The organism is Streptomyces sp. NPDC058001 (assembly GCF_042886315.1).
Taxonomy (GTDB): Bacteria; Actinomycetota; Actinomycetes; order Streptomycetales; family Streptomycetaceae; genus Streptomyces.
This window is the reverse complement of record NZ_JBHVQT010000009.1, coordinates 56,099-167,511: the sequence shown is the minus strand read 5'-3', so window position 1 is coordinate 167,511 and position 111,413 is coordinate 56,099. Positions and strand designations below refer to the sequence as shown.

The window sequence follows — 111,413 nt, the reverse complement described above, 5'->3', positions numbered from 1 at the left end:
GGGCCGGTGGTGTGGGGCACGCCCGGGACCAACGGGCAGCACGCGTACTACCAGTTGATCCATCAGGGCACCAAGCTGATTCCCGCAGACTTCATCGGGTTCGCCGAGCCGGTCGCCGATCTTCAGCCGGGACTCGTCGCCCAACACGATCTGCTGATGGCCAACTTCTTCGCGCAGACGCAGGCGTTGGCCTTCGGCAAGACGCCGGACGAGGTGCGGGCGGAGGGGGTGCCGGAGGAGTTGGTGCCGCACAAGACGTTCCGGGGGAATCACCCGACGACGACGATCTTGGCGAAGTCGTTGACGCCTTCCGTGTTGGGGCAGTTGATCGCCCTCTATGAGCACAAGGTGTTTGTGCAAGGGGCTGTGTGGAACATCGACTCGTTCGACCAGTGGGGGGTCGAGTTGGGGAAGGTGCTGGCCAAGCGGATTGAGCCCGCTCTTTCGGAGGGGGCTTCGGTGCCGGGGTTGGATGCCTCGACCACTGTGCTTGTTCGTAAGTACCGGGAGTTGCGGGGGCGTTGAACCGGCTGTGCCGGGCGCCCCTGTTCTTCGGGGAGCCCGGCACTTGGGTCGTGCCCACAACAGGACCGGTTACGGTGACGCCGGAGGGTACAAGGCTCTCGGTAGTTGGGAAGCTGCTGCTGCGTCCAGGAGCCAGAGGGTTCTTGCTCGGCCCCTCGCTCCCGCTGCCGGGGCCTGGATCTCGCCCGCTCCTGACAGGGCCATCGCCGCTGCCCCGGCCTTGTCCTCGCCCGCCGCCAGGAGCCAGACCTCGCGGGCCGCGCGGATCGCCGGCAGCGTGAGGGAGATCCGGGTCGGCGGGGGCTTGGGCGCGCCGTGGACGCCGACCACCGTACGGTCCTTCTCGCGGACCGCCGGTAGCTCAGGGAACAGCGAGGCGACATGCGTGTCGGGGCCGACGCCGAGCATCAGGACGTCGAAGGACGGTACGGGACCGTGGTCCTCGGGCCCCGCCGCCGCGGCGAGTTCGGCCGCGTAGGCCGCGGCGGCGGTGTCCGCGCCGTCCGTGCCGTCGCCGTCCCCGCCGTACGGACCGTCCGACGCGGGCATGGCGTGCACCCGCTTCGGATCCAGCGGCACCGAGTCGAGCAGCGCCGCGCGGGCCTGGGTGACATTGCGCTCCGGGTCACCCTCGGGCAGGAAGCGCTCGTCGCCCCACCACAGGTCGAGCCGGCCCCAGTCGATGGCGTCCCGGGCGGGCGCGGCGGCGAGCGCGGCCAGCAGGCCGTTGCCGTTGCGCCCGCCCGTGAGGACGATGGACGCGGAGCCGCGGGCGGCCTGGGCGTCCACGATCTTCGTGATCAGCCGGGCCGCCGCGGCCTGCGCCATCAGCTCCTTGTCGCGGTGGACGACCAGCTGGGGCGTACTCACTTCCCCGTCGACTTCCTGGCGGGAGCCTTGGCCGCCGACTTGGCCGTCGACTTGGACGGCGCGGGCTTCTCGGGAGCCGGCTTGGCGGGAGCCGACTTCGCCGCCGCGGTCTTGGAGGCCGCCGGCTTCGAGGCCGCCGTCTCCGCCGGAGCGGGCTTCGCGGCCGAAGACTTCGCCGTCGCCGACTTCGAGGCCGCCGACTTGGTGGCCGCCGCCCCGCCGAGCGGCTGCGACGCCCACGACTCGTCGTCCGCCAGCCGTTCCACGCCGAACTTCAGCGCCGACTCGTAGGTGTCGTCGGGGTCCAGCCTGCGCAGCTCCTCGGCGATCAGCTCCGCCGTCTCGCGCCGCTTGAGCGCGACCGCGCGGTCCGGCTGCCCGTCGATGGAGAGCGTCGCCAGGGACCCGTCAGGACGGTCCAGGCCGATCGGACCGCAGTCCGTCTCCAGCCGCACCCCGGTGAGCCCGGGACCGCTGGACGCGGAACGCTTCACCGGCGCCTTCAGCCGGTCGGCGAGCCACATGGCGAGCAGTTCGACGCTCGGGTTGAACTCCTCGCCCTGCACCTCCGCCGCCGTGACCTTGCAGACCACCTGGTCCAGGGCGGCGGCCAGCATCGACCGCCAGGGGGTGATCCGGGTCCAGGACAGATCCGTGTCACCCGGGGAGTAGGTCTCGGCGCGGGCCGACAGCTCCTCGACCGGGTTCTCGGCCGAGAAGGTGTCGGTGATACGGCGCTGGGCCAGATTGCCGAGCGGGTCGTTGGCCGGGTCGACGGGCGCGTTGATCGGCCACCAGGCGACGACCGGCGCGTCCGGCAGCAGCAGCGGCAGGACCACCGACTGCGCGTGGCCCACCACCTCGCCGTACAGCCGCAGCACCACCGTCTCGCCGGTGGCCGCCTCCGTACCGACCCGGACCTCGGCGTCCAGGCGTGAGGTCGTCCGGTCACGCGGCGAACGCGAGACCCGCCGGATGACCACCAGGGTGCGCGAGGGGTGCTCGCGGGACGCCTCCGAGGCCGCCCGCATCGCGTCGTAGGCGTTCTCCTCGTCGGTGATGATGACCAGGGTGAGCACCATGCCGACGGCCGGGGAGCCGATCGCCCGGCGGCCCTCGATCAGCGCCTTGTTGATCTGGCTGGCCGTGGTGTCCGTGAGGTCGATGTTCATGGCCGACGCCAGCTCCGTCCGTCTCGTGCGAGCATTTCGTCCGCCTCGACCGGGCCCCAGGTCCCGGACGCGTACTGCGCGGGCTTGCCGTGCTTGTCCCAGTACGCCTCGATCGGGTCGAGGATCGTCCAGGACAGCTCGACCTCCTCGACGCGCGGGAAGAGGTTCGAGTCGCCGAGGAGCACATCGAGGATGAGCCGCTCGTACGCCTCGGGGCTGGACTCCGTGAAGGACTCGCCGTACGCGAAGTCCATCGACACGTCCCGGACCTCCATCGAGGTGCCGGGAACCTTGGAGCCGAAGCGCATGGTCACGCCCTCGTCCGGCTGGACGCGGATGACGAGCGCGTTCTGCCCCAGCTCCTCCGTCGCCGTGTGGTCGAAGGGGGAGTGCGGGGCGCGCTGGAAGACCACCGCGATCTCGGTGACCCGGCGGCCCAGACGCTTGCCGGTGCGCAGATAGAACGGCACACCCGCCCAGCGGCGGTTGTCGACCTCCAGCTTCACGGCCGCGTAGGTGTCGGTCTTCGACCTGGCGTCGATGCCGTCTTCCTGGAGATAGCCGATGACCTTCTCGCCGCCCTGCCAGCCCGCCGCGTACTGCGCGCGGACCGTGTCCTTGCCCAGCTCCCTGGGGAGCCTCACGGCGCCGAGGACCTTGGTCTTCTCGGCGACGAGCGCGTCCGCGTCGAAGGAGGCGGGCTCCTCCATCGCGGTCAGCGCGAGCAGCTGGAGCAGATGGTTCTGGATGACGTCACGGGCGGCGCCGATACCGTCGTAGTACCCGGCCCGGCCGCCGATGCCGATGTCCTCGGCCATCGTGATCTGTACATGGTCGACATACGACCGGTTCCAGATCGGCTCGAACAGGGTGTTGGCGAAGCGGAGCGCCAGAATGTTCTGGACGGTCTCCTTGCCGAGGTAGTGGTCGATACGGAAGACCTGGTCCGGCGCGAACACCTCATGGACGATCGCGTTCAGCTCCTTGGCCGACGCCAGATCGTGCCCGAAGGGCTTCTCGATGACCGCACGGCGCCAGGAGCCGTTCTGCTGGTCGGCCAGACCGTGCTTCTTCAGCTGCTGGACGACCTTCGGGAAGAACTTCGGCGGCACCGACAGATAGAACGCGAAGTTGCCGCCCGTGCCCTGTGCCTTGTCCAGCTCGTCGATCGTTGCCTTCAGGTTCTCGAACGCGTCGTCGTCGTCGAAGTCGCCCTGGACGAAGCGCATCCCCTGGATGAGCTGCTGCCAGACCTCCTCGCGGAACGGCGTGCGCGCGTGTTCCTTGACGGCGTCGTGGACCTCCTGGGCGAAGTCCTCGTTCTGCCACTCGCGGCGGGCGAACCCGACGAGCGAGAAGCCCGGGGGAAGGAGACCCCGGTTCGCGAGGTCGTAGACGGCGGGCATCAGCTTTTTACGGGACAAATCGCCCGTGACGCCAAAGATCACCAGGCCCGACGGCCCCGCGATACGCGGGAGCCGTCGGTCCGCGGCGTCACGAAGCGGATTGGCTCCGTGTGCGCGATTCAAGGTCTCAGCCCTCCGATGGGGCGAGGCGCTGAAGCTCCGCCTCGGTCGACTTGAGGAGGTCGTTCCAGGCCGCCTCGAATTTCTCGACGCCCTCGTCCTCCAGGAGCTGCACCACGTCGTCGTACGAGATCCCGAGCTTCTCGACGGCGTCGATCTCCGCACGCGCCTGCGCGTACGTCCCGGCGATGGTGTTGCCGGTGATCTGTCCGTGGTCGGCGGTGGCCTCCAGCGTGGCCTCCGGCATGGTGTTCACCGTGCCCGGGGCGACCAGGTCGTCGACGTACAGGGTGTCCTTGTACGCCGGGTCCTTCACGCCGGTCGAGGCCCACAGCGGACGCTGCTTGTTCGCGCCCGCCTTGTCGAGGGCGGCCCATCGGTCGGAGCCGAAGACCTCCTCGTACGCCTGGTAGGCCAGGCGCGCGTTCGCGACGCCCGCCTTGCCGCGGGACGCCTTGGCCTCGGGGGTGCCGAGGGCGTCCAGACGCTTGTCGATCTCGGTGTCCACGCGGGACACGAAGAAGGACGCCACGGAACGGATCTTGGAGAGGTCCAGGCCCGCGGCCTTCGCCTTCTCCAGGCCCGCCAGATAGGCGTCCATGACCTCGCGGTACCGGTCGAGGGAGAAGATCAGCGTGACGTTGACGCTGATGCCCAGACCGATGACCTCGGTGATCGCGGGCAGGCCCGCGCGGGTCGCCGGGATCTTGATGAGGGTGTTGGGCCGGTCGACCAGCCAGGCGAGCTGCTTGGCCTCGGCGATGGTCGCCGCCGTGTTGTGGGCCAGGCGCGGGTCGACCTCGATCGACACCCGGCCGTCCTGGCCGCCGGTCGCGTCGAACACCGGGCGCAGCACGTCCGCCGCGTCCCGTACGTCCGCCGTGGTGATCATGCGCAGGGCTTCCTCGACGGTCACCTTGCGCGTGGCGAGATCGGTGACCTGCTGCTGGTAGCCGTCGCCGCCCCCGGAGATCGCCTTCTGGAAGATCGACGGGTTGGTGGTGACGCCCACGACGTGCTGCTGGTCGATCAGTTCGGCGAGGTTGCCGGACGTGATCCGCTGGCGCGACAGGTCGTCCAGCCAGATCGCGACGCCTTCCTCGGAGAGGCGCTTGAGTGCGTCTGTCATGGAAATTGCATCTCCTACTGAGTCGTGTGTACGCGTCAGCGCTGGACGGTCGCGAGTGATTCCCGGGCGGCGCCGGTCACCGCTTCGGCAGTGAACCCGAACTCCCGGAAGAGGACCTTGCCGTCCGCCGAAGCGCCGAAGTGCTCCAGCGAAACGATGCGTCCGGCGTCCCCGACGAACCGGTGCCAGGTCAGACCGATCCCGGCCTCGACCGCCACACGGGCCTTCACGGACGGCGGCAGGACGGAGTCGCGGTACGCCTGGTCCTGCTCGTCGAACCACTCCACGCAGGGCATCGAGACGACCCGGGTCGGCACACCGGCCGCCTGCAACTGCTCGCGCGCCTCGACGGCGAGCTGCACCTCGGAACCCGTACCGATCAGCACGACCTCCGGGCTGCCGCCCTCGGCCTCGGCCAGGACGTAACCACCCCTGACCGTGCCCTCGTTGGGCTCGTACGTCGGCACGCCCTGGCGGGTCAGCGCCAGGCCGTGCGGGGCGCCCTTGCCGAACTCCTTCGTCCAGCGGCGCTGGATCTCACGCCAGGCGATCGCCGTCTCGTTGGCGTCGGCCGGGCGCACCACGTTCAGCCCCGGGATCGCGCGCAGCGAGGCCAGGTGCTCGACCGGCTGGTGCGTCGGGCCGTCCTCGCCGAGACCGATGGAGTCGTGCGTCCACACATACGTCACCGGGAGGTGCATCACCGCGGAGAGCCGGACCGCGTTACGCATGTAGTCCGAGAACACCAGGAACGTACCGCCGTAGACACGGGTGTTGCCGTGCAGCGTGATGCCGTTCATCTCGGCGGCCATCGAGTGCTCACGGATACCGAAGTGCAGCGTGCGGCCGTACGGGTCGGCCTCCGGCAGCGGGTTGCCCGCCGGGAGGAACGACGAGTGCTTGTCGATCGTGGTGTTGTTCGAGCCGGCCAGGTCGGCGGAGCCGCCCCACAGCTCGGGGAGCACCGTGGCGAGCCCCTGGAGGACCTTGCCGGACGCGGCGCGCGTGGCGACGGCCTTGCCCGCCTCGAAGACCGGGACCGTGTTCTCCCAGCCGGCCGGCAGCTTGCCCGCGGCGATCCGGTCGAACTCGGCGGCCCGCGCCGGCTTGGCCGTACGCCAGGCCGCGAAGCCCTTCTCCCACTCGGCCTTCGCCTCACGGCCCCGGTCGAGCGCCTCACGGGTGTGCGCGAGGACCTCGTCGGCGACGTAGAACGACTTCTCCGGGTTGAAACCGAGGACCCGCTTGGTGGCCGCGACCTCTTCGTCGCCGAGGGCCGAGCCGTGCGCGGCCTCGGTGTTCTGCGCGGACGGCGCGGGCCAGGCGATGATCGAGCGCATCGCGATGAACGACGGACGCTCGGTCTCCGCCTTGGCCGCCTGGAGCGCCGCGTACAGCGCCGCCGGGTCCAGGTCGCCGTTGTCCTGCTGCTCGACGCGCTGCACATGCCAGCCGTACGCCTCGTACCGCTGCACGGTGTCCTCGGAGACCGCGGTCTCCGTGTCGCCCTCGATGGAGATGTGGTTGTCGTCCCACAGCAGGATCAGATTGCCGAGCTTCTGGTGCCCGGCCAGCGACGACGCCTCGGCGGAGATGCCCTCCTGGAGGCAGCCGTCACCGGCGATCGCGAAGATGTGGTGGTCGAACGGAGAGGCGCCGGGGGCCGCGTCCGGGTCGAACAGACCGCGCTCGTACCGGCTGGCCATCGCCATGCCCACGGCGTTGGCGACCCCCTGGCCCAGCGGGCCCGTGGTGGTCTCGACGCCGACCGTGTGCCCGTACTCCGGGTGGCCCGGGGTCAGGGAGCCCCAGGTGCGGAACGCCTTCAGATCATCCAGCTCCAGACCGAAACCGGCCAGGTACAACTGGGTGTACAGAGTCAGGGACGAGTGGCCCGCGGACAGCACGAACCGGTCGCGCCCGGTCCAGTCGGCGTCCGCCGGGTCGTGCCGCATCACCTTCTGGAAGAGGGTGTACGCGGCGGGTGCCAGGCTCATCGCCGTACCCGGATGGCCGTTGCCGACCTTCTGTACGGCGTCCGCAGCCAGCACGCGGGCGGTGTCCACGGCCCGCTGGTCCAATTCGGTCCACTCGAAATCTGTGGTGGTCGGCTTGGTGCTCACCCTGAGTCAGGGCTCCTCTCCAGATGTCGAATGCCGGTGGTCCGAGCGCTCACCGGCCGCTGTCGAGCCTACCGCTGTAGGTAACGCGCATTTTTTCGAGTCATTTCCAGACTGCCGGGGCTTGTCACGATCCGCCTCTCGACAAACCTCCTCATGTCTCCCCCTCCATACGGAGGGGCCCCTCGGGATGCTCAGCGCACCGTCCGATCGGTCCGCGCGTACCCGCGCGGGCACCCGTCAACACGACCCCACCCCCGCGAAGGGCGAGGTATGGGCAACGTCTAGAGTGGCGTGGTACGCGCGGGCCTTTACGGGGACTTCACACCTGGGGCTCGCTGGGATGTTCTCTGTCAGGGGTGTGCGTGACGGCCGTTGAATCCCGTCCTGCGGGAGGGGGCACCTCCCAGGCCAACGAGGCTGTGGGGGAGCTTGGGAAGAACTCCGGCCAGCGGCCGTTCGGGGCCCGTGTCATGGCGTTCGTGGCGCTGACCAAGCCACGCATCATCGAGCTGCTGCTGATCACCACCGTGCCGGTGATGTTCCTGGCCCAGCAGGGTGTGCCCGACCTCGGACTCGTGCTGCTGACCTGCGTCGGCGGCTATCTGTCCGCGGGCGGCGCCAACGCGCTCAACATGTACATCGACCGCGACATCGACGCCCTGATGGACCGCACCTCGCAGCGCCCCCTGGTCACCGGCATGGTCTCGCCGCGCGAAGGTCTGATCTTCGGCCTGACACTCGCCGTCGGCGCCACCCTGTGGTTCGGGTACTTCGTCAACTGGCTGTCCGCGTGGCTGTCGCTCGGTGCGCTCCTCTTCTATGTGGTCGTCTACACGATGATCCTCAAGCGGCGCACCTCGCAGAACATCGTCTGGGGCGGGATCGCCGGCTGTATGCCGGTCCTGATCGGCTGGTCCGCCGTCACGAACTCCCTCTCCTGGGCCGCGCTCATCCTCTTCCTCGTCATCTTCTTCTGGACGCCGCCGCACTACTGGCCGCTGTCGATGAAGGTGAAGGACGACTACGCGCGCGTGGGCGTGCCCATGCTGCCGGTCATCGCGACCAACAAGGTCGTCGCGCGGCAGATCGTCGTCTACAGCTGGGCCATGGTCGCCGTCTCGCTGCTGCTGACACCGCTCGGCTACACCGGCTGGTTCTACACGGCGGTCGCGCTGGTCACCGGCGGCTGGTGGCTGTGGGAGGCGCACGCGCTGCTCGCGCGGGCGAAGGAGGGGCACACCGGAGGCAAGCTCAAGGAGATGCGGCTGTTCCACTGGTCGATCACCTATGTGTCGCTGCTGTTCGTGGCGGTCGCGGTGGACCCCTTCCTTCGCTGAGCGGCCACCTTCCTGCGCTGAGCGGTCACCGCCGATTCCGTACCGCTTCCGGGTGGGCCGCGTGGCGCACGCCACGGGTCCCGCCCGTCGCCAGTTGATCTACCCGTCGGTAGCATCTTGTGCATGGCAGACAACGAGCAGACCCCGTCCGCCGGGGCGGACCCCGACGACAAGCAGGCGGCCCGTGCCCGGCGCAGGGCGGCCCGGCTCGCCAAGGAGATCGGCGCCTTCGCCAAGGCGCACGGCGGCGCCGAAGGCCAGGTCGCGTACCTCGGGCGCAGGGGCGCCCGGATCGTCCTCGTCGGCGAGGACGGGCACTGGGGGGATCTGGTGGCGCCCACCTACGCCGTCGCCGAGCAGGCCGTGCGGGACGCGGGCATCACCGTGCACGAGGCGTTCGACGGCGCGTTCGCGGCCAAGGTGCGCACAGGGCCGTACGAGTGGTCGCGGATGGCCGGGATCCAGCTCGGCGGGGGCTCACCCCGGGCCTGACGACATCCGACACGCGTTTCACCCGTTAACCCAGGGAAAGTGACACCAGGTTGCCGGGCGAGACGAGGAGTCGGGGCGATGGAAGCGGGAAGTGCGGCGACGCGCAGCAGGCTGCGGGCCAGGGCGGCGGATCTCGCCGCGGGAGGCGTGGAGGTGATCGCGCTCACCTTCGTCGACAACGCCGGCGTCACCCGGGCCAAGACCTTCCCGGTCGGCCGGCTCGCGGAGGTCGCCGCGCACGGCGTGGGCATGTCACCCGCCTTCGACGCCTTCACATCGGCCGACCGAATGGTGACATCGCCCCACGTCGGCGGCCCGGACGGAGATCTGCGGCTCTTCCCCGACCTGGACCGGCTCGTCCCGCTCGCCGCGCAGCCCGGCTGGGCCTGGACGCCCGCGGACCGCTTCGAGCAGGACGGCCGCCCTTGGGCCGCCTGCCAGCGCGGGTTCGCCCGCCGCATGGCCGACCGCGCCGCCACCCTCGGACTGACCCTGCGCATGGGCTACGAGACCGAGTGGACCGTGGTCCGCGAGGACGGCTCCGACCCGTGCCCGGGACCCGCGTACGGCTCGGCGCGGCTCGTCGCCCTGTCCGACTACGCACGGGATCTGACGCGGGCACTCGGCGAGCAGGGGCTGACCGTGCTCCAGTTCCATCCCGAGTACGCGCCCGGCCAGTTCGAGGTGTCCACCGCGCCCTCCGACGGTCCGGTCGCGGCGGCCGACGATGTCGTCCTGGTCCGTGAGACGGTACGGGCGGTCGGCGCCCGGCACGGTCTGCGGGCGTCGTTCGCGCCCTGCTTCGTCCCGCGCGGTGTCGGCAGCGGCTGCCATCTCCACCTCAGCCTGCACCGCGGCGACACCGACCTGCACCGCGCCCCGGACACCGTCCACGGCCTGGCGCCGGAGGCCGAGTCCTTCCTCGCCGGGGTCCTCGACCGGCTGCCCGCGCTGCTCGCCGTCGGTGCCGCGTCCCCGGCGAGCTATCTGCGTCTGGTGCCGTCGCGCTGGGCGGGCGCCTACCAGTGCTGGGGCGTCGAGAACCGCGAGGCCGCCGTCCGGCTCGTCCCCGGCGACGGGCATGCCGAGATCAAGTGCTTCGACGCGACGGGCAACCCGTATCTGCTCGCCGGAGCGGTGATCGCCGCCGGGCTCGCGGGCATCGCCGACCACGCCGAACTACCCGAACCGGTGACGGGCGACCCGGTGGGACTGCCCGGCGCGCGCCGGCTGCCCCGCACCCTCGACGAGGCCACCGGACACTTCGAGGCATCCGCGCCGCTGCGCGAGGCGATGGGCGAGGTCCTGCACGGCGCCGTCCTCGCGGTCCGCGGGGCCGAGGCCGAGGACTTCGCGGGCAGTACCCCCGAGGACATCGCCGCCGCGACCCGCTGGCGGTACTGATGTTCGAGCTGCCACCGCTGGTGGACCAGCACTGCCACGGCGTCCTGCTCGGCGATCTGGGGCTCGGCTCCTTCGAGGCTTATCTCACCGAGTCGGCGGCGCCCGCGGCACCGGGGACCACCTTCTTCGACACCCAGACCGGATTCGCCGTACGCCGCTGGTGCCCGCCGCTGCTCGGCCTCGACCCCTACGCGTCGCCCGCCCGCTATCTCGCCCGCCGCCGCGAACTCGGCGCGTACGAGACCGGGCGCAAACTGCTCGGCGCCACCGGCATCGGCACCTTCCTGGTCGACACGGGACTGCGCGGCGACCTCACGGGCCCCGGCGAACTCGCCCTTGCCGCCGGGGGAGAGGCCCATGAGATCGTGCGGCTCGAACTCCTCGCCGAACAGGTCGCCGACACCTCCGGCACCGCCCAGTCGTTCCTCGCCAATCTCGCCGAGGCCCTGCACGTCGCCGCCCAGTCGGCGGCCGGGTTCAAGTCCATCGCCGCCTACCGGCACGGACTCGCCCTCGCCCCCGAACCGCCGGGCCCCGGCGCGGTGTTACGGGCGGCCGGGGAGTGGCTCGCGGCCCGCCGTCCCGAAGGCCGGCTCACCGACCCCGTACTGCTGCGGCACCTTCTGTGGGGCGCGGTCGCCAGCGGTCTGCCGCTGCAACTGCACACCGGATTCGGCGATCCGGACCTGCGCCTCGACCGGGCCGATCCGGTGCTGCTCACGGACTTCGTCAAGGCCACCGAGGGGCTCGGCTGTGATCTCGTCCTGCTGCACGGCTACCCGTACCACCGCCAGGCGGGCTATCTCGCGGCGATGTTCCCGCATGTGTACGCCGACATGGGCCTGACGCTCACGCACACCGGGTCCCGCGCCAAGGCGGTCCTCGCCGAGATGCTGGAACTCACCCCGTTCGGCAAGCTCCTCTTCTCGACCGACGGCTACGGACTGCCCGAACTCTTCGTGGTCGGCGCCCAGTTGTTCCGTACGGCCGTCGAGGAGGTGCTGGGGGAGTGGGTGCGCGACGGGTCGTGGGCGTACGCGGACGCGGGACGGGTGGCGGGGATGATCGCGGCGGGCAACGCGCGCCGGGTGTACGGGCTCTGAGCGCGCCCCCGGACCGGGAAGCGGACCGTCCTGAAGCCGGGGAGCCGTCAGACGGACGACAGTTGCGGGTCCGCCTGGGCGGGCACCTGCGGGGTGACGTCCGGGCGCTCCCGCAGCGACAGGAACACCCGCATCACGCCGATCCACACCAGACAGGACCCGAACATGTGCAGTCCGACCAGGACTTCGGGCAACTGCGTGAGGTACTGGACGTAGCCGATGGCGCCCTGGGCCAGCAGGATCAGGAACAGCTCGCGGGTGCGCAGGAGCGGGCCGCGCGGGGCGTCGACCGCCTTCAGGACGAACCAGAGCGCGAACGTCAGCGTCACCACGATCCACGCCAGGACGGCGTGCACCTTGGTGACGTCCTCCCAGTTCACGTTCATCCGGGGTACGTCGCTGGAGTCACCGGCGTGCGGTCCCGCGCCGGTCACCACCGTGCCGGCGGCGATCAGCAGCGCCGACGCGACGACCAGGAACCAGACGAGCTGCCGTACCGCCTTGCCGACCAGCGGGCGCGGCTCGCTGTCGCCCTCGCGGGTGCGCTGCCACATCACGGTGGCGACCGCGATCAGCGCGGTGGACAGCAGGAAGTGCGCGGCGACGGTGTACGGGTTGAGGCCCACCAGGACGACGATGCCACCGAGGATCGCATTGCCCATGACCAGCCAGAACTGCGCCCAGCCGAGCCGGGTGAGGTCGCGTCGCCAGGGCTTCTGGGAGCGGGCCGCGATGATCGCCCAGCCGACGGCCGCGCAGAGCACATAGGTGAGCATGCGGTTGCCGAACTCGATGACGCCGTGCAGGCCCATCGCGCTGGTGGCGGTGAGCGAGTCGTCGGTGCACTTGGGCCAGGTCGGGCAGCCCAGGCCGGAGCCGGTGAGGCGGACTGCACCGCCCGTGACCACGATGACCACCATCATCGCGAGGGCCGTGAAAGCGGCGCGCCGGACCGTCCGGGGTGACGGGGTCCAGCGCTCGGCGATGAAGGCGAGCGGATTGCGCACGGCTTGAGCGGCATCGGCTCGGGTCACGTTCAGCACGCGCAACATCGTAGGGGGCCGCTTGTGCGCGCCTTCACGAGGGGGACGAATGTGACGCCGCGCACGCCGTCACCCGCCGCCACGGGCCGGGGAGCCACGTCACTCCCAGCGGAAGAACCGCGCGGCGGCCCCGAGCCCCAGGACCGCCCATACGGCGAGGATCCCGAGGTCGCCCCACGGCATGCCCGCGCCGTGCTGGAGGACATCGCGCAGCCCGTCCGAGAGCGCCGAGATCGGCAGCAGGCCGAGGACCGACTGGGCGGTGTCGGGGAACTTGTCGAGCGGCACGATCACCCCGCCGCCGACGAGCAGCAGCAGGAAGACCAGGTTCGCGGCGGCCAGCGTCGCCTCCGCCTTCAGGGTCCCGGCCATCAGCAGCCCGAGCCCCGAGAACGCGGCGGTGCCGAGCACGAGCAGCAGAAGCACCGAGAACGGGTCGCCGTGCGGGGACCAGCCCAGCGCGAAGGCGATCACCGTCAGCAGGACCACCTGAAGCACCTCGGTGACCAGCACCGACAGCGTCTTCGCGGTCATCAGGCCCCAGCGCGGCAACGGAGACGACGCCAGCCGCTTGAGCACGCCGTAACGGCGCTCGAAGCCCGTCGCGATGGCCTGACCCGTGAACGCCGTCGACAGCACCGCCAGCGCGAGCACACCCGGCGCGAGGAAGTCCACGGCCTTGCCCTCGCCCGTGTCCACGATGTCGACCGTGCCGAAGAGCACCAGGAGCAGCGTCGGGATGATCACGGTGAGCAGTAGCTGCTCACCGTTGCGCAGCAGCATCTTCGTCTCCAGGACGGCCTGCGCGGCGATCATGCGGCCGAGCGGGGCGGCGCCCGGCCGGGGGGTGTACATGCCGGACCCGCCGGCGTCCGCGTCGGTACGGGCGTGGGCTTCGGCGGTCATCCGCGCAGCTCCTTACCGGTCAGCTCCAGGAAGACGTCCTCCAGGGTGTGGCGCTCCACCGAGATCCTGTCCGGCAGCACACCGTGCTGGGCACACCAGGAGGCGACGGTGGCCAGCAGTTGCGGGTCGACGGTGCCGAGCACGCGGTACGCGCCCGGGGTCAGCTCGTCGGCCGCCGAGTCCGGTGGCAGCGCCTTGAGCAGCGAGCCGAGGTCGAGCGCGGGACGGCCGGTGAAGCGGAGGGTGTTCTCGGCGCCGCCCCGGCAGAGCTGGTCGGGGGAGCCCTGGGCGACGAGCCGGCCCGCGTCGATGATCGCCACGTCGTCCGCGAGCTGCTCGGCCTCGTCCATGTGGTGCGTGGTGAGGACGACGCTCACCCCGTCGGCGCGCAGGTCCCGGACCAGGTCCCAGGTCGCGCGGCGGGCCTGCGGGTCGAGGCCCGCGGTCGGCTCGTCGAGGAACACCAGTTCGGGGCGGCCCACCACGGCCATCGCCAGCGCGAGCCGCTGCTGCTGGCCACCGGACAGCCGCCGGTACGCGGTCCGGCCGCAGCTTCCGAGGCCGAGCCGTTCGATGAGCGCGTCCACGTCCAGCGGATGGGCGTGCAGCGCGGCGACATGGCGCAGCATCTCGTCGGCGCGGGCCCCGGAGTAGACGCCACCGGACTGGAGCATCACGCCGACGCGGGGACGCAGCGCGGCGCCCTGCGCGACGGGGTCGAGGCCAAGGACGCGCACCTGGCCGGCGTCGGGTCGCCGGTAGCCCTCGCACATCTCGACGGTGGTGGTCTTGCCGGCGCCGTTGGGGCCGAGGACGGCGGTGATGCCCGCCGCGGCTTCCAGGTCGAGACCGTCGACGGCGGTCTTCGTTCCGTACCGCTTCACCAGGCCCTGGACCTGGAGGACGGGCTCACTTCGCATGAGGCGCAAGTCTAGGGACGTGTCGCGGGTCCCGGACCGGCGGGGGCCGGGTCCCTTTCCCGGCCCTTCGTACAGGTCCCTGCACCGGTCCCTTCACCGGCTCCTCGCCCGGTTAGGTAACCCTTAGTGATCGAGGCCACCGTACCTCCCCACCTGGGTCGCTTGTCGGGCCTTGAGGAATTACGCAACAATGGCGTTGTGAAATACGTCGGCGAGGCTCAGGAGGCCCCCGCGAGGGCCCCGCAGGAGGAACTCGCGACCGGTGAGCGGTCCACCCGCAACCGCGTCGCGCGCTCCATCCTGGACCACGGCCCGTCGACGGTGGCCGATCTCGCCGGACGCCTGGGGCTCACCCAGGCCGCCGTCCGCCGCCATCTGGACACACTCGTCGGCGACGATGTCGTGGAGGCGCGTGAGCAGCGGGTCTACGGAGCCCGCACCCGGGGCCGCCCCGCCAAGGTGTTCGCCCTGACGGACTGCGGCCGGGACGCCTTCGACCAGTCCTACGACACGCTCGCGGTGGACGCCCTGCGCTGGATCGCGCGGGCCGCCGGCGGCGGGGCCGCCGGGGAAGCGGCCGTCGCATCCTTCGCGCGCGACCGTATCGAAGCCCTGACCGACGCCTACCGCGCCGCGATCGAGGCAGCAGGCCCCGGCGAGCGCACCGAAGCGCTGGCGAAAGCCCTCAGCGCCGACGGGTACGCTGCTACGGCGCGTAGCGCACCCGGTCGGCAGCAGGGCGAGCAGTTGTGCCAGCACCACTGCCCGGTCGCCCATGTCGCGGAGCAGTACCCGCAGCTGTGCGAGGCGGAGACGGAGTTCTTCTCCCGCCTGCTCGGGACCCACGTCCAGCGACTGGCCACGATCGCGCACGGCGACGGCGTCTGCACCACGTTCATCCCACAGACCGAACCGCAGGAGCGGCAGCGGACGGCCGCGGCGCGGCCGACACCGCCGAGCCCGCCCCTTCGGCCGCCGCCACCGCGGCCGAAGACACCACCCCAGACCACCCACCACACATCAGCAAGCACGGCCGGGAGGAACCCCGCATGACTCTGCCCACGGAGACTGCCCACCCTGAGCTGGACGGACTGGGCACGTACGAATATGGCTGGGCCGACTCCGACGTGGCCGGTGCCTCCGCCAAGCGCGGACTCAACGAGGACGTCGTCCGCGACATCTCCGCCAAGAAGTCGGAGCCGGAGTGGATGACCAAGCTGCGCCTCAAGGGTCTGCGGCTCTTCGAGAAGAAGCCCATGCCGAGCTGGGGTTCGGACCTCTCCGGCATCGACTTCGACAACATCAAGTACTTCGTGCGCTCCACGGAGAAGCAGGCGGAGTCCTGGGAGGACCTGCCCGAGGACATCAAGAACACCTACGACAAGCTCGGCATCCCCGAGGCGGAGAAGCAGCGCCTCGTCGCCGGTGTCGCCGCGCAGTACGAGTCCGAGGTCGTCTACCACCAGATCCGTGAGGACCTGGAGGAGCAGGGCGTGATCTTCCTCGACACGGACACCGCGCTCAAGCAGCACCCCGAATTGTTCAAGGAGTACTTCGGCACGGTCATCCCGGTCGGCGACAACAAGTTCGCGTCGCTGAACTCGGCCGTGTGGTCCGGCGGTTCGTTCATCTACGTACCGAAGGGCGTGCACGTCGAGATCCCGCTCCAGGCGTACTTCCGTATCAACACGGAGAACATGGGCCAGTTCGAGCGGACGCTGATCATCGTCGACGAGGACGCCTACGTCCACTACGTCGAGGGCTGCACCGCCCCGATCTACAAGTCGGACTCGCTGCACAGCGCCGTCGTGGAGATCATCGTCAAGAAGGGTGGCCGCTGCCGTTACACGACCATCCAGAACTGGTCGAACAACGTCTACAACCTGGTCACCAAGCGCGCCGTGGCGTACGAGGGCGCGACCATGGAGTGGGTCGACGGCAACATCGGTTCCAAGGTCACCATGAAGTACCCGGCCGTCTACCTGATGGGCGAGCACGCCAAGGGCGAGACCCTGTCCATCGCCTTCGCGGGCGAGGGCCAGCACCAGGACGCCGGCTCCAAGATGGTCCACATGGCGCCGAACACCTCCTCCAACATCATCTCGAAGTCCGTGGCGCGCGGCGGCGGCCGTACGTCCTACCGCGGTCTCGTGGAGATCGGCGAGGGCGCCCACGGCTCCAAGTCGAATGTGCTCTGTGACGCGCTCCTGGTGGACACGATCTCCCGCTCGGACACGTACCCGTACGTCGACGTCCGCGAGGACGACGTGTCCATGGGGCACGAGGCGACCGTCTCCAAGGTCTCCGAGGACCAGCTCTTCTACCTGATGAGCCGCGGTCTGACCGAGTTCGAGGCGATGGCGATGATCGTGCGCGGCTTCGTCGAGCCGATCGCCAAGGAACTCCCCATGGAGTACGCCCTGGAGCTGAACCGGCTGATCGAGCTCCAGATGGAAGGCGCGGTCGGCTGACGCCCGCCACGCCCCCCAGCACGACCGACGGAACCGGGCTCACTCGCTGAGCCCCCGAGCTTGCCGCGAGGCGGCGGGCAGGCGGCACCGCGAGGTGCCGCCGGACCGATCGCCGCCAATGGCGAGCGAGCACGACGAGGCAGAAAGCGAGCAAGACGAAAGCCATGGCTCAGGCCCAGAACATCCCGGCGGGTGCGACCACCTCCGGCTCCATCACGGCGGGAGCCGTCGCGGTGGCCGCCGAGTCCACCGTCGCCACCCGTATGAGCGCGCCCCCCTCCTTCGACGTCGCGGACTTCCCGGTTCCGCACGGCCGCGAGGAGGAGTGGCGGTTCACGCCGCTCGACCGGCTGCGCGGGCTGCACGACGGCACCGCCGTCGCCTCCGGCTCCGGCGTCAAGGTCGCGATCGAGGCCCCGGCGGGCGTCGTCGTCGAGACCGTCGGCCGCGACGACGCCCGGCTCGGCCGCGCCGGCACCCCGGTGGACCGTGTCGCCGCGCAGGCGTACGCGGGCTTCGAGTCGGCGTCCGTGGTGACCGTCCCCAAGGAGACCGTCCTCACCGAGCCGATCCGTATCGCCGTGCACGGCGAGGGAGGCACCGCCTACGGCCACCAGGTGATCGAGCTGGGCGCCTTCGCCGAGGCCGTCGTCGTCATCGACCACACCGGTGACGCGGTACTCGCCGGCAATGTCGACTACCTCATCGGGGACGGCGCCAAGCTCACCGTCGTCTCCGTCCAGGACTGGGACGACCGAGCCGTGCACGTGGCACAGCACAACGCCCTCGTGGGCCGCGACGCCTCCTTCAAGTCGATCGTGGTCACCTTCGGCGGCGACCTCGTCCGCCTCCACCCGCGGGTGAGCTACGCGGGCCCCGGCGGCGAGGCCGAACTGTTCGGCCTCTACTTCACCGACCACGGCCAGCACCAGGAGCACCGCCTCCTGGTCGACCACAACACCCCGCACTGCAAGTCGCACGCCGTCTACAAGGGCGCGCTCCAGGGCGAAGGCGCGCACGCGGTGTGGATCGGTGACGTCCTCATCGAGGCCAAGGCCGAAGGCACCGACACCTACGAGATGAACCGCAACCTCGTCCTCACCGACGGCGCCCGGGTCGACTCGGTACCGAACCTGGAGATCGAGACCGGTGAGATCGTCGGCGCCGGACACGCGTCCACGACCGGCCGCTTCGACGACGAACAGCTCTTCTACCTGATGTCGCGCGGCATCCCCGAGCGGGAGGCCCGCCGGCTCGTCGTGCGCGGCTTCTTCGCCGAGCTGGTCCAGCAGATCGGACTGCCCGACGTCCAGGAGCGACTCCTCACGAAGATCGAAGAGGAGCTGGAGGCCGCGGTCGCATGAGTGACGCATCGGTGTTCCAACGCGCCTGCGGGCTGAGCGAGCTGGAGGAGGACACCCCGAAGCGGGTGGAACTCGACGGCACGCCCGTCTCCCTCGTACGCACCGAGGGCGAGGTGTTCGCGATCAACGACATCTGCTCGCACGCGAATGTGTCGCTGTCCGAGGGCGAGGTGGAGGACTGTCAGATCGAGTGCTGGCTGCACGGCTCCAGCTTCGACCTCCGCACCGGCAAGCCCTCCGGCCTGCCCGCGACGCGCCCTGTTCCCGTATACCCCGTAAAGATCGAAGGGGACGACGTGCTCGTCTCCCTCACCCAGGAGTCCTGAGGCACCCATGGCAACGCTTGAAATCCGAGACCTGCACGTCACCGTCGAGGCCGACAACGCCACGAAGGAGATCCTCAAGGGTGTCGACCTGACCGTGAAGCAGGGCGAGACGCACGCCATCATGGGCCCCAACGGCTCCGGCAAGTCGACCCTCGCCTACTCCCTCGCGGGACACCCCAAGTACACGATCACCAGCGGCAGCGTCACCCTTGACGGTGAGGACCTGCTGGGGATGACCGTCGACGAGCGCGCCCGCGCGGGTCTGTTCCTCGCGATGCAGTACCCGGTCGAGGTCCCCGGTGTCTCCGTCTCCAACTTCCTGCGCACCTCGGCCACCGCCATCCGCGGCGAGGCCCCGAAGCTGCGTACCTGGGTGAAGGAGGTCAAGGGGGCCATGGAGCGTCTCCACATGGACCCCGCCTTCGCCGAGCGCAATGTGAACGAGGGCTTCTCCGGCGGTGAGAAGAAGCGCCACGAGATCCTTCAGCTCGAACTGCTCAAGCCGAAGATCGCCATCCTCGACGAGACGGACTCCGGCCTCGACGTCGACGCCCTGCGCGTCGTCTCCGAGGGCGTCAACCGCGTCCGCGAGTCCGGTGAGGTGGGCACCCTCCTCATCACCCACTACACGCGCATCCTGCGCTACATCAAGCCCGACTACGTCCACGTGTTCGCCCAGGGGCGGATCGCGGAGTCCGGCGGCGCCGAACTGGCCGACAAGCTGGAGAACGAGGGCTACGAGGCATATGTGAAGGGTGGCGTATCCGCGTGACAGTGGCCCGCCAGGGGCTCCCCGGCCTCCTCGACACCGAGGCGCTCCGCAAGGACTTCCCGATCCTGGACCGCCTGGTCCACGACGGTAAGAAGCTGGTGTACCTGGACAACGCGGCGACCTCGCAGACACCGCGCCAGGTCCTCGACGTACTCAGCGAGTACTACGAGCAGCACAACGCCAACGTCCACCGCGGTGTGCATGTGCTCGCCGAGGAGGCCACGGCGCTGTACGAGGGCGCGCGCGACAAGGTCGCCGCGTTCATCAACGCGCCCAGCCGCAACGAGGTGATCTTCACCAAGAACGCCTCCGAGTCGCTCAACCTCGTCGCGAACATGCTCGGCTGGGCCGATGAGCCCTACCGCGTGGACCACGAGACCGAGATCGTCATCACGGAGATGGAGCACCACTCCAACATCGTTCCGTGGCAGCTGCTCTCGCAGCGCACCGGCGCGAAGCTGAAGTGGTTCGGCCTCACCGACGACGGCCGACTCGACCTCTCCCACATCGACGAGGTCATCACCGAGCGGACGAAGATCGTCTCGTTCGTCCTGGTCTCCAACATCCTGGGCACCGTCAACCCGGTCGAGGCCATCGTGCGCCGCGCCCAGGAGGTCGGCGCGCTGGTCCTCATCGACGCCTCGCAGGCCGCCCCGCACATGCCGCTGGACGTGCAGGCGCTCCAGGCCGACTTCGTGGCCTTCACCGGCCACAAGATGTGCGGTCCGACCGGGATCGGTGTCCTCTGGGGCCGCCAGGAACTCCTTGAGGACCTGCCGCCGTTCCTCGGTGGCGGCGAGATGATCGAGACCGTGTCGATGCACTCGTCCACCTACGCTCCCGCCCCGCACAAGTTCGAGGCGGGCACCCCGCCCATCGCGGGCGCGGTGGGTCTGGGCGCGGCGGTCGACTATCTCGACGCCATCGGCATGGACCGGATCGCCGAGCATGAGCACGCGCTGACCGAGTACGCGGTCAAGCGGCTCCTGGACGTTCCCGACCTGCGGATCATCGGCCCGACCACGGCCGAGGACCGCGGCGCTGCGATCTCCTTCACGCTGGGTGACATCCACCCGCACGACGTGGGCCAGGTCCTGGACGAACAGGGCATCGCGGTCCGGGTCGGCCACCACTGCGCACGGCCGGTCTGCCTGCGGTACGGAATTCCCGCGACCACGCGAGCGTCGTTCTATCTGTACTCCACGCCGGCCGAGATCGACGCACTGGTGGACGGTCTGGAGCACGTACGGAACTTCTTCGGCTGAGAGGCACAGGGTCGTGAGGCTGGACTCGATGTACCAGGAGGTCATCCTGGACCACTACAAGCACCCGCACGGGCGTGGTCTGCGGGACGGTGACGCCGAGGTGCACCACGTCAACCCGACGTGCGGCGACGAGATCACGCTGCGCGTGAAGTACGACGGTTCGCGGATCGCCGACGTCTCGTACGAGGGGCAGGGCTGCTCGATCAGCCAGGCCAGTGCCTCGGTGCTGAACGATCTCCTTGTCGGCAAGGAGCTGGCCGAGGCCCAGAAGATTCAGGGCGTCTTCCTGGAACTGATGCAGTCCAAGGGCCGCATCGAACCGGACGACGCGATGGAGGAGATCCTGGAGGACGCGGTCGCGTTCGCCGGGGTCTCCAAGTACCCCGCCCGTGTGAAGTGCGCCCTGCTGAGCTGGATGGCGTGGAAAGACGCGACGGCCCAGGCTTTCGCGAAGGAGGCGAAGACCGCATGACCGACAACGACACGCTGATGAAGCCGGCTTCGGAGGAGGAACTCCGCGAGGCCCTGATGGATGTCGTCGACCCCGAGCTGGGCATCGACGTCGTCAACCTCGGCCTCATCTACGGCATTCACGTCGACGACGCGAACATCGCGACGGTCGACATGACACTCACATCGGCGGCCTGTCCGCTGACCGACGTCATCGAGGACCAGGCCAGGTCCGCCACGGACGGCATCGTCAACGAACTCCGGATCAACTGGGTCTGGATGCCGCCGTGGGGCCCCGACAAGATCACGGACGACGGCCGCGAACAGCTCAGGGCGCTCGGGTTCAACGTCTGACCCTCTCCCTTCACGCAGCCCCCGGTGCACGCGTTCGCCTTTCGCGCCGGGGGTTCCGTCATGTCCCGCGACGTCCATGTCCCGCGACTTCGCTGTGTACAGCCGTACGCATCGATATGTACTCTCGTACGCATGGGATATGTCCTCCTCGCCGGCGCCATCGCCGCCGAAGTCGGTGCCACCACCGCCATGAAGTACAGCGAGGGCTTCAGCCGGCTGTGGCCCTCCGTCATCACCGTCACCGGGTATGTGATCGCCTTCGCGCTGCTCGCCCAGACCCTCAAGACCGTGTCGGTCGGGACCGCCTACGCGATCTGGGCCGGGGTCGGTACGGCCGTCATCGCGTCCATCGGCATGGTGTTCCTCGGTGAGGCGCTGACCGCGGCCAAGGTCGCCGGGATCGCGCTGGTCATCGCCGGCGTCGTGCTGCTCAACATGGGCGGGGCCCACTGATGGTCCGCCGGTACGACCCCGAGCGGCGGCAGCGGATCATCGACGCCGCGATCCGGGTGGTCGGCGACAAGGGCATCGCCGGGCTCAGTCACCGGTCCGTGGCCCGCGAGGCCGATGTGCCGCTCGGCTCGACCACGTACCACTTCGCGACCCTCGACGAACTCATGGTCGCCGCGCTGCGGCAGGCCAACGAGGGGTTCGCCAAGGTGGTGGAGAGCCGGGGCGCCTTCGGGGATTCGGACATCGACGTCGCCGCCGAACTCGCCGCGCTCACCGGGCAGTGGCTCGCCGGGGACCGGACCGGCGTGGAGCTGGAGTACGAGCTGTATCTCGCCGCGCTGCGCAGACCCGCGCTGCGGCCGGTCGCCGCCGAGTGGTGCCAGGGTCTCGCCCAGCAACTCGCCCGGCGCACCGACCCGGTCACCGCGCGGGCCCTGGTCGCGATGATCGACGGCATCTGCCTTCAGGTGCTGCTGACCGGCGCCGAGTATGACGAGGGGTACGCGCGGGAGATGTTGGGGCGCCTGATGGGGTGACGTGGCGGGGGCGCCGTACTGGTCGCCGTAGGGGTCACGGTGCTGGTCGCCGCGCTGGTCACGGGGTGGAGCGGGTGGTCTTCCGGCGGGTGCGTTCGGGTTCCGCCGGAGCCCCTGCGGGTGGCTCTGCCGTGCCAGGAGCCCGTCTCCTGAGACACCTCCCGCGCGGGTTCGCGTCGTCGCCCTCCGGCCGGTTAGGTTGCTGACATGACCGACTCGACTGCTACTCGTACCACCGGCGCCGTCGCCGCCGGCCTCGCCACCGTCGCCGCCGACGGCACCGTCCTCGACACCTGGTTCCCCGCCCCGGAGTTGTCCGCCGAGCCCGGCCCGGCCGGCACCGAACGGCTGAGCGCCGAGCGGGCCGTGGACCTCCTTGGCGAGGGCGCCGCCCGTGCCGTCGGGCCCGACGCGCGGCGCGGGGTCGAGGTCGTCGCCGTCCGTACGGTCATCGCGTCCCTCGACGACAAGCCGCTCGACGCGCACGACGTCTATCTGCGGCTGCACCTTCTCTCGCACCGCCTGGTGAAGCCGCACGGCCAGAACCTGGAGGGCATGTTCGGCCTCCTCGCCAACGTCGCCTGGACCTCGCTCGGCCCGGTCGCCGTGGACGACATCGAGACGGTCCGGCTGAACGCCCGCGCGGACGGCCTGCACCTTCAGGTCACGTCGATCGACAAGTTCCCGAGGATGACGGACTACGTCGCGCCGAAGGGCGTCCGGATCGCCGACGCCGACCGGGTCCGGCTGGGCGCGCACCTCTCCGACGGCACCACGGTCATGCACGAGGGCTTCGTCAACTTCAACGCGGGCACGCTCGGTACGTCGATGGTCGAGGGCCGGATCTCCGCGGGCGTCGTCGTCGGCGACGGCTCCGACATCGGCGGCGGTGCCTCCACCATGGGCACCCTGTCCGGCGGCGGCAATGTCGTCATCGCCATCGGCGAGCGCTGCCTCGTCGGCGCCGAGGCGGGCGTCGGTATCGCGCTCGGCGACGAATGCGTGGTCGAGGCCGGTCTCTACGTCACCGCGGGCACCCGCATCACGCTGCCCGACGGCCAGATCGTCAAGGCCCGTGAACTGTCCGGCGCCTCGAACATCCTCTTCCGCCGCAACTCGGTCACCGGCGCGGTCGAGGCCCGCCCGAACAACGCGGTCTGGGGCGGCCTGAACGACGTCCTGCACAGCCACAACTGAGCACACCCGCACCACGCTGCTCCGCCGCCCGGTGCCTTTCTCACGGTCCTCGGACGCTTCGGAATCGATTCGGAGACGGCCGGACCGGGGGAGGGCGCCGGGCGGCGCTGTGCCGATACCGTTCCCTCCGGCCGCTGTTGACGGCGCGGCCGGGGCATCGGACGGGGCATCGGGGGGTGCGCGAACATGGCGTGGACCAGACGGATCGCACTGGCCGCCGCCCTGTGCGGGGCGATGGCGGTCCTTCCCGGGTGCACTGTGCCCGTCGCGGGCATGACCGGCGTCTCCGTCACGGAGGACGGACAGCCGCTGGGCGTGATGCTCGTCTGCCACGGCCACACCGATGTCGCCGTACTCTCCACGGACCGGGGCCGGCCCGGCGACGGCGGTCTGGAGCTGGGCACCTGGACGCGTACCGAAGGGCTCACCGGGTACAGCACCTGGCCGCTCTCCGGCACGGGTGGAGACGGCTGGTCCACCCCGAAACCCCTGGCACCGCTCGTACCCGGCCAGGAGTACACCCTCTTCGGCGGCACCAAGGGCAACTCCTGGTCGGTGATGGACGTCCATTTCTCGGCCGATGACCTGGCGACGCTCGCACCCGGCCAGGTCATCCACTTCGACGTCAGCGGCGAAAGCGCCGACGCCGACGGCCAAGTGACCACGTCGGTGGGACAGTTCCGCGCCGAGGTGTGTTCCGACGGTCCGGTGGCGGGCCGGCAGGTGTCCCACGGAACCCGCCACCCGCCCCCGCTCACCCGGCGGTGACGAGCGTGGCCTCCAACTCCTCGTAGAGCGCGAGGAGTTCGTCCGCCGTGTCGGGTGTCGCGGGCAACAAGGGTGGGCGTGGTGGGCCGCCGGGGAGGCCGAGGGAGTGGAGCAGGGACTTCGCCGTGACCGTGCCCGGCAGGCCGGCGGCCATCATGCGGGTGACGAGCGGGGCGGTCCGGAGCTGGGCGCGGGCGGCGCCCGCGGTGTCGCCCGCGTCGAAGGCGTCCAGGATCGCGCGCAGCGGTCCCGGTGCCACATTCGCGACCGTCGACACATAGCCCGCGCCGCCGATCGCGTACAGCGGCAGGATGAACTCCTCGCAGCCCGTGTAGTACGCGAGACCGCTGCCGGACAGGACCCGCTGGGTACCCAACAGGTCGTACGCGCAGTCCTTCACGGCGACCACCCGGGGGTGCTCCGCGAGGCGCAGCATCGTCTCCGGCGCGATCCGGGTCCCCGTGCGGCCCGGGATGTCGTACAGCATCAGGGGCAGTCCCGACGCATCGGCGACCGTACGGAAGTGGGCCTCGACGGCGTCCTGCGGTGGGCGGCTGTAGTACGGCGTGACCACCAACAGGCCGTCCGCGCCCGCCTTTTCGGCGTCCGCCGCCAGCTCGGCGGTGTGCCGGGTGTCCGCGGTACCGACGCCCGCGACGACCGCCGCCCGGTCACCCACCGCCTCGCGCACGGCCCGTACCAGCGCGGCCTTCTCGGTGTCCGTGGTGGTCGGTGACTCGCCGGTCGTGCCGGACAGGACCAGACCGTCACAACCCCCGGCGACCAGCCGGTCGGCGAGCGCCCCGGCCCCGTCGAGATCCAGCGCACCGGACTCCGTGAAGGGCGTGACCATGGCGCAGAGGGTCCGCCCGAAGGGACCCGTGGGCCTCAACCGTGTCGTCATACGAGCAGTGTCGGCACTCCGACGTCGAAGCTCCACTTAATTTTTCTACGGTACATGCGTAAGCAAGGCTACGGAGTTGCCCTCGTCCGGGGCGGCAGCCGTCCGCAGGCAGCCCCATCCGCTTGACCTCAACCTTGGTTGACGTCGGAGCGTGGAATGGGTAAGCACCTGATCGCCACGACGGAGGCTCCCATGGCCACGCCCATGCCCACGCACCGTTCCACCTTGCGCACCGACCGGTACCCCGACCCCGAGCGGGCCGACGCCGGGCTCGCCTTCTTCAGTACCTGGCGGGTTCCCGCCCGCGCCGACCTGCGCCCCACCGTGGACGCCATCGCGCGGGCCTGGGAGACCCGGGACTGGCCGCACGAGGGCCTGCTCTCATACAGCGTCTACACGGGTGAGGGCGGCGTGACGCTGCTGCATCACTCGCAGTGGCGTGACGAGCGGGCCTACCGGGACTTCTTCGAAGCGGCGGACAACGGCCGGGACGCGCGCAACGACGAGATCGACCGGGCGGTGCCCGGCATCCGGCGGCTCGGCCTGCTCAAGACCCGCCGCTACCGCAGCGGCAGCCAGGCCGCAGGCGGCCGGGTGCCCGGCGCGATCGTCATCGTCGAGGCCGTCTTCGACGGGCCGGACCCCGACCGGCAACGGGCCTGGGTGGACGGCGTGTTCGACGCGCTGGCAGGCGACTCGGCGGACGGCGGTATCGCCGACCGTCCCGGCGGGATCTCCGCCCACTTCCACCTCTCGCTCGACGGCACGACCGTCGTCAACTACGCGGAGTGGGAGAGCGCGCAGGCCCATGTCGACGCACTCGCCACCCCGGGCGAAGGCATCGGCACCCCGAACGAGCGGTGGCGGCGCGTCCAGCACTACCCGGGGCTGCGGCGGGACGCCGGCGGCGTGAACCGGTACGTGCTCGCGTACCAGCTGCTGCCCGGTACGGAATAGTTCCACCGGCGGCTCATCGACGGCACACCGACGACCGCCCGCGACTTACCGACGACCCATCCGTCACTCACCGACGACTCCAACCGTCTGGACAAAAAAAGTTTTCGGTGAGAGGGTGAAGCCATGTTGGACGTGACCGTGATCGAGGACCCGGCGGCGGCAGCCGTCTCACTGGACCCGACGAGGGCCCGCCTCCTGGCGGAGCTGGCGGCGGGCCCGGCGTCGGCCGCCATGCTGGCACCGAAAGTCGGACTGCCCCGGCAGAAGGTGAACTACCACCTGAAGGCGCTGGAGCGGCACGGCCTGGTCGAGTTGGCGGGGGAGCGCAGGAAGGGCAATGTCACCGAGCGGCTGATGCGGGCCACCGCGGCGTCGTATGTGATCTCGCCCGGGGCGCTCGGCCCCGTGCAGCCCGACCCGGACCGCGCCCGCGACCAGCTCTCGGCGCGGTGGCTGCTCTCCGTGGCCGCCCGCCTGGTGCAGGACGTCGGCACCCTGATCACCGGCGCCACCAGGGCCCGCAAGCGGCTCGCGACGTACGCGCTCGACGGCGAGGTGCGCTTCGCGTCCGCCGCCGACCGGGCCGCGTTCATCGACGAACTGACGCAGGGCGTGGGCGCGCTGATCCGCAAGTACCACGACGGTACGGCGGAGGGCGGCCGGGACCACCGGATCGTCATCGCCGTCCACCCCAAGGTCAAGGCGGAGACCCAGGTCGCCGCGGAACCCGTGTCCGCCCCACTCGCTCCACCCGCCCTCGCACCGGACGCCGGGCCGGACGCCGGGCCGGACGGCGCAGCCGAGAAGGAGTCGTCATGAGGAAGCTCGTCGTCACCGAGTTCATCGCCGCCGACGGTGTCGTGGAGGCGCCCTACGAGTGGCACTTCCCGTACTTCGACGACGACATGACGCGGGTCGTCGCGGGCTGGATGAGCGGCGCCGACGGACTCCTCCTCGGACGCACCACCTACGACGGGTTCGCCGCCGCCTGGCCCAAGCTGCCGGACGACGCGCCGGGGGCCGCCGAGATGAACGGCATCGCCAAGTACGTCGTCTCCGCCACGCTGGAGAAGGCCGACTGGCAGAACACGACCGTCGTCTCCGGCGACAGCGTCGGAATAGCCGACGCGATCCGCGACCTCAAGGAGCAGGACGGCAAGAACATCATCGTGATGGGCAGTGCCCGGCTCGTGCAGTTCCTGCTCACCGAGGACCTCGTGGACGAGATCGATCTGCTCGTCCACCCGATCGTCGTCGGCAAAGGGCAGCGCCTCTTCCACGAGGGCCTCGTTACGACCTCGCTGCGGGTCGTCTCGTCGGAGTCCTTCGGCAGCGGCGTCCAGCACATCGTCTACGCGCCCACCGCCGAGAGCTGACCCCGGCCCGACGACCTCACCCGCCCGATCCCGACCCACCGCACACGTCACAGGAGCAACCGCCATGTCCAAGGAATTCGAGATCGCCCGAGAACTGGAGGTCGACGCCACACCGCAGCAGGTGTGGGAGGCGATCACCACCGGCACCGCGGGCTGGCTGTGGCCCATGGAGTTCGAGCCGCGCCAGGGCGGCGCGACGCCCGAGGGCGGGGTCGTCACCGCATGGGACCCGCCGCACCGCTTCACCACGCGCGTGGAGAGCGACGACATGCCGGGCCAGTCGCTCAACCAACTCGACCAGACGATCGAGCCCCGCGACGGCGGACGGCACGCCTGGGTGCGCTATGTGCACAGCGGCATCCTCACCGACGACTGGGACAACCAGTACGACGGCGCCAACAAGCACACCACCTTCTATCTGCACACCCTGACCCAGTACCTCACGCACTTCACGGGCCGCCCCGCCGCGTACACCTCGGTCAACGGGCCCGCCGCGTCCACCGCCGCCGACGCCTTCGACGCCGTCGCACGGGCGCTCGGCCTGTCCGACGACGCCGGCGAGGGCACCCGCGTCCTCGCCCAGGGGCCCGACGGGCGCGTCCTGGACGCCGTGGTCGACTACCGCGACCCGTACTTCATCGGCCTGCGCACCGACGACGCCATGTACCGCTTCTTCGGCCGCAACCACTGGGGCGCTCCGGTCGGTGTCGCCGTCCATGACTTCGCGCCGGACACAGGTGCCGGCGCGGGCGCGCGCGAGAGTGACAGCGCCTGGCAGGGCTGGTTGGAGAAGGTCTTCGCCTGATCGTTCCTGAACCCCGGGAACATCACTGCGGCCTCCGTCCGGGACGGAGGCCGCAGTGTGCCGTTCAGCCGCGAGGGACCTACGGACGGAAGCGCAGCACCTGCGGGTCGTGGTCGCTGTCCTGCGCCGCGAACTCGGCGTTGATGTGCACGCTGTCGTAGGCGTAGGCGCCCTTGCGTATCGACGGGCTCACCAGGATCTGGTCGAGCACCTGGCTGTTGCCCTGGTAGTCGTACGTGTACCGCTCGCTCTTCGGCAGCGACTTGATGGCCGACCAGAGCGCGCCGCCGTCCTCCAGGAGGCTGGCCGTGCCGGAGAACTCGAAGTCGTTGATGTCGCCGAGCGCGATGACATCCGCGTCACGCTGCACCTTGAGGATGTCCTTGACGAAGGTGTTCAGCTCCTTCGCCTGAAGGTGCCGCTGGACCTCGGAGATCCGGTTCGGCGGCTGGATGTGCGAGGTCAGCGCCTGGTCGCCGCCCTTGGACGCGAAGTGGTTGGCGATCACGAAGACCGTGCGGCCCTGGAAGACGAACTCACCGGCCAGCGGCTTACGGCTGTTCTTCCAGGCGTCCGACGTGGGGTTGACCCGGCCCGGCGAGTACGTCAGCGCCGCCTTGCCGTGCGCCGAGGTCACCCCGGTCGCGTCGGTGGCGCCGCCGCCCGGACGGTCCGTGAAGGAAACCCGGTCCGGGTTGTACAGGAAGACCTGGCGGATGTTGCCGCCCGGCTCGCCGCCGTCCTGGTCGTTGACCGGGTCGACCGAGCGCCACGCGTACTTCGGGCCGCCCTGCGCCACGATCGCGTCGAGGAACTTCTGTACGGTCACATCCGCGGCGACCGTACCGTCGTCCTTCGCGCCGTTGTTGTCCTGGATCTCCTCCAGGGCCACGATGTCCGGCGACTGGAGGTGCGTGACCACGGCCCGCGCCAACTTGTCGAACTTTTCCTGCGGGTCGGTCGGGTCGAGGTTCTCGACGTTGTACGTCGCCACGGCCAGCTCGCCGCTCTTCTGCTTCTTCGTCGTCTCGCGGGCCAGACCCTTGTCGACGACGGTGCCCATCGTCCGAGCGGTCAGCGTGTACCCGCCGAACTGGCTGAAGTCCAGGGGCCCTTCGGTGTCACCCTTGAGGACGTCCCCGACGTTCGCCGTGGGGAAGGGGTGCTCGGCGGTGGTCGGGACCAGCGACTGGATCTGGAGCCGGCCGGTGTTCTGCGAGGTGTACGAGCCGTAGACGGTGCCGCCGCGCCGGGCGTCGTTCTCGTCCGGCTTCACCGTCACCCACAGCTCGGCGTACGGGTCCGTCGCCGTGACCACGCGCGAGGTGCCGACGCGCACGTTCATGCCCTCAAGGGACTCGTAGTAGTCCAGGGCGTACTTCTTGGGGTTCAGCGTGAGGCCGTTCACCGAACCCTGGGCCGCCGGGTCGCCCTCGGGCGCGTACCGGTCCGGTACCGAACGGGCGTCGATGGTGACCGCCTTCGGCAGCGGGTTGCCCGAGGACACGACCGTCACGACCGGCTTGCCGATCTGCGTGACCGACTGATTGCCGGAGGCCGCACCGCCCGGCGTGAACTCCGACACGGTGCCGGACACCGTCACCGAGTCACCCACGGCGACGGTCGGCGCCGTACTGGTGAAGACGAAGATCCCCTCGCTGGTGGCGGGGTCGCGGTCCGGGTTCGGGTCCTGGAACCAGAAGCCCTTGGACGAGCCGTAGGTCCGCACCCCGGTCACGATGCCCGGGACGTCCGCGACCGGCTTGCCCGCGAAGGGGGATATCCGGGTGGTGCCCTGGATGTCATGGATACGGATCTCGTCCGCCTGGGCGGTCGAGGTGAGCACCACGGTGGTCACGGTGGTGCAGACGGCGGCGACGGTGAGCGCGGCGAGACGATACGAGGTCCTGCTGGGCAAGGGGGTTCCCTCCGGGGGCGGAGTGGGGCCGGCGGTGGCGGAGGTGGGGGGCTCGACCTCGGCCGTCGGCGTTATCTACGCGCGTCAATCTCTTCGGTGCGCACGGGCGTTGTCAAGGTCTGGAGGGTGTACTGCGCTTGACGGGTACATGAACCGGGCGGCATGGGTCCAAATCCGTCTAGGCTGAGCCGTCGACGCCGCCACGTACCTCCGGAGGAGAACCAGCCGATGTCAGACAGCTCCCCCCTGCCCCCGGTGCGGCTGCACTCCGAAGCGGAGCTGGCCCGGGACGCCCTGGCCGCCCCGCTGCTCTCCCGTGCCGTGCGCCTGGCCCGCTGGGCGGGACCCGGCACCCGGGTCGGGGCGGGCGGCGAACTGGTGGACGAGCAGCTGCCCGTGGCGGCCGTGGAGCTGGGGCTCCTGGACGCCGGCGCCGGGACCGAGGACGACGCCGCCGCCTACGCGAGCGAGGCATGGCGGGTCGCCGTCGACACCGGCCTGGTCGAGATCACCGACGAGGAGGAGGGCACCGTCACGCCCGGCGCCGACCTCGCGCTGCTCACCTCCGGCTCCCCGCAGGACGTCCTCACCCTCTGGCTGGGCGCCCTGGACACCGTCCTCGCCGACGCGAGCGTGCCCGACCTGGACGGCCTGGTCGACGCCATGGGCGAGGACGGAACCGTCGACTTCGGCGGCCTGGACTGGAATCCGGAGGCCGAGGCCGAGTTCCTGGAGGGGGTGCTCGGCAACCTCTATCTGCTGACCGTCAGCGAGGACGGCCCCGGCGAAGGTCCGGTGCCGCTGCCCGCGCTCGCCGCGTCGATGATCGTGCCCGACGACATGGGCGAGCCCACCGACGACATCCTGGAGCAGGTGTCGGACGCGATGATGCGGCTCGACGACCAGTTCCGGCTGCTCGCACCCGTCGGGCTCGTCGAGTTCCAGCCGGTGGACGAGGCACTCATGGCCGACGCGGACGAGGACTTCGCCGACCCCGCCGACGCCGACGCCGACGACACCGACGTCAGCCGCTACGGCATGGTCCGGCTCACCCCGCTCGGTCTGTACGGGGTGCGCGCGCGGATGCTGGAGGCAGGCGTCGACGCGCCCGCCGTGGGGGACCTCGCGGACAAGGGCGCCGACGCGCTGCTCGACGGCACCGCCGCGTTCCCGCAGCGCGCCGCCCAGGCGGAGATCGAGGAGTGGCTCACCCGCCGCGAACACCTCGCCGGAGCACGGGAGTTGCTGGCCGCCGCACGCGGCGGCGACCCGGGCGCCCCGCTGCGAAGGCTCCGCTGCCAGCAGGCACTCTCGCTGGTCGGCGCCGACGCGGAACCGGCGCTGCGCGAGGTCCTGGACGACGCGGAGTTGGGCGGTCTGGCCCGGGTGTGGCTGGCCGAGCAGGGGGCGACGGACGTACCGCCGCCGTCCGAGGAGCTGGTGTTCTGGCTGACCGTCGACACGATCGCCGCGCAGCTCGCCGCCGAGGGCAACTCGGAGGAGCTTCAGGCCCTGGTCGAGGGTCTCGCGGCGCAGCACAGCGGGTTCTTCGACGCGGCCTGGCGGGTGGAGCACCCGGCGACACCGGACGTCCTGGAGACGATGGGCCGCCTGCACCCGGACAAGTCGATCGCGAAGCGGGCCCGTAAGGCGGCCTTCAAGGCGCGCTCCCAGCAAGGGGGGTGACCCCGGGACTGCCGGTCCGAGCGGGGAGTGCGGCTTGCGGCGTGCGGGTGGAAAGCCACCCCCGGTAGGCGAGGAGTTCAACCGGCGTTCAGCCGGACGCGGCACTGTGATGCCCGGACTTCGCCCCGTCGTTCGCGCCTCCCAGGAGACAGCATGTCGCTCACCCGCAGGGACTTCGCCCGACGATCCGCGCTCACCGGTGCCGGTGTCGCGCTGGCGGGCAGCACCGGCGTCCTCGCCACCGCCCCCGGCGCCCTCGCCTCGCAGGACACCGAGACCGCCCACGAGGGCGCGGACGGTTCATCGGACCGCCACCACCACGACGGCGCCGGCTACGGCCCCCTCGTCCCCGACCTGGCCGGCATCCTCGCGCTGCCCGCCGGATTCTCGTACCGGATCATCACCCACAGCGGCAAGACGAAGCTGGAGTCCGGCGAGAGCACACCGTCGAACCATGACGGCACCGCCGCCTTCGCCGGGCCGCGCGGGACGACACTGCTCGTCAACAACCATGAGCTGAAGGGCCCCCGGGCCAACTGGCCGCACCCCGTGCCGCTCGCCGACGGCCTCGTCTACGACCCGGCCGCTTCCGGTGGCTGCACGGTGGTCGAGATCCGGCCCGGCGGCCAGGTCGCCGAGTGGGTCGGCATCGCGGGCACCGCCACCAACTGCGCCGGCGGGTCGACGCCCTGGGGCACCTGGCTCACCTGCGAGGAGACCGAGGACAAGGCCGGCAAGAACGGCATGACCGAGGACCACGGCTACGTCTTCGAGGTCGACCCCGAAGACCGCCGCGCCAACCGGGACCCGCGGCCGATCAAGGCGCTCGGCCGGTACGCGCACGAGGCCGTCGTGGTCGACCCCCGGCGCGGCCACCTCTACCTCACCGAGGACGCCGACGAGCCCAACGGACTGCTGTACCGCTGGACCCCGCCGAAGGGCTTCCAACACGGTCGCGGGAAGCTGCGCACCCTCGCCGACGACGCCGGGATCCTCCAGGCGCCCCAGTGCTACGACTCCGGCGGCCGGTTCGTGGACGACCTGTCGCGCGCCACCCGGATCGGCACGGTGTACGGCGTCGACTGGGTGGACGTGCCCGACCGGGACGCCCGGACCGTCTCCGTACGCAAGCAGTTCACGGACGGCCGGGTCACGCGGGCCCGCAAGCTCGAAGGCATGTGGTGGGGCGACGGCGGCGCGTACATCGTGTCGTCCTACGCGCGCGACGAGAGTCCCGTACAGCACGACGGGCAGGTCTGGTTCTACGACCCGAAGCGACGCACCCTCACCCTGAAGGTGCTGCTCGGCGTGAACCCGGACCCGGAGCGCGACGGCGCCTTCGACGGCCCCGACAACATCACCGTCTCACCGTACGGCGGCCTCGTCATCGCCGAGGACGGCGCCGGGGTGCAGCACCTGTTCGGCGCGACGGACAGTGGCCGTACGTACCCGATCGCCCGCAACGAACTCAACCAGGGCACCGAGGCGGAGCCGGAGTACTCCGAGTTCACGGGAGTCACCTTCTCGCCGGACGGCGGCACCCTGTACGCGAACATCCAGGAACCGGGCATCATGCTGGCGATCAGGGGCCCGTGGAAGAGGCAACGCTCCCGCTGAGGCCCTCACCTCTTGTTGTGCGCGTGGACGGTTGCGCGGCCCGTCAGGGTGTACGGGCCGCGCGTGTCGGCGGTCAGGGCGGTGATCGGGGCGTTCAGGGGCCAGCGGCCCCGTTCCTTCCGGTCGGTCAGGCGAAGGGCGACGACCTCGCTGCCCGCCGCCGCGTACACCGTGTCGCCCTCGACCACCGGCGGGCACTGGGCGGGACCGTCACCGAGGTCCGGTACCGTCCAGCGCCGGCGGCCGGTGGACGGCTCGATCGCCTCCAGGGTGCGGTCCGACGACCAATGCAGCAGCAGACCACCCGCGCCCACACAGGTCCGGCGCCCCCCGGGCCGGGGGGTCCAGCAGGCGTCGAGGCCGAGCGCCGGACGGTTCCAGACCACCGCGCCCGTGTCGGGGTCCAGGCCGTACAGGTCTTTCCCGGACAGGAGGAGTCCGACGGTGCCCAGACGGTCGAGGGCCGTCGAGCCGGGGGACACCGGCACGCCCAGCTTCCGTGGCCGCCGGACCGCGCTGCCGTCGTCCGTGTCGATGACGTGCAGGAGCCCGTCGTCGGTGAGCAGCGCGAAACGGTTCCGGGCTATGCCGCCCACGAGCAGCGGCGCCGCCTCCGTACCGTCGTACTCCCAGCGGGTGCGCCCGTCGTAGGCGCCGACGCAGCGCGGGCGCGGGCGCCTGCCGCCCAACTCGTACGTCAGGAACAGGTGGTCGCCGAGCACGGCGGGCGCCTGCCACTCGATGGCGTCGGTGTCCTGCCAGGCGCGTTCGCCCGACCGCAGGGCCACCGCGTGTGTCACGTTCTTGGCGGAGTCCGTGCTGCCCTCGTACTGGCAGATCAGGGTGGTCCCCACGACCGTGAACCATTGGAGCGTGGACGGCAGTTGGTCCGTGGTCTTCGGCTCGCGCCCGGTGGTCGCGTCCCGTGCGGGCACCCCGACATCGCCCGCCGTCAGGAAACCCTCGCTGACACCCCACGCCGTGGGTGCCGCCGTGGACGCCTCCGTACGCCAGAGCCGGTCGCCGCGCTCCGCCGCGCGGGCCTGCACCGTGCCGTCGACGGAGCCGATGCCCTCCGTGCCGTGCAGCACCACACCGGATTCGGTGACGAGCATCCCGTCGATCGCGCCGCTCGTCGCCGTCAGCGTCCAGCGCTTCGCACCAGGGGCCGTCGAGCCCTGCCGGACGGTCCAGTCCGGGACGTCGTCACCGCCTTTGCCGGCGTCGGGGAGTCGGGTGCTGTACACGATCAGCCCGGTGAGACCGCCGAGGGCGGTGAGGAGGAGGGCTCGGCGGGCCAGGGTGGCGCGGCGGTCGGAGCGTGCCGGATCTATGGCGAACCGGCGCCTGCGGACGGCTTCCGGCTCGGGTTCGGGCGCCGGTTCTGATTTCGGTTCGGCCGGTGGCTGTATGTGTCCGGCGCCCGTCACCAGCGACCGCAGCGGTTCCGTACGCCACCACAGGGGCGCCGCCCGGTCCGCCGTGCGGCGCAGTACCGCCTCCGGATCGGGGCGCCGCTCCGGTGACTTGTGCAGACAGTCCGCGATCAGCTCCCGCAGCCCGTACTCCTCCGGTACGTCCGTGAGGTCGGGGGCGTCGTTCACCGCCCGGTACAGCAGCACGGCCGCGTTGCCCGGCCCGAACGGGGCGCGTCCGGACGCCGTGTACGCGAGTACCGCGCCCAGCGCGAAGACGTCCGTCGCCGGGGACACCGGCAGGCCCTCGACGATCTGCTCGGGCGCCATGTACCCGGGCGTCCCGATCATGTCGCCCGTCCCGGTCAGCCCCGGACGGTCACCGGCACCGCGCGCGATACCGAAGTCGATGACGCGGGGTCCGTCACCGGTGACCAGCACGTTCGACGGTTTCAGATCGCGATGCACCAGACCGGCCGTGTGGATGCTCCGCAGTGCCTCGGCGAGCGCGCCGCCCAGCGCCCGTACGGCGGCGGGCGGGAGCGGGCCCGTCAGGGACACCGCGCGGCGCAGTGTGACCCCGGGCAGATAGGCCGTCGCCAGCCACGGCACCGCCGCCCGCGGATCGGCGTCCACGACGGCGGCCGTGAACGCCCCGGTCACCGCCCGCGCCGCCGCCGCCTCACGGCGGAACCGTTCCCTGAAGTGCGGGTCGGCGGCGAGGTGTTCGTGCACCGTCTTCACCGCGACGAGCCGCCCACCGGGACTGCGCCCGAGATACACCTGCCCCATGCCGCCCGCGCCGAGCCGCCCGAGCAGCCGGTGTCCGCCGAGCCGCTCGGGATCCCCGGGCAGCAGCGGCTCACCGGCGGGGGAGGCGGTCCCGCTCATGTCGTCGCCGGTCCGCTCAGCGTCGTCAGGGTGCTGTTCGTGAGGACATGGACCAGACCGCCGCCCGCCGTCGCGGTCACCTTCGCCAGCCGTTCCACGGGCGCCGCCCACACCAGCTCACCCGTGTCCGCGTCCAGTGCGTGAACTCCCCATGTGGGCCTACCTCCTGACGCGGTGTCGGGTACCGCATCGGGGTCGGGCCCGGCCGCGTACAGCAGCCCGTCGGCGACCAGCGGCGGTACGTCGGAATCGTCCAGCCGTGCCACGTCGTCGCGCCGCCAGCGCACCCGTCCGTTCGTCGCGTCGAGCGCGCCGACCGTGTCGTACGTCGCGAAGTGCACCAGGCCGCCGTGTGCCGTGGACGTGACCCGGGCGTCGTCCACGCGGTGCGTCCAGCGGGCCCGCCCGGTGGCCAGGTCGACGCCCTCGACCGCACCGGACACCGCGTAGTAGCCGGTGCCTTGGGCGCCGGGCCGCACCTCGGGCCGTGCCGCGCCGCCCGCCACCTGGCCGGCGACCCTGCCGTCCCGCTCCCGGAGCAGCACCAGTGGTCCCGTCGGTGAACCGTCCTTCAGGTCACCGGAGTTGATCGCGAGCCCGAACTCCCCTTCCGTGAAGTCCACTTCGACGACCTCGGCGGGCGTGCCCTCGTGAAACCAGAGCGGTTCGCCGGCGGTCAGGTCGTACCCGTACGCGCGCCACGGCATCTGCTGCGCGGTGCGCCGGGCCCATGCGGTGCCGTACGACCAGGAGGTCACCAGACAGGCGCGTTCCGGCGACACGGCGAGCGTCACCCGCCGGCCGTCCACATGTGTGTCCTGCGTCATCGAGGCGCGCGGCCGGTCCGGGTGCTGGAGCAGTGAGGCCGTACGCCACCGTGCCGCCCCGGTCCGCGCGTCGAGGGCGACGATCTCGGCGTCGAACAGCGGCGGCTTCTTGAGCACGTACGCCGTGTCGCCGCGCGGGACGACGTCCGCGACCTCCTCGTACTTCCAGGCGACCGCGCCGGTAGGGGCGTCGAACCGGGTGAGGGTCCTGTCGGCACGTACGTACAGCGCCGTGCCGTCGAGGCGGAAGGCGGCGCCCCCGTACCCCACGGCCCCGACCTCCTTGCTCCAGACGGTGGTGCCGCGCTTCCAGGGGGTGGGCGACGCGTTCGGTTTCGCGCCGGACGCCTGGTCGTTCGAGCCGTCCGTGTCGTCCTGAGTGAGGACCAGGGCGGTGGTGGTGACGGCGGTGGCGGCGACGGCGAGTCCGGCGCCGGTCCAGCGGAGGAGGGCGCGGCGGGTGGGGCGAGGGTCGGGGGAGGGTGAGGGTGCGGCAACGGGGGGTTCGGGACGGATATGTGACGGTGTGTCAGTCAGGAGGAGCGTCCCCATGGCGGTCGGGTCCGTCGCGTCCGTCGGGTCGTGTCGGTCCGCCTCCTCCGCCATCTGGACCGCTTCGTCCGCCTGGTCCTCGTAATGGCGGATGAGCGTCGTCACCGACGGCTGTTCCCACCAGGGCGCCGACGCGTGCGGTGCGCACCACTCCAGTACCTCCTGGACCGTCGGGCGGTCCGCCGGGTCCTTGGCGAGGCAGCGGGTGAGGAAGGCGGTCCACTCCGCGTCGGCGACGCCCACCAGGTCCGGTTCCTCGTGCAGCGTGCGGTACAGCACCTGGGGCGCCGAACCGGAACCGTGCGGATTGCGGCCCGTGGCCGACAGCGCGAGGAGCGCGCCGAGCGCGAACACGTCCGCCGGCGGGCCGGTCTCACCGTCCCGTGTGATGTGTTCGGGTGCCATGAAGCCGGGCGAGCCGATCAACTCGCCGGTACCGGTGAGGGTGTCACCGGCCCGCTCCCCGTCGGACGGGGACTCCGGTACCGGGCGGGCGATCCCGAAGTCGAGGACCTTCGGGCCGTCCACCGTCACGACGACGTTCGCCGGTTTCAGGTCGCGGTGCACCAGACCGGCCGCGTGTACGGCGGCCAGCGCCTCGGCCAGGGCGGCGCCCAGCGTGGCGAGGTCGCCGGGGCCCAGCGGACCCAGTGCGGTGAGCGCCTCCGAGAGCGAGGGCCCGGCACAGAACTCGACGGCCAGCCAAGGGCGTTCGGCCTCCGGGTCCGCGTCAAGGACCGCCGCCGTGAAAGGGCCCGCGATGGCCCGCGCCGCCTCGGCCTCGCGGCGGAACCGCTCCCGGAAACGGGCGTCGGCGGCGAGGTGCCCGCGCACCACCTTGACGGCGACGAGCCGCCCGGACGCCGACCGGGCGAGGTGCACCTGACTCGTCCCGCCCTCGCCGAGCGGTGCCACGAGCCGAAAGCCCCCCAACTCCACCATGAACGGGCTCCTTCTCGAACGGTCGCGCGGCGACCGGAAACGACGGCCGACGATCAATGCGACGCCTGCCGGGCGCCGTTGGGTTGCATCGCTGGGTGGGCTTGTTCCGATCTTGTTCCCGGTCCTGGCCCGGGGATGTCCCCGGGGATGTTTCCCGTCTTGTTCCGGTCTTGTTCCGGGGCGGGCTGACATCTAACATTTCAGTTCATGGGAGCCATTCGGCCCGTGCACCGCACCCTGCTGAGGGACCAGGCGTACGAGGCGATCCGGGACGCGATCGTGAGCGGGGACATCCCGCCCGGCACGGTCGTGCGGGACGCCGAACTCGCCCAGGAACTCGGGCTGTCCCGCGCACCGGTCCGTGAGGCGTTCTCGCGGCTGGTGGACGAGGGCCTCCTGGAGACCAAACCGCAGAGCTACACGCGCGTGACGGTCCTCGTCGCCGCCGAGGTCAGACACGCGGCGGCCGTCGTCCGCGCCCTGCACGAACTCGTCGCGCGTACGGCCGTACCGCTCCTCGCGCCGGACGACGTCGAGACGATGCGGGCGGCCAACACACGGTTCGCCGCCGCGGTCCGTGCCGGGGACGTGGACGCGGCGGTGAGCGCGGACGACGCCCTGCACGACGTCCTCGTACGGGTCGCGGGCAACCGCGCTGCCGCCGCGACGATCGCCCGGTACACGCCGCTCATCCGCCGGCTGGAGCGGCGGCGCTTCGGCGACGCCGTGAGCTGCCGCTCGGCGGATCTGCACGAGCGGTTGATCCACGCGTGCGGGGTGGGGGACGTGGCGGGGGCGGTCGCCGTGACGACGGAGATCTGGCGTGCCTTGGAGGAACTGGCGGACGGCACCACGGACCACCCTTGATCCACATCCGCACCTGATGCCCATCCCTGTGAACCCAGCCCCGGGAGGCCGTCCGTATGTCTGAGTCCCTTGAGTCGTACACCCGTCATCCGTTGCTGTTCGGACCCTCGCCGGTGCACCCCATGGAGCGGCTGACCCGGCAGCTCGGCGGGGCGTCGCTGTGGGCGAAGCGGGAGGACTGCAACTCCGGTATCGCCTTCGGTGGGAACAAGACCCGCAAGCTGGAGTACCTCGTGGCGGACGCCCTCGCGCAGGGGTGCGACACGCTGGTGTCGATCGGCGGGGTGCAGTCGAACCACACCCGGCAGGTCGCCGCCGTCGCCGCGCATACGGGACTCAAGTGCGTGCTGGTGCAGGAGAGTTGGGTCGAGTGGCCGGACGCGGTGTACGACAAGGTCGGCAACATCCTGATCAGCCGGCTCGCGGGCGCCGACGTCCGGTTGGTACGGGCGGGTTTCGGCATCGGCTTCAAGGAGAGCTGGGAGCAGGCGCTGCGGGAGGTCGAGGAGTCCGGCGGCAAGCCCTACGCGATTCCGGCCGGCGCGTCGGACCATCCGCTGGGCGGTCTCGGCTTCGCGAACTGGGCGCACGAGGTCGCCGCGCAGGAACGTGAGCTGGGCGTCTTCTTCGACACCGTCGTGGTGTGCTCGGTGACGGGGTCGACGCAGGCGGGGATGATCGCGGGGTTCGCGGCGCTGGCCGAGGCCGGTGGGCGAGAGCGGCGCGTCCTGGGCATCGACGCGTCGGCCGACCCGGGCCGCACCCGTGAGCAGATCGCCCGGATCGCGGCGGACACCGCCCGCCGGATCGGTGTGCGGCGGGAGATCGGCGTCGCGGACGTGGAACTGGACGAGCGCTACCACGGTGGCACGTACGGGGTCCCGGACGAGGTCACCCTCGACGCGATGCGCCGCGCGGCGAGCACCGAGGGCATGATCACGGACCCGGTGTACGAGGGGAAGTCGATGGCCGGTCTGATCGACCTGGTCAGCAGGGCGGAGATCGCCAAGGACTCGACGGTGCTCTATGCCCACCTGGGCGGGCAACCGGCGCTGAACGCGTACAGCGCCCTGTTCTGACCGCCCCTGACTTCCCTCCGACCGCTTCCGGATCGTCCCCGATCCCTCTGGCCGAAGCGGGGTCGATCCATTCGGGTTGGTAAGGGAACGGCAAAGCGGGGTCGTTCGTTACCTCTGGCATGACAGCTATGACCCCCGGCTCGAACATCCCTCTGACCGCCACCCGCGTGGCGGTGGACGTCGCCGCACCCGTGCGGCTCGACGTATCGGGCCTGCTGCTCACCGCCGACGGCAAGGTGCGCTCCGACGACGACTTCATCTTCTACAACCAGCCCGCGGGCCCGGGGGTGACCTACCGCTCGGGCCAGGGCACCGCACCGGACGCGATCGTTGTGGACACGACGGCGGTGCCCCCGGGCATCGAGAAGATCGTCGTCACCGCGAGTCCCGACGCGGCGGGCCAGACCTTCCAGGGCGTCGAGCCCACGGCGACGATCCGCGGCGCGGACGACGGCAGTGTGCTCGCCACCTTCACCCCGCCCCAGCTCGGCTCGGAGACGGCCCTCGTGATCGTGGAGGTCTATCTGCGTAACGGCGCGTGGAAGGCCCGCGCGGTGGGCCAGGGCTACGCGAACGGCTTGGCGGGCATCGCGACGGACTTCGGCGTGACGGTGGAAGAACCGGCACCGGCACCGGTAGCGGCACCGATCCCGGCTCCGGCACCGGTGGCCCCGCCCGTTCCGCAGGCCGCCCCGCAGGCCCCGCCGCCCCCGATGGCGGCACCGACTCCGGCAGCGGCACCGGCGCCCGGCAGCGGCAAGATCAACCTCGACAAGGGCCGCGTCAGCCTCCAGAAGAACCAGACGGTGTCCCTGGTGAAGGGGGGCCGTCCGATGCTGTCGCAGGTCAAGATGGGCCTCGGCTGGGAGCCCGCGTTCCGGGGCAAGGACATCGACCTCGACGCGTCGGTCATCGCGTACGGCCCGCAGCGCAACCACCTGGACAGCTGCTACTTCGGCAAGCTGTCCATCCTGAACGGCGCGGTCAAGCACTCCGGGGACAACCTCACGGGTGAGGGAGCGGGCGACGACGAGGTGATCGTGGTCGACCTCGGCCGCCTGCCCCAGGAGGCCACGGGCCTGGTGTTCACGGTGAACTCGTTCTCGGGCCAGAAGTTCACCGAGGTGGCGAAGGCGTACTGCCGCCTGATGGACGCGGCGACCGGCGAGGAACTGGTCCGCTTCGACCTGACCGGCGCCCAGCCCCAGACCGGCGTCATGATGTGCAAGCTGATCCGCCAGTTCACCGGCGAATGGGAAATGACAGCGATCGGCGACTTCGTGAAGTCCCGCACGGTCAGGGGGATGGTGAAGCCGGGGGCACAGGCGCTCTAGCCCGAAGCCGGGCGGGACCGGGGAGCGGGTGCCGGGCCCGGAGGGCGTGACGGGTCGGGCAGGCCGCGCCGACGAGGCGATCCCCGGGCGGTCCGGCCCGGTGGGGCGATCGGGCCGAGTGGGCGGGTGGCGTCGAACGTTGTGGGTATCGGGCAGCTGAGTCCCGCCGGCGAGCAGGCGGGTGTCTGCGACGGCGGGCGGATGCCCCGTGCGGCGGCCGGGCCGGAGTCGGCGGGTGGACATCGGGCCCGGCCCGGCATCGGCCGGCCGCCGGCTACGGTCGGTGGCGGTTTCTCTGGTGCTGCCGGGCCGCTCGCTCGTTCCCGTGCTTGTACGCGCCCGTCCACCGCGCCATCACCAACTGGGCGTCACCTGACTCCACCTCGGACAGGAACCGGTCCGCCCGCGCACCGCGCAGGGTGCCGGCCGGGCGGCCGTGGTGGGTGATGACCACGGTGCCGTCGGCATGGCGCGCGTAAGTGAATCCATGAGGTCGGGGCACGGTCGGATGCTAGGCACCCGACCGCGCCCCGGGCCACCGGATTACGCAGCGGATCAACTCGCCTGCGGCAGTACCACGATCTTGCGTCCCGTGCCCGACGCGAACTGGTCGAGTGCCTGCGGGTAGCGCCCCAGAGGCAGTCGGTCGCTGATGAAGACCTCCGGGTCGAGGACACCGTTCGCGAAGAGTTCCGCGGCCCGCTCGAAGCTGTGCAGCACCGCCATCGAGCCGGTGATGGTGATCTCCTGGTTGTAGATCTTGTACGGGTCGATCGAGACGCGGGTCGCGTAGTCCGCCACGCCGAACTGGAGGAAGGTGCCCGCCTTCGCGACCCGGTCCAAACCGTCCTGGATCGCCGCCGCGTTGCCCGTGGCGTCCACCACCACGTCCCAGCCCTGCGGCCGGTCCAGCTCGTCGGCGTTCGCCGCGGACCCCGAGACCCCCAGCTGCCGCGCGGTCGCGAGCCGCGCCGGGTTGAGGTCGACGACGTCCACACGCGCGGCGCCGGTCCGCTTGGCCAGCTCCAGCATCATCAGGCCCATCGTGCCGGAGCCGTAGATCAGCACATGGGCGCCGAGCCGGGACTGGAGCACGTCGTAGCCGCGTACCGCGCAGGACAGCGGCTCGATCAGGGCCGCGTCCTCGGTACGGATGTGCTCGGGCAGCTTCACACAGTTGGCGACGGGCGCGAGGGCGTACTGCGCGGCGCCGCCCGCCGTGGTGACCCCGATCGCGGCCCACCGTTCGCACAGGTTGTTGTGGCCGCTGCGGCAGAACCGGCACTCGTAGCAGTACAGCGACGGGTCGACGGCGACCTGGTCGCCGACCGCCACTTCCGTGACGTCCCGGCCGATGCCCACCACCTCGCCCGCGAACTCGTGCCCCGGGACGACCGGCAGCGTGGGCGCGAACTCGCCCTGGAGGATGTGCAGATCGGTGCCGCAGAGGCCGCACGCGGCGACCTCGACGACAACCTCGCGGGGCCCTGGCGTCGGGTCCGGTACCTCGGCGACCACCGCGGTGCCGACGGACTCGATGACGGCGGCCTTCATTTGACGGCTCCCAGCGACAGGCCCTGGACCAGTTTGTCCTGGGCGGCGAACCCCGCGGCGAGTACCGGCAGGGAGATGATGAGCGACGCGGCGCACACCTTCGCCAGGAACAGGCCCTGGCTGGTGATGAAGCTGGTCAGGAACACGGGTGCCGTCTCGGCGACGACGCCGGTGAGCACCCGGGCGAAGAGGAGTTCGTTCCAGCTGAAGATGAAGCAGATCAACGCGGTCGCCGCGATGCCGGGCGCCGCGATCGGGGCCACCACGCGGGCGAGAATGGTCGGCAGCCGGGCGCCGTCGATCTGCGCGGCCTCGATGATGGCGACCGGCACCTCGGCGAGGAACGACTGCATCATCCACACCGCGATCGGCAGGTTCATCGAGGTGTAGAGGATGACCAGGAGCCAGATGTTGTCGAGCATCCCGGCGTTCTTCGCGAACAGATAGATCGGCAGCAGGCCCGCGACGACGGGCAGCATCTTCGTCGACAGGAAGAAGAACAGGACGTCCGTCCACTTGCGGACCGGCCGGATCGACAGCGCGTACGCGGCCGGCAGCGCGAGCAGCAGCACGCACAGCGTCGAGACGCCCGACGCGACCAGGGAGTTGGTGAGCGCCGGCCAGGGGGTCGCGCCACCGCCGGAGCCGAAGAACTCGCGGTAGCCGTCGAGGGTCAGGGACGCCGCGACCGAGGGCGGGTTGGTCGCCGCGTCCTGTTCGGAGTGGAAGGACGTGAGCGCCATCCACGCGATCGGCAGGAAGAACAGCAGCGCGGCCACCCAGGCGGTCACCCCGAGCAGGGCGCCCTTGCGGCGGCGCGGGGGAGTGCCCCGTACGGCCGTGGTCGAGTGGGCGGCGGAAGCGCCGGACAGGCCCGAAGCGGCAGCGGCACCGGAGACAGTGGTACTCATGCGCGGGACGCCTCCTCGCGGAACAGGGACGACACGACCCGCAGGGCGAACGTCGCGATGATGATGGAACCGATGACGACGAGGACACCGGCGGCGGACGCCAGCCCGTTCTCGTGTGCCTGGTAGAAGCTCTGGTAGACGGTGTACGGAAGGTTCGCGGTGCCGAGGCCGCCGGAGGTGATGGTGAACACGGCGTCGAAGTTCTGCACGATGTACACCGAGCCGAGCAGGGCGCCCAGTTCCAGATAGCGGCGCAGATGCGGCAGCGTGAGATGGCGGAACACCTGCCAGCCGTTCGCGCCGTCCACCTTCGCCGCCTCCATCTGCTCCGGGTCACGGCTCTGCAGCCCGGCGAGGAGGATCAGCATCATGAAGGGCGTCCACTGCCATATGAGCGACGCCTCGATCGCCAGCAGCGGGGTGTTCGACACCCAGTCGGGCTGGGTTGCCCCGTCGCCGCCGATCCAGTGCAACAGGCCGTTGAACAGGCCGTACTCGGGGTTGTAGAGCACGTGCTTCCACAGCAGCGCGGCGGCCACCGGGACCAGCAGGAACGGTGCGATCAGCAGGGTGCGGGCCAGCCCGCGGCCCCGGAACTTCCGGTCCAGGAGCAGGGCGAGCAGCAGCCCCAGGACCAGGCTGACCAGAACGACGGTGACCGTGAGCAGCACCGTCGTCCACACCGAGCGGCGCAGATCGGGCTCGGTCAGGACCTCGCTGTAGTTGGCGAAGCCGGCGAAACTGCGGGCGTCGGGGTAGAGGGCGTTCCAGTCGAAGAAGGAGATCACCAGGGTCGCCACGAACGGCAGTTGCGTGACGACGATCATGAAGATCAGCGCGGGCAGCAATGGCGCCCGGGTCACCCACGCGCGCATACGGCCCGAGGGCTGCTTCACCACGCGCGCGGGGCGCGCGCTCACTGGGTTGGTCGTGGTGGCGGTCATCGTCCCTTGTACTCCTCGGAGATCTGCTCGGCGAGCTGCTGGGACTTGCTCAGGGCCTCGTCGACGGACTGGCGTCCGGCGATGGCCGCGCTGATCTCCTGCGAGACCTTGGTACCGAGATCCGTGAATTCCGGGATGCCGACGAACTGGATGCCGGGCGCGGGCCTCGGCTGGACCCCCGGGTTCTCGGGCTGCGCGCCGGCGATGGCGTCCCGGGTGACCTCCGCGAACGTGGCGGCCTCCGCGCGGTACGCGGGGATGTCGTAGGTCGAGGCGCGCTTGCCCGCCGGGACGTTCGACCAGCCGATCTGATCGCCGACCAGCTGCTCGTACTCCTTGCTGGACGCCCAGGAGATGAACTTCCACGCGTTGTCGGGGTTCCGGGACGCCTGCTGGATGCCCCAGGCCCAGGTGTAGAGCCAGCCGGAACTCTTGGTCTCCTGGACCGGCGCCGGCGCGTAGCCCATCTTGCCCTTCACCGGGGAGTCCTTGGACTCCAGGGAACCGGCGGCGGACGTGGCGTCGTACCACATGGCGGTCTTGCCCTGGGTGACGTTGTTGAGGCACTCCGCGAACCCGGACTGGGCGGCGCCCGCCTCGCCGTGCTCCCGCACGAGGTTCACATAGAAATTGGTCGCCTTCTTGAACTCCGGGGAGTCCAGATGGGCCTTCCAGTCCTTGTCGAACCAGGTGCCCCCGAAGGTGTTCACGACGGTCGTCAGCGGCGCCATCACCTCGCCCCAGCCGGGCAGGCCGCGCAGACAGATGCCCCGCATGCCCTTCTCGGCGCCGTCCACCTTCGCCGCGATGTCCGCGACCTCCTGCCAGGTCGGCTGCGCGGGCATCGTCAGGCCCTTCTTGGCGAGCACGTCCTTGCGGTACATCAGGAACGACGACTCGCCGTAGAACGGCTGCCCGTAGAGCTTGCCGTCGTTCCCGGTGAGGGACTGCCGCATGGACGGCAGTACGTCCTGCTCGTCGTAGGCGGGGTCCTCGCGGACGTAGTCGTCCATGTCGTGCAGCCAGCCGTTCCTGGCGTAGATCGGGATCTCGTAGTTGCTCAGGGTCGCGACGTCGTACTGCCCGGCCTGGTTGGCGAAGTCCTGGCTGATCTTGTCGCGGACGTCGTTCTCGGGGAGGACGGTGAAGTTCACCCTGATGCCGGTCTCCTTGGTGAAGTGCGCGGCGGTGAGCTTCCGAAGCTCCATCATCTGCGGGTTGTTGACCATCAGGACGTTGACGGAGTCGCCGCCGGAACCGGTCCCGCCGGCCCCGGTCCAGCAGCCGGTGAGCAGCGGGGCGAGCAGCGTCCCCGCGGCGACCGCGGCGAGCGAAGCGCGCGGCCTCCGTCGGCTTAGGGTGCGCATGGAGTGCTCCTGATCGGTTCGGTTGGGAATATAACGGGATGTGCTGATGTGTGTGGGGGGTAAAAGGGTGTGCGGGGGTGCGGACGGTCCCGGGCCCGTGGGGGAGGTCCGGGGAGCGGTGGGGTGTGGTGCGCGCGCTGCGCGGGGCGGCTCAGACGCGGATGACCTGGGGTCCCTGGAGGGAGTAGCGGTGGGCCTCGGACGCGGGCAGTTGACCGCTCGTCACGATCGCCTCCAACTCACTGATCCGCGCGAACCGGCAGAAGCTCACGGCACCGAACTTGGTGTGCACACCGGCGAAGACCGTGCGCCGTGACGCCCGCATCGCCTGCGCCTTCACCTCACTGACGGCCGGGTCCGGAGTGGTCAGACCGTGCTCACGGGAGATGCCGTTGGCGCCGATGTACGCCAGATCGATGACGAAACCGGACAGCATCCGGGTCGTCCAGTGGTCGACGGTCGCGAGCGTGCCGGACCGTACCCGGCCGCCGAGCAGCAGCACGGTGGTGTTGTCGGCCTCCGCGAGTGCCCCGGCGGTCGCCAGGGACGCGGTGACCACGGTCAGCTGCCGGTCCCTGGGCAGCGCCTCGGCGATGAGCTGAGGGGTGAAGCCCTCGTCGACGAAGACCGTCTCGGCGTCACCGAGCAGTTCGGCGGCGGCGAGCGCGATCCGCCGCTTCTCGGGGACGTGCATGGTGGTGCGGAAGGCGAGGGTCGTCTCGAAGCCGGCGCTCTCCACGGGATACGCGCCGCCATGGGTGCGGCGCACCAGACCGTGGTCCTCCAGGGCCCGCAGATCGCGGCGTACGGTCTCCTTGGCAACGCCCAGTTCGTTCGCGAGCGTGGCCACGTCGACGGATCCGGCGCTGCGTGCCGCGCGGACGATCTCCCGCTGTCGTTCCTCGGCGCTCATGGCCGTCACCCGCCCTCCGTGGTCCCTCGTCGTCGCCTCGCTACCTGCGTGCCCGTTCGGGCCCGGCGATGACCGTGCTGACCCGATGGGGAAGTTCTACAGCGGGTGTGCGGCACTGGCCAGGTCTGTTACGGGCCCGATGCTGCCCGTATGTGCCCGCTTACCGGGAGCGGCTGCCCGTCGCGGACCTGCGCGGGGGCGTACGGCGGCGTACGAACGGGCACGGAGAATGCCCGAACAGCCCGGCGGGCGGGCCCGTTCGGTGCCCGCCCGCCGTTGACGCGTCCCCGAAACCCTAGGCCGGGAACAGTTCGGGCAGCAGCCGGTGGGCGTCGGCGCGGGCCGGGTCCACCGCGTCGGCGGGTGCCGACGACGCCGGCCAGCGCAGTGTCACGCCGATGTCCGCCCAGCCGCCGACGGTGGCCAGGAACTTGTCCAGGGCCGGGTTGGACAGGCCGCGGGACTGGAGCGGCGCGATGTGCCGGGCGAAGAACTCACCGATGCGCCGCTCCACGTCTGCGGCGGTGGCCGGGTCGGTCGTCATCAGCCGGTACCAGGCGACCGCGCCGCGGGGCGACATGGCCGCGATGTTGGAGTAGCTGCCGTGCGCGCCACGGGCGAGGCCGGACGCCAGCAGATGGCCGGGCACGAAGATCGACAGCCGGGGAACGGCGTCCGTCATGGCCGCGTACCAGGCGTCGTCACCGCCGGCCATCTTGACGCCGACGAGAGGGGGGACGTCGGCGGCGAGCCGTGCGAGGAGCGACGGCGACACCTGGGTCTTGGCGTGCGGCGGGTTGTAGAGCACCAGCGGCACGTCCCCCGCGGTCTCGGCCGCACCGGTCAGGAAGCGCACGACCTCGTCGTCGTTCAGCGGGACCCAGTCCGGCAGGATCACCTGGACGGCACCCGGTCGCAGCGCGGCAGCGCGCCGGATGCGGCCGAGCGCCACCGGCGTCGCCGGATGCGAGGCACCGATCTGGTACGGCAGTCCCGCCGCCTCGCACCGCTGTGCCAACAGGGCGCTCACCCGGTCGAATTCGGCCTCGTCGACGGCGTGGAACTCGCCCGCGGTGCCATGGGCGTAGATGCCGTCGACTCCGCTGGTCAGCAGCGCGTCGAGCTGGCTCGCCAACCGGTCCCAGCCGATGTCGCCCCGGCCTTCGACGGGCAGCAGCAGCGTGCCCCACACTCCCGTGATCTCGTCCGCCGCCAATGGCTTCATGAATGCTCCCTCCGCACGGGGACCGCACGCACGGTCTCCCGCATCGCGTACCGGCCCTCATACCTACGTCACGGCGAGGAGTTGTTCCACCGGGTAGATCGCGCAATGCGTGAGGAACACGCGAACGTCCCTTGTCCCAAGGGGCAGTTGTCAGAAGTCGGGGCTCCACTTCGGGTCCCGGCCGCTCAGGCCGATCGTCCGGTCGAGCAGCGGCGCGTCCTCCGGTACGGGCACGGGAGGGCCGAACAGCCCCTCGACGGGCGGCTCTTCGGCGGTCGGCGCCAGGAAGGCGAGGGCGGCCTCCAGGGAAGCGGTGTCCGGCGCGTACTCCTGGCCGGTCGCGCGGGCGATGTCCCAGCCGTGCACGACGAGTTCGTTCAGCGCGACGAGTCCGGCGACCTGGCCGGGCAGCGGAACACCACCGGCGCGGGTCTCGCCGGTCCACGCGCGCGGGTCGCCCCAGGCGTCGGCCAGCTCCTCCAGCAGCTTGGGCAGCTCGGCGCGCCAGTCCGGTCCGATGTCCGGCAGGGCGCTGGTGGGGGCGGTGTCCGTCGTCGGGCCCAGGTCCTTGCGGGCGGCGTCCCGGAAGGCGGTGCTGAGCCCGACGAGATGCCCGAGGAGATGGCGTACCGCGTAGGCGGGGCACGGGGTGGGGTCGTCGAGCCGGTCGTCGGTGATCCGCTCGGCGACCCGGGCGATCAGCCGGGTCTGGGGTCCGAAGTCGACGGTGTCGGTCATAGGGGGCTCCTCAGCGGCGGGTGGGTCTGGTGCGGCCTCTGAAGGGTGGACCGGCGGGGCGCCCGGAACTCATCGCGACACCCGGAACTCATCCCGACGCCGCCCGACCTGTCCCGAGTTCCCCGGAAGTAGGGCATCCGCCCGATGTCCGCGCGGGGGCCTCAGGGCAACGATCACTGTCCATGACATGGACGGTGAGCAGGGTCCTGCGGGACCGCAACGCGGGGCTGTATCTCGGCGGGGTCGTGGTGTCGGGGTTCGGCAGTTCGGCGATGTGGCTGGTGGCCGGAATCTGGGTGAAGAGCCTCACCGGCTCCAACAGCCTGGCCGCGCTCTGCACCTTCGCCCTCTGGGCGCCCACCCTGGCCGGCCCCCTCCTGGGCACCTTCGCGGACCGCACACGCCGCCGGCCGCTGCTGGTGGGCACGAACCTCGGCCTCGGACTGCTGCTCCTGTCGCTGTTCGCGGTGGACTCGGCGGACCGGCTGTGGATCCTGTTCGCGGTCCTGGTGGTGTACGGCGCGGTCGGCGTGGTGCACGACGCGGCCGAGTCGGCGCTGGTGGCGTCGGCGGTCGACAAGGACCTGCTCGGTGATTTCAACGGGCTGCGGATGACCGCGGGCGAGGGCATGAAACTCGTCGCACCGCTGGCGGGCGCGGGCCTCTTCACCGCGTACGGAGGCGCCCGCGTCGCACTCCTGGACGCCGTGACCTTCGTGCTCGCGGCAGGTCTCTACGCGCTGTTGCGGGTCCGCGAGGAGCCGCCGGTACGGGAGACGGCCGGCTGGTGGGAGCGCACGGCGGACGGGGCGCGGGACCTGTGGGCGGACCGGCGCGTGCGTCCCCTGGTCCTGGCGGGCGGCGCGACGATGCTGCTCGCGGGCCTCAACGGCGCGCTGATCTTCGCCGTGGTCGATGAAGGACTCGGCAGGTCACCCGGTTTCGTGGGGGTCCTCTACGCGGTCCAGGGCGCCGGTTCGGTCGCGGTGGGCCTGGTCGCGGGGCCGCTGCTGCGCGGCCTCGGCGAGCGCCGTTTCGCCGCCGCGGGGATCGCCCTGTTCGCGGTCGCGGTGGCGGCGCGCGCCCTGCCGTACGACGCGGTGGCCCTGGCGGCGAGCGCGGCCGTGGGCCTGGGGTTGCCGTGCGTCCTGATCGCGGCCCTGACGACGATCCAGCGGGAGACCCCGGACCGCCGTCTGGGCAGAGCGACGGCCACCGCGAACACTCTGATGTTCACGCCGAACGCCCTGGCCCTGGCCCTGGGCGCGGGCCTCACGGCCGTGGTCCCGCACACGGTCCTGCTCCTGCTGACCGGAGCGTGCGGCGTCCTGACGGCGATATGCCTGACGCGGGCCGCCACCCGGAGCGGCTAGGGCGCCAGCCCCTCCCGCACCAGGTCCAGGTCCGCGTCCGACGCCAACCCCGCGTGGTAGAGGCGGAGTTCGGTGGCGCCGTGGTCCGCCGCGCGGGCCGCGTCGTCGGCCAGGGTCGCCGGGCTGCCGCCCATGGCCGAGACGACCGTGAGATTGGCCGCGAGGACCGCGCTCCCTCCGGCGTCCGCGAAGGGCGCTAGGAGCGAGGTGCCGCCGGCGCAGGGGACGACCACGCCGTCCGCGACGGACAGGATGTGCGCTGGGTCGACCCCGGCGTTCGCACCGCAGTGGTACGACACCGGGTCGGCGTGCAGCAGCACCTGGAAGTCGTGGGGCGCGGCGGCGCGTACCGCCGACACGGCCTCCTCCTGGAGGCCGCGCGCCGTGGCGTCGCGCCACGCACGCGTGGCCGCCGCCCGCTCGGCGCCGAGCAGTTTCTCGACGGCCGCCCAGCCGCCGTCGGACTGCTCCGTACCGCGCCACACGGGCTTCAGGGCCCGCCGTACCGTGTCGGCGAGGCCGTCCGGGTCGAGGCCCGACGCGATGTATCCGGCCCGGCAGTCGGGGCAGAAGCAGAGCGACATGAGGTACTGGCCCGCGTCGCCGAGCGGGACGCCCGCGATCTTGTCGTGGGCGTGCAGATGGGCGAGCCCGTACCAGCCGAGGGACTCCAGTTCGGTGCCGGACGCGCCCGGCCGTACGGCGGCCTCGGCGGCCAGCGCGACGAGGTACGCGCGCGTGGCGGGCTGCGCGATGCAGGGCGCCCACGGGTAGCGGTCGCCGTAGGCGTTGACGACGGAGGTGTCCGGACGCTCGGCGCCCAGGCGGGAGTTGTGGGCGAGGACGACCCAGGTGTGGACCTCCAGACCGGCGTCCCTCAGCGCGGCGGACGCCTCGCCGTGCGCGTCTCCGGGCGCCCAGGCCCCGGCCGCGTACGGACGCAGCGGACGCCCCTCGCCGTTGCCGTCGCGGGTGGCCAGGGCCGAGGGATACAGCAGCGCGGCGTGCTCGGCGGTGACGATCCGGTGGCGCGGGTGGCGGGGGGTGAGCGCGCGCGTGGAGTGGTAGGCGGCGGCGAGGGTCACCGAGCGGACCCCGAGACCGGCGACGCGCGCGGCGGCCTCCGGATCGCCGACGACGTCCCAGGGGTAGAGGAACGCGGACGTCTTCACGCGTCGTCCCCGAGGAGCGCGTAGCCGTGCTCGATCAGCGCGGCGAGCTGCTTGACGTGCTCCTCGGCGGGCTCGTGCAGCGGTGGGCGCACCGGTCCGACGTCGAGCCCGCGCAGCCGTACGCCGGCCTTGACCAAGGAGACGGCGTACCCGCGGCCCTGGTCGCGCAGGTCGACCAGCGGCCGATAGAAGCCGTCGAGCAGCCGGTTCACGGTCGGGTCGTCGCCGGTGTTCAGCGCCCGGTGGAAGGCGAGGGCGACCTCGGGCGCGAAGCAGAAGACGGCCGAGGAGTACAGGGTGACACCGATGCCGCGGTAGGCGAGGCCGGTGAGTTCGGCGGTGGGCAGTCCGTTGAAGTAGAGGAAGTCGCCGGGTGCTTCGGCGCGTACGGCGCTGATGACGCGCTGCATCAGGCCGAGGTCGCCGAGGCCGTCCTTGAAGCCGATGACGCCTTCGGTGCGGGCGAGTCCGACGACGGTCTCAGGGGTGAAAACAGCGTTGTCCCGCTGGTAGACGATGAGGTCGAGCGAGGTCGCGGCGGCGAGTTCGGCGTAGTGCCGCAGCAACCCCTCCTGGCCGGCGACGACGAGGTACGGGGGCATCGCGAGCAGCCCGTCGGCGCCCGCTTCCTCGGCGAGGCGCGCGTACCGCACGGCGAGCGCGGTGCCGTATCCGGCGCCCGCGACCACCGGTACCCGTCCCGCGGCCTCCTCGACGGCGGCGCCCACGCAGGCGCGGAACTCCTCGGGGGTCAGGGCGTGGAACTCGCCGGTGCCGCAGCACGCGAAGACGGCTCCGGCGCCCGCCTCGATCCCGCGCCGCACATGGGCGCGGTAGACGTCGAGATCGACGGACCCGTCGGGACCGTACGCGGTGACGGGAAAGAACAGCAGTCCGTCGAGTCGAGCGGCGAGAGGGGCTGACGTCACGGGCTCTCCCTAAGCGTGCGGGCGAACCAGGAGACGTGCACGACACCCTCGTGCACGTTTCTGATCCACGTCTATATTTCTGAACGCGTCTACGCTAAGACGCCCACATAGGGGTGGTCAAGCGCACCACCACGCAACACCGGGGCGGATTGGCGGACTCGGGCGGGACACTTGACGCGGCCGGGCGGCGATCCTTAGCGTGTCCATGGATGTGAATCCTGTACATGAATACAGCCGTACTCTCGCACACGAATTACAGCCGTACCCGCCGTCCGGGGCGGCGGTCTGGAGACTGCGTATGCCCGGTACGCCCGGTACCCCCGCGCCTCGAACCCCCGCGACCCGAACCCCCGCACCCCGCACCGTCCTGCTCACCGGCGCCGCCGGCGGGCTCGGCACCCTGATGCGGGGGCTGCTGCCCGCGTACGGCTACGACCTGCGGCTGTTCGACATGGTCCCGATCGAGGGCGAGCCGGACGCGATCACGGCCGACCTCGCGGACACCGGCGCGCTGCGCGAGGCCGTGCGGGGCGTGGACGCGGTCATCCACCTCGCGGGCATCTCCCTGGAGTCCACCTTCGACAAGATCCTCCAGGCCAACATCCGGGGTACCTACCACCTGTACGAGGCCGCGCGCGAGGAAGGCGTCCGGCGGATCGTCTTCGCCTCGTCCAACCACGTCGTGGGCTACACACCCCGACCCCAGGGCGAGCCTCCCTTCGGACCCGACCGGCTGATCCCGATCGACACCCCGCGCACCCCCGACACCTTCTACGGCCTGTCGAAGGCGTTCGGCGAGGACCTCGCCCAGCTCTACTGGGACAAGCACGGCCTGGAGACGGTGTCCGTCCGCATCGGCTCCTGCTTCGAGGAGCCCGTCAGCGTCCGGATGCTCTCCGTGTGGATGAGCCCCGAGGACGGCGCCCGGCTCTTCCACGCCGCGCTGACCGCCGAGAACGTCGGCCACACCGTCGTCTACGGCTCCTCGGCCAACACCCGGCTGTGGTGGGACCTCTCCACGGCCCGCGCACTCGGCTACGCACCTCGGGACGACTCGGAACGGTTCGCCGCGAAGCTCATCGCCGAACAGGGCGACCTCGACCCCGACAACCCCGACCACGCCCACCTGGGCGGCCACTTCGTGACCGACCCGCCGCTCTGGCCCCACTAAGGCGCGCTTCGGCTCGGCGTGGTGGAGCACTCAGTTCTTGAGCGCCGCCTGCATCATCGCCCTTGCGATCGGGGCCGCAAGGCCATTGCCGCTGACCTCCGAGCGGGCCGCGTCCGATTGCTCGACCATGACCGCGACGGCGACCTGCTTACCGGTGCTCTTGTCCGTCGCGTACGACGTGAACCAGGCGTACGGCGTCTTGCTGTTGTTCTCGCCGTGCTGCGCCGTGCCCGTCTTGCCGCCCACCGTCGCGCCGGATATCCGGGCGTTGGTGCCCGTGCCCTGCTCGACCACCGTCACCATCGCGGACTGCAACTCCCGCGCGGTGGACGCGCTGACGATCCGCTGCGAGCCGGCGTCGTCATAGCTCTTGAGCACGGTTCCGTCCGCGTCCGTCACCTGCGACACCATGTGCGGCGACACCAGCACACCGTCGTTCTCGATGGCCGCCGACACCATCGCCATTTCGAGCGGGGTCGCCGTCACATCGAACTGTCCGATCCCCGACAGACCCGTCTGCGCCCTGTCCATGCCCGAGGGATAGACGCTCGCGTACGCGCGCACCGGCACGTCCCGCTGCGTCTCGTTGAAGCCGAACTTCTCCGCCATCGCCTTCACCTTGTCCTGGCCGAGGTCCACGGCGAGCTTGGCGAACACGTTGTTGCAGGAGTACTGGAGGGCGACCCGCAGCGACGCGTTCTCACAGGGCGCCGACTTGTTCTCGTTCTCCAGGTCCGTGATCGTGCCGGGCAGCTGGTACGGATTCGGGCTGTCCGTCTTCTGGTCCACGGAGGAGTACCGCCCGTCCTCCAGGGCCGCGGCGGCGACGACCAGCTTGAACGTCGAACCGGGCGGCAGCGGCTGCCGGATCGCGCGGTTCACCAGCGGCTTGTCCGCGTCCTTGCCGAGCTTCTGCCACTCCGCGGCGTCCGACGAGCCGGACCCGGCGATCTTCGACGGGTCGTACGACGGCGTCGACACCATGCCGAGGATCTTGCCCGTCACCGGGTCCATCGCGACGGCCGCGCCTTTGTTGCCGCCTAGCGCCTCATAGCCCGCTTTCTGGACGGCCGGGTCGATCGTCGTGACGACGTCCCCGGGGTCGGCGCGCTTGTTGGTGAGCGTGTCGACCGGCGTACGCAGCTGGAGATCGGTGCCGTCGAGCACGCTCTGATAGATCCCCTCCAACTGATTCGCGCCGTAGACCTGCGAGCTGTAGCCCGTCACCGCGGCATACAGCGCGCCGTCCGTGTACGTGCGCTTGTACGCCAGGTCACCGCCCGACGTGCGGGCGGAACCCGTGATCGCGTTTCCGCCCACGATGATGTCCCCGAGCGGGTAGGCGTACTGGTCGATCGCCTTGCGCCGGTTGTTCTTGTTGTCCGCGAGGGCCTGCCCGTCGTAGAACTGCACCCAGGTCGCCCGCACCAGCAGGGCGAACACCAGGAGCAGCGTGAAGAGGGCGGCGCGCCTGATCGTCTTGTTCATACGTAGAGAAGGACGACGCCGGTGGGGCGGGAGTTCCCCGATGGCACGACTGTGCGGGATTCCTCAGGAACTCTTCATCCGGGACTGCGTTCGTCCCGGGACCGCTTCATCCGGAACCGCCTGATCCGGGACCGCTTCCGATCAGCCCCGCCTCGTACGCGGCGATCACCGCCTGGGTCCGGTCCCGCGCGCCCGTCTTCGCCAGGACCGACGCCACATGCGTCTTGACGGTCGCCGGGCCCACGCCCATCCGGTGCGCGATCTCCGCGTTGGTCAGCCCCCGCGCCATCTGCCGCAGCACCTCGTCCTCGCGCGCGGTGAGCCGGGCCACCCACGCGGGCGGGTCCTGCCGCCGGGCCGCGTACCGGCCCGCGAGCGTGCGGACGGCGGCCGGGAACAGCAGGCTGTCGCTGCGCGCGACCAGCCGGACAGCCTGCACCAGCGCGTCCGCCTCGGTCCGCTTGAGCAGGAAGCCCGACGCACCCGCGCGCAGGGCCTCGTACACATACGCGTCGTTCTCGAAGGTCGTCACGACCACGATCCGCGGCGGATCGGCGAGGGTCCGCAGGATGTGTTCGGTGGCGCGGATCCCGTCGATCTCCGGCATCCGGACATCCATCAGGACGACATCGGGCCGCAGTTCCCGGGCCACGGCGACCGCCTCCGCGCCGCTCGCCGCCTCACCCACCACGGTGAGGTCGTCCTCGGCGTCGAGGATGACCCGCAGCGCGGTGCGCACCATGCGCTCGTCGTCGGCGACGACCACGCGTACGACAGGGGCGGCCGTCATACGGGTCCCTCCAGGGGCTCCGGGTCCGGGGTCGCCAGGGGCAGGCGTGCGCGCAGGAGCCAGCCGTCCTCGGTGGGCCCTGCCGACGCGGTGCCGCCGAGCAGCCGGGCCCGGTCGGTGACACCGCGCAGACCGTGACCGCCGCCCGGCCGGAGTGCCGGGGACCCGGTGGGCGGCAGGGGATTGGCCGCCGTGATCTCCAGCGCCCCGTCCGCGACGGTGATCCGCAGCGTGACGCGGGCGCCGGTGCCCGCGTACCGCAGCGCGTTGCCGAGGGCTTCCTGCACGATCCGGTACGCCTCGCGGGCGACCGGCGGCGGCAGCGCGTCGAGGGTGGTGGGGCCGGGGTCCACGGCGGCGTCGACGTGCAGCCCGCCGGCCCGGGTCCGGCGCAGCAGTCCGTCGAGATCGGCGGCGAGGGTCGGTGCGGGCCCGGTCGGCGTGCCCGTGTCGCCGTCCCGCAACACACCGAGCACGGTGTCGAGTTCACCGACCGTGCGCCGCGTGGTGTCCTCGATCGCGGCGAGCGCCGCACGGACGAACTCCGGGTCGCTGTCGAGCACCCGGCGGGCCGCGCTCGCCTGAAGGGTCACGGCGCTGAGGGCGTGGCCGACGGAGTCGTGGAGTTCGCGGGCGAGCCGGTTGCGTACGGCGAGATCGGCGGCGCGCCGCTCGGCCGCCGCGAGCCGGTCGGCGGGCGTCGGCCCGAGCAGCGCCGGCGCCCAGCGCGCGAGAAGCCCGGCCGCGAGGGCCGCGCATCCGGCGAGCGCCAGGAGCATCGCGCCGCCCACGACCGGTGCGAGGGCGAGGGCCCCGTCGTGGGCCAGGAACTCCGGCCGGAACCGGGTGTCGTCGTGCCACGCCGGGATCAGCGGCAGCACGATCAGGACGACCGCGAACGGCGGTGCGGCGAGGGTCATTCCGCTGATCACGGCGCCGACCCCCAGATGCAGCGCGAACCACGCGGCCGTACGCCCCTTCGCGCCCTTCGACCGCGCGGGCCCGTCGGCGAGGGCGCCGCCGTCGACGCCGCACAGCGCGCGGACGGCGGCCACCGACAGGGGACGGGTCAACGGGAACAACGCTGTCAGCGCGGCGAGTGGAAGCCCGACCGCGAGCGAGGACAGTTGCAGCGGCAGCGACGAGAACACGTCGTCCACGCCGGTCAGCGGACCGACGACGACGGCGCCGACGAGGACGTACGGCATCGCGAGCGCGCCGCCCAGGACGAGATGGATCCAGCAGCGGCGGGCGCGGCGCCCGAACAGGGCGGCGCCGAACGCCCTCATGGGGCCGGGGTGGTGGCGCGCTCCGCGAGGAAGTACGTGCCCACGCTCGCCACGAGGATGCCGACGATCATCTGCACAGAGTAGGTGAGGTTCATCAGCTCGGTGGGGCGCCGGGCGATGTCGTCCAAGCCGGGGAGCGTCGCGATCGCCAGCCAGCCGCCCCAGCAGGCCGTCGCACCGGAACCCGCCCAGGCGAGCGCGAGCGGCACCTTCACGGGTAGAGCGCGCGGGCCCTGGCGGAACGCGAGCAGCCAGCCGCCGGCGACGGCCGCGGCGAGGAACAGCGCGTCGGTGGTCTCCAGGACGTGGAAGTCGCTGGTGCGGTCGGCGATCCGGGCCGCGGGGAGTCCCGCGGTCGCGCCACTGGCCCACAGCACGTGCATGGTGGCGGGCAGCAGCGCGAGGACGGCCGCCGCGACAGCCGTCGCGCGCTGGGCGGCCACCACCCGGCCGACCGGCAGCTCATGGATCCGGCCCTGCCACAGACGGCCCCAGCGGTCGCGCGCGTACAGCATGAACAGGGTTCCCAGGGCGAGTCCCTGGACGATGAAACCGGTGTACACGACTCCGAACACCCACTCGTGGAGGAAGGGTTCGCTGCCGGTGTCCGTGGGCCTGTTCACCGTGCCGCCGGCCGCCCTGACCAGCAGTTGCAGCGGATACCCGGTCATGATCGGCGTCAGTAGTCCGGTCGCGACCCACATCGGGAACACCAGGAGCCAGGCGGGCACCCGCAGGCCCCACGGGCGGGTGAGCAGCACCGCGAGGACCACGACGACGGCGTCCAGCAGCACGCTGACGCCGTTGGCGACGGCCATCGTCCCCTCGTGCTCCAGGAGCGAGCTGCCGTCCGGGATCCCGACATGGCTGCCCGCGACCCAGGCGACCTTGAGGGTGATGTACGGCAGGCACGCCGTGACGGCGACGGCGCGCAGCGCGCGGCGCGCCCGGCTGGTCGGCGGTGTGGTCGGAGGGGCGGTCGGGTCGGCGGGGCCGGTGACGGGGGTGGTGGTCTGCGACATGCGGCCACGGTCCCGCGCGGGGGAGCCCCCGCACGTCCTGCCCACCGACGATCCGCCTCCGCCGCACGGGGGAGACGGCCGTCCCCTTCCCTCAACCGCTCAGCTCACCCCGTCAGGGTCAGCACCAGCTCGTCGATCTCCTCGCCCCGCGCCTGAGCGAACCCCCGCGTCCGCTCCGTGACCCGGAACCCGCACTTCTCCAGGACCCGCAGGGAGCCCGCGTTGTCCGCCGCCGCGCGCGCGTACAGCGGGCGTACGGGTTCCTCGGCGAGCAGCGCGCGCAGCGCGGCCGTCGCCACCCCTCGGCCCCAGTAGGCGCGGTCGATCCAGTACGTCACCTCGCGCTTCTCCGGCGGCCCGTACACCGCGGCGCTGCCGATGACGTCGCCGTCGGCGAGTACGGCGCGCGCGCGGATCTCGTCCGCCGCGCGGATGCGTGCCCAGTGGGCGTCGAAGGCCGCGTGGTCGGTGGGGTCCTTCGCGGTGAACGCGGCGACATGGTTCGACTCGGGGTCGACCATCTGCCGGAAGAACACCGGCAGATCGCTGTCGTGGACCTTGCGCAGGGCGATGTCCATCAGAGCCTCCTGGTGGCGAGGGTCAGCCGGTCCCGTGCGTCGAACAGGGCGTCCTTGACCATCTGTTCGTGCGCGGGCGTCAGCCGGGCCACCGGCACCGAGCAGCTGATGGCGTCGCGCGCGGGTGTGCGGTAGGGGATCGCGACACCGAAGCAGCGCAGCCCGAGGGTGTTCTCCTCGCGGTCCACCGCGAAGCCCTGCTCGCGGACCTGGCGCAGCTCGTCGATGAGCGCCTCGCGGTCCGTGATGGTGTGCTCGGTCAGCGCGGGCAGCGTCTCCGGGAGCAGCTTGCGGACCTGCTCGTCGGTGTGGGTCGCGAGGAGCGCCTTGCCGAGCGAGGTGGAGTGCGCGGGCAACCGGCGTCCCACGCGCGTGAAGGGCCGCAGATAGTGCTGGGACTGCCGGGTCGCGAGATACACGACGTTCGTCCCGTCGAGACGGGCCAGGTGGATGGTCTCCGTGGTGTCGTCGGACAGCCGGTCCAGGGTCGGCCGGGCCGCCGCCACCACCTCGTCGCCGTCGATGTACGAGGTGCCCACCAGCAGGGCCCGCACCCCGATGCCGTACCGCGTGCCCGTCGCGTCCGTCTCCACCCAGCCCAGCTCGACCAGGGTGCGCAGCAGCATGTAGAGGCTCGACTTGGGATAGCCGACGGCTTCCTGCACGGCGGCCAGGGAGTGCATTCCGGGGCGGCCCGCGAAGTATTCGAGCAGCTCGACGGTCCGCACCGCGGACTTGACCTGCGCACCGCCGCCGTCCGGCAGGGCCGCACGCTTGGGGGTATCCCCGTCACCAGCCGACATCGCCCTTGACCCCTTCGTTCGCCGCGAAATACGCTCGCGGCAGGTTCATCATCAGAGACAGTGTTCAGCATACCGAACAGCCCTGGTGAGTGGCATACATCTGGAGGAATCCGCGGTGGCAGCAGCACCAGTCTGGAGTGTCGACCCCCGAACCGGGAAGCGGCGGGAACAGGTTGCCGTGGAGGCCACGGCCGCCGACGTGGACGCGGCCGTCCGTGCCGCGCACACCGCGCGCGCGGCCCTCACCGACCGCACGGTACGCGCCGCGTTCCTGCGGACCGCCGCCGGCCTCCTGGACGAGGCCAAAGACCGGCTCGTCGGGACCGCCGACGCCGAGAGCGCCCTCGGCCCGGTCCGGCTCACCGGCGAACTGGCCCGTACCACCTACCAGTTGCGGGCCTTCGCGGACATCGTCGACGAGGGCGCCTTCCTCGGCGTCGTCATCGACCACCCGGACCCGGCCGCGACCCCGCCGGTGCCGGATCTGCGCCGCTACAAGGTCCCCCTGGGCGTCGTCGCCGTGTACTCCGCGTCGAACTTTCCCTTCGCGTTCTCCGTCGCGGGCGGGGACACCGCCAGCGCGCTCGCCGCGGGCTGCCCGGTCGTCGTCAAGGCCCACCCCGACCACCCGGCGCTCTCCGCGCAGGTCGCCGATGTGCTGCGCCGGGCCGCCGCCGAGCACGGCATCCCCGAGGGCGTCGTCGGCCTGGTGCACGGCTTCGAGGCCGGCGTCGAACTGATCAAGCACCCGCTGATCGCCGCGGCCGGCTTCACCGGTTCGGTACGCGGCGGGCGCGCCCTCTTCGACGCCGCCGCCGCGCGTCCCGTACCGATCCCCTTCCACGGCGAGCTGGGCTCCCTCAACCCGGTCCTCGTCACCGAGGCCGCCGCCGCCGAACGCGGCGAGGAGATCGGCGCCGGGCTCGCGGGCTCGATGACCCTGGGCGTCGGCCAGTTCTGCGTCAAGCCCGGTCTGGTCCTCGCCCCTTCGGGCGAGGGCGGCGACCGGCTGGTGAAATCCCTCACGGAGGCCGTCGGCGCCGCCGCCGCCGGGGTCCTCCTCGACCACCGGATGCGGGACAACTTCGTCGCCGGGGTCGCCGAGCGCGCCGCGCTGCCCGACGTCCAGGCCCCCGTCACACCCGGCGCGGACGGCGACCACGGCGTCGGCGCGGGCTTCCTGACCGTGCCCGCGCACCGCCTCGCCGCCTCCGGCGCCCATGACCTGCTCCTGGAGGAGTGCTTCGGGCCCGTCACCGTGGTCGCCCGGTACGCGGACGAGCAGGAGGCCACCGCCGTCCTGTCCCGGCTCCCCGGCAATCTCACCGCCACCGTGCAGCTCTCCACCGACGAGGCCGCGGGGGACGGGCGGGGCGCCGAGATCCTCGCCGAGCTGACCCCGCTCGCCGGCCGTGTCCTGGTCAACGGCTGGCCCACCGGTGTCGCCGTCGCCCCCGCCCAGCACCACGGCGGCCCCTACCCGGCGACCACCTCCACCTCGACGTCGGTCGGCGGCACCGCCATCGAGCGCTGGCTGCGGCCCGTCGTCTACCAGACCACGCCGGAAGCCCTCCTTCCGCCCGAGCTGCGGGACGACAACCCGCTGAATCTGCCCCGCAGGATCGACGGCCGCCTGGAACACTGACGGGATGGACGAACTGGTGCTCCCCGAGCTTCCTTTCCCGCTGCGCCCCTACGGCCCCGACGGCAACTGGTCGTACGAGGACGGGGTGCTCACCGGCTGGGCCGGCGCCCGGCAGGACCGGTTCGTGCCGCCCACCGGTGAGGGCCTGGAGCCGGTGTCGGACGCGCCCCGGCTGCTTGGGGCGCCCCCGGAGGGCGCCTTCCAGCTGATCGCCAAGGTCACGGTCGGTTTCGCGGGTGTCTTCGACGCGGGGGTCCTATACGTCCATGTCGGGGAGCGTGAGTGGGCGAAGCTCTGCCTGGAGCGCTCCCCGGACCTGCCGACCATCTGCTCGGTGGTCACCCGGGGGCACTCCGACGACGCCAACTCCTTCGTCGTGGAGGGCAGCACCGTATGGCTCCGGGTGAGCCGCACGGGCGGTGCCTTCGCGTTCCACGCGTCGACGGACGGCTCGTACTGGACCTTCGTACGGATCTTCTCGCTCGGCACGCCCGACGAGGCGGCGCACGCCCTGGTCGGCTTCCTCGCGCAGTCGCCGGTGGGGGAGGGGTGCGTGGTGACGTTCGAGAGCGTCGAGTACCGGGACTCCTGGCCGAAGGCGCTGCGGGACGGCAGCTGAGACCGGCCCCCGGGGAATGGTGACGGGTCCACTTCTGTTGACGGGGCCAGGTACACCTAATTTCCGGGGAGAGATGTTCGTGATGCGTGTCGAGATCTGGAGCGATATCGCCTGCCCCTGGTGCTATGTGGGAAAGGCGCGGTTCGAGAAGGCTCTCGCGGCGTTTCCGCACCGGGACCAGGTCGAGGTCGTGCACCGCTCCTTCGAGCTGGACCCGCACCGGGCCAAGGACGACGTCGCCGAGGTGCTCCCGATGCTGGCCAAGAAGTACGGCATGAGCGAGACGCAGGCGCGGGAGGCCGAGCAGCGGCTCGGCGAGAACGCGGCGGCCGAGGGACTCGCGTACCGCACCGAGGGCCGGGACCACGGCAACACCTTCGACATGCACCGGCTGCTGCACCTCGCCAAGGAGTACGGCCGTCAGGACGAGCTGATCGGACTGCTCTACCGCGCGAACTTCGCCGAAGAGCGCTCCGTCTTCGGTGACGACGAGCGCCTGATCGCACTCGCCGAGGAGGCGGGGCTCGACGCCGACGCCGCCCGCGCGGTGCTCGCGGACCCCCAGCGGTACGCCGACGAGGTACGGACCGATGAGCGCGAGGCGGCCGAACTGGGCGCGAACGGCGTGCCGTTCTTCGTTCTCGACCGCAAGTACGGCGTCTCCGGCGCCCAGCCGACCGACCTCTTCGCGCAGGCCCTGGAGCAGGCGTGGGGCGCCCGCGCACCGCTGACCACGCTCACGGCGGCGGGCGACTCCGACGGCGGCGCTGAGGCTTGCGGGCCCGACGGCTGTGCCGTACCGCAGAACGCGCAGGTCAGCGACCACGCATAAGCGTTTCTTGGAGAAACCCGTCAGAAATTCGCAATGGACCCGTAAACCCGGGGGCGGCACAGTGGGCTCATGGAGCCTCTCGCAGACACCCTGGTCCGCACCGAGTTCACGCCCGGCACCACCTATCTGAACACCGCCAGTACCGGCCTCCTGCCCGCCCGCGCGGTGACCGCCATGCGGCAGGCCGTGGAGTCGGTGGCGCGGGGCGCCCCGGCCGACATGTTCGCGGACGTCGAGGCGTCCCGCGCGTCCTTCGCCCGGCTGATGGGCGTACCGGCGGGACGTGTGGCGGCCGGTGCGTCCGTGGCCGTCTACACCGGGCTGATCGCGGCCTCGCTGCCGCCGGGTGCCGAGGTCCTCACGGCCGAGCAGGACTTCAGCTCGGTCGTGACACCGTTCCATGTCCGTCAGGACCTCAAGGTCCGGGCGGTCCCGCTGGAGCGGATCGCGGACGAGGTGCGGCCCGGCACCGCGCTGGTCGCGGTGAGCGCCGCCCAGTCGGCCGATGGGCGGCTCGTGGATCTGCCCGCGCTCCGCGAGGCCGCCCGCACTCATGGTGCCCGTACCTATATCGACATGTCGCAGGCCGCGGGCTGGCTGCCCATGGACGTGGCGGCCGACGGCTGGGACTACGTGTCGGCCGTCGCCTTCAAGTGGCTGGTCTGCCCGCGCGGTGTCGCGTTCCTGACCGTCCCGGAGGACCTGGGTGGTCTGTCGCCGGTGTTCGCGGGCTGGGTCGCGGGCGAGGAACCCTGGGAAAGCTGCTACGGACCCGTCCAGGAACTGGCCCACTCGGCCCGCCGCTTCGACGAGAGCCCGAGCCTGTTCTCGTACGCGGGTGCCCGCCACTCCCTGGCCCTCCTTGAAGAAGTCGGCGTGGCGGCGATCGGCACGCACGATCTGTCCCTGGCGGCCCGCTTCCGCACCGGCCTGACCCACCTGGGCCACACCCCCGTACCGGCCCCCGGCTCCCCCATCGTCTCGGTACCGAACCTGGGCACCCACCAGCCGGACTTGAGCCGCGCGGGAGTGGAGGTGTCCAACCGAGCGGGAAATCTACGGGCGGCCTTCCACCTCTACAACACGGAAGAGGACGTGGACCGCCTGCTGAACGCACTGACACCAGCGAGCTAGTCGCCCCACAGGACCTCGCGGGTCCATACCGGCGCGACAGGCGCCCTGAAGCGGCGCGGGGAACCGCGCACCCGGCCACGGCGGGCTCGTGGCCGAACAGCCGGTCTGTGGGCGGGTTTTCATGCCGGGTGCTCTGCAAGGGCCGGGTGCGGCACGCGCCCTGAAAGGGGCGCGGGGAACTGCGCAACCCGGCCACGACGGACCCGCACCCATCGACGGCGCTGAGGGGCGGAGCCCTAGCCGTGCCCCGCCCCGGAACAGTCCGCCGCCTCAGAACAGAGATTCGCCTCGACCTTCCCGAGCAACCGCACCAACTCCCCCCGCTCGGCGGGCTCCAGCCCGGCCAACGTGACCCGCTCAAGGTCGCGCCAAGCGTCCCGCACCTGACTCAGCAGCGCACAACTCTCCTCCGTCGCCTCGACAAGCACCGCCCGCCCGTCCCCGGGATCGGGCCTGCGCCGCACATGCCCGGCCTGCTCCAACCGCTGAAGCATCTTCGTGACCGTCGACGGATCAAGATCACACGCCTTGATCAGCTCCGCCTGCCGCACCGGCCCCTTGTCCCACAGGTGCATCATCACGAACTCCTGTCCCGGATAGAGCCCGGCGCCGCGCAACCGTCTGCCCGCCGCGATCCGGTGCAGCCGCGCGACCCGTGACAGGGCATGGCTGACGGGACCACCCTCGGCCGCGCTCGGCGGCTCGGGACAGTCGGGGTCGGACGAGATGGCCGGGGACTGACCGGACGGTGCCTTCATCGGACGCTCCTGGGGGACCTGTACGGCGATGGACGGGACGGAGGTGGAAGGGACGGCGGTGGAAGGGACTTGGGAGGGACACAGATACCAGCAGACCGGCACCGATGGACCCGTGGGGTATACCCGGAGATTACCTTGGTCGGCCAAGTAATGCGCTACAGTGACTCCCGGCTCAACTACTTGGCCGACCAATCTTTATGTTCCGGGAGCATCATGACCACCGCGTTCGACCCGATCGACCTGTCCGGTGTCCAGCTCGCCAACCGCATCGCCATGGCGCCGATGACCCGCAGCCGGGCCGGCGCGGGCGCGGCCCCCACCGATCTCACGGTGGAGTACTACGGGCAGCGGGCCTCCGCGGGCCTGATCATCAGCGAGGGCATCCAGCCGTCCCCGGTCGGCCAGGGCTACCCGAGCACCCCGGGTCTGCACAGCGCCGAGCAGGTGACCGGCTGGCGCAAGGTGACGGACGCGGTGCACGCGGCCGGCGGCCGGATCTTCGCCCAGCTCATGCACGCGGGCCGCATCGGCCACCCCGTACTGCTGCCGGACGACCTGGTGAACGTGGGCGCGTCGGCCGTGCCTGCCCGGGGCCAGGTCTTCACGCCCGACGGGCCCAAGGATTTCGTGACACCCAGGGAGCTGACCGGCACCGAAGTGCGGGCCACCGTAGGGGACTTCGCGGCGGCGGCGCGTAACGCAGTGGACGCCGGTTTCGACGGCGTCGAGGTGCACGGCGCCAACGGCTATCTCGTCCACCAGTTCCTCGCGCCCAACTCCAATGTCCGCGAGGACGAGTGGGGCGGTGGCGTCGAGGGCCGTATCCGCTTCGCCGTCGAGGTGACCCGGGCGATAGTCGCCGAGATCGGCGCGGCCAGGACCGCGATCCGGCTCTCCCCGGGCAATGACTTCAACGGCATCGACGAGCCGGACCCCGAGCCCACTTACACCGCCCTGGTGAAGGAGCTGGAGCCGCTCGGGCTCGCCTATCTGCACCTGTTCGAAGCCGCTCCCGAGACCCGGGAACTCACCCTCGCACTGCGCAAGCAGTTCACCGGTGCCCTGGTGCTCAACCCGGCCACGGCACCGGACGTCACCGACCACGACGCGCTCGCGCTCATCGAGGACGGCACCGCCGACATCGTCTCGTTCGGCGCCCTGTTCCTCGCCAACCCCGACCTGCCCGCCCGCCTCAGGACCGGCGGCCCCTACAACACGCCCGACCGTGCCACCTTCTACGGCGGCGACGCCCAGGGCTACACCGACTACCCGGCCCTGCAAAAGGTCTGACGTACCGTCACACCAGAGCGAACGGCCGGGGGCCCGGTGCCGCACACGAAGCGGCACCGGGCCCCCGGCCGTTCCCTGTCACCGTACGGGCGTGAAGTCCCGTGCCCCGATGAACTCCGGGCGTCGCACGGGCGCCGAGAACGGTTCGACCGCCTCGTTCTCCACGCTGTTGAACACGATGAACACATTGCTGCGCGGATACGGGGTGATGTTGTCCCCCGACCCGTGCATGCAGTTGCAGTCGAACCAGGTCGCCGAACCCGCCGCGCCCGTGAACAGCCGGATGCCGTGCCGGTCCGCGAACCCGGTCAGCGCCTCGTTCGACGGCGTGCCCGCGTCCTGCATCTGGAGCGACCGCTTGTAGTTGTCCTGGGGCGTCGCGCCAGAGCAGCCCAGGAACGTCCGGTGCGAACCCGGCATGATCATGAGTCCGCCGTTGGTGGCGAAGTTCTCGGTCAGCGCGATCGACACCGACACCGTCCGCATCCGCGGCAGCCCGTCCTCCGCGTGCCAGGTCTCGAAGTCCGAGTGCCAGTAGAAACCGGAGGCGCCGAAACCGGGCTTCACATTGATCCGGGACTGGTGCACGTACACGTCCGAGCCGAGGATCTGCCGGGCTCTGCCGACCACCCGCTCGTCCCGCACCAGCCGCGCGAAGACCTCGCTGATCCGGTGCACCTCGAAGACGGAGCGGATCTCCCGCGAGGTCGGCTCCACGATCGAGCGCTCGTCGGCGCGGACCGCCGGATCGGCGATCAGGCGCTCCAACTCGTCGTGGTAGACGGCGACTTCATCGGGACCGATCAACTGCTCGACGGACAGGAACCCGTCCCGCTCGTACCCCTCCAGATCACCGGAAGCGATCGGGCCCGGCGTGTCCGGCGCGCCCCAGAACACGGGATCCTGACGCGGTACGGACACCTCGGTGGCGCCCCGGCTGGGATACAGGTCGGTGGTCGCTTCGGTCGTGGTCGTCGTCATCGCTCATACCTCCTCGGTCAGCAGCGGGTAGACGCCGTTCTCGTCGTGGTCCTCCCGCCCCGTCACGGGCGGGTTGAAGACGCACACGCACCGGAAGTCGGTGCGCGGGCGCAGGGTGTGCCGCTCATGGCCGTCGAGGAGATACATCGTGCCGGGCGAGATCCAGTGCTTCTCGCCGGTCTCCTCGTCGGTCAGTTCGGCCTCGCCCTCCACGCAGAGGACGGCCTCTATGTGGTTCGCGTACCACATCGAGGTCTCCGTACCCGCGTACAGGATCGTCTCGTGCAGCGAGAAGCCCACACGCTCCTTGGCGAGCACGATGCGCTTGCTCTCCCAGGTGCCGGACCGGGACTTCACATGCCGGTCGGTGCCTTCGATCTCCTTGAACGATCGGACGATCACGGTGCTTCGACGCCTCTCTGTCGCTCTGGTGCTCGCTTGGTCGTTCTGTCTTGGGTCAGGCCGTTTCGCGGACCGCGCGGGTCAGGGTCCGCAGACCCTCGTCCAGTTCGTCGGGGGTGATCGTCAGCGCCGGCAGGAGCTTGACCACCTCGCCCTCAGGGCCCGATGTCTCGATGAGCAGGCCCAGTTCGAAGGCCCGCCGCGCTATGGCACCCGCGCGTGCCTTGTCGTGGAACTCGACGCCCCACACCAGACCCCGGCCCCGGAACTCCTTGATCTCAGGCCGGTGTTCGTCGACCAGCGCGCCCAGCGCCTCCTGGATCTGCTGGCCGCGCTCCAGGGTCTGCTTCTCCATCGCGGGCCCGTCCGACCAGTACGCCTCCAGCGCCGCGGCGGCCGTGACGAACGCCGGGTTGTTGCCGCGGAAGGTGCCGTTGTGCTCGCCGGGCTCCCAGATGTCCAGCTCCGGCTTGAACAGGCACAGCGACATGGGCAGTCCATAGCCGCTGATCGACTTGGACACCGTCACGATGTCCGGCACGATGCCCGCCTCCTCGAAGGAGAAGAAGGCACCGGTACGGCCGCAGCCCATCTGGATGTCGTCGACGATCAGCAGCATGTCGCGGCGCGCGCACAGATCGGCGAGCGAGCGCAGCCACTCGGGGCGCGCGACATTGATGCCACCCTCGCCCTGCACGGTCTCCACGATCACGGCCGCGGGCTGGTTGAGCCCGGAACCCTGGTCGCCGAGCAGCCGCTCGAACCAGAGGAAGTCCGGCACCTGCCCGTCGAGGTAGTTGTCGAACGGCATGGGCGTGCCGTGCACCAGCGGGATACCGGCGCCCGCCCGCTTGAAGGCGTTGCCGGTGACGGCGAGCGAGCCGAGCGACATGCCGTGGAAGGCGTTCGTGAACGACACGATCGACTCCCGGCCCTTCACCTTCCGGGCCAGCTTCAGCGCGGACTCCACGGCGTTGGTGCCGGTCGGGCCCGGGAACATGACCTTGTACGGCAGGTCGCGCGGGCGCAGCACCAGGTTCTGGAAGGACTCCAGGAAGGCGCGTTTCGCCGTCGTCGACATATCGAGACCGTGCGTGACGCCGTCGCGTTCCAGGTAGTCGATGAGGGCGCGTTTGAGTACGGGGTTGTTGTGTCCGTAGTTGAGGGAGCCGGCCCCGGCGAAGAAGTCCAGGTACGTGTGGCCGTCCTCGTCGTACATGCGGCTGCCCCGCGCACGGTCGAAGACGGTGGGCCAACCGCGGCAGTAGCTGCGCACCTCCGACTCCAGGGTCTCGAAGACGCTCAGGTCGGGCTGGGTGATGGTCACAGCATCTCTCCTGGGTTCAGTGGCCGAACGGGCCGATGCGGTACAGCACTTCGGGGTCGTGCGGGCCGTCGGGGAACGCCCCGGCGCCGAACAGCACTTCACGTTCGACCGGGGCGCCATGGCGCTCGGCGTACGAGGTGAACAGCCGCTCGGACGCGGTGTTGCCGGGTGCGATGGTCGTCTCGACCGAGGTCAGCGCGCTCTCGGCGGCGGCCTGACCGGCGGCGACCTGGGCGGTGAGCCCGTCGAGGAGCGCGGCGGCCAGACCACGCCCCCGGTGCGCCGCGTCGACGGCCACCTGCCAGACGACGAGGGTCTCGGGCCGGGACGGCCGGATGTAGCCGGTGATGAAACCGACCGGGCGGCCATCGGCACCGCGTGCCACCACGGATGTCCCGGCGAAGTCGCGGCACCACAGGAGATAGCTGTACGAGGAGTTGAGGTCGAGGGCCTTCGAGTCCTTGGCGATGCGCCAGATCACGGCACCGTCGGCCACCTCCGGACGGTCGATCCGCAGGCCGTCCGGCATTTCCAGGAATTGCGCTTGCAGGTCTGCTTGGGCGGCGGTCATGCGGATTGAATTTACCGAGCAATTTCTTGGATTGCATCGCCGGTCGGGGTTACGTACGGCGGAGTGCCGTGTTATCACGCGGGCGCGTGTGGCCGCGCGAGAAGACGGCAAAAAGCCCGCTTCGTCCCGGATTTATGGGGCGAAACGGGCCTGATGTGTAATGGGTCACAAGAGTGTAACTCCTGTGAGACCTGCCGGAATTACGTCTCCGAGCGTTAGTGAAACCTTAGTGTTTAGCCTTCAAAAAACCGGGCAGGAGAATATGGGAAGCTGCGCCAAAACTCTTTATGAATTCCCGCCGGGAGTTGTTGATTTGGGAAAGTGCGAAAGTGAATCCGGGGGAGTTCCGGGTGGCACCCGGTGCCCGCTCATCCAGCCGCCGCCTCGCCCAGCGCCTGGCCCATCGCGTCGCCCGTCGCCTCATCCAGTGCCTCACCGAGTGCCGCCAGGCACGCGTCCACGGTCTCCGTCGTCGCGTCGGGACCGTAGTGATTGACGCGAATCATCTCCTTGCTCAGCGCGCCGCCGCCCGCGACCAGCGGCAGCCCCGGGTGCGCCGCAAGCGCACGCGCCACCACGTCCGACGCGTCCACACCCGCCGGCACCCGCAGGGTCGTCGCCACCGGCGCCGCGTCCCGCGCCTCGTACACATAGGGCTCAAGCCCGCGGCCCAGGGCGAGCGCGCCCGCACGGGTCGCGGCGGCCACCGAAGCGTGCCGTGCCGTCACCGTCTCCAGGCCCACCGACTCGATCCGCTCCAGACAGGCGTCGAGCGCGAGCATCTCCAACTGGGCCGGCGCGTGCGGCAGCGCCGCGCGGCCCGCGTCGATCCAGCGCTCCTTCCAGTCCAGGAGCGACAGATAGGAGCGGCGCGGCGCCGCCGGGTTGGCGGCCATCCGCCGCCAGGCCCGCTCGCTCACCGACACCGCCGAGACGCCCGCGGGACCGCCCATCGCCTTCTGTGCGCCGATCACACACAGGTCCACGCCCCACGCGTCCGGCAGCAGCGGCTCCGCGGCCACCGACGCGACCGCGTCCAGCATGAACAGGGCGCCGTGCTCACGTACCACCGCACCTATCTCCGCGACCGGGTTCGTGTTGCCCGTCGCCGCCTCCGCGTGCACGAGGGACACGAAGTCGATCTCCGGGTGCTCGGTCAGGGACTGCCCGATCTGCTCCGCCGTGACCGCCGTGTGGAACGGCACCGCGAGATCGACCACCGTCGCACCGCAGTCCCGCAGCCAGCCCCCGAAGGTCTGCCCGTACGGGCCCGTGATCACGTTCAGCGCCGTCGTCCCCGGGCCCGCCGCGCCCCGGATGCAGCCCTCCAGCGGCAGCAGGGCCTCGCCCTGTGTGATCACGACGTCCTGCCCGGTGCCGAGCAGTCGCGCCACGCGCTGCTCGATCGCGGCGAAGTGCGCGGCGGTCAGCGGTGCCAGGTCGAGGAAGGGGTGGCTCACGGCGGTGCTCTCTTCGGTTCGGTCGGGGTGCTGGGGCGCGTCGAGCGTAACCGTCGGCCCAGGTGATACCCCACCTATGTTTTGGTTTGAGGTACTCAAAGATTTCCTTATAATCGAAGCCCCCACTCATCAGGAGGCTCCCCTTGAACACGACGGTCCTCGGCCGCCGGGCCCGTATCTCGACCGCCGCCGCCGTGGCAGCGGGCGCCGTCCTGCTCACCGGCTGCTCCTCCGGCGACAGCGACAAGTCGTCCACCGCGAACGGCGTCCCGGTCGTCAAGGCGGGTCAGCTCACCACCTGCACCCACCTTCCGTACCCGCCGTTCCAGTCCGAGGTGAACGGCAAGGTCGACGGCTTCGACGTCGCCCTGATCGACCTCGTCGCGAAGGACCTGGGCGTCAAGCAGGAGATCGTCGACACCCCGTTCGAGAACTTCAAGACGGGCGCCTTCCTCAACTCCGGGCAGTGCGACGTCGCCGCCGCGGGCATGACCATCACCGACGAGCGCAAGAAGAACGTCGACTTCTCCGAGCCGTACTTCGACGCCACGCAGGCCGTACTCGCCGACAAGAAGGCCGGTGTCACCTCGCTCGCCGACCTCAAGTCGAAGGGCAAGAAGCTCGGTTCGCAGGCCCAGACGACCGGCGAGGAGTACGCGCGCGGCAAGGGCTTCGACCCGATCTCCTTCGAAAGCTCCGACGCCGTACTCAACGGCCTGCGCACCGGCCAGGTCGACGCGGTCGTCATCGACTACCCCGTCGTCCAGGGCTGGCTCAAGGACAAGGCCAACTCCGGCGCCTTCCAGGTCGTGGACAACCTCGACACCGGCGAGCAGTACGGCTTCTCGGTGAAGAAGGGCAACAGCAAGCTGCTCGCCGCCATCGACAAGGCCCTCGCGGACGCCAAGGCCGACGGCACGTACAAGAAGCTCTACGAGCAGTGGATCGGCCCCTACACGCCCGCCGACACCTCCGGCGCCTCGCCCTCCGCCTCATGAGCGCGGCCGACCCGGGCACCTCGGCGCCGGACACCCCGGCGCCCGACAAGCACCCGGCGCCGGCGCCCGGCACGCCCACCCGCTCCGGGCTCAGCAAGCGGCAGCGGCGCGCGCTGTCCCAGGGCGTCCAGTACGCCCTGTTCGCCGCCGTCGTCATCGCACTCGGCGCCACCGCGGACTGGGGCCGCCTGGCCAACCAGTTCGCGCAGACCGACCTCGCCAAGCAGCTCTTCCCCGACATCATCACGACGGCCCTGCGCAACACCGTCCTGTACACGCTGTCCGGGTTCCTCTTCGGGCTCGTCCTCGGGGTCGTCGTCGCCCTGATGCGGCTCTCCTCGGTCGGCCCCTACCGCTGGGTCGCCGGGATCTACATCGAGATCTTCCGCGGCCTGCCCGCCCTGCTGATCTTCATCTTCGTGGGCGTCGCCGTCCCGCTCGCCTTCCCCGGCACCGAGATCCCCGGCGGCACCTACGGCAAGGTCGCGCTCGCGCTCGGCCTGGTCTCCGCCGCGTACATGGCCGAGACCATCCGGGCCGGGATCCAGGCCGTGCCCAAGGGGCAGTTGGAGGCGGCCCGTTCGCTGGGGTTCTCGCACACCCGCGCCATGGTGTCGATCGTCATCCCGCAGGCGTTCCGGATCGTGATCCCGCCGCTCACCAACGAGTTGGTGCTCCTCTTCAAGGACTCCTCGCTCGTGCTGTTCCTCGGCGTCACGCTCCAGGAACGCGAACTGACCAAGTTCGGCCGCGACCTCGCCAGCGAGACCGCCAACTCGACCCCGATCCTCGTCGCCGGACTCTGCTACCTGCTGGTGACGGTGCCCCTCGGCTTCGTCGTCCGCCGACTCGAAGCCCGTGCCGCGGAGGCCCGATGAGTACGACACCTTTGGCCAAGGACGGGCAGGGACAGGACGGGGAGCACGGGACGGGCGCCTCGGCACCCGAGATCCTGGTCCGGGGCCTGCACAAGTCCTTCGGCGACAACCATGTCCTCCGCGGCATCGACCTGGAGATCGCGTCCGGCGAGGTCGTCTGCGTCATCGGGCCCTCCGGCTCCGGCAAGTCCACGCTGCTGCGCTGCGTCAATCTGCTGGAGACGCCCAGCGAGGGGCAGGTTTTCGTCGGCGGCAGCGAGGTCACCCATCCCGACGTCGACATCGACGCCGTGCGGCGCCGGATCGGCATGGTCTTCCAGCAGTTCAACCTCTTCCCGCATCTGTCCGTGACCGAGAACCTCACCCTGCCGCAGCGGCGGGTCCTCGGCCGGGACAAGGCCGAGGCGGCGGCCGTCGCCGCCGACAACCTGCGGCGCGTGGGGCTCTCCGAGAAGGCCGCCGCGTATCCCGCCGCGCTCTCCGGCGGGCAGCAGCAGCGCGTCGCCATCGCCCGCGCGCTCGCCATGGGCCCCGAGGTGATGCTCTTCGACGAGCCGACGTCGGCCCTCGACCCCGAACTCGTCGGGGACGTACTCGCCGTGATGCGGATGCTCGCCGACGAGGGCATGACGATGATGGTCGTCACCCATGAGATGAGCTTCGCCCGCGAGGTCGCCGACCGCGTGGTCTTCATGGACGCCGGACTCATCGTGGAACAGGGCACCCCCGCCCAGGTCATCACCGCCCCCGAACACCCCCGCACCCAGGACTTCCTGTCCCGGGTCCTCAACCCGACGACGACATCGGCGACTCCGACGACTCCGGCCGGGGGGTCCTGAGCCCGTTCGGTCCCAGCGGGCCGCGATCAGGGAGTGAGGTCCAGCACGCGGACCGGCTCGCCTACCCACCGGTGCGGGGCGGTGGTCGCGATGATCGCCCCGTCGGGACGGTCGGGGGTGGGCCGCGCCGCGTACTCGCTGTGCGCCGCGGCCCACGTCTTCTCCCGCGCGACGGCGAGAGCGGCGGCCAGGTCCAGATCGAGGACGGTGACGCCGGGAAGGGAAGCCAGATGCTCCGCTGTGCCGGGCCGGGCGCGATCGGCTTCCACCAAGGCACACGCCGGGGCGTACAGGAACCAGCCCGATTCGGCGTGCGCGCGGTGGATCAGGCGGGAAGCGAGAACGTTGCCCTGGCCGGCCGCGGCCATCGCGGTGTCGTCCAGGACGATGTGCAGGGCGTCGCTCACGGGCCGCTCACCCGGGCCAGGCGCCGGTCCAGTTCGCTGTCCAGGTCCCGCTGTTCGGCCGCGGTCGGCGCGTAGCCGTTCCACTCCGTCAACGCGGCCAGGGCCTTCTCCGCACGCTCGGCGCGCTCGGCCGGAGTCAGCAGCGTCTCGGCGAGACGCGCGAGATACGCGCGCAGTGACAACCCCTCAGCGGCAGCTATGGCGGCCAGCCGGTCCCTGGCTTCCTCCGGGATACGGACATTGGCATCGGACACTGTCGTACTCCTTCCCACGCCTCAAGGGTACGTACCCGTACCCGTACCCACACCCGTCCCTCGGGAGTCGGGGGCTCGTACCGGTCCCCAGGGCGGACCGCCTAGGGTTTCCGTATGCGTGATCGCACGGTGTTGCGGGTGAAGGGGCGGGTGCTTGTCGGGCCCGAGGATGTCCGGGACGAGTTGTGGGTCGTCGGCGGGCGGGTGACGTACGACCGGCCGGCCGGTGCCCATGATGTGACCACCGTCGAGGGCTGGGCCCTGCCCGGTCTGGTCGACGCGCACTGCCATGTCGGCCTGGACGCCCACGGCCCGGTATCCGCCGATGTCGCCGAGAAGCAGGCGCTCACCGACCGTGAGGCCGGCGCCCTACTCATCCGCGACGCCGGCTCCCCGTCCGACACCCGCTGGATCGACGCCCGCGACGACCTGCCGAAGATCATCAGGGCCGGCCGGCACATCGCCCGTACCCGGCGCTACATCCGCGACTACGCCTACGAGATCGAGCCGCCGGACCTCGTCGCCTATGTCGCCCAGGAGGCCCGGCGCGGCGACGGCTGGGTCAAACTCGTCGGCGACTGGATCGACCGCGACGCCGGAGACCTCACCGCCTGCTGGCCGCGCGACGCGGTCGAGGCGGCCATCGCCGAGGCCCACCGGCTCGGCGCCCGCGTCACCGCGCACTGCTTCGCCGAGGACTCCCTGCGCGACCTCGTGGAGGCGGGCATCGACTGCGTCGAACACGCCACCGGACTCACCGAGGACACCATCCCGCTCTTCGCCGAGCACGGCGTCGCCATCGTGCCGACGCTCGTCAACATCGCCACCTTCCCCGCCCTCGCGGACGGCGGCGCGGCCAGATTCCCCCGCTGGTCGGCCCATATGCGCCGGCTGTACGAGCGCCGCTACGACACCGTGCGCGCGGCCTACGACGCCGGAGTGCCCGTCTACGCCGGTACGGACGCGGGCGGCGGGCTCGCCCACGGGCTGGTCGGCGGCGAGGTCGCCGAACTCGTCACCGCGGGACTCCCCGCCGTCGACGCGATCTCCGCCGCCGTCTGGGGCGCCCGCGACTGGCTCGGCCGCCCCGGACTCGTGGAGGGCGCCCCGGCCGACCTCGTCGTCTTCGACACGGACCCGCGCGAGGACGTACGGGTCCTCACGGCGCCCCGACGCATCGTGCTCAACGGCAAGGTCGTCGGCTGACCTCCACCGACCCCACGATTGCGGCGGGTTGACGGGGCGTTACATCTTCGTACGGCGACTCGTTGAACACCTCCGGCGTACCGCCCGCGTACGCCCGTCCCGTCAACCGGCGTACTCCGTAAGGGCACTTCGGCGTACGTGAACCGGGTGACCCAAGGGAACGCACGTACCGGAATATTCAAACAAAGGCTCGGAAACATCACTTTGGAGTGAACTCACGTCAGGTCGCTGACCGTTCACTCTCCGTGCGTAAGTATTCCGGCAACGACGTCGTCGGCGACCGCCTTGGTCCCCGTTCGACGCGCTCGCCGATGACGTCGTGTCTCTTCCGATGTCTCTTGTGGGGGTCCCACCACCTTGAACAGCAACGCCTTCCGCCTGCCCGCACGCCGTCTCGCCGCCACCACGGCCGCCACGGTCCTCGTCGCCGGGCCCGCGGTCCTCGCCGGCACCGGCACCGCCCACGCCACCGGTGACCAGGGCCGGGCCGGCGCCGTCGTGCTCCGTACCGCGCTCGACGTCTCCCTGCTCAACAAGACCGTGAACGTGCCGCTGGCCGTCACCCTGAACGAGGTCCAGGCGCCCGCGAACGCCGAGAAGACCGCGCTGACCGCCCAGTTGGACGGTGTCGAGGGCGGCAAGCCGTTCAGCGTGCTGCGCGCCGATGTCGCCCAGGCCAAGGCGACCGTGAACAAGACGAAGGCCGAGGGATACACCAATCTCGCGCACGCGAAGATCCATGTCCCCGGGCTTCCGCTGCTCTCCCTGATCGAGGTCGAACAGGTCACGTCCAAGGCCGTCTGCGAGGCGGGCCGCAAGCCGGTCGCCGAGTCGAACGTGCTCGGCGCCGTCACCGTGCTCGGCAAGAAGATCACGCTGTCCGCCGGCGGCACGACCGAGGTCAAGGTCCCGGGCGTCGGCGAGGTCCGGCTCGACCTGTCCAAGACGGAGACGACGTCCCGTACGGCCGCCGCGTCCGCGCTGGAGCTGAAGGTGTCCGTGAACCCGCTCAAGCTGAACGTGGCCGAGGTCGAGGGCACGGTCACCCTCGCGGGCGCCACCTGTGAGGCTCCGCCGGCCGGGGCGAAGACGGACCCGACCCCGGCCGCGACGCCGACGTCGCCCGCGGAGAAGCCGGCGGCGGAGAAGCCGGACGTGAAGCCGCAGGGCGGCACCGGCGAGAACCTCGCGGAGACCGGGGGCAGTTCGGCGACGCCGTACATCGCCGGCGGGGCGATCGTCCTGCTGGGCGGCGGCGCCGCAGCCGTCGCCCTCGCGCGCCGGGCGCGCCGGGCGTAATACCGGGTGACTGACCCGCCCCTGCGGGGCGGAGGGCGTGGTGGTCGGGGGCGGGGGTCTCCTGGCCTGCGACGGCGGATTCTTTCCCGGCTTGCGGTGGGTGATGACCGCCGGTCAGGGGGTGGGGGTGCTCGCCGTCGCGGCGGATCGAAGAACGGCCGCCCGCGGCGGAGAGCCCTTACCCGCGGTGGGAGAGTGCCTGGTCAGGTTTCCGTTGTCGCCTGGGTCAGGGCGGTGAGGAAGTCGCTGGTGATCTCCGGGGGGCGGATCGCCAGTCTGAGGTAGGTCTGGTTCAGGCCCGGGAACGTGTCGCCTCGGCGGACCGCGTAACCCGCCTCGCGCAGGCGGGCGCGGACCCCCGCCGCGTTGGGCACCGTCAGGAGGACGAACGGGGCCTCCGGGTGGGCCGCCACCCGGAGGCCGGCGGGGGCCAGGCGGGCCAGGCCGGTGAGCAACACCTGGCGATCGCGGACCACTTGGTCCGCGAACCGCGCCGCCTCGGCCAGCGCTTCCACCCCGACACACGCCTCGGCCGCCACCAACGCGGGCGACGACACCGGCCACAACGGCTGCGCCCGCTCCAGCGCGGCGATCGTCTCCGGCGCCGCCAGCACGTACCCGATCCGCAACCCGGCGAGTCCCCATGTCTTCGTCAGGCTGCGCAGGACGACCAGGCCGGGGACATCCGTCCGCCCGGCCAGGGACTCCCGCTCACCCGGCACCGCGTCCATGAACGCCTCGTCCACGACCACCGTCCGCCCGGGGCGGGCCAGTTCCGTGATGAGCGCCGCCGTATGCAGGACCGACGTCGGATTCGTCGGGTTGCCGATCACCACCAGATCGGCGTCCTCGGGGACCCGGCCCGGGTCGAGCCGGAACCCCTCCTCCGCGCGCAGCAGCACCCGCCCCACCTCATGCCCGGCATCCCGCAACGCGGCCTCCGGCTCGGTGAACTGCGGATGCACGACCACCGGCCGCGCCACCTTCAGCGCCCGCGCGAGCAGGACGAACGCCTCGGCGGCCCCCGCCGTCAACAGCACCCGATCCACGGGGAGTTCATGCCGCGCCGCCACCGCCGCCCGCGCCGCCCGCCCGTCCGGATACGCCGCGAGCCCGTCCAGCGAGGCCGCGATCCGGTCCCGTAGCCAGGCCGGGGGAGTGTCCGTGCGGACGTTCACCGCGAGGTCCACCAGGTCGCGCCCGTCGTCGCGGACCTCCGCGTCACCGTGGTGCCGCAGATCCGGCGCACACCCCGCCCCCGCCCCTGCCCCGGCTCCCGCCCCGGCGCCCTCGTCCTCGTCAGTGCGCATGCGCGTGATGCCCGTGACTGGGCCCATGCCCGTGCCCGTGTCCATGCCCGTGGTGGCCGTCGTCGTCCGGGTGGAAGTGCGGCTGCTGCGGGAGCCCCACCTTGTCCTCGAACCCCGGCAGCGCGATCCGGTACACGCACGCGTCGCAGTTCATCCGCACCTCCCCGCGCGCCGCCTCCTCGTACCGCTCCATCACCAGGTCCAGCAACTCCGGCTCCGCACCGATCACATCGGCCGACCGCACCTCGACGCCGGAATGTGCCGCCGCCCAGTCCGCCGTCTGCCGCCGTACCCGCTCCGGCAGGATGCCCGTGAACAGGAAGTACGGCAGCACCACGACCCGGCGCGCGCCCAGCTTCACACAGCGCTCCAGACCCGACGGCACATCGGGCGCCGCGAGCGAGACGAACGCCGTCTCCACACCCGCGTACCCCCGCCCCTCCCACAACAGCCGTGCGGCCTTGAGGACTTCGGCGTTGGCGTCCGGATCCGTCGACCCGCGCCCCACCAGGAGGACCATGACCTCGGAGCGGTCCACCGCGTCACCCAGCACCTCGTCAATGCGGCGTTCGAGGACCCGCAGCAGCGCCGGGTGCGGACCGAGCGGACGCCCGTAGGAGTACGAGATCCCGGGATGCCGTTCCTTCTCGCGGGCCAGCGCCGCCGGTATGTCCCCCTTGGCGTGCCCGGCCGACACCAGCATCAGCGGCACCGCCGCGAACCGCCGTACCCCCCGCTCCACCAACTCGGCCACCGCCTCACCCAGCGGCGGCGGCGACAGTTCGATGAACCCGCCGGCGACGGCGAGTTCGGGATTGAGTCGCCCCAACTCCCGTACGAACGCGCGGAACGCCTCGGCGCCACCCTCGTCCCGGGTGCCGTGTCCGGCGATCAGCAGTGCGGGGCGGGGGGTGGTCACGACTTCTCCTCAGGGACGGAAACGGAAACAGGGTGGTACAGAAGGGCGTTGAGGGCCGCTGCCGCCACCGCCGAGCCGCCCTTCTCGGAGACATTGCTGACGGCGGGCAGCCCGCTCGCCCGCAGCGCCGCCTTGGACTCGGCCGCGCCGACGAACCCGACGGGCAGCCCGATCACCAGCGCGGGCGCGGCGTCCAGCGTGAGCAGTTCCTCCAGGGCGGTCGGCGCGCAGCCGATCACCCACACCGCGCCGGGCCCGACCTCCTCGTACGCGAGCCGCACCGCGTGCGCCGACCGTGTCAGCCCCGGCCCGGCGACAGCGTCCCTCAGCCGGCACACGGTGGCCCGGCGGGTGATCCCGGCGGCGACCATCTCGACGTCCACGACGACGGGCGCCCCGGTGCGCAGCGCGGCGTGCGCCGGGCGGAGCGTGTCCTCGTCCAGGACGAGATCCCTCGCGTAGTCGAGGTCGGCGGCGGAGTGGATGACGCGTTCGACGACGGCCCGGGTCAGCGGCGGGAGGCCGGAGGTGTCGAGGCGGGTCCGCAGCCGCCGGAAGGACTCCTGCTCGATGGGGTGCACGATCCGGTTCACTTCGGCTCCTCCTGCCAGCGGTAGCCGCGCGGCGTGACCATACGGCCCGCGATCTCCCGGGTCGCCGTGTTGCCGACGGTCACCACGGTCATCATGTCGACACTCCTGATGGCCTCCGGATCGAGCCCGGCGAGTGTCGTCACCCGGGTCGACCCGTCCGGGCGTGAGGCGTTGCGGACGACTCCGACCGGCGTGGTGGGCGTCCGGTGCTCGGCGAGGATGCCCAGCGCCTTCGGCAACTGCCAGTCCCGGCCCCGGCTGCGCGGGTTGTAGAAGGTGACCACGAGGTCGGACTCGGCGGCGGCCCGCACCCGCCGCTCGATGACCTCCCACGGGGTGTGCAGATCGGAGAGGCTGATCGACACATGGTCGTGGCCGAGCGGCGCCCCCAGGAGCGCGCCCGCCGCGAGCGCCGCCGTCACACCCGGCACCCCGACCACGTCGATGTCGTCGGACGCCTCGGCGAGCGCCGGTGACGCCATCGCGTACACGCCCGCGTCCCCGCTGCCGATCAGCGCGACCGCGTGCCCCGCGCGGGCCTCGGCCACGGCGGTACGGGCCCGTTCCTCCTCGGCGCCGAGCCCCGACTCCAGGACCCGGGTACCGGGGCGCAGCAGATCCCGGATCTGGTCCACGTACTGGTCGAGGCCCACCAGGACCGACGCCCGGCGCAGTTCGTCCTTCGCGCGCGGCGTCAGCAGGTCCCGCGCGCCGGGCCCCAGACCGACCACGGCGAGCCGCCCCCGCGCCGCCCGCCGCACCACCGCGCACGTCGCCATCGCGGGCGACCCGTCCGCCCGCACCGACTTCCGCTTCGGTACGAGGAGTTCACCGCCGCCGATCAGCGCGGCGGCCTCGGCCACGGACGGGGTGCCGACGGCGGCGAGCGGCGCGTCCGACGGATTCGGCACCGTCACCACCGCCAACTCGTCGGCGCAGTACGTCAGAAGGGGCACGCCGAGGCGGGCGGCGGCCCCGGTGATCCCCGGCTCGGTCGCCTTCGCGTCCACGGTGGCCAGCGCGGCGAGGGAGCGGACGGACAGCCCGGCGTCCCGCAGCGCGTCCCGCACCAGCCCCTCCACCTCGTCCACGGGCACGCCCCGGGAGCCGCCGACCCCGGCGACCAGGGACGGGGGCCGCAGCACCACTTGCGGCACCACCGCATCGCCGTCGGCCGGAGGGACCAGCCGGTCGGAGACCCGCACCAAGGCGGCGTCACTGGCGCCCGGTTCCCCGACCGTGAACGGCAGTGCCGGCAGCGGCCAGGGCACCTCCGCGACCAGACCCACCGGCTCCCCGTCGAGCAGCGCCCGGGACACCCCGGCGACCTCCCCCTCGTACGGCATCCCCAGCGTGTCCAGGCCCGGGATGCCCGCCGCGTCCGTCGCCGTCGTCACCACGGGCGACGCCCCGAGTACGTCCGCGACTTCCCGTGCCAGCGCGTTGGCGCCGCCCGCGTGACCGCCGACCAGGGACACCGCGAAGCGTGCTCCCTCGTCCACGCACACCACACCGGGGTCGGTGCCCTTGTCGGACAGCAGCGGTGCGAGGATCCGGACCACCGCGCCCGTCGCGAGACAGCACACCACCTGCTCGCATTCGCCGAACGCCCGCCGTACGGCGTCCGCCACGGGACCCTCGTACACCCGGGTCCGTCCGGGCCACGCGGTCGCCAGCCGGTCGCGGGCCAGGGCGCCCGCCGCGGTCGCGGAGATCAGGCCGATCACAGGTTCGCTCCTCGCAGAGGTGGAGTGGGGCGGGTGCCCCAGAGCAGGAAGACGGGGTTGGCGGCGGCGAGCCGGGTCACGTCCCCCGGCAGTGGTGCGAGCCGGGACGACTGGAGCAGTACGCCGTCGCACGTGTATCCGGCACCGGTCAGCGCCGCGCGCGCGGCCGGTACCCGGTCGAGCGCGGCCATCGCGACCACCACCGCGCGGCGCGCGCGGAGCGCGCACGCGGTGACCACGGCCGGCAGTTCGGCGCCACCGCCGCCGACGAACACGGCGTCCGGGTCCGGGAGTTCGGCCAGGACGGCGGGCGCCGAGCCGTGCACGGCCTGTACGGACACACCGTGCGTCTCGGCGTTGGCGCGGATCCGGGCGACCCCGTCCGCGCTCTTCTCGACGGCGACGGCCGCCGCACCGAACCGCGCGCACTCCACGGCCACCGAACCGGAACCCGCACCCACGTCCCACACCAGATCACCGGTACGGGGGCCGAGCCGGCCCAGCGCGAGGGCCCTTACCTCGAACTTCGTGATCATCGAGTCGCGGTGCGCGAAGGCGTCCTCCTCCAGGGCCCAGCGGTCGGGTCCGGGACGTGGGCCAGCGATCGTCACGGGGCCGGAGGTGGGGTGGGGCGCGAGGTCCGTGAGGTCCGTGTGGTCGGGTGTGAGCCGCGCCGTCTCCAGGCAGAGGACCACGCTGACCGCCGTGCCCCAGTCGCGCGCGGCGGCCTCGGCGGGTGTCACCCGCTCGACCGACTCGCGCGCGGGGTCGCCCAGGGCGGTCGCCACGACGAGGGTGCGGCCGGTGGTCGCGTGCGCCAGTTCGGCGCCCAGTTCGGCGGGGCCCGCGCCCGGTCCGGTGAGTACGGCGACCTTGGGGTGCGCCCGGCACACGTTCACCGCCGTGCGCAGGTCCCGCCCGTGTGCGCTGACGACCACCGCGTCGTCCCACTCCAGACCCACCCGCGCGAACGCCCCGGCCACCGACGACACACCGGCCCGTACGTCCAGCGCGCCGGACCCGAACCGCTCCGCGAGTACCCGCACGATGCCGAAGAACCCGGGGTCCCCGGAGGCGAGCACCACGATCCGGCTCCGCCCCTCGCCCCCGGCGGCGCACCAAGCCTCGATGGCGTCGAGCGCCGGGGCGAGCGGCCCGAGCACGATCCGCTCGACACCGTCGGGCAGCCCGGCCGCGTCGAGGTGGCGTCGGGCGCCGACGACGAGACCCGCGTCGGCCAGCGCGGTCCGCGCGTCCGGCGGGAGCGGCGCGCCCGTGCCCGTACCGATGACCGTGATCATGACTCGGACGGCTCCGCCCGCTCGGGCTGTTCGGCGCCTTGACTCTGTTCGGCGCGCTGCGTCTGTTCGGCGCGCTGAGCGTCTTCGGCCCGCTTCGCGCGCAGTGCCGCCCGTGCCTTGGGGTCGGCCCGGCGGAATCCGTGGAAGTGCCCCGGGTGGTAGAGGTGCGAACGGGTGCCCTGGGCGGCGAGCGCCGGACCCACCAGGAACAAGGTGTGCTTCCACAGCCGGTGTTCCTTGACGGTCTCCTCCAGCGTGCCGATCGTGCACGTCACGATCAGCTCCTCCGGCCAGGTCGCCTGGTACGCGACCACGACCGGCGTCGACGTCGGATACCCGCCCTCCAGGAGTTCCCTGACCAACTGGCCGCTGCGCGCCGCCGACAGGAACAGCGCCATCGTCGTGCCGTGCCGCGCGAACTCCCGTACCTCCTCGCCCGGCGGCATCGGCGTCTTGCCGCCGCCGAGCCGGGTGAGGATCACCGACTGCGCGACCTCCGGGATCGTCAGCTCCCGCCGCGCGAGCGCCGCGACGGCCGAGAACGACGAGACCCCGGGGACCACCTCGGTGTCGACCCCGATCTCCGCGCACCGGTCGAGCTGTTCCTGCGTGCCGCCCCACAGCGCAGGGTCACCGGAGTGGACCCTGGCGACCCTCAGACTGTCCGTCGCCGCCCGCTCGTACACCGCGACGACGTCCTCAAGGGACATCGTCGCCGAGTCGAGGATCTCCGCGCCCGCGCGCGCGTGGTCGAGGACCTCCGCCTGCACCAGGCTCGCCGCCCAGATGACGATGTCCGCGTCGGCGATGGCGCGCGCCGCGCGGAAGGTGAGGAGATCGGCGGCGCCGGGACCGGCACCGACGAAGGTCACCTTGCCGGTGGCTTCCGGTCCGGCCTTTCCGGTGACCTCGTCGGTGGTCGCTTCGGCCATGGGAGGTTCCTCTCGGGGTCGTACAGGGTTGTACAGGGTCGTAGATGGTCGTACATGTGAGTGACGCGGGTGGTCAGGGGGACTTGTGCGTGCGCGGGGGCGGGCGATCCGCTAGCAAGGGACCATGGCCGTGCTCGTGGCGCTGGGATCGTTCGTGATGACGCTGGTCGGCGGCTGGACGGCCCAGCACGTGTCCGACCGGCGCCATCTGGTGCTCGGATTCGCCGGCGGGCTGATGCTCGGCGTGGTCGGCTTCGACCTGCTGCCGGAGGCCGTCGAGGGAGCGCCCGAGCGGATCTACGGCGTTCCCGCGGCACTGCTGCTGTTCGTCGGCGGCTTCCTCGTCGCGCACATCCTGGAACGGCTGCTGGCGCTGCGTCAGGCCGAACACGGGGCCCATCAGCCGGGCCAGTTGCCCCAGGTGGGTATCGGCGCGGCCTCCGCGATGGTCGGCCACAGCATGGCCGACGGGGTCGCGATCGGCGCGTCGTTCCAGGTCGACAGCGCCATGGGGCTGACCGTCGCGCTCGCCGTCGTCACCCACGACTTCGCGGACGGCTTCAACACGTACACCGTCACGCGCGCCTACGGGAACGACCGCCGCAAGGCGATCCTGATGCTCCTCGCCGACGCCTGCGCACCCGTCGTCGGCGCCGCGTCGACGCTGTTCTTCACCATTCCGGCGCAAGCCCTCGCCTGCTACCTCGGCTTCTTCGGCGGCGCCCTGCTCTACATCGCGGCGGCCGAGATCCTTCCCGAGGCCAGCCACCGCCATCCGGCGCGCTCGACGCTGCTGTGCACCGTCGCCGGGGCGGTGCTGATGTGGGTGGTGATCGGGACGGCGCTGGACTGAGGCCGCTCGACGGGGGAGGGGCGCTACGCGCGCGGGCCTTCCGTCGCGGCGGGTGCGGGTATGGATGCGGGTGCGGGTGCGGGTGCGGGTCACAGCTTCCCCCCGCGTCCGCCGTCGCGCGGGGCCGGTGCGATCAGCGTCGACAGATACGGCAGCGGCCCGCCCTCCGCCAGTTCGGCGGCGGGGCGTATCGACTCGCCGGGCAGCCCAAGGGCGGACCCCCACACCGCGTCGGCGGTCCGCCCGGTCTCCCGCAGCGCGGCGGCCACCTCACCCGCGAGCCGACCGAACTTGTACGCCACCACCGTGCCCGGACCCGCCAGCGCGTCCTTCAGCATTCCCGCGCCCGCCGTCACCGGCACCAGCGTCAGCGGCTCGGTGCCCTCCGTCAGCACGGCACCGCTGCGCGCGGCGAGGTCCTGCATGGCCGTGATCCCGGGAATCGTCTCGACCACGGTGCCGGGCACCGACGCGCTCACGGTCTGCGCGAGATACGTGAACGTCGAGTACACATTCGGGTCCCCGATCGTCGCGAACGCCACCACCGGGTGCGCCCGCAGCAACTCGGCCACGCGCCGGCCCGCCGCGTCCCACGCCGCCTCGCGACGGGCCCGGTCGGACCGCTCGTTCAGCGCGAACACCACTCGGACCACACGCTCCACCGGTACGTAGTGCAGCACGGTTGCCTCGGCGCGGCCCGGCTCACCGCCGTCCGTACCGTCCGCCGACGCCATCACGGGCACCACGACGACATCGGCGTCCCCCAGCGCGTGCACGCCCTTGACGGTCACCAACTCCGGGTCGCCGGGCCCCATACCGACCCCGATCAGCCGACTGCCGCCGCCGCTCCCGCTGTTGCCCTCGCTCATGACCCGGCGCACCTCTCCACGAACCGGCGGGCGACACCGGGCTCGGCGGCCCAGTGCGTGTGCAGATAACTCGCGTGCACACCCCGCTGTACGAAACCCTCGACGCGCCGCTCCGGCGCGCGTACCCCCCACGCGGGCGCCGCGCCGGCACCCGGCTCGATCACCGTGCGGTGGAACTCGTGCCCCCGCATCCGCGTCCCGGCCGGCGCGAGCACACTGTCGGACACGGCGACCGCGTCCCGGTACCCGAGCGTCAGCCGCTCCGACATCCGCGCGTCCGCGTCCAGCACCCCGCACATGGGGCTGCCGTCCAGGGACCGCGCCAGATACAGCAGCCCGGCGCACTCGGCGGCCACGGGGGCGCCCGAACGGGCCAGCTCCCCGATGACCTTCCGCAGCGGTTCGTTGGCGGCCAACTCGCCCGCGTACACCTCGGGGAACCCACCCCCGATCACCAACCCCCGAGTCCCCTCGGGAAGCCCTTCGTCCCGCAACGGATCAAAGACGACAACCTCGGCCCCGGCGCCGGTCAGCAGCTCGGTGTGCTCGGCGTAGAGAAACGAGAAGGCGGCCCCCCCGGCAACGGCGACGACGGGTGCAGATTCAGCCCCTCCGGCGTTTGAGGAGCCGGCGGAGCCAAAGTCAGCCCCTCGGGCGCCTGACGAGCCGGCGGAGCCAAGATCAGCCTCTCCGGCGTTTGAGGAGCGGGGGTCGGGGGGCGGAGCCCCCAGGGGGTGCCACAGGTCGACGTCCAGCGCGGGCGCAGAGCGGGCAAGGGCCAGCAAAGAATCCAAGTCGCACCCTTGACTCACCAGCGCCCCCATCCCTGTAACAGAGGCAACGGCTGAGGCACGCCGTTCGGCGACCGGGACGAGTCCGAGGTGACGGGACGGCGCGACGACCTCCGGGGCACGTCGGACGACCCCGAGCACCGGCACCCCGGACTCGTCCAATGCCGCCCGCAACAGGTCCTCATGCCGCTCGGACCCCACCTTGTTCAGGATCACCCCGCCGATCCGTACCTCCGGATCCCACGAGGCGAAGCCGTGCACCAGGGCGGCCACCGACCGGGCCTGCGAGGACGCGTCCACGACGAGCACCACCGGCGCCCGCAGCAGCTTCGCGACCTGCGCGGTGGACGCCAGTTCGCCCTGCCCGGACGCCCCGTCGAACAGCCCCATCACGCCCTCGATCACGGCGAGTTGGGACCCTTGCGCACCGTGCGCGAACAGCGGACCGACCAGGTCGGGACCGCACAGATACGCGTCCAGATTGCGACCGGGGCGGCCCGTCGCGAGGGCGTGGTAGCCGGGGTCGATGTAGTCGGGCCCCACCTTGTGCGGCGACACCCGCAGCCCGCGCTCCGTGAACGCCGCCATCAGGCCCGTGGCGACCGTGGTCTTGCCGCTGCCCGACGAGGGCGCGGCCACCACGATCCGGGGAACCGAGATCACCATTCGATGCCCCTCTGGCCCTTCTGACCCGCGTCCATCGGGTGTTTGACCTTCGACATGTCGGTGACGAGGTCCGCGTACTCCACCAGTTCGGCGGGGGCGTTGCGCCCGGTGATCACCACATGCTGGTTCCCGGGCCGGGCCCGCAGCACCTCCACGACCTCGGCGACCTCGACCCAGCCCCAGTGCAGCGGGTACGCGAACTCGTCGAGCACATAGAGCTTGTACGTCTCGGCCGCGAGGTCCCGCTTGACCTGAGCCCAGCCCTCGCGCGCCTTGTCCGCGTTCTCCTCGTTGGACGGGGTCGCGCCTTTGTCGCCGTCGGCGGGCCCGCGTCGGATCCACGACCAGCCCTCGCCCATCTTGTGCCAGGCCACCGTGCCGCCCTGGCCGCTGGCGCCGAGCACCCGCAGCGCGTTCTCCTCGCCGACCTTCCACTTCGCCGACTTGACGAACTGGAACACTCCGATCGGCCAGCCCTGGTTCCACGCGCGCAGGGCCAGACCGAACGCCGCCGTCGACTTGCCCTTGCCGATCCCGGTGTGGACGACGACCAGGGGCCGGTTGCGGCGCTGGCGGGTGGTGAGACCGTCGTCCGGCACGACGGAAGGCTGTCCCTGCGGCATTACGCGACCCTCTTTCCGGCACCCGACGGGTTCCGTGCGCCTTTGACGTCCCGTACGCCCCGTACGTCGTTGACCAGCCCGGCGAGCGCGTCCGCGCGCAACTCGTCCAGCGTGACCGCCGTCCCGCCCAGATCGGCCGCGAGCCGGCCCGCGAGACCCAGCCGCACCGGACCCGCCTCGCAGTCCACGACCACGGACGCCGTGCCCTGGGCGGCGAGCAGCCGGGCCGCGCGCGTGGCGCTCGGCACCGGTTCGACGCCGCCCGTCGCCCGCCCGTCGGTGACCACGACGAGCAGGGGGCGCCGCGCGGGATCGCGCAGCCGCTCCACGCGCAGCACGTCGTGCGCGCGCAGCAGCCCGGCGGCCAGTGGGGTACGCCCGCCCGTGGGGAGCGACTCCAGGCGGGCCGCCGCCGTGTCCACCGACGACGTCGGCGGCAGCGCCACCTCCGCCGACGCGCGCCGGAACGTCACCAGGCCCACCTTGTCCCGCCGTTGATAGGCGTCCAGCAGCAGCGACAGGACGGCGCCCTTGACGGCGCTCATCCGCTGCCGCGCCGCCATCGATCCCGAGGCGTCGACCACGAACAGCACGAGATTGCCCTCACGGCCCTCCCGGGTGGCCTGCCGCAGATCGTCCCTGCGTACGACGAGACCCGGCCCCGACCTACCGCGCGCCCGCTGGTGCGGCGCCGCCGCGTACACGGTCGCCGCCAGATGCAGCTTGGTCAGCGTGCCCCGGGGCCGGTGCGCGCCCGTGGTGCGGCCGTGTTCGGTACGCGCGCGGGAGCGGCGCCCGGCCGCGCCCTCGCCGAGTCCCGGCACGGTCAGGGCCTTCGCACGGAAGGGTTCGGCGGCCCGTACGGCGGCCTGCTCGCCGCCGCCGTCCGTGCCCGGCTGCCCGTCCTTGGCACCGCCCTCCGCGCGCGCGGGCTGTTCTCCGGCCGTCGGCGGCTGCTCGTCGGAGCCCTGCGGATCCGCGTCCGTGTTCGCGTCCGTGTCCGAGGTCGGAGGCGGTGCGTCCGGCCCACCGTCCTGGGGCGGCTGCCCACCGCCTCCACCCGGCCCGTCCGGATCCGGATCGTCGGGATCGAGGTCGGGGTCGGGGTCGGGGTCGGGGTCCTCGGGGTCGGGGTCCGCCCCGAACTCCTCCAAGGTGTCGTCGAGTTTGTCCTCGTCCAGACCCGGCGCGTCGAACGGGTTGCGGCGCCGTCGGTGCGGCAACGCGAGTAGCGCCGCCTGCCGGACATCCTCGGCCAAGACGTCCGTACGCCCCGCCCACGCCGCCAGCGCCGTCGCCGTACGCGCCATGACGATGTCCGCGCGCATCCCGTCGACCTCGAAGGCCGCGCAGGTCGCCGCGATCTGCCGCAGCGCCCCGTCACCGAGCCGCACCGTCGGCAGCAGGGCCCGCGCGGCGACGATCCGCGCGCGCAGCGCGGACTCCTCGTCCGCCCAGCGCCCGGCGAAACCCTCCGGGTCGTCGTCGTAGCCGAGGCGTCGCCGCACCACCTCGACCCGCAGATCGGGCTCGCGGGACGCCGCGACCTCGACGGTGAGCCCGAACCGGTCGAGCAACTGCGGTCGCAGTTCGCCCTCTTCGGGGTTCATGGTGCCGACCAGCAGGAACCGCGCGGCGTGCCGCACGGACACACCCTCCCGCTCGACATACGACGCGCCCATGGCCGCCGCGTCCAGCAACAGGTCCACCAGGTGGTCGTGCAGGAGGTTGACCTCGTCCACGTACAGGATGCCCCGGTGCGCGTCGGCCAGCAGTCCCGGCTCGAACGCCTTGACGCCCTCCGCGAGCGCCCGCTCGATGTCCAGCGCGCCGACGAGCCGGTCCTCCGACGCGCCGACCGGCAGTTCGACCATGCGCGCGGGCCGCGACACCCCCGTACCGGCCTCGTGCGGGCCGTCCGGGCATGCCGGGTCGGGTGCGCCCGGCGCGCAGGAGAACCGGCAGCCGGCGACCACGTCCACCGTGGGCAGCAGCGCCGAAAGCGCGCGTACGGCGGTGCTCTTGGCGGTGCCCTTCTCGCCGCGCACGAGCACACCGCCGACGGCCGGCGACACCGCGTTCAGCAGCAGCGCGAGCCGTAGATCGTCCTGCCCGACAAGCGCCGTGAACGGATAGGGGGTACTCACTCGTCGCCCTCCAGATCGCCTTCCAGCTCCAGATACGTCGCCCGCAGCCGCTCCAGCGTCCGCGCGTCCGGCTCCGCCCACAGGCCCCGCTCGGCGGCCTCCAGGAGGCGTTCCGTGATGCCGCGCAGCGCCCATGGGTTGGACTTCCTCATGAAGTCCCGGTTCTCCGCGTCGAACACGTACTCCGCCGACAACTTCTCGTACATCCAGTCGTCGACCACGCCCGCCGTCGCGTCGTACCCGAAGAGGTAGTCCACGGTGGCCGCCATCTCGAAGGCGCCTTTGTAGCCGTGCCGGCGCATCGCCGCCATCCAGCGCGGGTTGACCACCCGCGCGCGGAACACCCGGTGCGTCTCCTCGCCGAGCGTGCGCGTCTTCACCTGGTCGGGCACGGCAGAGTCCCCGACGTACGCCTCGGGGCTCGTCCCGGTCAGATGCCGCACCATGGCGACCATGCCGCCGTGGTACTGGAAGTAGTCGTCCGCGTCGACCAGGTCGTGCTCACGCGTGTCGATGTTCTTCGCGGCCACCGCGATCCTGCGGAACGCCGTCTCCATGTCCCCGCGCGCGGCCCGCCCGTCGAGCCCTCGCCCGTACGCGTAGCCGCCCCACACCGCGTACACCTCGGCCAGGTCCTCGTCCGAGCGCCAGTTGCGGGCGTCGATCAGGGGGAGCAGGCCCGCCCCGTACGCGCCCGGCTTGGAGCCGAAGATGCGGGACGTGGCGCGGCGCCGGTCGCCGTGCGTGGCGGTGTCCTCGTCGGCGTGCGCCTTCACATGGTTGCGATCGGCGGGTTCGTCCAGCTCGGCCACCGCGCGTACCGCGTCGTCGATGAGGCCGACCACATGCGGGAACGCGTCCCGGAAGAAGCCCGAGATACGGACCGTCACGTCGATACGGGGCCGGTCCAGTTCGGCGAGGGGCACGATCTCGAAGCCGGTGACCCGGCGTGAGGCGTCGTCCCAGACGGGACGGCAGCCGAGCAGCGCCAGGATCTCCGCGATGTCGTCGCCCTGGGTACGCATCGCCGAGGTGCCCCAGACGGTCAGGCCGACCGACTTCGGATAGTCGCCCGTGTCGCTGAGATAGCGGGCCACCAGCGAGTCCGCGAGGGCCTGGCCGACGTCCCAGGACAGCCGGGACGGGATCGCCTTGGGGTCGACCGAGTAGAAGTTGCGGCCGGTCGGCAGCACGTTCACCAGCCCGCGCGTGGGGGAGCCCGAGGGACCCGCCGGCACATAACCCCCGTTCAGCGCGCGCAGGATGTGCCCGATCTCGTCGGTGGTCCTGGCCAGCCGGGGCACCACCTCACGGCACGCGAACTCCAGCACCGCCACCGCGTCCGCGACCTCCGTGCGCACCGCCTCACGCACCAGCGCGGGCACCGCCGACACCTCCCAGCCGCGCTCCTCCATGCCCTCCGCGAGCCGCCGGCACACCTGCTCCAGGAGGTCGATCGCGTCGGCACCGGTCCGGGACGGGCCCGGCACCAGGTCCGTCAGCTCCACCGGCACCTTCACGGGCGCTCCCGGCTCGCCGAGCAGGTCCTTCTCGACCAGCCCGAAGTGCTCGGCGAGCGACGCCCGCAGTCCCGGCAGCGCGTTGGCCCGGCCGCCCCACACCTGGGCGGCCCGCAGTACCGCCAGGACCAGGTTCACGCGCGGCTCACCGACCGGGCCGCCGCCGAGGATGTGCAGCCCGTCGCGGATCTGGACGTCCTTGATCTCGCACAGATAGCCGTCGATGTGCATCACGAACCCGTCGAAGTCGCCGTCGTCGGGCTGCTCGTCCACATGCAGGTCGTGATGGAGTTCGGCGGCCTTGACGAGGGTCCAGATCTGCGCGCGCACCGCCGGTGCCTTCGCCGGGTCGAGATCGCTCACCAGGGCGTACTCGTCGAGCAGTTGCTCCAGCTTCGCCAGATCGCCGTAGGTGTCCGCGCGGGCCATCGGCGGCACCAGATGGTCGACCACCGTGGCGTGCCCCCGGCGCTTGGCCTGGGTGCCCTCGCCCGGGTCGTTGACGATGAACGGGTAGATCAGCGGCAGTTCGCCGAGCACCGCGTCCGGCGCGCACCCCCGCGACAGGCCGAGGCCCTTGCCGGGCAGCCACTCCATGGTGCCGTGCTTGCCCATGTGCACGACCGCGTCCGCGCCGAAGCCGCCGTCCCGCTGGGCGTTCTCCAGCCAGCGGTACGCGGCCATGTAGTGATGCGACGGGGGCATGTCGGGGTCGTGGTAGATCGCGATCGGGTTCTCGCCGAAGCCGCGCGGCGGCTGGATCATCACCACCACGTTTCCGAAGCGCAGTGACGCGAGGACGATGTCGTCGCCGTCGACGTACAGCCCGCCCGGTGGCTCGCCCCAAGCCTCCACCATGCCGTCCCGTAGCTGAGGGTCGAGCGTGTCGAACCACGCGCGGTAGTCCGCGAGCGGCACGCGCGCGGGGGCCGCCGCCAACTGGTCCTCGGTCAGCCACTCCACATCGTGGCCGCCCGCCGCGATGAGCCGGTGGATCAACTCGTCGCCCTGGTCCGGATATCCCTCCACGCCGTACCCGGCGGCGCGCAGCGCGTCGAGGACACGGACGGCGGAGGCCGGCGTGTCGAGCCCCACGGCGTTGCCCACGCGTGAGTGCTTCGTCGGGTATGCCGTGAAGACGACCGCGATCCGCTTCTCGGCCTGCGGCTTGTGCCGAAGTCGCGCGTGGCGCACGGCGATTCCGGCGACCCGCCGGGCCCGCTCCGGATCGGCCCGGTACACCGGTACGTCGTCGGGGCCCTGTTCCTTGAACGAGAACGGCACCGTGATCAGCCGTCCGTCGAACTCCGGGATGGCCACCTGCATCGCCGCGTCCATCGGGGACAGCGCCGCGTCCGACGCCTGCCACGCGGCGCGCGACGAGGTCAGACACAGGCCCTGGAGCACGGGCAGGTCCAGGTCGGCGAGCGCGCCGATGTCCCACGCCTCCTCGTCGCCGCCCGCCGACGCGTCCGACGCGTGCGTGCCGCCCGCCGCGAGCACCGTCGCGATCAGCGCGTCGGCCCGCCCGAGCAGGTCGTACAGCGCGGGGTCCGCGCCGCGCAGCGAACCGCAGTACACCGGCAGGGCGTTGGCCCCGCGCTCCTCGATCGCCTCGCACAGGGTGTCCACGAACTCGGTGTTCCCGGACAGTTCGTGCGCCCGGTAGAACAGCACGCCCACCGTCGGGCGGCCCTCCACACGCGCGCGCGGCCCGCGTACGCCGTACGCGGGCATCACGCGCGGCTCCGCGCTGTGCCGTACGGAACCCTCGCCCGCCCCGCCACCGGGTCCGGCGCGCAGCACGTCCTGGAGCAGGAACCGGGACAGCTCCACGAGATTGCCGGGGCCGCCCTCCACGAGATACCGCAACGCCTCGGCGACCGCGCCCGCGTGCACCGTCGACTCGGCCATCAACTCCGCGTCCGGTACCGCCTCGCCGCCGAGCAGCACCGTCGGGATTCCGGACGCCCTGAGCGCCGCGAGCCCGTCCTCCCAGGCCCGCTTGCCGCCGAGCAGCCGGACCACGGCGATGTCGGCGCCCGCCACGAGCGCGGGCAGTTCGGCGGCCACGTCGACCCGGGTCGGGTTGCCGATCCGGTACGGCGCGCCGGAGGCACGGGCCGCCAGCAGGTCGGTGTCGGCGGTGGACAACAACAGCACGGTGCTCATGGCGCTCCCGGTGGAATGAAAGGCAGTCCCGACGGAGCGCCCGACTCGATGAGCCGCAGCAGCGCTTCCGTATCCGCGTGTTCCTCGATCAGATCGCCGAGCAGGTCCAACTGCTCCTCGCGCAGCGCCCCGAACGACGTGTCGGGCGACGGCACGAAGCGGCGGCCCGCGGTGGCCGCGATCTCGCGCAGGAAGGCGCGCCGGAAGCCGTCGGACTCCAGCGACCCGTGCCAGTGGGTGCCCCACACGGCGCCCGAGCGGCAGCCGTCCAGGGGGCGTCCCCGGTCGTCGGTCAGGAAGACGTCGCCGCCCCGCACGTCGGCCACGCCGTGATGGATCTCGTATCCCTCCACGCGCTCGCCCAGGGCCCGTCCGGACGGGCGGGTGAGGGTCTTCTCGCGGGCGAACCGGACCCGCACCGGCAGTAGCCCCAGGCCGTCCACGGCGCCCGCGCGTGACTCGACCTCGTCCTCGATGTGCTCGCCCAGGAGCTGGAATCCGCCGCAGATCCCCAGCACCGGACGCCCCTCGGCGGCCCTTCTCCCCAGCGCCCCCGCAAGCCCCCGTTCTCTCATCCACTCCAACGCCCGTACCGTGCCCCGGGTTCCAGGAACGATCACGAGATCCGCGTCGGCGAGTTCCTCCGGCCGGTCCACGAAACGCACCACGACGCCCGGCTCGGCGGCCAGCGCGTCGACATCGGTGAAGTTGGACATCAGGGGCACCGCGCACACGGCGATCCGCAGCACGTCGTCGCCGAGCGGGGGCGCGACCACGGACTCACGGACCGTGCCGCGCAGGGAGACCCGCAGTCCGTCCTCCTCGTCGATGCCCAGGCCGTGCCGGTAGGGGAGCACGCCGTACGTGGCACGCCCGGTGAGGCCCCGGAGCATCTCCAGGCCCGGTTCGAGGAGCGACACGTCACCGCGGAACTTGTTGACCAGGTACCCGGCCAGCAACTCCTGGTCCTCCGGCGCCAGCAGGGCCGTCGTACCGAAGAAGGACGCGAAGACGCCGCCTCGGTCGATGTCGCCGACCACCAGGACCGGCAGCCGGGCGGCCCGTGCGACGCCCATGTTCACGATGTCCGTGCGCCGCAGGTTGATCTCGGCGGGACTGCCCGCCCCTTCGCAGATCACGGCGTCATGGCTGCGCCGCAACTGCTCCAGGCAGTCCACGACGGTGTCGAGCAGGGCCTCTCGCCGACCACCGCGCAGCCCTTCCGTGCGGGGGAGCCCTTCTGCGCGGGGAAGTCCTTCCGTACCGGGTTGCCCATCCGCACCGGGCGGCCCCGCGAGATCCCCGGGCCCTCCCGGCCGGCCGAAGAAGCCGCGCGCGCTCAACTCGCCCACCGGCTTGCCGAGCAGCACGACCTGGCTGCTGCGGTCGCTGCCCGGTTTGAGCAGCACCGGGTTCATCAGCGCGGTCGGTTCGACCCGCGCTGCCTGTGCCTGCATCGCCTGGGCCCGGCCGATCTCGGCGCCCTCGCGCGTGACGAACGAATTCAGGGACATGTTCTGCCCCTTGAACGGCGCGACCTTGACCCCTTGCCGCGCCAGCCACCGGCAGATCCCGGCGGTCACGACACTCTTCCCGGCGTCGGAGGTGGTCCCGGCGACCAGCAGCCCCCCACCCCTGCGCGCGCCGCCGGCGCCTGTGCTCCCGCTCATGACCGTCCCCCCGCGCGCGTGCGTCTCGCCGCACGTGCCCACACCAGCCGTCCGGCCACGGCCACGCCGAGCGCGAGCCCGCCGACCCGCCGCGACAGCCGTACCGCCCGATCGATGTCCGACACCTCGACGGCGCGTCCCCCGCCGTTGAGCACGGGCCGGTGCTCGACCCGGCCCCCGTAGGAGAGGGTTCCCCCCAGCCGTACGCCCAGGGCGCCCGCGAACGACGCCTCCACGGGGCCGGCGTTGGGGCTCGGGTGCCGTCCCGCGTCGGCACGCCACGCGCGCGTGGCGCCGCCCGGGTCACCTCCGGCGAGCACCGCGAGCGCGGCCGTCAGGCGGGCACCCGGAGCGCCCACGACGTCGTCCAGTCGCGCCGACGCCCACCCGAACCGCCAGTGGCGGGGCGACTTGTGACCCACCATCGCGTCCAGCGTGTTGACGGCACGGAATCCGACCAGACCGGGCACGCCACCGACGGCGCCCCACACCAGCGCGCCCACGACGGCGTCGGAGGTGTTCTCGGCGACGGACTCCACGACGGCCCGCGCGATCCCGGGACCGTCCAGTGCCCGCGGGTCGCGCCCGCACAGATGGGGCAGCCGCTCCCGGGCTGCCTCGATGTCCCCGGCGGCCAGTGCCCCGCCGATCGCCCGTGCCTCCCGGCCCAGGGTCGTCCCGCCGAGCACCGACCAGGTGGCGGCGGCGGTCAGCGCGACCGACGCGGCCGGAGACGTCCGTACCGCACGGGACGCCAGCGCGGCGGCGCCCACCGCGCCACCGGCGCACACCGCCGTGTACAGGGCGCCCCACGCGCGATGGTCACGCCACAGGAACTGTTCGACGGCGCCGGCGGCCCGGCCGAACACGGCGACCGGATGACCTCGGCGGGGATCGCCGAGGATCAGATCGCCGAGCAGACCGGCGGTGGCGCCGTAAGCGAAGACTCGCTCGGCACGCATGGGTTCAGCCCGCCGAGACGCCTCGGGAGACGGGTACGGGGGGTGCGACCGGCATCAAGGGGTCGAGGGGGCCGAAGGGCAGGGGAGACGGGCAGCCCGGCATCGCGCTATGTCCTCACTCAGGGTCCGCGCCCTGGTTCGACGGACACGACGGCGAGAGTCTCCTGGCTCCCGGATCCGCGGCTCCCCCGGTCTTCCAGCCCTCGCGGGCCGTGACGTTCGGTGGGGGAGCGCTCCCCGGTAACAGTGGCGGGACCGCACCGGATTCGCACCGGTTTCCTCTCCTGCCGCCGTGATGGCCCCGGCAGTCCACCACGCCCCGCGAACACCCGTCAACTCACAGTTGACCTGCGAAGGGAGAGTGTGCGAAGCCCCACACGCGCGAGTGGGGTGCGGGACATCACACATGTCCCGCACCCCACATGGAGTAAGTCCTGCGTTGTTGTCGCTGTCAGGCGACGATCAGATAGATGCCGTATCCGACGGCCGCCGCGCACAGCGCGAAGCACGCGTACGCTGCGGCGACCGCCGTCGCGCCACCGCCGCGCGCGGGCGTCCCCTGAGGCGTGGTGGCGTCGGCCGCCGCGGCCTCACCGCCCGCCGCCGGGGCCGGACCGCGCTGCGAGAGTCCGACGATGCCGAGCGTGAACAGGCCCACCAGGGCCACCGTCACCACGAGGCTGACGCCGAACACGGAGCCGAGAGCTGCCCAGTCGATCTTCATGGCTGATGGTTCCTCACACCGTGGCGGCCCGCGGCGCGGGCTCAGCGGAAGGGCCGTTCCCGGCCGGGATGGTCGTCTTGAGTTCCTCGTCCGACGGTCCGTCGGCGCTCGCTTCGGCGGCCGGCTCCGGGGCGGCGTGGTCGCCCACCCGGGGCGGCGTCACGGTGGCGACGGTCGGGGTGACCAGGCCCGCGGGCTCACCGTCGACATCGTTGACGTTGTCGTGGGTGACCGGCTGGCGGCGGGACAGCGTCCAGATCACGGCCGAGCCGATGATCAGGAGCGCGCCGGTGACGACGACGCCCCAGGTGCCCTGCTTGGTGAGCAACTCGGCGCCCGCGCCGACCAGTCCGGCGGCCGGCAGGGTCAGGCCCCAGGCGACGAACATCCGGGTGGCGGTGGACCAGCGGACCACACCGCCCTTGCGGCCGAGTCCCGCGCCCATCACGGCGCCGGAGCAGGACTGGGTGGTGGAGAGCGAGAAGCCCAGGTGCGAGGAGGCCAGGATGACCGTCGCGGCGCTGGTCTGGGCGGCGAAACCCTGCGGCGGCGCGAGATCGGTGAGGCCCTTGCCCATGGTGCGGATGATGCGCCAGCCGCCGAGGTAGGTGCCGAGCGCGATGGCGACACCGGCGGAGGTGATGACCCAGACCGGCGGGTTGGAGCCCGGCACGAGGACACCGCCGGTGACCAGGGCGAGCGTGATGATGCCCATGGTCTTCTGCGCGTCGTTGGTGCCGTGCGCCAGCGAGACGAGGCCCGCCGACGCGATCTGTCCGGCGCGGTAGCCCTTGGCCGTCGCCCGCTCGTCGGCGCGGCGGCCGATGCGGTACGTCAGCCGGGTGGCGAGCATCGCCGCGAGACCGGCCACCAGGGGCGCGGCGATGGCGGGCAGCAGTACCTTGGTGACGACCGTCGAACCGTTCACGGACGACCAGCCGGCCGACATGACGGCCGCGCCGATCAGACCGCCGAACAGGGCGTGCGAGGAGCTGGACGGCAGCCCCACGAGCCAGGTCAGCAGATTCCAGAGGATGGCGCCGACGAGCGCCGCGAAGATCACTTCGGTCCGCATGCCCTCTTCGCTGATGATCCCGCCGGAGATCGTCTTGGCGACCTCCACGGAGAGGAAGGCACCGACGAGATTCAGCACGGCGGACATGGCCACCGCCGTCTTGGGCTTCAGAGCGCCGGTCGAGATGGTCGTCGCCATCGCGTTGGCTGTGTCGTGGAAACCGTTCGTGAAATCGAACACGAGAGCGGTGACGATCACGATCCCGAGGAGAAGCGTGATGTTTTCCATTTACCCAGGCTTCTGTTGGACGTCAGTGGCGGTTGGAACGTAGGCAACCTGAGTGAACGGAAGATGAACTCAATAGGGCGCTGTGGTGTCTCCGTCCGGTGTGACGGTATTCCGTGTACGCCCGCCCGTCGACCCGCGTACGCCCCGGCTTCCGGAACCCGACGCCCCGTGCCGCCCGAATGCCGGGTTCCGTGCCCTCCGCGCCCCGCCGGGACGGTCCGCGCTACCCCTGCGCGAACTTCCTCAACTGCGCCATCGACCCGTTGAAGAGATTCTGGTCACCCGGCAGGCTGCCCCTCCCGTTGTCGTACTGCCAGAAGGTCCAGTAGCCCCAGCCGGCGGGCAGGGTGCCGGGCGACGAGCTGTAGCGCGCCACCCAGAGCGCGTGGTCCGAGGCGAAGGCACGACTGGCACCGGTGCACTCGTTCCACCAGTTCGTCGTCGTGTAGATGACGGGCCGTCGGCCGGTGAGGCGGTCGACCTCGTCGCTGAAGGACCGGATCCACGCGACCATCCGGGACGCGCTGAGGCCGTAGCAATTCTTCGAGTTGTACGGGTTGTGCTCGATGTCGAGCGCCGGTGGCAGCGTCCAGCCGTCCGCGCGCCAGTCGCCGCCGTTGCGCACGAAGTACGCGGCCTGTGCCGAGCCGGACGACCGGTCGGGGAGCGCGAAGTGGTACGCCCCGCGCACCAGACCCGCGTCCCGCGCGCCGTCGTACTGCTGCCCGAAGTACGGGTTGCGATAACTCGTGGCCTCGGTCGCCTTGACGTAGACGAATCGCGCGCCCTTGTCGTGGGCCGCCGGCCAGTTCACGTTCTTCTGATGCGACGAGACGTCGTGCCCCTTGGGTTTGTCCGCCGCCGAGACCGGTACGCCCGCGAGGGCCGTGCCCCCGAAGGTGAGCGTCGCCAGGGACACCGCGAGCGCGCGGAGCCGGCGAAGGGTCGAAGTGCGGTCACACGCCATGAATCCCCCGGAGGTAGTGGAGAACGTGCATGCCTGCCCGAAGGGGACGTCACGGACGCGCGTGTCCCCGCAGATACGCCCGTTCGGCCCCCTGGCCCGGTACTTTTCCCGGCATGGCGCGTACGGCGGACGAAGCGGCGGACGAAGCGGTGAGCGATGCGGTGGCGCGGGCCTGGGGCGACCTCGTCGCGACGGCCCGCAGAACGGTGACCGAGGGCCTGGTCGTCGGCACCTCGGGCAATGTGTCGGTACGGGTCGGCGACACCGTCCTCGTGACGCCCAGCGGGGTGCCCTACGACCGGCTCACCCCCGGCGACGTGCTCGGCGTCGGACTCGACGGCGAACGGGTGCTCGGCGATCTCGTCCCGACCAGCGAACTGCCGATGCACCTCGCGATCTACCGCACGACCTCCGCGCGGGCCGTCGTCCACACCCACGCCGTGCACGCCACCGCCGTCTCGACCCTGGTCCCCGAACTGCCGCTGATCCACTACATGGCCGCGGCGCTCGGCGGCCCGGTCCGCGTCGCGCCGTACGCGCTGTACGGCTCGGACGACCTGGCCGCGCACCTGCTCACCGCCCTGGCCGACCGCACCGGCTGCCTCCTCCAGAACCACGGCACCCTCACCTACGGTGACTCACTCAGCCAGGCGTACGACCGCACGGCGCAACTGGAGTGGATGTGCGAGGTCTGGCTGAAGGCCGCGGCGGTTCCCCACCACACCCCGTCCCTCTTGACGGAAGTCGAGGTGGCGGAGGTGCGGGAGAAGCTGAGGGGCTACGGGCAGAAGGGCTAGTGCTCGGTCGGGCCGCACGCCGGTGTTCTCCTCCGCCACCGGAGTGGCATAGGGACCGAACCAGTCGGAAACTGGACAGGTGGGTCCAGCCAAAGCAACCGCAGCCACCGCGGCCCTCACGGCAGTGGGGGCGGCAGCCCTCGGCGGCGCCGCCATCGCCGTGGGCCGCTACGCCAGCGACGCGGCACTCAAGGCACCCCCCGGCCGCCCCCTCCCCACCGAGCCCCGCCTCACGGTGCACGCCACCCGTCCGGGCCGGGTCACCCTCACCCGCTCCCTCGCCTCCCTGCGTCCCGGCCGCTACGGCCTCTCGGGCGACGGCGTGCACGCCGTCGTGGGCCCGGTGGTCGCCGACGCGGCGGACACCGCGGACACTGTCGTACGCCGGCTCGAACGCGTCACACACGGCACCCTCGAACCCGGCGCGAAGGCATGGCTCACGCCGCAGGTGTACATCGGCGACCCGGGCAGCGCGCTCGGCCTCGACCACGCCGACGTCGACGTACCGGGCGAACTCGGCGGGCTGCCCGCCTGGTTCGTGCCCGGCTCCCGCGACACCTGGGTGATCACCGTGCACGGGCTCGGCACCACCCGCGAGCACCCGATGGTGCTGATGGACTTCCTGCACGGCCAGCGCTTCCCCGTACTCGACGTGGCCTACCGCGGCGACCTCGGCGCCCCGCCGCTGCCCGACGGCCTCGGGCACCTCGGCGCGACCGAGTGGCGTGACGTGGACGCCGCCATCCGGTACGCCGTGCGCTACGGCGCCGAGCGCGTCGTCCTGCACGGCTGGTCCATCGGCGCCGCGATGGCCCTGCGCGCCGCCGCGTACTCCCCGCTGAAGGACCGGGTCACCGGTCTGGTCCTGGACTCGCCGGTGCTCGACTGGGAGACCACGCTGCGCGCCCTCGCGTCCGCCCGGCGCACGCCCGGTCCCTTGCTCCCGCTCGCGGTCCGTGCCGCCGAGGGCCGCACGGGCCTGGTCGCCGGGCACGGGCGGCAGAACGGCGGACCGCTCCTGGACGGCGTCGCGCCCGAGGCCGTCACGGTGCCGACCCTGCTCGTGCACGGCCCCGGCGACACGGTCGCCCCCTGGCGGCTGTCCCGCCGCTTCGCCGCCCGCCGACCCGACCTGATCACCCTGCACGCCGTGCCGAACGCCCCGCACGGCGCCATGTGGAACGCCGACCCGGACACCTACGAGGAGGTCCTGCGCCGCTTCCTCACGCCCCTGATGTAGCGCCACGGGCCCCGGACCCGATCCTCCGTTTCCCCTCGGTGGAACCCGCCTCGATCCACGGCGGAGGGCATGGCGGTCTACCCGCGTGGCGTTCCGTTTGGGTTTTCGGACCGTCAACCGGAAGACTGCTCCCGTGACGTCCCGTATCCCGCGCGACTCCAGGCTCCGACTCGTCCGCCCGCGACCCCTTGCCGCCGCTCCCCGCGCGGTCGGCCAGCGGCGCTCCCGGCGCCCCGCCCCGCGTCCCCCCGAGGGCACCCCCGCCCCCGCCGAACTGGCCCGCACGGCCCGCGCCGGGCTCGCGGGCCCCGTCCGGGTCGCGCGTTGGGCCGACACCGAACTGCGCCCCGACCGCGACCGCCGCGGTAGGCCCCCCGGCACCGGCACCACCCCGGACGGCGGCGGCACGCTGTCCGACATCACCGCCGAACGCGCCGCCACCGACCTCGGTCTGACGGTCAGTCAGGTACGCGCCGACTGGGACACCGCCCGCCTCGCCGGTCTGGTCGAGGTGCACGGCGACTACGCGCGGCCCGGCTGGCGGCTGCGCGCCTGGGACCGCGACGACTCGGCCGTGCTGCGCGGCTGGGTCGCCCTCTTCGACGCCTGGTCGCTGGCCCACCCGGAACCGGCCGGACCGCAGCCCGCGGCCGTCGCCGAGGTCGTCGAGGCCATGCCGCAGCTTCTGTCCTTCCTTCAGCTGTCGGCGGGCCCCGTGCCCGTACCGCAACTGCTCGACCTGCTGGAACAGCGCGTCAAGGAACTGCGCACCGAGCGCTGCGAGATCCCCTACGGTCCGCAGCCCGAGCCCACCGCCCCGGACGACGCGGCGCTGCCCGAACTCCTCGACTGGGCCCTGCACGCACTGGCCGCCGTCGGCGCGCTGACCTGCGCCGAAGGACAGGCCACCCTCACCCCGCTGGGCAGTTGGGCGGTCTGGGTCAAGCTGGAGCAGATCTGCGTCGCCGCGCAGAGCCCGGTGGGGAACATCGAGCAGTCCGCCGACGGCATGCTGCGCGGCTGCGCCGGGCTGCGGCCCAACGCCGCCCGCGCCGAGTACCGCGCCTGGCTCGCCGCCCGCACCGTCGGCAGCGCCGTCACCGAGCTGCTCGACGCCGCGCGCGGCGAGGACGCCCTGCTGCGCGGCCTCGCCTTCGAGGCGCTGCGTGTCGTCGGCGCCCCCGCCGAGGCCGAGGTCCGGCAGATCATGGACGAGCCGTCGCTGCGGCCCTACGCGCTGCTGTGGCTCGCCGAGATGGAGGGCGTCGACCCCGAGGACATCCACGCCGTACTGACCCGGGACGAGGCGACCTGGCTCTGGGTGGACACCGCGGCGGCCGTATCGGACCACGGGGACGCCGAACTCCTCGTACGCCACCTGGAGTCCGCGGTGCAGCCGACCGTCCCCGCCCTCCTCGTCGAGGTGCGCCGCGTGGGGCATCCCCGCACCGTCCAGGTGCTGGTCGCGCTCGCCGCCGCCCATCCCGACCCGGCGCTCGCCAAGGCGGTGCGCAGGGCCGCCTTCCAGGTGCACACCGGAGGCGCCTGATCCGGACGGAAGCCCCCGCGCGCGGATCCGGTGCGGCTCAGCCGTGCAGGTCCGGTGCGTAGGTGCCGAAGCTCCACACATTGCCCTCGGCGTCCCGCGCCATGTAGTCCCGCGAGCCGTAGTCCTGGTCCGTCGGGGGCATCAGGATCTCCGCGCCGTGCGCCACGGCCCGCCGGTGGTGGACGTCCACGTCGTCCACCACGACATAGATCCCGGCGGGGCCCGCGCCCTTCATCGCGCCGTCGAAGAGTCCGCCCCGCCCCTTCGAGCCGAGCATCACCGCGCCCGCGCCATGGGCCAGTTCGGCGTGCGTCACCTGGCCGCCCTCGCCCTCGTACACACTCACCTCCGTGAAGCCGAACGCCTCCGTGAGCAGTTTGATCGCGGCCTTCGCGTCGGCGTACAGCAGCGTCGGGTAGATGGTCGGGCGTCCGCCGTTCTTGTCGGCCATGGGAATCACTCCTCCTGCGGTTATCAGTTCGTGACCTGCCGAGCAGTCTGGCACCCGGCACTGACAACGACCCGGCGAAGCCGCCGCCGAACGGGGGACGTGCCGCGACGGGCCCGCCGTGTCGTGTCGGGTCCGGGGGCCGCGCGCGAGTGAATGCGGTGCCGGGTCGACCGAGGGGACTGAGTGGCGGCTGTGTCTTTCGCAGTGTTCGCAGCGTTCGGAGTGTTCCAAGCCTCCGACGTGACGGAACGCGGAACGCCCGCTCCGCACACCGGCACCCGCCCCGGGGCCGTGCCCGCACCCCGCCAGGAACCCCCGCGCACGCCGGCGCGTCACGTCCGCCGCGCGCGCCGCCTGCTGACCGGCCTCCTGGCACTCGTCGCCGTCCCCCTGCTCGCCGTCGCCCACGAGGCACGCCCCGCGCCCTTCGGTGACCGTCTCGCGCTCCACGCGCACGTGGCCGCCGACCGGGCGGTGCCCCTGCCGCACGGCTGGACCTACGCGCGCGAGGGCCGCAGGCCGCTCGCCGTGGTGCCCGCGCGCGGGCACACCTTCGCGCTGTGGGACGACGGCCTCGTCACGGCGACCACCCCGCCCGACTCCACGCGGCGACCCCCGCACGTCCGCTGGCACCGCGCCCTGCCCGACACCGCCCCCTGGCTCGCCCACCCGGCCGCCCGCTCCGGCGCCGGTGTCCTGCGCGTGCTCGGCCCCGGCGCCCGCATGCTCGCCGTCGTCACCCCGCGCCGGGTCACCGCGTACCGCATCGCCGACGGGGATCTGCGCTGGGTGCTGCCCGCGCGCGAGGGATGCGCCTTCGCACCGTCACGCGCCACGCGCGTGGGCGACGCCCTGCTGATCGCCCAGCCGTGCGCCGGACCGGCGACCGACTGGACCGCCCAGCTCGTCGCCGTCGACGACGTCGGCCGGATCGCACCGGACCGCAACCCCCTGGGCAACGACATCCCCGGGACCCGTCACCGGTCCCAGAAGCACCCCGACGGGGCCTGAAAAAGTGGTTGCGTAACCCAGTTAGACTGGCTCCATGGCCCTTCTCCTCACGCACTAGACGGCGTGATCGCCCTCAGCCCGCCCTTTCGCCGTCCATCCTGCCCAGGAGTCTGTCCGTGATCACCGCTTCCGGTATCGAGCTGCGCGCCGGCGCCCGCGTCCTCATCGAGTCCGCCACCTTCCGTATCGCCAAGGGCGACCGCATCGGTCTGGTCGGGCGCAACGGCGCGGGCAAGACCACCCTCACCAAGGTCCTCGCCGGTGAGGGCGTCCCCGCCGCCGGTACGGTCGCCCGCTCCGGCGAGGTCGGCTATCTGCCCCAGGACCCGCGCACCGGCGACCTCGACATGCTCGCCCGCGACCGCGTCCTGTCCGCCCGCGGCCTCGACACCCTGCTCCGCAAGATGCGCGACAACGAACAGCGCATCGCGGTCGGCAAGGGCGCGACCCGCGAGAAGGCGATGAAGCAGTACGAGCGCCAGGAGACCGAGTTCCTCACCAAGGGCGGATACGCCGCCGAGGCCGAGGCCGCCACCATCGCCGCGGCGCTCGGCCTGCCCGACCGGGTACTCGGCCAGCCGCTGCACACGCTCTCCGGCGGTCAGCGGCGCCGTATCGAACTGGCCCGCATCCTCTTCTCGGACGCCGACACCCTGCTGCTCGACGAGCCGACGAACCACCTCGACGCCGACTCGATCGTCTGGCTGCGCGACTACCTCAAGACCTACCGCGGCGGCTTCATCGTGATCTCCCACGACGTCGACCTGGTCGAGACCGTCGTCAACAAGGTGTTCTACCTGGACGCCAACCGCTCCACCATCGACGTCTACAACATGGGCTGGAAGCTCTACCAGCAGCAGCGCGAGGCCGACGAGAAGCGCCGCAAGCGCGAGCGGCAGAACGCCGAGAAGAAGGCCGCCGCGCTCAACGCGCAGGCCGACAAGATGCGCGCCAAGGCCACCAAGACCGTCGCCGCGCAGAACATGGCCCGCCGCGCCGACCGCCTGCTGTCCGGACTTGAGGCCGTCCGCCAGTCCGACAAGGTCGCCAAGCTCCGCTTCCCCGATCCGGCGCCCTGCGGCAAGACCCCGCTCACCGCCGAGAGCCTCTCCAAGTCGTACGGCTCGCTGGAGATCTTCACCGATGTCGACCTGGCGATCGACAAGGGCTCACGCGTCGTCATCCTCGGGCTGAACGGCGCGGGCAAGACCACCCTGCTGCGGTTGCTCGCCGGCGTCGAGAAGCCCGACACCGGCGACGTCCTGGAGGGCCACGGCCTCAAGCTCGGCTACTACGCGCAGGAGCACGAGACCCTGGACCCCGACCGTACGGTCCTGGAGAACATGCGCTCGGCGGCGCCCGACCTCGACCTGGTCCAGGTGCGCAAGACGCTCGGCTCGTTCCTGTTCTCCGGCGACGACGTCGACAAGCCCGCCGGGGTCCTCTCCGGCGGTGAGAAGACCCGGCTCGCCCTCGCCACCCTCGTCGTCTCCTCGGCCAACGTCCTGCTGCTCGACGAGCCCACCAACAACCTCGACCCGGCAAGCCGCGAGGAGATCCTCGGCGCGCTGCGCACCTACAAGGGCGCCGTCGTCCTCGTCACGCACGACGAGGGCGCCGTCGAGGCGCTCCAGCCGGAGCGGATCATCCTGCTGCCCGACGGCGTCGAGGACCTGTGGGGCGCCGACTACGCGGACCTCGTCGCCCTCGCTTGATCGAATGAGTGATCCACTGCGTATGGATCATTCGGCCGAGTGGTGATCCACCATCTGTGTGAGATCTCCTCGTACAGCGGTGTGTCCTACACGGATTACCTGGCCAGGGCCCGTTTCCACCGCGCCGGGCCGATGTCCCCGCGCTGACCTGCCGATTCGCTCGTGAACACATGAGAAACCGCGCGTACCACTGACCGGAATGTGGCAATCCGTTCGTGGGGATCCCTTCCGTCGACGCCAGCGATGTCGTACGGACCTTGCCGAATGGGTGGCCAGGAAGCGCGGGAGGGGTGATCATGAGAAGTCCAGAGCGCACTTCCCATGAGGAGGCACGGGTGGCCGAGACTCTGAAGAAGGGCAGCCGGGTAACCGGCGCCGCGCGCGACAAGCTCGCGGCAGACCTGAAGAAGAAGTACGACTCCGGTGCGAGCATCCGGGCACTGGCCGAGGAGACCGGCCGCTCGTATGGCTTCGTGCACCGGATGCTCAGTGAGTCCGGGGTCACGCTGCGGGGACGCGGCGGGGCGACCCGAGGGAAGAAGGCCGTCACCGGCTGACCGCCGGGCGGCTCACCGGCTTCGGTGGTGCCACCCGGTCGGTCCGCCGGCCGACCGGGTGGTTACTGTGCAGTCACTTAGGGGTGTCCGGGAACGGCACACCCCGACCGGCCGCACACATCGGAGGCTTCCCATGGCTTCGCTCGACCCGGTACGCGACAAGAACCCCGACCCGGTCATCGACCAGGACGGGGTACGGCTCACCGTCGACGAGCAGATCGCCACGGTGACGCTGAACCATCCGGCCAAGCGCAATGCCCAGAGCCCCGCCCTGTGGCGGGCCCTGGTCGAGGCCGGACGCGCCGTCCCCGGAGACGTCCGTGTGGTCGTGCTGCGCGGCGAGGGCAAATCCTTCTCCGCGGGGCTCGACCGGCAGGCGTTCACCCCGGAGGGCTTCGACGGCGAGCCGTCGTTCCTCGACCTCGCCCGTGGTACGGACGAGGAACTGGACGCGGCCGTCGCCGAGTACCAGGAGGCGTTCACCTGGTGGCGGCGCCGTGACCTCGTGTCCATCGCCGCCGTACAGGGGCACGCCATCGGCGCGGGCTTCCAGCTCGCGCTCGCCTGCGATCTGCGGATCGCCGCCGACGACGCCCAGTTCGCCATGCGCGAGACCAGTTTGGGCCTGGTGCCCGACCTCACCGGTACGCACCCCCTGGTGGGGCTCGTCGGCTACGGACGGGCGCTGGAGATCTGCGCGACCGGCCGCTTCGTCCAGGCCGCCGAGGCCGAGCGGATCGGCCTCGCCAACCTTGTCGTGCCCGGCGACCAGCTCGACGCCGCGGCACAGGACCTGGCCGCCGCACTCCTCGCGGCGCCCCGCGACGCCCTCATCGAGACAAAGGCGCTGCTCCAGGGCGCGGCCGACCGTACCTACGACGCCCAGCGCGCCGCCGAACGCGCGGCCCAGGCCCGCCGGCTGCGGGACCTGGCGGGCCTCGGCGACTGAACCCCGGCCGGCCCCGGCTCAACCCGTTTCCGTCACCAGGACCGCCACCGAGGGGTGGTCGGGAAGCGCCGCCGCGACGGCCGCCCGTACCGCAACGGCCACCTCCGGGGGACGGTGGCCGCGTACGGTCGCCAGTTCGACGCGGACATGACGGCGCGGCAGTTCCGCCCCGGACGGGGCGGCCCGGTCCTCGATGCGGACGGCGTGGCCGAACCCGCCGAGCAGGCCGGTCAGCCGGGCCACACCGGGCACGGCCCGCGCGGCGGACGCGACCCGCGCCTCGTCACCACGTTCTCCTTGGACTTCCGACTCCTCCGCGACCGCCGACTCCTCCTGGCCTTCCGGGACTTCCGGCTCCGCTGAGGCTTGCGGTTCCTCCGAGGCTTCCGGTTCCTCCGAGGCTTCCGGTTCCTCCGCCCCCTCAAGGACCCCCGTCACCCGAAGATCCACCTCCGTCACCGCCAGCCCCAGCGTCCCGGTCGCCGTCGTCGTCAGTGCCGTGCGCACCCGGGCGGTGACGGTGGGCAGCGGGGTGTCCAGCGCCGCGGTGAGGTCCGCCGTGATCCGCAGCGGCCCCGGCGGCAGCGCACTCGGCGGTGGCGGTACGGCCGCCCGTGCCGCGGCCTCCGGTTCGGCGAGCGCGATCCGCAGCCCGCCAAGACGTACCCCCGCGAGCCCCGCCACCGCGTCCCGTAGCGCGAGAACCGCCGCGGACTCGGTGATCCACGCGCCGTCCCGCCGCCCGCCGAGGGGCAGCAGACGCCCCAGAGAGAGCTGCCCCCGTACCGTCCACGTCAACCGGTCAGCCGTCATTCCTCCAGCCTGCCGTATCCCCGGCGCACGACACGGCAACCGCGCTTACTGTGGGCGCAGGACCAGATCCAGGGCGGAGAGGACCGAACGGCGATGACCGACTCGACACATCGGAAAGGGCCGGAGAGCCCCACGCAGTCCTCGGACGAGCGCGAGCCGCCGCGCCGGGCCGGCACCATCAAGCGTGGCGGCGGGGACCCGGCGGTGCGGGGCAGGACCACCATCGCCGACGGCGTGGTCGAGAAGATCGCCGGGCTCGCCGCCCGTGACGTGGTCGGCGTGCATGCCATGGGCAGTGGCCTCTCCCGTACCTTCGGCGCGGTGCGCGACCGGGTGCCCGGCGGCACCAAGTCCGTGGCACGCGGTGTCAAGGCCGAGGTCGGTGAGGTGCAGACGGCGCTCGACCTCGAAATCGTCGTGGACTACGGCGTCTCGATCGGGGATGTGGCCCGCGCCGTGCGGGAGAACGTCATCGCGTCCGTCGAGCGCATGACCGGGCTCGAAGTCGTGGAGGTCAATATCGCCGTCAGTGATGTGAAGCTGCCGGACGAAGAGGAAGAAGAGCCGGAGACCCGGCTTCAGTAGGGCCCGGCGCGGGCACCCGAACAGAGGTGAACGAACCGGTGAGGACTCGCAGAGGGAGCGCACGATGAGCATGGCCGTGATCGGCATGATCGCCGGAATGGCACTGGCCTTCGCCGGATACTTCGGCGGGTTCGGTGCCTTCCTGTTGGTGGCGGCGCTCGGCGCCGTCGGCTTCGTCGCGGGCCGCTTCCTGGAGGGCGACCTGGAGCCCGGTGAGTTCTTCCGCGGTCGTGGCGACCGGCGGCGGTGACCGCGGTGCCCGGTCAGGCCGTCGAACCCGGCGAGCGGGGCGCGACCCGGATCGCCGACCGCGTCGTCGCCAAGATCGCCGCGCGGGCCGCGCGTGAGGCGCTGCCCGCCGTGCCCGAGGACGGTATGCCCCCGTACGCCACGGTGACCGTGCACCGCGACACCGCACGCGTCCGCGTCAGCCTCGAACTCGACTACCCCACCGACATCGGTGCCCGGTGCGGCGCGGTGCGTCGCCAAGTCGCCGAGCGGGTAGAGGCGTTGGCGGGGATGGAGGTGCCCGAGGTCACCGTCCACGTGGAGCGGCTGCACTCGCCGCAGTCCCGCGAAGCGGCACAGGGGAGGACACGATGAGCGACGCCGGTGAGCCAGAGAAGCCCGCCCCCAAGCCCGCCCCCGAGTCTGTCCCCAAGTCCGCCGCCGAACCCGGCGGCACCCGGCGCGTCCCCGTCCTGGACAAGTCCGACGGCGACCTGGACCAGTCCGCGTCGGCCGCCGCGTACGAACCCTTCCTCACCTCCGCCGTGCCCGGCCGCTTCTGGTCGGGGCGCCGTGTGCCGGCCGCGCTCGTCGCGCTCGTTGTCCTCGGCGGCAGCGGGCTGTTCCTCTACGACATCGCCGCCGTCCGCGCGGGACAACCGGCGATGCACTGGCGCAAGGCACTCGCCCGCGAACTCGCCCATCGGCCCGTCGACAACGTATGGGTCATGGTCGGCGCCGGGGCCGTCGCCGTGCTCGGGCTCTGGCTGATCGTCCTCGCCGTCACGCCCGGTCTGCGCGCCGTCCTGCCGATGCGGCCCACCCACGACGTCCGCGCGGGACTGCACCGGGCCGCCGCCGCGATGGTGCTGCGCGACCGTGCGATGGAGGTGTCCGGCGTGCAGTCCGTCCGGGTCCGGACGAGGCGCCACAAGGTCGACGTCCGCGCCCAGTCGCACTTCCGCCCGCTCGACGAGGTATGCGCCGACCTGGACGCCGTACTCGCCGACACCATCCGCTCCCTGGGCCTGGGCCGGCCGCCCGCGCTCTCGGTGCGGGTGCGGCGGCCCAGCAGGAAGGGATGAGATCCGTGCTGCGAACCGTCAACCGTGTCCTGGTCGGGCTGCTCGGAGTGGGGCTGCTGCTGCTCGGCGGCTCGGTCCTCGCCGTCGGACTCGGCGCGACCCTCCCGTCCTGGTGGATCCACGGCGACAGGACCGACGTCCTGCTCACCACCGCGCGGCGCACCCGGTGGCGCGACGAGGGCTGGTGGTGGCCCGCCGTCATCGCCGCGCTCGCCGTGCTGCTGCTGCTCGCCCTGTGGTGGCTCTCCGCGAACCTGCGGCGCCGCCGCCTCGCCGAGGTCCTCGTGGACACCGGCGACGGAGAGGGCGCCCTGCTGCGCGGACGGGCCATGGAGTCCGTCCTCGTCGACGAGACCGAGGCCCTGGACGGCGTGGAGCGGGCCCAGGTGACCCTCACCGGCCGGCGCAGCGCACCGCGGGCACGGATGCGGCTGCTCCTGGAGCCGCACGGGGTGCCGGGCGAGGCCCTGCGCCAGGTATCCGACGAGGCACTCGCCCACGCGCGGGACTCGGCGGGCCTGGTCCGGCTGCCCGCCACCGTACAACTCCGCGCCGTCAGACACCGCGCGGAACGGGTCACCTGACCCGCACGCCCCCGGGACCCGCCGGAACCCGTGCCGCTGGAACCCGCGCCAGCTAGAAACCGTGCCGTGAGCCGCCGTCCACCGGGAGCATCACCCCCGTGAGATACGACGCGGCGGGCGACAGCAGGAAGGCCGCCGTCCGGCCGAACTCCTCGGCGGTGCCGTAACGGCGCAGCGGGATACGGGACTCGTTGGCCGCGCGTGCCGCCTCCGGGTCGGGCGAGAGGCCGTCCAGCTCGCGTACCCGGTCCGTGTCGATACGGGCCGGGAGCAGGCCCACTACCCGGATACCGCGCGGCCCCAACTCGTCCGCGAGGGACTTGGCGAAGCCCGCGAGGCCCGGCCGCAGACCGTTCGACACGGTCAGCCCCGCGATCGGTTCGTGCACCGAACCCGACAGGACGAAGCCGATGACACCGCCCTCGCCGAGTTCCGCGGCGGCGGTCCTGGCGAGCCGCACCGCGCCCAGGAACACCGAGTCGAACGCGGCCTGCCACTGCTCGTCGGTGTTGTCGGCGACGAACCCGGGCGGCGGGCCGCCGACGCTGATCAGGACGCCGTCGAAGCGGCCGAACCGCTCCCGCGCCGTACCGACGAGGCGCGCGGCGACGGCCGGGTCGGCGTTGTCGGCGGCGACCCCCACGGCGTTCGCGCCGAGCGCCTTCTCGGCCGCGGCGATCCGCTCGGGGTCACGCCCCGAGACGACGACCTTCGCGCCGTCGTCGACCAAGGCGTGCGCGGTGGCGTTGCCCAGTCCGCGACTGGCCCCGGTGACGACGTAGACACGGTCCTTCAGTCCAAGATCCATGGGGGACATCCTGCCTCGCGCACCCGGCGCGGGGCGAGGGGAGGCGTCACACCGGGGCGGGAGCGGCCATCTCGGGTGCCGGGTCCGGTGCGGCGGCGCGGTCCCGGCGCTCCCGGCGCACCAGGATCACCCAGCCCACGGGAACTCCC

At 71.7% G+C, this 111,413-nt stretch carries 106 protein-coding genes, 1 pseudogene and 1 riboswitch (2 of these 108 running past the window's edge); of the genes and pseudogenes, 51 read left to right on the top strand and 56 right to left on the bottom strand.

Features of this window, described 5'->3' with window-relative positions; genetic code table 11:
* Positions 1-525 carry the 3' portion of a glucose-6-phosphate isomerase gene (pgi, locus tag ACFVT5_RS23505; protein WP_389891235.1) on the top strand. The gene continues 1,128 nt to the left of window position 1, outside the view, so 525 of the gene's 1,653 nt are visible here — the last part of the coding sequence; its start codon lies beyond the left edge, outside the window; its stop codon occupies positions 523-525.
* A 69-nt stretch (positions 526-594) separates the two neighbouring features.
* Here pgi and pgl read toward each other — a convergent pair whose 3' ends face one another.
* The 5 genes from pgl to tkt are packed head-to-tail and all read right to left on the bottom strand — an operon-like array spanning position 595 to position 7,345.
* A complete protein-coding gene (gene pgl / locus ACFVT5_RS23500) occupies positions 595-1,395 on the bottom strand; it encodes a 6-phosphogluconolactonase (RefSeq protein ID WP_389891232.1) in 801 nt (266 codons plus the stop codon).
* Complete coding sequence (gene opcA / locus ACFVT5_RS23495; protein ID WP_389891229.1) at positions 1,392-2,567, bottom strand: glucose-6-phosphate dehydrogenase assembly protein OpcA; 1,176 nt, start codon at positions 2,565-2,567, stop codon at positions 1,392-1,394. Before opcA ends, pgl begins: the two co-directional genes overlap by 4 nt.
* A complete protein-coding gene (gene zwf / locus ACFVT5_RS23490; RefSeq protein WP_389891226.1) occupies positions 2,564-4,096 on the bottom strand; it encodes a glucose-6-phosphate dehydrogenase in 1,533 nt (510 codons plus the stop codon). Before zwf ends, opcA begins: the two co-directional genes overlap by 4 nt.
* Positions 4,097-4,100: 4 nt before the next feature.
* The gene (gene tal / locus ACFVT5_RS23485; protein WP_389891223.1) at positions 4,101-5,222 is read right to left on the bottom strand and encodes a transaldolase; all 1,122 of its coding nucleotides are present in this window, start codon (positions 5,220-5,222) and stop codon (positions 4,101-4,103) included.
* 35 nt (positions 5,223-5,257) lie between these two features.
* A complete protein-coding gene (tkt, locus tag ACFVT5_RS23480; RefSeq protein WP_389891220.1) occupies positions 5,258-7,345 on the bottom strand; it encodes a transketolase in 2,088 nt (695 codons plus the stop codon).
* 362 nt (positions 7,346-7,707) lie between these two features.
* Between tkt and ACFVT5_RS23475 the strand changes: the two genes are divergently transcribed.
* The 4 genes from ACFVT5_RS23475 (at position 7,708) to ACFVT5_RS23460 (ending at position 11,681) form a co-directional block, all read left to right on the top strand.
* Positions 7,708-8,682 (top strand): heme o synthase, encoded by a 975-nt coding sequence (locus tag ACFVT5_RS23475; protein ID WP_389891217.1) that lies wholly within the window; start codon positions 7,708-7,710, stop codon positions 8,680-8,682.
* Between the two features lie 123 nt (positions 8,683-8,805).
* Positions 8,806-9,174, top strand: a complete 369-nt coding sequence (locus tag ACFVT5_RS23470) for a hypothetical protein (RefSeq protein WP_389891214.1) — start codon at positions 8,806-8,808, stop codon at positions 9,172-9,174.
* A 78-nt stretch (positions 9,175-9,252) separates the two neighbouring features.
* A complete protein-coding gene (locus ACFVT5_RS23465) occupies positions 9,253-10,578 on the top strand; it encodes a glutamine synthetase (protein WP_389891211.1) in 1,326 nt (441 codons plus the stop codon).
* The gene (locus ACFVT5_RS23460; RefSeq protein WP_389891208.1) at positions 10,578-11,681 is read left to right on the top strand and encodes an amidohydrolase family protein; all 1,104 of its coding nucleotides are present in this window, start codon (positions 10,578-10,580) and stop codon (positions 11,679-11,681) included. Before ACFVT5_RS23465 ends, ACFVT5_RS23460 begins: the two co-directional genes overlap by 1 nt.
* A gap of 47 nt (positions 11,682-11,728) precedes the next feature.
* Here ACFVT5_RS23460 and ACFVT5_RS23455 read toward each other — a convergent pair whose 3' ends face one another.
* The 3 genes from ACFVT5_RS23455 to ACFVT5_RS23445 form a co-directional block, all read right to left on the bottom strand.
* The gene (locus ACFVT5_RS23455) at positions 11,729-12,733 is read right to left on the bottom strand and encodes a heme A synthase (protein WP_389891205.1); all 1,005 of its coding nucleotides are present in this window, start codon (positions 12,731-12,733) and stop codon (positions 11,729-11,731) included.
* Between the two features lie 90 nt (positions 12,734-12,823).
* Positions 12,824-13,630, bottom strand: coding sequence for an ABC transporter permease (locus tag ACFVT5_RS23450; protein WP_389891203.1), 807 nt, complete (start codon positions 13,628-13,630; stop codon positions 12,824-12,826).
* A complete protein-coding gene (locus ACFVT5_RS23445) occupies positions 13,627-14,550 on the bottom strand; it encodes an ABC transporter ATP-binding protein (RefSeq protein ID WP_389891200.1) in 924 nt (307 codons plus the stop codon). The genes ACFVT5_RS23450 and ACFVT5_RS23445 overlap by 4 nt, the downstream gene beginning before the upstream one ends.
* Before the next feature lie 198 nt (positions 14,551-14,748).
* Between ACFVT5_RS23445 and ACFVT5_RS23440 the strand changes: the two genes are divergently transcribed.
* From ACFVT5_RS23440 to ACFVT5_RS23385, 12 genes are all read left to right on the top strand, one after another.
* A complete protein-coding gene (locus tag ACFVT5_RS23440; protein ID WP_389891197.1) occupies positions 14,749-15,603 on the top strand; it encodes a helix-turn-helix transcriptional regulator in 855 nt (284 codons plus the stop codon).
* A complete protein-coding gene (gene sufB / locus ACFVT5_RS23435) occupies positions 15,600-17,021 on the top strand; it encodes a Fe-S cluster assembly protein SufB (protein ID WP_389891194.1) in 1,422 nt (473 codons plus the stop codon). The genes ACFVT5_RS23440 and sufB overlap by 4 nt, the downstream gene beginning before the upstream one ends.
* Before the next feature lie 164 nt (positions 17,022-17,185).
* Positions 17,186-18,385 (top strand): Fe-S cluster assembly protein SufD, encoded by a 1,200-nt coding sequence (sufD, locus tag ACFVT5_RS23430; protein WP_389891192.1) that lies wholly within the window; start codon positions 17,186-17,188, stop codon positions 18,383-18,385.
* On the top strand, positions 18,382-18,711 hold the full coding sequence (locus ACFVT5_RS23425) for a non-heme iron oxygenase ferredoxin subunit (RefSeq protein ID WP_389891189.1): 330 nt from the start codon (positions 18,382-18,384) through the stop codon (positions 18,709-18,711). The genes sufD and ACFVT5_RS23425 overlap by 4 nt, the downstream gene beginning before the upstream one ends.
* Before the next feature lie 7 nt (positions 18,712-18,718).
* On the top strand, positions 18,719-19,483 hold the full coding sequence (sufC, locus tag ACFVT5_RS23420; RefSeq protein ID WP_389891186.1) for a Fe-S cluster assembly ATPase SufC: 765 nt from the start codon (positions 18,719-18,721) through the stop codon (positions 19,481-19,483).
* Between the two features lie 2 nt (positions 19,484-19,485).
* Entirely contained in the window at positions 19,486-20,748 is a 1,263-nt protein-coding gene (locus ACFVT5_RS23415) for a cysteine desulfurase (protein ID WP_389891927.1), read from the top strand.
* Positions 20,749-20,761: 13 nt separating this feature from the next.
* A complete protein-coding gene (gene sufU / locus ACFVT5_RS23410) occupies positions 20,762-21,220 on the top strand; it encodes a Fe-S cluster assembly sulfur transfer protein SufU (protein ID WP_389891183.1) in 459 nt (152 codons plus the stop codon).
* Positions 21,217-21,552, top strand: a complete 336-nt coding sequence (locus ACFVT5_RS23405) for a metal-sulfur cluster assembly factor (RefSeq protein ID WP_389891180.1) — start codon at positions 21,217-21,219, stop codon at positions 21,550-21,552. Before sufU ends, ACFVT5_RS23405 begins: the two co-directional genes overlap by 4 nt.
* A 132-nt stretch (positions 21,553-21,684) precedes the next feature.
* A complete protein-coding gene (locus tag ACFVT5_RS23400; RefSeq protein WP_389891177.1) occupies positions 21,685-22,005 on the top strand; it encodes a DMT family transporter in 321 nt (106 codons plus the stop codon).
* Positions 22,005-22,541 (top strand): TetR/AcrR family transcriptional regulator, encoded by a 537-nt coding sequence (locus ACFVT5_RS23395; RefSeq protein WP_389891174.1) that lies wholly within the window; start codon positions 22,005-22,007, stop codon positions 22,539-22,541. The genes ACFVT5_RS23400 and ACFVT5_RS23395 overlap by 1 nt, the downstream gene beginning before the upstream one ends.
* Before the next feature lie 207 nt (positions 22,542-22,748).
* Positions 22,749-23,738, top strand: coding sequence for a 2,3,4,5-tetrahydropyridine-2,6-dicarboxylate N-succinyltransferase (gene dapD, locus ACFVT5_RS23390; RefSeq protein WP_389891171.1), 990 nt, complete (start codon positions 22,749-22,751; stop codon positions 23,736-23,738).
* Between the two features lie 186 nt (positions 23,739-23,924).
* Positions 23,925-24,506, top strand: a complete 582-nt coding sequence (locus tag ACFVT5_RS23385) for a hypothetical protein (protein ID WP_389891168.1) — start codon at positions 23,925-23,927, stop codon at positions 24,504-24,506.
* Here ACFVT5_RS23385 and dapA read toward each other — a convergent pair.
* Entirely contained in the window at positions 24,493-25,410 is a 918-nt protein-coding gene (gene dapA / locus ACFVT5_RS23380) for a 4-hydroxy-tetrahydrodipicolinate synthase (protein ID WP_389891165.1), read from the bottom strand. The genes ACFVT5_RS23385 and dapA overlap by 14 nt on opposite strands.
* 192 nt (positions 25,411-25,602) lie before the next feature.
* Here dapA and ACFVT5_RS23375 point away from each other — a divergent pair, with 192 nt between their 5' ends.
* The 4 genes from ACFVT5_RS23375 (at position 25,603) to ACFVT5_RS23360 (ending at position 28,548) form a co-directional block, all read left to right on the top strand.
* Positions 25,603-26,367: an antibiotic biosynthesis monooxygenase gene (locus ACFVT5_RS23375; protein WP_389891162.1), complete on the top strand. Its 765-nt coding sequence runs from the start codon at positions 25,603-25,605 to the stop codon at positions 26,365-26,367.
* Between the two features lie 123 nt (positions 26,368-26,490).
* Complete coding sequence (locus tag ACFVT5_RS23370) at positions 26,491-27,186, top strand: ArsR/SmtB family transcription factor (RefSeq protein WP_389891159.1); 696 nt, start codon at positions 26,491-26,493, stop codon at positions 27,184-27,186.
* Positions 27,183-27,743, top strand: coding sequence for a dihydrofolate reductase family protein (locus ACFVT5_RS23365; protein WP_389891156.1), 561 nt, complete (start codon positions 27,183-27,185; stop codon positions 27,741-27,743). The genes ACFVT5_RS23370 and ACFVT5_RS23365 overlap by 4 nt, the downstream gene beginning before the upstream one ends.
* 64 nt (positions 27,744-27,807) lie before the next feature.
* Positions 27,808-28,548, top strand: a complete 741-nt coding sequence (locus ACFVT5_RS23360) for an SRPBCC domain-containing protein (protein WP_389891153.1) — start codon at positions 27,808-27,810, stop codon at positions 28,546-28,548.
* A 79-nt stretch (positions 28,549-28,627) separates the two neighbouring features.
* Here ACFVT5_RS23360 and ACFVT5_RS23355 read toward each other — a convergent pair whose 3' ends face one another.
* Complete coding sequence (locus ACFVT5_RS23355; RefSeq protein WP_389891151.1) at positions 28,628-30,466, bottom strand: endonuclease/exonuclease/phosphatase family protein; 1,839 nt, start codon at positions 30,464-30,466, stop codon at positions 28,628-28,630.
* A 228-nt stretch (positions 30,467-30,694) separates the two neighbouring features.
* On the opposite strand from ACFVT5_RS23355, the gene ACFVT5_RS23350 reads away from it, so the two are divergent.
* Positions 30,695-32,152, top strand: coding sequence for a hypothetical protein (locus ACFVT5_RS23350; protein WP_389891148.1), 1,458 nt, complete (start codon positions 30,695-30,697; stop codon positions 32,150-32,152).
* Between the two features lie 153 nt (positions 32,153-32,305).
* Positions 32,306-33,769, top strand: a complete 1,464-nt coding sequence (locus ACFVT5_RS23345) for an alkaline phosphatase PhoX (protein ID WP_389891146.1) — start codon at positions 32,306-32,308, stop codon at positions 33,767-33,769.
* A 5-nt stretch (positions 33,770-33,774) separates the two neighbouring features.
* Here ACFVT5_RS23345 and ACFVT5_RS23340 read toward each other — a convergent pair whose 3' ends face one another.
* Both ACFVT5_RS23340 and ACFVT5_RS23335 read right to left on the bottom strand, forming a co-directional pair.
* Positions 33,775-36,075, bottom strand: coding sequence for a PQQ-binding-like beta-propeller repeat protein (locus tag ACFVT5_RS23340; protein WP_389891143.1), 2,301 nt, complete (start codon positions 36,073-36,075; stop codon positions 33,775-33,777).
* A complete protein-coding gene (locus ACFVT5_RS23335) occupies positions 36,072-38,396 on the bottom strand; it encodes a protein kinase (protein ID WP_389891141.1) in 2,325 nt (774 codons plus the stop codon). Before ACFVT5_RS23335 ends, ACFVT5_RS23340 begins: the two co-directional genes overlap by 4 nt.
* A gap of 207 nt (positions 38,397-38,603) precedes the next feature.
* Here ACFVT5_RS23335 and ACFVT5_RS23330 point away from each other — a divergent pair, with 207 nt between their 5' ends.
* From ACFVT5_RS23330 to ACFVT5_RS23320, 3 genes are all read left to right on the top strand, one after another.
* Positions 38,604-39,263 carry a GntR family transcriptional regulator gene (locus tag ACFVT5_RS23330; RefSeq protein WP_389891138.1) on the top strand — a complete coding sequence of 220 codons (660 nt, stop codon included), beginning with the start codon at positions 38,604-38,606 and terminating at the stop codon, positions 39,261-39,263.
* A 56-nt stretch (positions 39,264-39,319) separates the two neighbouring features.
* Positions 39,320-40,342, top strand: a complete 1,023-nt coding sequence (locus tag ACFVT5_RS23325; protein WP_389891135.1) for a 1-aminocyclopropane-1-carboxylate deaminase — start codon at positions 39,320-39,322, stop codon at positions 40,340-40,342.
* A 128-nt stretch (positions 40,343-40,470) separates the two neighbouring features.
* Positions 40,471-41,676, top strand: coding sequence for a TerD family protein (locus tag ACFVT5_RS23320; RefSeq protein WP_389891924.1), 1,206 nt, complete (start codon positions 40,471-40,473; stop codon positions 41,674-41,676).
* Positions 41,677-41,950: 274 nt separating this feature from the next.
* Here the strand turns inward: ACFVT5_RS23320 and ACFVT5_RS23315 are convergent, their stop codons facing one another.
* The 8 genes from ACFVT5_RS23315 to ACFVT5_RS23280 form a co-directional block, all read right to left on the bottom strand.
* Entirely contained in the window at positions 41,951-42,178 is a 228-nt protein-coding gene (locus tag ACFVT5_RS23315) for a hypothetical protein (RefSeq protein ID WP_389891132.1), read from the bottom strand.
* A 53-nt stretch (positions 42,179-42,231) separates the two neighbouring features.
* Positions 42,232-43,230: a zinc-dependent alcohol dehydrogenase family protein gene (locus ACFVT5_RS23310; protein ID WP_389891130.1), complete on the bottom strand. Its 999-nt coding sequence runs from the start codon at positions 43,228-43,230 to the stop codon at positions 42,232-42,234.
* Positions 43,227-44,141: a carbohydrate ABC transporter permease gene (locus ACFVT5_RS23305; RefSeq protein ID WP_389891127.1), complete on the bottom strand. Its 915-nt coding sequence runs from the start codon at positions 44,139-44,141 to the stop codon at positions 43,227-43,229. The genes ACFVT5_RS23310 and ACFVT5_RS23305 overlap by 4 nt, the downstream gene beginning before the upstream one ends.
* Positions 44,138-45,085: a carbohydrate ABC transporter permease gene (locus ACFVT5_RS23300; protein WP_389891125.1), complete on the bottom strand. Its 948-nt coding sequence runs from the start codon at positions 45,083-45,085 to the stop codon at positions 44,138-44,140. Before ACFVT5_RS23300 ends, ACFVT5_RS23305 begins: the two co-directional genes overlap by 4 nt.
* Positions 45,082-46,452 carry an ABC transporter substrate-binding protein gene (locus tag ACFVT5_RS23295; RefSeq protein ID WP_389891122.1) on the bottom strand — a complete coding sequence of 457 codons (1,371 nt, stop codon included), beginning with the start codon at positions 46,450-46,452 and terminating at the stop codon, positions 45,082-45,084. The genes ACFVT5_RS23300 and ACFVT5_RS23295 overlap by 4 nt, the downstream gene beginning before the upstream one ends.
* A gap of 151 nt (positions 46,453-46,603) precedes the next feature.
* Positions 46,604-47,365, bottom strand: coding sequence for a DeoR/GlpR family DNA-binding transcription regulator (locus ACFVT5_RS23290; protein WP_389891921.1), 762 nt, complete (start codon positions 47,363-47,365; stop codon positions 46,604-46,606).
* 295 nt (positions 47,366-47,660) lie between these two features.
* Positions 47,661-48,590, bottom strand: coding sequence for a dihydrodipicolinate synthase family protein (locus tag ACFVT5_RS23285; RefSeq protein ID WP_389891119.1), 930 nt, complete (start codon positions 48,588-48,590; stop codon positions 47,661-47,663).
* 150 nt (positions 48,591-48,740) lie between these two features.
* Positions 48,741-49,328, bottom strand: a complete 588-nt coding sequence (locus ACFVT5_RS23280) for a TIGR03086 family metal-binding protein (protein WP_389891117.1) — start codon at positions 49,326-49,328, stop codon at positions 48,741-48,743.
* A gap of 182 nt (positions 49,329-49,510) precedes the next feature.
* Here ACFVT5_RS23280 and ACFVT5_RS23275 point away from each other — a divergent pair, with 182 nt between their 5' ends.
* Positions 49,511-50,701: an MFS transporter gene (locus ACFVT5_RS23275; protein WP_389891115.1), complete on the top strand. Its 1,191-nt coding sequence runs from the start codon at positions 49,511-49,513 to the stop codon at positions 50,699-50,701.
* On the opposite strand, the gene ACFVT5_RS23270 is transcribed toward ACFVT5_RS23275, so the two are convergent.
* Positions 50,698-51,873, bottom strand: coding sequence for a hypothetical protein (locus ACFVT5_RS23270; protein WP_389891112.1), 1,176 nt, complete (start codon positions 51,871-51,873; stop codon positions 50,698-50,700). The genes ACFVT5_RS23275 and ACFVT5_RS23270 overlap by 4 nt on opposite strands.
* On the bottom strand, positions 51,870-52,802 hold the full coding sequence (locus tag ACFVT5_RS23265; RefSeq protein ID WP_389891106.1) for a 5-dehydro-4-deoxyglucarate dehydratase: 933 nt from the start codon (positions 52,800-52,802) through the stop codon (positions 51,870-51,872). The genes ACFVT5_RS23270 and ACFVT5_RS23265 overlap by 4 nt, the downstream gene beginning before the upstream one ends.
* Positions 52,803-53,100: 298 nt before the next feature.
* Here ACFVT5_RS23265 and ACFVT5_RS23260 point away from each other — a divergent pair, with 298 nt between their 5' ends.
* Positions 53,101-53,973: an NAD-dependent epimerase/dehydratase family protein gene (locus ACFVT5_RS23260; RefSeq protein WP_389891103.1), complete on the top strand. Its 873-nt coding sequence runs from the start codon at positions 53,101-53,103 to the stop codon at positions 53,971-53,973.
* A 30-nt stretch (positions 53,974-54,003) separates the two neighbouring features.
* Here the strand turns inward: ACFVT5_RS23260 and ACFVT5_RS23255 are convergent, their stop codons facing one another.
* The 6 genes from ACFVT5_RS23255 to ACFVT5_RS23230 all read right to left on the bottom strand — a co-directional run bounded on the left by ACFVT5_RS23255 (position 54,004) and on the right by ACFVT5_RS23230 (position 59,943).
* Entirely contained in the window at positions 54,004-55,461 is a 1,458-nt protein-coding gene (locus tag ACFVT5_RS23255) for a peptidoglycan D,D-transpeptidase FtsI family protein (protein WP_389891100.1), read from the bottom strand.
* A gap of 106 nt (positions 55,462-55,567) precedes the next feature.
* On the bottom strand, positions 55,568-56,251 hold the full coding sequence (locus tag ACFVT5_RS23250) for a response regulator (protein WP_389891097.1): 684 nt from the start codon (positions 56,249-56,251) through the stop codon (positions 55,568-55,570).
* Complete coding sequence (locus ACFVT5_RS23245; RefSeq protein ID WP_389891094.1) at positions 56,248-57,540, bottom strand: sensor histidine kinase; 1,293 nt, start codon at positions 57,538-57,540, stop codon at positions 56,248-56,250. The genes ACFVT5_RS23250 and ACFVT5_RS23245 overlap by 4 nt, the downstream gene beginning before the upstream one ends.
* Positions 57,537-58,562, bottom strand: coding sequence for a hypothetical protein (locus ACFVT5_RS23240; protein ID WP_389891091.1), 1,026 nt, complete (start codon positions 58,560-58,562; stop codon positions 57,537-57,539). Before ACFVT5_RS23240 ends, ACFVT5_RS23245 begins: the two co-directional genes overlap by 4 nt.
* 104 nt (positions 58,563-58,666) lie before the next feature.
* Positions 58,667-59,140 (bottom strand): GNAT family N-acetyltransferase, encoded by a 474-nt coding sequence (locus ACFVT5_RS23235; RefSeq protein WP_389891088.1) that lies wholly within the window; start codon positions 59,138-59,140, stop codon positions 58,667-58,669.
* Positions 59,140-59,943: an IclR family transcriptional regulator gene (locus ACFVT5_RS23230; RefSeq protein ID WP_389891085.1), complete on the bottom strand. Its 804-nt coding sequence runs from the start codon at positions 59,941-59,943 to the stop codon at positions 59,140-59,142. The genes ACFVT5_RS23235 and ACFVT5_RS23230 overlap by 1 nt, the downstream gene beginning before the upstream one ends.
* Before the next feature lie 115 nt (positions 59,944-60,058).
* Here ACFVT5_RS23230 and ACFVT5_RS23225 point away from each other — a divergent pair, with 115 nt between their 5' ends.
* The 4 genes from ACFVT5_RS23225 to ACFVT5_RS23210 all read left to right on the top strand — a co-directional run bounded on the left by ACFVT5_RS23225 (position 60,059) and on the right by ACFVT5_RS23210 (position 64,173).
* The gene (locus ACFVT5_RS23225) at positions 60,059-61,588 is read left to right on the top strand and encodes an aldehyde dehydrogenase (NADP(+)) (protein ID WP_389891082.1); all 1,530 of its coding nucleotides are present in this window, start codon (positions 60,059-60,061) and stop codon (positions 61,586-61,588) included.
* A gap of 4 nt (positions 61,589-61,592) precedes the next feature.
* The gene (locus tag ACFVT5_RS23220) at positions 61,593-62,207 is read left to right on the top strand and encodes a DUF1349 domain-containing protein (protein WP_389891079.1); all 615 of its coding nucleotides are present in this window, start codon (positions 61,593-61,595) and stop codon (positions 62,205-62,207) included.
* A gap of 82 nt (positions 62,208-62,289) precedes the next feature.
* Complete coding sequence (locus ACFVT5_RS23215) at positions 62,290-63,039, top strand: DsbA family oxidoreductase (protein WP_389891076.1); 750 nt, start codon at positions 62,290-62,292, stop codon at positions 63,037-63,039.
* A 69-nt stretch (positions 63,040-63,108) separates the two neighbouring features.
* Positions 63,109-64,173, top strand: coding sequence for an aminotransferase class V-fold PLP-dependent enzyme (locus ACFVT5_RS23210; RefSeq protein ID WP_389891073.1), 1,065 nt, complete (start codon positions 63,109-63,111; stop codon positions 64,171-64,173).
* 236 nt (positions 64,174-64,409) lie between these two features.
* Here ACFVT5_RS23210 and ACFVT5_RS23205 read toward each other — a convergent pair whose 3' ends face one another.
* A complete protein-coding gene (locus ACFVT5_RS23205; protein WP_389891070.1) occupies positions 64,410-64,931 on the bottom strand; it encodes a MarR family winged helix-turn-helix transcriptional regulator in 522 nt (173 codons plus the stop codon).
* Between the two features lie 213 nt (positions 64,932-65,144).
* Here ACFVT5_RS23205 and ACFVT5_RS23200 point away from each other — a divergent pair, with 213 nt between their 5' ends.
* Positions 65,145-66,221, top strand: a complete 1,077-nt coding sequence (locus ACFVT5_RS23200) for an alkene reductase (protein WP_389891067.1) — start codon at positions 65,145-65,147, stop codon at positions 66,219-66,221.
* 78 nt (positions 66,222-66,299) lie between these two features.
* Here ACFVT5_RS23200 and thpD read toward each other — a convergent pair whose 3' ends face one another.
* The 5 genes from thpD to ACFVT5_RS23175 all read right to left on the bottom strand — a co-directional run bounded on the left by thpD (position 66,300) and on the right by ACFVT5_RS23175 (position 70,962).
* Positions 66,300-67,202 carry an ectoine hydroxylase gene (thpD, locus tag ACFVT5_RS23195; RefSeq protein ID WP_389891064.1) on the bottom strand — a complete coding sequence of 301 codons (903 nt, stop codon included), beginning with the start codon at positions 67,200-67,202 and terminating at the stop codon, positions 66,300-66,302.
* A gap of 3 nt (positions 67,203-67,205) precedes the next feature.
* Positions 67,206-67,604, bottom strand: a complete 399-nt coding sequence (locus ACFVT5_RS23190) for an ectoine synthase (RefSeq protein WP_389891061.1) — start codon at positions 67,602-67,604, stop codon at positions 67,206-67,208.
* A 55-nt stretch (positions 67,605-67,659) separates the two neighbouring features.
* A complete protein-coding gene (gene ectB / locus ACFVT5_RS23185) occupies positions 67,660-68,931 on the bottom strand; it encodes a diaminobutyrate--2-oxoglutarate transaminase (protein WP_389891058.1) in 1,272 nt (423 codons plus the stop codon).
* Between the two features lie 16 nt (positions 68,932-68,947).
* On the bottom strand, positions 68,948-69,502 hold the full coding sequence (gene ectA, locus ACFVT5_RS23180) for a diaminobutyrate acetyltransferase (protein ID WP_389891056.1): 555 nt from the start codon (positions 69,500-69,502) through the stop codon (positions 68,948-68,950).
* Between the two features lie 368 nt (positions 69,503-69,870).
* Entirely contained in the window at positions 69,871-70,962 is a 1,092-nt protein-coding gene (locus ACFVT5_RS23175) for a pyridoxal-phosphate-dependent aminotransferase family protein (RefSeq protein ID WP_389891053.1), read from the bottom strand.
* A gap of 143 nt (positions 70,963-71,105) precedes the next feature.
* Here ACFVT5_RS23175 and ACFVT5_RS23170 point away from each other — a divergent pair, with 143 nt between their 5' ends.
* Genes ACFVT5_RS23170 through ACFVT5_RS23160 form a run of 3 tightly spaced genes read left to right on the top strand, consistent with a single transcriptional unit; the run spans position 71,106 to position 73,677 of the window.
* Positions 71,106-71,960, top strand: a complete 855-nt coding sequence (locus ACFVT5_RS23170; protein WP_389891050.1) for an ABC transporter substrate-binding protein — start codon at positions 71,106-71,108, stop codon at positions 71,958-71,960.
* Positions 71,957-72,838 carry an amino acid ABC transporter permease gene (locus tag ACFVT5_RS23165; protein WP_389891047.1) on the top strand — a complete coding sequence of 294 codons (882 nt, stop codon included), beginning with the start codon at positions 71,957-71,959 and terminating at the stop codon, positions 72,836-72,838. The genes ACFVT5_RS23170 and ACFVT5_RS23165 overlap by 4 nt, the downstream gene beginning before the upstream one ends.
* On the top strand, positions 72,835-73,677 hold the full coding sequence (locus ACFVT5_RS23160) for an amino acid ABC transporter ATP-binding protein (protein ID WP_389891044.1): 843 nt from the start codon (positions 72,835-72,837) through the stop codon (positions 73,675-73,677). Before ACFVT5_RS23165 ends, ACFVT5_RS23160 begins: the two co-directional genes overlap by 4 nt.
* Positions 73,678-73,703: 26 nt before the next feature.
* On the opposite strand, the gene ACFVT5_RS23155 is transcribed toward ACFVT5_RS23160, so the two are convergent.
* Both ACFVT5_RS23155 and ACFVT5_RS23150 read right to left on the bottom strand, forming a co-directional pair.
* Positions 73,704-74,084 (bottom strand): hypothetical protein, encoded by a 381-nt coding sequence (locus ACFVT5_RS23155; RefSeq protein WP_389891041.1) that lies wholly within the window; start codon positions 74,082-74,084, stop codon positions 73,704-73,706.
* The gene (locus ACFVT5_RS23150; RefSeq protein WP_389891038.1) at positions 74,081-74,338 is read right to left on the bottom strand and encodes a hypothetical protein; all 258 of its coding nucleotides are present in this window, start codon (positions 74,336-74,338) and stop codon (positions 74,081-74,083) included. Before ACFVT5_RS23150 ends, ACFVT5_RS23155 begins: the two co-directional genes overlap by 4 nt.
* A 114-nt stretch (positions 74,339-74,452) precedes the next feature.
* Here ACFVT5_RS23150 and ACFVT5_RS23145 point away from each other — a divergent pair, with 114 nt between their 5' ends.
* A complete protein-coding gene (locus ACFVT5_RS23145) occupies positions 74,453-75,544 on the top strand; it encodes an amidohydrolase family protein (protein WP_389891035.1) in 1,092 nt (363 codons plus the stop codon).
* A 357-nt stretch (positions 75,545-75,901) separates the two neighbouring features.
* Positions 75,902-76,843: an SCO1860 family LAETG-anchored protein gene (locus tag ACFVT5_RS23140; protein ID WP_389891032.1), complete on the top strand. Its 942-nt coding sequence runs from the start codon at positions 75,902-75,904 to the stop codon at positions 76,841-76,843.
* A 203-nt stretch (positions 76,844-77,046) separates the two neighbouring features.
* Here ACFVT5_RS23140 and cobC read toward each other — a convergent pair whose 3' ends face one another.
* The 6 genes and pseudogenes from cobC to cobM all read right to left on the bottom strand — a co-directional run.
* Entirely contained in the window at positions 77,047-78,153 is a 1,107-nt protein-coding gene (cobC, locus tag ACFVT5_RS23135; protein ID WP_389891029.1) for an Rv2231c family pyridoxal phosphate-dependent protein CobC, read from the bottom strand.
* Entirely contained in the window at positions 78,143-79,072 is a 930-nt protein-coding gene (locus tag ACFVT5_RS23130) for a sirohydrochlorin chelatase (protein WP_389891026.1), read from the bottom strand. The genes cobC and ACFVT5_RS23130 overlap by 11 nt, the downstream gene beginning before the upstream one ends.
* A complete protein-coding gene (locus ACFVT5_RS23125) occupies positions 79,069-79,665 on the bottom strand; it encodes a precorrin-8X methylmutase (protein WP_389891023.1) in 597 nt (198 codons plus the stop codon). The genes ACFVT5_RS23130 and ACFVT5_RS23125 overlap by 4 nt, the downstream gene beginning before the upstream one ends.
* Positions 79,662-81,392 (bottom strand): precorrin-3B C(17)-methyltransferase, encoded by a 1,731-nt coding sequence (gene cobJ, locus ACFVT5_RS23120; RefSeq protein ID WP_389891020.1) that lies wholly within the window; start codon positions 81,390-81,392, stop codon positions 79,662-79,664. The genes ACFVT5_RS23125 and cobJ overlap by 4 nt, the downstream gene beginning before the upstream one ends.
* On the bottom strand, positions 81,389-82,693 hold the full coding sequence (gene cbiE, locus ACFVT5_RS23115; protein WP_389891017.1) for a precorrin-6y C5,15-methyltransferase (decarboxylating) subunit CbiE: 1,305 nt from the start codon (positions 82,691-82,693) through the stop codon (positions 81,389-81,391). Before cbiE ends, cobJ begins: the two co-directional genes overlap by 4 nt.
* A gap of 86 nt (positions 82,694-82,779) precedes the next feature.
* A pseudogene (gene cobM / locus ACFVT5_RS23110) lies at positions 82,780-83,625 on the bottom strand (precorrin-4 C(11)-methyltransferase); the annotation flags it as partial.
* Positions 83,626-83,749: 124 nt separating this feature from the next.
* Here cobM and ACFVT5_RS23105 point away from each other — a divergent pair.
* Positions 83,750-84,478, top strand: a complete 729-nt coding sequence (locus ACFVT5_RS23105; protein WP_389891014.1) for a ZIP family metal transporter — start codon at positions 83,750-83,752, stop codon at positions 84,476-84,478.
* 89 nt (positions 84,479-84,567) lie between these two features.
* On the opposite strand, the gene cobI is transcribed toward ACFVT5_RS23105, so the two are convergent.
* The 10 genes from cobI to ACFVT5_RS23055 form a co-directional block, all read right to left on the bottom strand.
* A complete protein-coding gene (gene cobI / locus ACFVT5_RS23100) occupies positions 84,568-85,347 on the bottom strand; it encodes a precorrin-2 C(20)-methyltransferase (protein ID WP_389891010.1) in 780 nt (259 codons plus the stop codon).
* Complete coding sequence (locus ACFVT5_RS23095) at positions 85,344-86,804, bottom strand: cobyrinate a,c-diamide synthase (RefSeq protein WP_389891007.1); 1,461 nt, start codon at positions 86,802-86,804, stop codon at positions 85,344-85,346. The genes cobI and ACFVT5_RS23095 overlap by 4 nt, the downstream gene beginning before the upstream one ends.
* Entirely contained in the window at positions 86,798-87,427 is a 630-nt protein-coding gene (gene cobO / locus ACFVT5_RS23090) for a cob(I)yrinic acid a,c-diamide adenosyltransferase (RefSeq protein ID WP_389891004.1), read from the bottom strand. The genes ACFVT5_RS23095 and cobO overlap by 7 nt, the downstream gene beginning before the upstream one ends.
* A complete protein-coding gene (locus ACFVT5_RS23085; RefSeq protein ID WP_389891001.1) occupies positions 87,427-89,574 on the bottom strand; it encodes a putative cobaltochelatase in 2,148 nt (715 codons plus the stop codon). The genes cobO and ACFVT5_RS23085 overlap by 1 nt, the downstream gene beginning before the upstream one ends.
* Positions 89,571-93,266 carry a cobaltochelatase subunit CobN gene (gene cobN / locus ACFVT5_RS23080; RefSeq protein WP_389890998.1) on the bottom strand — a complete coding sequence of 1,232 codons (3,696 nt, stop codon included), beginning with the start codon at positions 93,264-93,266 and terminating at the stop codon, positions 89,571-89,573. Before cobN ends, ACFVT5_RS23085 begins: the two co-directional genes overlap by 4 nt.
* Positions 93,263-94,936 (bottom strand): cobyric acid synthase, encoded by a 1,674-nt coding sequence (locus ACFVT5_RS23075; RefSeq protein WP_389890995.1) that lies wholly within the window; start codon positions 94,934-94,936, stop codon positions 93,263-93,265. Before ACFVT5_RS23075 ends, cobN begins: the two co-directional genes overlap by 4 nt.
* Positions 94,933-95,898, bottom strand: coding sequence for a cobalamin biosynthesis protein (locus tag ACFVT5_RS23070; protein ID WP_389890992.1), 966 nt, complete (start codon positions 95,896-95,898; stop codon positions 94,933-94,935). Before ACFVT5_RS23070 ends, ACFVT5_RS23075 begins: the two co-directional genes overlap by 4 nt.
* Before the next feature lie 157 nt (positions 95,899-96,055).
* Positions 96,056-96,181, bottom strand: a riboswitch (cobalamin riboswitch).
* Between the two features lie 168 nt (positions 96,182-96,349).
* Positions 96,350-96,622 carry a hypothetical protein gene (locus ACFVT5_RS23065; protein ID WP_389890989.1) on the bottom strand — a complete coding sequence of 91 codons (273 nt, stop codon included), beginning with the start codon at positions 96,620-96,622 and terminating at the stop codon, positions 96,350-96,352.
* Between the two features lie 13 nt (positions 96,623-96,635).
* Positions 96,636-97,925 (bottom strand): anion permease, encoded by a 1,290-nt coding sequence (locus ACFVT5_RS23060; RefSeq protein ID WP_389890986.1) that lies wholly within the window; start codon positions 97,923-97,925, stop codon positions 96,636-96,638.
* Between the two features lie 223 nt (positions 97,926-98,148).
* Positions 98,149-98,892 carry a lysozyme gene (locus tag ACFVT5_RS23055; protein WP_389890983.1) on the bottom strand — a complete coding sequence of 248 codons (744 nt, stop codon included), beginning with the start codon at positions 98,890-98,892 and terminating at the stop codon, positions 98,149-98,151.
* Between the two features lie 113 nt (positions 98,893-99,005).
* On the opposite strand from ACFVT5_RS23055, the gene ACFVT5_RS23050 reads away from it, so the two are divergent.
* The 3 genes from ACFVT5_RS23050 (at position 99,006) to ACFVT5_RS23040 (ending at position 102,478) form a co-directional block, all read left to right on the top strand.
* On the top strand, positions 99,006-99,689 hold the full coding sequence (locus ACFVT5_RS23050) for a class II aldolase/adducin family protein (RefSeq protein WP_389890980.1): 684 nt from the start codon (positions 99,006-99,008) through the stop codon (positions 99,687-99,689).
* Between the two features lie 79 nt (positions 99,690-99,768).
* Positions 99,769-100,929, top strand: coding sequence for an alpha/beta hydrolase family protein (locus ACFVT5_RS23045; RefSeq protein ID WP_389890978.1), 1,161 nt, complete (start codon positions 99,769-99,771; stop codon positions 100,927-100,929).
* A gap of 133 nt (positions 100,930-101,062) precedes the next feature.
* Positions 101,063-102,478, top strand: a complete 1,416-nt coding sequence (locus ACFVT5_RS23040) for a hypothetical protein (protein ID WP_389890975.1) — start codon at positions 101,063-101,065, stop codon at positions 102,476-102,478.
* Positions 102,479-102,515: 37 nt separating this feature from the next.
* On the opposite strand, the gene ACFVT5_RS23035 is transcribed toward ACFVT5_RS23040, so the two are convergent.
* Positions 102,516-102,929 (bottom strand): VOC family protein, encoded by a 414-nt coding sequence (locus ACFVT5_RS23035; protein ID WP_389890972.1) that lies wholly within the window; start codon positions 102,927-102,929, stop codon positions 102,516-102,518.
* A gap of 240 nt (positions 102,930-103,169) precedes the next feature.
* On the opposite strand from ACFVT5_RS23035, the gene ACFVT5_RS23030 reads away from it, so the two are divergent.
* From ACFVT5_RS23030 to ACFVT5_RS23015, 4 genes are all read left to right on the top strand, one after another.
* Positions 103,170-103,940, top strand: coding sequence for a hypothetical protein (locus tag ACFVT5_RS23030; protein ID WP_389890970.1), 771 nt, complete (start codon positions 103,170-103,172; stop codon positions 103,938-103,940).
* 116 nt (positions 103,941-104,056) lie between these two features.
* Complete coding sequence (locus ACFVT5_RS23025; protein ID WP_389890967.1) at positions 104,057-105,655, top strand: ABC-F family ATP-binding cassette domain-containing protein; 1,599 nt, start codon at positions 104,057-104,059, stop codon at positions 105,653-105,655.
* 335 nt (positions 105,656-105,990) lie between these two features.
* Positions 105,991-106,212, top strand: a complete 222-nt coding sequence (locus ACFVT5_RS23020) for a helix-turn-helix domain-containing protein (RefSeq protein WP_389890964.1) — start codon at positions 105,991-105,993, stop codon at positions 106,210-106,212.
* 133 nt (positions 106,213-106,345) lie between these two features.
* The gene (locus tag ACFVT5_RS23015) at positions 106,346-107,161 is read left to right on the top strand and encodes an enoyl-CoA hydratase/isomerase family protein (RefSeq protein WP_389890961.1); all 816 of its coding nucleotides are present in this window, start codon (positions 106,346-106,348) and stop codon (positions 107,159-107,161) included.
* Positions 107,162-107,179: 18 nt separating this feature from the next.
* On the opposite strand, the gene ACFVT5_RS23010 is transcribed toward ACFVT5_RS23015, so the two are convergent.
* Positions 107,180-107,974 carry a nucleopolyhedrovirus P10 family protein gene (locus tag ACFVT5_RS23010; protein ID WP_389890958.1) on the bottom strand — a complete coding sequence of 265 codons (795 nt, stop codon included), beginning with the start codon at positions 107,972-107,974 and terminating at the stop codon, positions 107,180-107,182.
* A 93-nt stretch (positions 107,975-108,067) separates the two neighbouring features.
* On the opposite strand from ACFVT5_RS23010, the gene ACFVT5_RS23005 reads away from it, so the two are divergent.
* From ACFVT5_RS23005 to amaP, 5 genes are all read left to right on the top strand, one after another.
* Entirely contained in the window at positions 108,068-108,559 is a 492-nt protein-coding gene (locus tag ACFVT5_RS23005; RefSeq protein ID WP_389890956.1) for an Asp23/Gls24 family envelope stress response protein, read from the top strand.
* 64 nt (positions 108,560-108,623) lie between these two features.
* Complete coding sequence (locus ACFVT5_RS23000; RefSeq protein WP_389890953.1) at positions 108,624-108,809, top strand: hypothetical protein; 186 nt, start codon at positions 108,624-108,626, stop codon at positions 108,807-108,809.
* The gene (locus tag ACFVT5_RS22995) at positions 108,806-109,162 is read left to right on the top strand and encodes an Asp23/Gls24 family envelope stress response protein (protein ID WP_389890950.1); all 357 of its coding nucleotides are present in this window, start codon (positions 108,806-108,808) and stop codon (positions 109,160-109,162) included. The genes ACFVT5_RS23000 and ACFVT5_RS22995 overlap by 4 nt, the downstream gene beginning before the upstream one ends.
* Positions 109,159-109,872: a DUF6286 domain-containing protein gene (locus tag ACFVT5_RS22990; RefSeq protein ID WP_389890948.1), complete on the top strand. Its 714-nt coding sequence runs from the start codon at positions 109,159-109,161 to the stop codon at positions 109,870-109,872. The genes ACFVT5_RS22995 and ACFVT5_RS22990 overlap by 4 nt, the downstream gene beginning before the upstream one ends.
* On the top strand, positions 109,869-110,456 hold the full coding sequence (gene amaP / locus ACFVT5_RS22985; RefSeq protein WP_389890945.1) for an alkaline shock response membrane anchor protein AmaP: 588 nt from the start codon (positions 109,869-109,871) through the stop codon (positions 110,454-110,456). Before ACFVT5_RS22990 ends, amaP begins: the two co-directional genes overlap by 4 nt.
* Before the next feature lie 52 nt (positions 110,457-110,508).
* On the opposite strand, the gene ACFVT5_RS22980 is transcribed toward amaP, so the two are convergent.
* Together ACFVT5_RS22980 and ACFVT5_RS22975 are read right to left on the bottom strand one after the other, a co-directional pair.
* The gene (locus ACFVT5_RS22980; protein WP_389890942.1) at positions 110,509-111,264 is read right to left on the bottom strand and encodes an SDR family oxidoreductase; all 756 of its coding nucleotides are present in this window, start codon (positions 111,262-111,264) and stop codon (positions 110,509-110,511) included.
* A 46-nt stretch (positions 111,265-111,310) separates the two neighbouring features.
* On the bottom strand, positions 111,311-111,413 hold the 3' portion of the coding sequence (locus tag ACFVT5_RS22975) for an SURF1 family protein (RefSeq protein WP_389890940.1). It continues 686 nt past the right edge of the window; the window shows 103 of its 789 coding nt (coding positions 687-789); its start codon lies beyond the right edge, outside the window; the stop codon is at positions 111,311-111,313.

What these genes read in the sequence shown, in the direction of transcription:
- opcA (WP_389891229.1), bottom strand. Translation starts at nt 2,567, where the DNA reads ATGAACATCGACCTCACGGACACCACGGCCAGCCAGATCAACAAGGCG.
- tal (WP_389891223.1), bottom strand. Translation starts at nt 5,222, where the DNA reads ATGACAGACGCACTCAAGCGCCTCTCCGAGGAAGGCGTCGCGATCTGG.
- ACFVT5_RS23470 (WP_389891214.1), top strand. Translation starts at nt 8,806, where the DNA reads ATGGCAGACAACGAGCAGACCCCGTCCGCCGGGGCGGACCCCGACGAC.
- ACFVT5_RS23465 (WP_389891211.1), top strand. Translation starts at nt 9,253, where the DNA reads ATGGAAGCGGGAAGTGCGGCGACGCGCAGCAGGCTGCGGGCCAGGGCG.
- ACFVT5_RS23460 (WP_389891208.1), top strand. Translation starts at nt 10,578, where the DNA reads ATGTTCGAGCTGCCACCGCTGGTGGACCAGCACTGCCACGGCGTCCTG.
- ACFVT5_RS23455 (WP_389891205.1), bottom strand. Translation starts at nt 12,733, where the DNA reads ATGTTGCGCGTGCTGAACGTGACCCGAGCCGATGCCGCTCAAGCCGTG.
- ACFVT5_RS23450 (WP_389891203.1), bottom strand. Translation starts at nt 13,630, where the DNA reads ATGACCGCCGAAGCCCACGCCCGTACCGACGCGGACGCCGGCGGGTCC.
- ACFVT5_RS23445 (WP_389891200.1), bottom strand. Translation starts at nt 14,550, where the DNA reads ATGCGAAGTGAGCCCGTCCTCCAGGTCCAGGGCCTGGTGAAGCGGTAC.
- sufB (WP_389891194.1), top strand. Translation starts at nt 15,600, where the DNA reads ATGACTCTGCCCACGGAGACTGCCCACCCTGAGCTGGACGGACTGGGC.
- sufD (WP_389891192.1), top strand. Translation starts at nt 17,186, where the DNA reads ATGGCTCAGGCCCAGAACATCCCGGCGGGTGCGACCACCTCCGGCTCC.
- ACFVT5_RS23425 (WP_389891189.1), top strand. Translation starts at nt 18,382, where the DNA reads ATGAGTGACGCATCGGTGTTCCAACGCGCCTGCGGGCTGAGCGAGCTG.
- sufC (WP_389891186.1), top strand. Translation starts at nt 18,719, where the DNA reads ATGGCAACGCTTGAAATCCGAGACCTGCACGTCACCGTCGAGGCCGAC.
- ACFVT5_RS23405 (WP_389891180.1), top strand. Translation starts at nt 21,217, where the DNA reads ATGACCGACAACGACACGCTGATGAAGCCGGCTTCGGAGGAGGAACTC.
- ACFVT5_RS23400 (WP_389891177.1), top strand. Translation starts at nt 21,685, where the DNA reads ATGGGATATGTCCTCCTCGCCGGCGCCATCGCCGCCGAAGTCGGTGCC.
- ACFVT5_RS23395 (WP_389891174.1), top strand. Translation starts at nt 22,005, where the DNA reads ATGGTCCGCCGGTACGACCCCGAGCGGCGGCAGCGGATCATCGACGCC.
- dapD (WP_389891171.1), top strand. Translation starts at nt 22,749, where the DNA reads ATGACCGACTCGACTGCTACTCGTACCACCGGCGCCGTCGCCGCCGGC.
- ACFVT5_RS23385 (WP_389891168.1), top strand. Translation starts at nt 23,925, where the DNA reads ATGGCGTGGACCAGACGGATCGCACTGGCCGCCGCCCTGTGCGGGGCG.
- dapA (WP_389891165.1), bottom strand. Translation starts at nt 25,410, where the DNA reads ATGACGACACGGTTGAGGCCCACGGGTCCCTTCGGGCGGACCCTCTGC.
- ACFVT5_RS23375 (WP_389891162.1), top strand. Translation starts at nt 25,603, where the DNA reads ATGGCCACGCCCATGCCCACGCACCGTTCCACCTTGCGCACCGACCGG.
- ACFVT5_RS23370 (WP_389891159.1), top strand. Translation starts at nt 26,491, where the DNA reads ATGTTGGACGTGACCGTGATCGAGGACCCGGCGGCGGCAGCCGTCTCA.
- ACFVT5_RS23365 (WP_389891156.1), top strand. Translation starts at nt 27,183, where the DNA reads ATGAGGAAGCTCGTCGTCACCGAGTTCATCGCCGCCGACGGTGTCGTG.
- ACFVT5_RS23360 (WP_389891153.1), top strand. Translation starts at nt 27,808, where the DNA reads ATGTCCAAGGAATTCGAGATCGCCCGAGAACTGGAGGTCGACGCCACA.
- ACFVT5_RS23350 (WP_389891148.1), top strand. Translation starts at nt 30,695, where the DNA reads ATGTCAGACAGCTCCCCCCTGCCCCCGGTGCGGCTGCACTCCGAAGCG.
- ACFVT5_RS23345 (WP_389891146.1), top strand. Translation starts at nt 32,306, where the DNA reads ATGTCGCTCACCCGCAGGGACTTCGCCCGACGATCCGCGCTCACCGGT.
- ACFVT5_RS23340 (WP_389891143.1), bottom strand. Translation starts at nt 36,075, where the DNA reads ATGAGCGGGACCGCCTCCCCCGCCGGTGAGCCGCTGCTGCCCGGGGAT.
- ACFVT5_RS23335 (WP_389891141.1), bottom strand. Translation starts at nt 38,396, where the DNA reads ATGGTGGAGTTGGGGGGCTTTCGGCTCGTGGCACCGCTCGGCGAGGGC.
- ACFVT5_RS23330 (WP_389891138.1), top strand. Translation starts at nt 38,604, where the DNA reads ATGGGAGCCATTCGGCCCGTGCACCGCACCCTGCTGAGGGACCAGGCG.
- ACFVT5_RS23325 (WP_389891135.1), top strand. Translation starts at nt 39,320, where the DNA reads ATGTCTGAGTCCCTTGAGTCGTACACCCGTCATCCGTTGCTGTTCGGA.
- ACFVT5_RS23320 (WP_389891924.1), top strand. Translation starts at nt 40,471, where the DNA reads ATGACCCCCGGCTCGAACATCCCTCTGACCGCCACCCGCGTGGCGGTG.
- ACFVT5_RS23310 (WP_389891130.1), bottom strand. Translation starts at nt 43,230, where the DNA reads ATGAAGGCCGCCGTCATCGAGTCCGTCGGCACCGCGGTGGTCGCCGAG.
- ACFVT5_RS23305 (WP_389891127.1), bottom strand. Translation starts at nt 44,141, where the DNA reads ATGAGTACCACTGTCTCCGGTGCCGCTGCCGCTTCGGGCCTGTCCGGC.
- ACFVT5_RS23300 (WP_389891125.1), bottom strand. Translation starts at nt 45,085, where the DNA reads ATGACCGCCACCACGACCAACCCAGTGAGCGCGCGCCCCGCGCGCGTG.
- ACFVT5_RS23295 (WP_389891122.1), bottom strand. Translation starts at nt 46,452, where the DNA reads ATGCGCACCCTAAGCCGACGGAGGCCGCGCGCTTCGCTCGCCGCGGTC.
- ACFVT5_RS23290 (WP_389891921.1), bottom strand. Translation starts at nt 47,365, where the DNA reads ATGAGCGCCGAGGAACGACAGCGGGAGATCGTCCGCGCGGCACGCAGC.
- ACFVT5_RS23285 (WP_389891119.1), bottom strand. Translation starts at nt 48,590, where the DNA reads ATGAAGCCATTGGCGGCGGACGAGATCACGGGAGTGTGGGGCACGCTG.
- ACFVT5_RS23280 (WP_389891117.1), bottom strand. Translation starts at nt 49,328, where the DNA reads ATGACCGACACCGTCGACTTCGGACCCCAGACCCGGCTGATCGCCCGG.
- ACFVT5_RS23275 (WP_389891115.1), top strand. Translation starts at nt 49,511, where the DNA reads ATGACATGGACGGTGAGCAGGGTCCTGCGGGACCGCAACGCGGGGCTG.
- ACFVT5_RS23260 (WP_389891103.1), top strand. Translation starts at nt 53,101, where the DNA reads ATGCCCGGTACGCCCGGTACCCCCGCGCCTCGAACCCCCGCGACCCGA.
- ACFVT5_RS23255 (WP_389891100.1), bottom strand. Translation starts at nt 55,461, where the DNA reads ATGAACAAGACGATCAGGCGCGCCGCCCTCTTCACGCTGCTCCTGGTG.
- ACFVT5_RS23250 (WP_389891097.1), bottom strand. Translation starts at nt 56,251, where the DNA reads ATGACGGCCGCCCCTGTCGTACGCGTGGTCGTCGCCGACGACGAGCGC.
- ACFVT5_RS23245 (WP_389891094.1), bottom strand. Translation starts at nt 57,540, where the DNA reads ATGAGGGCGTTCGGCGCCGCCCTGTTCGGGCGCCGCGCCCGCCGCTGC.
- ACFVT5_RS23240 (WP_389891091.1), bottom strand. Translation starts at nt 58,562, where the DNA reads ATGTCGCAGACCACCACCCCCGTCACCGGCCCCGCCGACCCGACCGCC.
- ACFVT5_RS23235 (WP_389891088.1), bottom strand. Translation starts at nt 59,140, where the DNA reads ATGGACATCGCCCTGCGCAAGGTCCACGACAGCGATCTGCCGGTGTTC.
- ACFVT5_RS23230 (WP_389891085.1), bottom strand. Translation starts at nt 59,943, where the DNA reads ATGTCGGCTGGTGACGGGGATACCCCCAAGCGTGCGGCCCTGCCGGAC.
- ACFVT5_RS23220 (WP_389891079.1), top strand. Translation starts at nt 61,593, where the DNA reads ATGGACGAACTGGTGCTCCCCGAGCTTCCTTTCCCGCTGCGCCCCTAC.
- ACFVT5_RS23215 (WP_389891076.1), top strand. Translation starts at nt 62,290, where the DNA reads ATGCGTGTCGAGATCTGGAGCGATATCGCCTGCCCCTGGTGCTATGTG.
- ACFVT5_RS23210 (WP_389891073.1), top strand. Translation starts at nt 63,109, where the DNA reads ATGGAGCCTCTCGCAGACACCCTGGTCCGCACCGAGTTCACGCCCGGC.
- ACFVT5_RS23205 (WP_389891070.1), bottom strand. Translation starts at nt 64,931, where the DNA reads ATGAAGGCACCGTCCGGTCAGTCCCCGGCCATCTCGTCCGACCCCGAC.
- ACFVT5_RS23200 (WP_389891067.1), top strand. Translation starts at nt 65,145, where the DNA reads ATGACCACCGCGTTCGACCCGATCGACCTGTCCGGTGTCCAGCTCGCC.
- thpD (WP_389891064.1), bottom strand. Translation starts at nt 67,202, where the DNA reads ATGACGACGACCACGACCGAAGCGACCACCGACCTGTATCCCAGCCGG.
- ectA (WP_389891056.1), bottom strand. Translation starts at nt 69,502, where the DNA reads ATGACCGCCGCCCAAGCAGACCTGCAAGCGCAATTCCTGGAAATGCCG.
- ACFVT5_RS23165 (WP_389891047.1), top strand. Translation starts at nt 71,957, where the DNA reads ATGAGCGCGGCCGACCCGGGCACCTCGGCGCCGGACACCCCGGCGCCC.
- ACFVT5_RS23160 (WP_389891044.1), top strand. Translation starts at nt 72,835, where the DNA reads ATGAGTACGACACCTTTGGCCAAGGACGGGCAGGGACAGGACGGGGAG.
- ACFVT5_RS23145 (WP_389891035.1), top strand. Translation starts at nt 74,453, where the DNA reads ATGCGTGATCGCACGGTGTTGCGGGTGAAGGGGCGGGTGCTTGTCGGG.
- cobC (WP_389891029.1), bottom strand. Translation starts at nt 78,153, where the DNA reads ATGCGCACTGACGAGGACGAGGGCGCCGGGGCGGGAGCCGGGGCAGGG.
- cbiE (WP_389891017.1), bottom strand. Translation starts at nt 82,693, where the DNA reads ATGATCACGGTCATCGGTACGGGCACGGGCGCGCCGCTCCCGCCGGAC.
- ACFVT5_RS23105 (WP_389891014.1), top strand. Translation starts at nt 83,750, where the DNA reads ATGGCCGTGCTCGTGGCGCTGGGATCGTTCGTGATGACGCTGGTCGGC.
- cobI (WP_389891010.1), bottom strand. Translation starts at nt 85,347, where the DNA reads ATGAGCGAGGGCAACAGCGGGAGCGGCGGCGGCAGTCGGCTGATCGGG.
- ACFVT5_RS23095 (WP_389891007.1), bottom strand. Translation starts at nt 86,804, where the DNA reads ATGGTGATCTCGGTTCCCCGGATCGTGGTGGCCGCGCCCTCGTCGGGC.
- cobO (WP_389891004.1), bottom strand. Translation starts at nt 87,427, where the DNA reads ATGCCGCAGGGACAGCCTTCCGTCGTGCCGGACGACGGTCTCACCACC.
- cobN (WP_389890998.1), bottom strand. Translation starts at nt 93,266, where the DNA reads ATGAGCACCGTGCTGTTGTTGTCCACCGCCGACACCGACCTGCTGGCG.
- ACFVT5_RS23075 (WP_389890995.1), bottom strand. Translation starts at nt 94,936, where the DNA reads ATGAGCGGGAGCACAGGCGCCGGCGGCGCGCGCAGGGGTGGGGGGCTG.
- ACFVT5_RS23070 (WP_389890992.1), bottom strand. Translation starts at nt 95,898, where the DNA reads ATGCGTGCCGAGCGAGTCTTCGCTTACGGCGCCACCGCCGGTCTGCTC.
- ACFVT5_RS23065 (WP_389890989.1), bottom strand. Translation starts at nt 96,622, where the DNA reads ATGAAGATCGACTGGGCAGCTCTCGGCTCCGTGTTCGGCGTCAGCCTC.
- ACFVT5_RS23060 (WP_389890986.1), bottom strand. Translation starts at nt 97,925, where the DNA reads ATGGAAAACATCACGCTTCTCCTCGGGATCGTGATCGTCACCGCTCTC.
- ACFVT5_RS23055 (WP_389890983.1), bottom strand. Translation starts at nt 98,892, where the DNA reads ATGGCGTGTGACCGCACTTCGACCCTTCGCCGGCTCCGCGCGCTCGCG.
- ACFVT5_RS23050 (WP_389890980.1), top strand. Translation starts at nt 99,006, where the DNA reads ATGGCGCGTACGGCGGACGAAGCGGCGGACGAAGCGGTGAGCGATGCG.
- ACFVT5_RS23035 (WP_389890972.1), bottom strand. Translation starts at nt 102,929, where the DNA reads ATGGCCGACAAGAACGGCGGACGCCCGACCATCTACCCGACGCTGCTG.
- ACFVT5_RS23015 (WP_389890961.1), top strand. Translation starts at nt 106,346, where the DNA reads ATGGCTTCGCTCGACCCGGTACGCGACAAGAACCCCGACCCGGTCATC.
- ACFVT5_RS23010 (WP_389890958.1), bottom strand. Translation starts at nt 107,974, where the DNA reads ATGACGGCTGACCGGTTGACGTGGACGGTACGGGGGCAGCTCTCTCTG.
- ACFVT5_RS23005 (WP_389890956.1), top strand. Translation starts at nt 108,068, where the DNA reads ATGACCGACTCGACACATCGGAAAGGGCCGGAGAGCCCCACGCAGTCC.
- ACFVT5_RS23000 (WP_389890953.1), top strand. Translation starts at nt 108,624, where the DNA reads ATGAGCATGGCCGTGATCGGCATGATCGCCGGAATGGCACTGGCCTTC.
- ACFVT5_RS22990 (WP_389890948.1), top strand. Translation starts at nt 109,159, where the DNA reads ATGAGCGACGCCGGTGAGCCAGAGAAGCCCGCCCCCAAGCCCGCCCCC.
- amaP (WP_389890945.1), top strand. Translation starts at nt 109,869, where the DNA reads ATGAGATCCGTGCTGCGAACCGTCAACCGTGTCCTGGTCGGGCTGCTC.
- ACFVT5_RS22980 (WP_389890942.1), bottom strand. Translation starts at nt 111,264, where the DNA reads ATGGATCTTGGACTGAAGGACCGTGTCTACGTCGTCACCGGGGCCAGT.